Origin of the sequence: Sphingobacterium psychroaquaticum, assembly GCF_900177625.1 — a bacterium.
GTDB lineage: Bacteria > Bacteroidota > Bacteroidia > Sphingobacteriales > Sphingobacteriaceae > Sphingobacterium > Sphingobacterium psychroaquaticum.
Window position 1 is genome coordinate 312,064 of the sequence record NZ_FXAU01000002.1, and the last position, 115,343, is coordinate 427,406.

108 protein-coding genes, 5 tRNA genes and 1 pseudogene (2 of these 114 only partly in view) are annotated in these 115,343 nt (G+C 40.1%); 72 read left to right on the plus strand and 42 right to left on the minus strand.

Translation table 11 applies throughout. The features are described 5' to 3' along the window. The 12 genes from rplJ to B9Y69_RS06725 form a co-directional block, all read right to left on the minus strand. Positions 1-204 carry the beginning of a 50S ribosomal protein L10 gene (gene rplJ, locus B9Y69_RS06670; protein ID WP_085472247.1) on the minus strand. 315 nt of this gene lie to the left of the window's left edge, so 204 of the gene's 519 nt are visible here — the first part of the coding sequence; the start codon lies at positions 202-204; the stop codon falls past the left edge of the window. Positions 205-206: 2 nt separating this feature from the next. Beyond that, complete coding sequence (gene rplA, locus B9Y69_RS06675; RefSeq protein WP_085472248.1) at positions 207-905, minus strand: 50S ribosomal protein L1; 699 nt, start codon at positions 903-905, stop codon at positions 207-209. A 22-nt stretch (positions 906-927) separates the two neighbouring features. Next, positions 928-1,371: a 50S ribosomal protein L11 gene (gene rplK, locus B9Y69_RS06680; RefSeq protein ID WP_085472249.1), complete on the minus strand. Its 444-nt coding sequence runs from the start codon at positions 1,369-1,371 to the stop codon at positions 928-930. A 170-nt stretch (positions 1,372-1,541) separates the two neighbouring features. Next, positions 1,542-2,495 (minus strand): glycoside hydrolase family 18 protein, encoded by a 954-nt coding sequence (locus tag B9Y69_RS06685; protein ID WP_234991123.1) that lies wholly within the window; start codon positions 2,493-2,495, stop codon positions 1,542-1,544. A 390-nt stretch (positions 2,496-2,885) separates the two neighbouring features. Further along, positions 2,886-3,431 (minus strand): transcription termination/antitermination protein NusG, encoded by a 546-nt coding sequence (gene nusG, locus B9Y69_RS06690; protein WP_085472251.1) that lies wholly within the window; start codon positions 3,429-3,431, stop codon positions 2,886-2,888. Positions 3,432-3,447: 16 nt separating this feature from the next. Beyond that, positions 3,448-3,642 carry a preprotein translocase subunit SecE gene (secE, locus tag B9Y69_RS06695; protein WP_085472252.1) on the minus strand — a complete coding sequence of 65 codons (195 nt, stop codon included), beginning with the start codon at positions 3,640-3,642 and terminating at the stop codon, positions 3,448-3,450. Between the two features lie 25 nt (positions 3,643-3,667). Then, positions 3,668-3,738: transfer RNA gene (locus B9Y69_RS06700), tRNA-Trp, on the minus strand. A gap of 228 nt (positions 3,739-3,966) precedes the next feature. Next, on the minus strand, positions 3,967-5,154 hold the full coding sequence (gene tuf / locus B9Y69_RS06705) for an elongation factor Tu (protein ID WP_085472253.1): 1,188 nt from the start codon (positions 5,152-5,154) through the stop codon (positions 3,967-3,969). Positions 5,155-5,231: 77 nt separating this feature from the next. Continuing rightward, positions 5,232-5,303 (minus strand) — tRNA-Thr (locus B9Y69_RS06710). 89 nt (positions 5,304-5,392) lie between these two features. After that, positions 5,393-5,465 (minus strand) — tRNA-Gly (locus B9Y69_RS06715). Positions 5,466-5,512: 47 nt separating this feature from the next. Then, positions 5,513-5,593, minus strand: a tRNA-Tyr gene (locus tag B9Y69_RS06720). A 28-nt stretch (positions 5,594-5,621) separates the two neighbouring features. After that, a tRNA-Thr gene (locus tag B9Y69_RS06725) sits at positions 5,622-5,694 on the minus strand. A gap of 202 nt (positions 5,695-5,896) precedes the next feature. Here B9Y69_RS06725 and B9Y69_RS06730 point away from each other — a divergent pair. Further along, positions 5,897-7,177 carry a BamA/TamA family outer membrane protein gene (locus B9Y69_RS06730; RefSeq protein ID WP_144036521.1) on the plus strand — a complete coding sequence of 427 codons (1,281 nt, stop codon included), beginning with the start codon at positions 5,897-5,899 and terminating at the stop codon, positions 7,175-7,177. 95 nt (positions 7,178-7,272) lie between these two features. Here B9Y69_RS06730 and B9Y69_RS19310 read toward each other — a convergent pair whose 3' ends face one another. The 4 genes from B9Y69_RS19310 to B9Y69_RS06750 are packed head-to-tail and all read right to left on the minus strand — an operon-like array spanning position 7,273 to position 11,839. Beyond that, positions 7,273-7,752, minus strand: coding sequence for a hypothetical protein (locus B9Y69_RS19310; RefSeq protein ID WP_085472254.1), 480 nt, complete (start codon positions 7,750-7,752; stop codon positions 7,273-7,275). A 27-nt stretch (positions 7,753-7,779) separates the two neighbouring features. Beyond that, a complete protein-coding gene (locus tag B9Y69_RS06740; protein WP_085472255.1) occupies positions 7,780-9,105 on the minus strand; it encodes a sensor histidine kinase in 1,326 nt (441 codons plus the stop codon). Between the two features lie 3 nt (positions 9,106-9,108). Continuing rightward, entirely contained in the window at positions 9,109-10,473 is a 1,365-nt protein-coding gene (locus B9Y69_RS06745) for a sigma-54-dependent transcriptional regulator (RefSeq protein WP_085472256.1), read from the minus strand. Positions 10,474-10,516: 43 nt separating this feature from the next. Beyond that, entirely contained in the window at positions 10,517-11,839 is a 1,323-nt protein-coding gene (locus tag B9Y69_RS06750; protein ID WP_085472257.1) for a TolC family protein, read from the minus strand. Positions 11,840-12,094: 255 nt separating this feature from the next. Here B9Y69_RS06750 and B9Y69_RS06755 point away from each other — a divergent pair, with 255 nt between their 5' ends. The 9 genes from B9Y69_RS06755 to B9Y69_RS06795 all read left to right on the plus strand — a co-directional run bounded on the left by B9Y69_RS06755 (position 12,095) and on the right by B9Y69_RS06795 (position 27,061). Further along, positions 12,095-13,348, plus strand: a complete 1,254-nt coding sequence (locus tag B9Y69_RS06755; RefSeq protein ID WP_085472258.1) for an efflux RND transporter periplasmic adaptor subunit — start codon at positions 12,095-12,097, stop codon at positions 13,346-13,348. Between the two features lie 173 nt (positions 13,349-13,521). Then, the gene (locus B9Y69_RS06760; RefSeq protein WP_085472259.1) at positions 13,522-15,888 is read left to right on the plus strand and encodes an ABC transporter permease; all 2,367 of its coding nucleotides are present in this window, start codon (positions 13,522-13,524) and stop codon (positions 15,886-15,888) included. Positions 15,889-15,931: 43 nt separating this feature from the next. Next, positions 15,932-16,609 carry an ABC transporter ATP-binding protein gene (locus B9Y69_RS06765; RefSeq protein ID WP_085472260.1) on the plus strand — a complete coding sequence of 226 codons (678 nt, stop codon included), beginning with the start codon at positions 15,932-15,934 and terminating at the stop codon, positions 16,607-16,609. A gap of 26 nt (positions 16,610-16,635) precedes the next feature. Next, positions 16,636-19,059: an ABC transporter permease gene (locus B9Y69_RS06770; RefSeq protein WP_085472261.1), complete on the plus strand. Its 2,424-nt coding sequence runs from the start codon at positions 16,636-16,638 to the stop codon at positions 19,057-19,059. Positions 19,060-19,222: 163 nt separating this feature from the next. Next, positions 19,223-21,628 carry an ABC transporter permease gene (locus tag B9Y69_RS06775; RefSeq protein ID WP_085472262.1) on the plus strand — a complete coding sequence of 802 codons (2,406 nt, stop codon included), beginning with the start codon at positions 19,223-19,225 and terminating at the stop codon, positions 21,626-21,628. A gap of 193 nt (positions 21,629-21,821) precedes the next feature. Next, complete coding sequence (locus B9Y69_RS06780) at positions 21,822-24,221, plus strand: ABC transporter permease (protein WP_085472263.1); 2,400 nt, start codon at positions 21,822-21,824, stop codon at positions 24,219-24,221. Positions 24,222-24,305: 84 nt separating this feature from the next. Continuing rightward, on the plus strand, positions 24,306-25,418 hold the full coding sequence (locus B9Y69_RS06785; RefSeq protein ID WP_085472264.1) for a hypothetical protein: 1,113 nt from the start codon (positions 24,306-24,308) through the stop codon (positions 25,416-25,418). A 15-nt stretch (positions 25,419-25,433) separates the two neighbouring features. Then, the gene (locus tag B9Y69_RS06790; RefSeq protein WP_085472265.1) at positions 25,434-26,093 is read left to right on the plus strand and encodes an ABC transporter ATP-binding protein; all 660 of its coding nucleotides are present in this window, start codon (positions 25,434-25,436) and stop codon (positions 26,091-26,093) included. A 119-nt stretch (positions 26,094-26,212) separates the two neighbouring features. Beyond that, positions 26,213-27,061 (plus strand): transglutaminase-like domain-containing protein, encoded by an 849-nt coding sequence (locus tag B9Y69_RS06795; RefSeq protein ID WP_085472266.1) that lies wholly within the window; start codon positions 26,213-26,215, stop codon positions 27,059-27,061. Here the strand turns inward: B9Y69_RS06795 and B9Y69_RS06800 are convergent. After that, positions 27,045-28,142, minus strand: coding sequence for a hypothetical protein (locus B9Y69_RS06800; protein WP_085472267.1), 1,098 nt, complete (start codon positions 28,140-28,142; stop codon positions 27,045-27,047). The two genes, B9Y69_RS06795 and B9Y69_RS06800, sit on opposite strands and share 17 nt — an antisense overlap. Before the next feature lie 131 nt (positions 28,143-28,273). Here B9Y69_RS06800 and B9Y69_RS06805 point away from each other — a divergent pair, with 131 nt between their 5' ends. The 16 genes from B9Y69_RS06805 (at position 28,274) to B9Y69_RS06880 (ending at position 40,982) form a co-directional block, all read left to right on the plus strand. Next, a complete protein-coding gene (locus B9Y69_RS06805; protein ID WP_085472268.1) occupies positions 28,274-28,936 on the plus strand; it encodes an epoxyqueuosine reductase QueH in 663 nt (220 codons plus the stop codon). Between the two features lie 53 nt (positions 28,937-28,989). Beyond that, complete coding sequence (locus B9Y69_RS06810) at positions 28,990-29,538, plus strand: YceD family protein (RefSeq protein WP_234991125.1); 549 nt, start codon at positions 28,990-28,992, stop codon at positions 29,536-29,538. Positions 29,539-29,552: 14 nt separating this feature from the next. Continuing rightward, positions 29,553-29,744: a 50S ribosomal protein L32 gene (rpmF, locus tag B9Y69_RS06815; protein WP_085472269.1), complete on the plus strand. Its 192-nt coding sequence runs from the start codon at positions 29,553-29,555 to the stop codon at positions 29,742-29,744. Positions 29,745-29,849: 105 nt separating this feature from the next. After that, complete coding sequence (plsX, locus tag B9Y69_RS06820; RefSeq protein WP_085472270.1) at positions 29,850-30,788, plus strand: phosphate acyltransferase PlsX; 939 nt, start codon at positions 29,850-29,852, stop codon at positions 30,786-30,788. A gap of 6 nt (positions 30,789-30,794) precedes the next feature. Next, a complete protein-coding gene (locus tag B9Y69_RS06825) occupies positions 30,795-31,793 on the plus strand; it encodes a beta-ketoacyl-ACP synthase III (RefSeq protein WP_085472271.1) in 999 nt (332 codons plus the stop codon). A gap of 56 nt (positions 31,794-31,849) precedes the next feature. Continuing rightward, a complete protein-coding gene (accB, locus tag B9Y69_RS06830; RefSeq protein WP_085472272.1) occupies positions 31,850-32,332 on the plus strand; it encodes an acetyl-CoA carboxylase biotin carboxyl carrier protein in 483 nt (160 codons plus the stop codon). A gap of 73 nt (positions 32,333-32,405) precedes the next feature. After that, complete coding sequence (gene accC, locus B9Y69_RS06835; RefSeq protein WP_085472273.1) at positions 32,406-33,764, plus strand: acetyl-CoA carboxylase biotin carboxylase subunit; 1,359 nt, start codon at positions 32,406-32,408, stop codon at positions 33,762-33,764. Between the two features lie 85 nt (positions 33,765-33,849). Next, positions 33,850-34,719, plus strand: a complete 870-nt coding sequence (gene tatC / locus B9Y69_RS06840; protein ID WP_085472274.1) for a twin-arginine translocase subunit TatC — start codon at positions 33,850-33,852, stop codon at positions 34,717-34,719. A gap of 12 nt (positions 34,720-34,731) precedes the next feature. After that, positions 34,732-35,169 (plus strand): ribose 5-phosphate isomerase B, encoded by a 438-nt coding sequence (gene rpiB, locus B9Y69_RS06845; protein WP_085472275.1) that lies wholly within the window; start codon positions 34,732-34,734, stop codon positions 35,167-35,169. A gap of 11 nt (positions 35,170-35,180) precedes the next feature. Further along, positions 35,181-36,743 carry a M28 family peptidase gene (locus B9Y69_RS06850; protein WP_085472276.1) on the plus strand — a complete coding sequence of 521 codons (1,563 nt, stop codon included), beginning with the start codon at positions 35,181-35,183 and terminating at the stop codon, positions 36,741-36,743. 146 nt (positions 36,744-36,889) lie between these two features. Continuing rightward, the gene (locus tag B9Y69_RS06855; protein ID WP_085472277.1) at positions 36,890-37,735 is read left to right on the plus strand and encodes an ABC transporter ATP-binding protein; all 846 of its coding nucleotides are present in this window, start codon (positions 36,890-36,892) and stop codon (positions 37,733-37,735) included. Continuing rightward, positions 37,725-38,528, plus strand: a complete 804-nt coding sequence (locus B9Y69_RS06860) for a hypothetical protein (RefSeq protein ID WP_085472278.1) — start codon at positions 37,725-37,727, stop codon at positions 38,526-38,528. The genes B9Y69_RS06855 and B9Y69_RS06860 overlap by 11 nt, the downstream gene beginning before the upstream one ends. Before the next feature lie 2 nt (positions 38,529-38,530). Beyond that, a complete protein-coding gene (locus B9Y69_RS06865) occupies positions 38,531-38,890 on the plus strand; it encodes a GntR family transcriptional regulator (RefSeq protein ID WP_085472279.1) in 360 nt (119 codons plus the stop codon). After that, positions 38,887-39,642 carry a hypothetical protein gene (locus B9Y69_RS06870; RefSeq protein ID WP_085472280.1) on the plus strand — a complete coding sequence of 252 codons (756 nt, stop codon included), beginning with the start codon at positions 38,887-38,889 and terminating at the stop codon, positions 39,640-39,642. The genes B9Y69_RS06865 and B9Y69_RS06870 overlap by 4 nt, the downstream gene beginning before the upstream one ends. A 160-nt stretch (positions 39,643-39,802) precedes the next feature. Continuing rightward, entirely contained in the window at positions 39,803-40,714 is a 912-nt protein-coding gene (locus tag B9Y69_RS06875; protein ID WP_085472281.1) for a DnaJ C-terminal domain-containing protein, read from the plus strand. Position 40,715: 1 nt separating this feature from the next. Continuing rightward, on the plus strand, positions 40,716-40,982 hold the full coding sequence (locus B9Y69_RS06880; RefSeq protein ID WP_085472282.1) for a chaperone modulator CbpM: 267 nt from the start codon (positions 40,716-40,718) through the stop codon (positions 40,980-40,982). Positions 40,983-41,014: 32 nt separating this feature from the next. Here B9Y69_RS06880 and arfB read toward each other — a convergent pair whose 3' ends face one another. Then, positions 41,015-41,422, minus strand: a complete 408-nt coding sequence (arfB, locus tag B9Y69_RS06885) for an alternative ribosome rescue aminoacyl-tRNA hydrolase ArfB (RefSeq protein WP_085472283.1) — start codon at positions 41,420-41,422, stop codon at positions 41,015-41,017. 230 nt (positions 41,423-41,652) lie between these two features. Between arfB and bshA the strand changes: the two genes are divergently transcribed. The 4 genes from bshA (at position 41,653) to B9Y69_RS06905 (ending at position 45,243) form a co-directional block, all read left to right on the plus strand. Next, on the plus strand, positions 41,653-42,792 hold the full coding sequence (bshA, locus tag B9Y69_RS06890) for an N-acetyl-alpha-D-glucosaminyl L-malate synthase BshA (protein WP_085472502.1): 1,140 nt from the start codon (positions 41,653-41,655) through the stop codon (positions 42,790-42,792). Positions 42,793-42,859: 67 nt separating this feature from the next. Further along, positions 42,860-43,564, plus strand: a complete 705-nt coding sequence (pyrH, locus tag B9Y69_RS06895; RefSeq protein ID WP_085472284.1) for a UMP kinase — start codon at positions 42,860-42,862, stop codon at positions 43,562-43,564. A 22-nt stretch (positions 43,565-43,586) separates the two neighbouring features. After that, the gene (gene frr / locus B9Y69_RS06900) at positions 43,587-44,150 is read left to right on the plus strand and encodes a ribosome recycling factor (RefSeq protein WP_085472285.1); all 564 of its coding nucleotides are present in this window, start codon (positions 43,587-43,589) and stop codon (positions 44,148-44,150) included. 109 nt (positions 44,151-44,259) lie between these two features. Further along, on the plus strand, positions 44,260-45,243 hold the full coding sequence (locus tag B9Y69_RS06905) for a sugar phosphate isomerase/epimerase family protein (RefSeq protein WP_085472286.1): 984 nt from the start codon (positions 44,260-44,262) through the stop codon (positions 45,241-45,243). Positions 45,244-45,288: 45 nt separating this feature from the next. Here the strand turns inward: B9Y69_RS06905 and purE are convergent, their stop codons facing one another. From purE to B9Y69_RS06960, 10 genes are all read right to left on the minus strand, one after another. Continuing rightward, positions 45,289-45,798 (minus strand): 5-(carboxyamino)imidazole ribonucleotide mutase, encoded by a 510-nt coding sequence (gene purE / locus B9Y69_RS06910; RefSeq protein ID WP_085472287.1) that lies wholly within the window; start codon positions 45,796-45,798, stop codon positions 45,289-45,291. A gap of 2 nt (positions 45,799-45,800) precedes the next feature. Then, positions 45,801-46,943, minus strand: a complete 1,143-nt coding sequence (locus B9Y69_RS06915; protein ID WP_085472288.1) for a 5-(carboxyamino)imidazole ribonucleotide synthase — start codon at positions 46,941-46,943, stop codon at positions 45,801-45,803. Positions 46,944-46,960: 17 nt separating this feature from the next. Beyond that, a complete protein-coding gene (locus B9Y69_RS06920; protein ID WP_085472289.1) occupies positions 46,961-47,467 on the minus strand; it encodes an NADH-quinone oxidoreductase subunit B in 507 nt (168 codons plus the stop codon). Between the two features lie 3 nt (positions 47,468-47,470). Then, positions 47,471-48,055 (minus strand): NADH-quinone oxidoreductase subunit A, encoded by a 585-nt coding sequence (locus tag B9Y69_RS06925; RefSeq protein WP_085472290.1) that lies wholly within the window; start codon positions 48,053-48,055, stop codon positions 47,471-47,473. A 78-nt stretch (positions 48,056-48,133) separates the two neighbouring features. Beyond that, entirely contained in the window at positions 48,134-50,902 is a 2,769-nt protein-coding gene (locus B9Y69_RS06930; RefSeq protein ID WP_134430508.1) for a hypothetical protein, read from the minus strand. Positions 50,903-50,959: 57 nt separating this feature from the next. Then, positions 50,960-52,042 (minus strand): hypothetical protein, encoded by a 1,083-nt coding sequence (locus B9Y69_RS06935; protein WP_085472292.1) that lies wholly within the window; start codon positions 52,040-52,042, stop codon positions 50,960-50,962. Next, complete coding sequence (locus tag B9Y69_RS06940; RefSeq protein WP_085472293.1) at positions 52,026-52,841, minus strand: fimbrial biogenesis chaperone; 816 nt, start codon at positions 52,839-52,841, stop codon at positions 52,026-52,028. The genes B9Y69_RS06935 and B9Y69_RS06940 overlap by 17 nt, the downstream gene beginning before the upstream one ends. 210 nt (positions 52,842-53,051) lie before the next feature. Further along, the gene (locus B9Y69_RS06945; RefSeq protein ID WP_134430501.1) at positions 53,052-53,687 is read right to left on the minus strand and encodes a hypothetical protein; all 636 of its coding nucleotides are present in this window, start codon (positions 53,685-53,687) and stop codon (positions 53,052-53,054) included. A 270-nt stretch (positions 53,688-53,957) separates the two neighbouring features. Then, positions 53,958-54,485, minus strand: coding sequence for a hypothetical protein (locus tag B9Y69_RS06950; protein ID WP_134430498.1), 528 nt, complete (start codon positions 54,483-54,485; stop codon positions 53,958-53,960). Between the two features lie 411 nt (positions 54,486-54,896). Then, a complete protein-coding gene (locus tag B9Y69_RS06960) occupies positions 54,897-56,672 on the minus strand; it encodes an aminopeptidase P family protein (RefSeq protein ID WP_085472297.1) in 1,776 nt (591 codons plus the stop codon). Between the two features lie 215 nt (positions 56,673-56,887). Here B9Y69_RS06960 and dacB point away from each other — a divergent pair, with 215 nt between their 5' ends. The 5 genes from dacB to B9Y69_RS06985 all read left to right on the plus strand — a co-directional run bounded on the left by dacB (position 56,888) and on the right by B9Y69_RS06985 (position 69,067). Then, positions 56,888-58,318, plus strand: coding sequence for a D-alanyl-D-alanine carboxypeptidase/D-alanyl-D-alanine endopeptidase (gene dacB, locus B9Y69_RS06965; protein WP_234991129.1), 1,431 nt, complete (start codon positions 56,888-56,890; stop codon positions 58,316-58,318). Between the two features lie 82 nt (positions 58,319-58,400). Continuing rightward, positions 58,401-60,686, plus strand: coding sequence for an NADP-dependent malic enzyme (locus B9Y69_RS06970; RefSeq protein ID WP_085472298.1), 2,286 nt, complete (start codon positions 58,401-58,403; stop codon positions 60,684-60,686). Continuing rightward, complete coding sequence (gene ruvA, locus B9Y69_RS06975) at positions 60,686-61,270, plus strand: Holliday junction branch migration protein RuvA (protein WP_085472299.1); 585 nt, start codon at positions 60,686-60,688, stop codon at positions 61,268-61,270. The genes B9Y69_RS06970 and ruvA overlap by 1 nt, the downstream gene beginning before the upstream one ends. A gap of 144 nt (positions 61,271-61,414) precedes the next feature. After that, on the plus strand, positions 61,415-68,437 hold the full coding sequence (sov, locus tag B9Y69_RS06980; RefSeq protein ID WP_085472300.1) for a T9SS outer membrane translocon Sov/SprA: 7,023 nt from the start codon (positions 61,415-61,417) through the stop codon (positions 68,435-68,437). 162 nt (positions 68,438-68,599) lie between these two features. Beyond that, positions 68,600-69,067, plus strand: a complete 468-nt coding sequence (locus tag B9Y69_RS06985; protein ID WP_085472301.1) for a GAF domain-containing protein — start codon at positions 68,600-68,602, stop codon at positions 69,065-69,067. A 7-nt stretch (positions 69,068-69,074) separates the two neighbouring features. Here B9Y69_RS06985 and B9Y69_RS06990 read toward each other — a convergent pair whose 3' ends face one another. The 12 genes and pseudogenes from B9Y69_RS06990 to B9Y69_RS07045 all read right to left on the minus strand — a co-directional run bounded on the left by B9Y69_RS06990 (position 69,075) and on the right by B9Y69_RS07045 (position 80,356). Continuing rightward, positions 69,075-69,989: a WD40 repeat domain-containing protein gene (locus tag B9Y69_RS06990; protein ID WP_085472302.1), complete on the minus strand. Its 915-nt coding sequence runs from the start codon at positions 69,987-69,989 to the stop codon at positions 69,075-69,077. A gap of 107 nt (positions 69,990-70,096) precedes the next feature. Beyond that, a complete protein-coding gene (locus B9Y69_RS06995) occupies positions 70,097-71,752 on the minus strand; it encodes a tetratricopeptide repeat protein (RefSeq protein ID WP_085472303.1) in 1,656 nt (551 codons plus the stop codon). Positions 71,753-71,946: 194 nt separating this feature from the next. Continuing rightward, positions 71,947-72,540 (minus strand): annotated as a pseudogene (hisIE, locus tag B9Y69_RS07000) (bifunctional phosphoribosyl-AMP cyclohydrolase/phosphoribosyl-ATP diphosphatase HisIE); the annotation flags it as partial. Positions 72,541-72,675: 135 nt separating this feature from the next. Continuing rightward, complete coding sequence (hisF, locus tag B9Y69_RS07005; RefSeq protein ID WP_085472305.1) at positions 72,676-73,428, minus strand: imidazole glycerol phosphate synthase subunit HisF; 753 nt, start codon at positions 73,426-73,428, stop codon at positions 72,676-72,678. A 1-nt stretch (position 73,429) separates the two neighbouring features. Beyond that, the gene (locus tag B9Y69_RS07010) at positions 73,430-74,182 is read right to left on the minus strand and encodes a 1-(5-phosphoribosyl)-5-[(5-phosphoribosylamino)methylideneamino]imidazole-4-carboxamide isomerase (protein ID WP_085472306.1); all 753 of its coding nucleotides are present in this window, start codon (positions 74,180-74,182) and stop codon (positions 73,430-73,432) included. A 26-nt stretch (positions 74,183-74,208) separates the two neighbouring features. Then, on the minus strand, positions 74,209-74,799 hold the full coding sequence (hisH, locus tag B9Y69_RS07015; protein WP_085472307.1) for an imidazole glycerol phosphate synthase subunit HisH: 591 nt from the start codon (positions 74,797-74,799) through the stop codon (positions 74,209-74,211). Positions 74,800-74,808: 9 nt separating this feature from the next. Beyond that, a complete protein-coding gene (gene hisB / locus B9Y69_RS07020) occupies positions 74,809-75,948 on the minus strand; it encodes a bifunctional histidinol-phosphatase/imidazoleglycerol-phosphate dehydratase HisB (RefSeq protein WP_085472308.1) in 1,140 nt (379 codons plus the stop codon). A gap of 30 nt (positions 75,949-75,978) precedes the next feature. Next, positions 75,979-77,049, minus strand: coding sequence for a histidinol-phosphate transaminase (hisC, locus tag B9Y69_RS07025; RefSeq protein WP_085472309.1), 1,071 nt, complete (start codon positions 77,047-77,049; stop codon positions 75,979-75,981). A 50-nt stretch (positions 77,050-77,099) separates the two neighbouring features. After that, positions 77,100-78,014, minus strand: a complete 915-nt coding sequence (locus B9Y69_RS07030) for a ribonuclease Z (protein ID WP_085472310.1) — start codon at positions 78,012-78,014, stop codon at positions 77,100-77,102. 2 nt (positions 78,015-78,016) lie between these two features. Further along, complete coding sequence (locus tag B9Y69_RS07035) at positions 78,017-78,388, minus strand: STAS domain-containing protein (RefSeq protein ID WP_085472311.1); 372 nt, start codon at positions 78,386-78,388, stop codon at positions 78,017-78,019. An 18-nt stretch (positions 78,389-78,406) separates the two neighbouring features. Further along, entirely contained in the window at positions 78,407-79,354 is a 948-nt protein-coding gene (locus B9Y69_RS07040) for a phosphoribosylaminoimidazolesuccinocarboxamide synthase (RefSeq protein WP_085472312.1), read from the minus strand. Between the two features lie 36 nt (positions 79,355-79,390). Beyond that, a complete protein-coding gene (locus B9Y69_RS07045; RefSeq protein ID WP_085472313.1) occupies positions 79,391-80,356 on the minus strand; it encodes a PhoH family protein in 966 nt (321 codons plus the stop codon). Between the two features lie 326 nt (positions 80,357-80,682). Here B9Y69_RS07045 and B9Y69_RS07050 point away from each other — a divergent pair, with 326 nt between their 5' ends. The 37 genes from B9Y69_RS07050 (at position 80,683) to arsB (ending at position 113,680) form a co-directional block, all read left to right on the plus strand. Next, positions 80,683-81,468, plus strand: coding sequence for an SAM hydrolase/SAM-dependent halogenase family protein (locus B9Y69_RS07050; protein WP_085472314.1), 786 nt, complete (start codon positions 80,683-80,685; stop codon positions 81,466-81,468). 101 nt (positions 81,469-81,569) lie between these two features. Then, positions 81,570-82,118 carry a hypothetical protein gene (locus tag B9Y69_RS07055; protein WP_144036522.1) on the plus strand — a complete coding sequence of 183 codons (549 nt, stop codon included), beginning with the start codon at positions 81,570-81,572 and terminating at the stop codon, positions 82,116-82,118. Between the two features lie 57 nt (positions 82,119-82,175). After that, complete coding sequence (locus B9Y69_RS07060) at positions 82,176-84,011, plus strand: ABC transporter ATP-binding protein (RefSeq protein ID WP_085472316.1); 1,836 nt, start codon at positions 82,176-82,178, stop codon at positions 84,009-84,011. A gap of 152 nt (positions 84,012-84,163) precedes the next feature. Then, complete coding sequence (locus tag B9Y69_RS07065; RefSeq protein ID WP_085472317.1) at positions 84,164-84,538, plus strand: hypothetical protein; 375 nt, start codon at positions 84,164-84,166, stop codon at positions 84,536-84,538. A gap of 87 nt (positions 84,539-84,625) precedes the next feature. After that, complete coding sequence (locus B9Y69_RS07070) at positions 84,626-85,285, plus strand: heme exporter protein CcmB (RefSeq protein WP_085472318.1); 660 nt, start codon at positions 84,626-84,628, stop codon at positions 85,283-85,285. A 17-nt stretch (positions 85,286-85,302) separates the two neighbouring features. Beyond that, positions 85,303-85,968, plus strand: coding sequence for a cytochrome c biogenesis protein (gene ccsA, locus B9Y69_RS07075; protein WP_085472319.1), 666 nt, complete (start codon positions 85,303-85,305; stop codon positions 85,966-85,968). A 16-nt stretch (positions 85,969-85,984) separates the two neighbouring features. Next, a complete protein-coding gene (locus B9Y69_RS07080; RefSeq protein ID WP_085472320.1) occupies positions 85,985-86,182 on the plus strand; it encodes a CcmD family protein in 198 nt (65 codons plus the stop codon). A 40-nt stretch (positions 86,183-86,222) separates the two neighbouring features. Continuing rightward, positions 86,223-87,206, plus strand: a complete 984-nt coding sequence (locus B9Y69_RS07085; RefSeq protein WP_085472321.1) for a DUF6427 family protein — start codon at positions 86,223-86,225, stop codon at positions 87,204-87,206. A gap of 200 nt (positions 87,207-87,406) precedes the next feature. Next, positions 87,407-88,729: a BamG family beta-barrel-assembly machinery protein gene (locus B9Y69_RS07090; protein ID WP_085472322.1), complete on the plus strand. Its 1,323-nt coding sequence runs from the start codon at positions 87,407-87,409 to the stop codon at positions 88,727-88,729. Between the two features lie 5 nt (positions 88,730-88,734). After that, complete coding sequence (gene lptC, locus B9Y69_RS07095) at positions 88,735-89,340, plus strand: LPS export ABC transporter periplasmic protein LptC (protein WP_085472323.1); 606 nt, start codon at positions 88,735-88,737, stop codon at positions 89,338-89,340. 234 nt (positions 89,341-89,574) lie between these two features. Continuing rightward, a complete protein-coding gene (locus B9Y69_RS07100; protein WP_085472324.1) occupies positions 89,575-91,683 on the plus strand; it encodes a peptidylprolyl isomerase in 2,109 nt (702 codons plus the stop codon). Positions 91,684-91,741: 58 nt separating this feature from the next. Beyond that, positions 91,742-92,257: a DUF2480 family protein gene (locus tag B9Y69_RS07105; RefSeq protein WP_085472325.1), complete on the plus strand. Its 516-nt coding sequence runs from the start codon at positions 91,742-91,744 to the stop codon at positions 92,255-92,257. A 31-nt stretch (positions 92,258-92,288) separates the two neighbouring features. Next, positions 92,289-93,080 (plus strand): DUF3108 domain-containing protein, encoded by a 792-nt coding sequence (locus tag B9Y69_RS07110; protein ID WP_085472326.1) that lies wholly within the window; start codon positions 92,289-92,291, stop codon positions 93,078-93,080. A 28-nt stretch (positions 93,081-93,108) separates the two neighbouring features. Continuing rightward, positions 93,109-93,672 (plus strand): DUF3109 family protein, encoded by a 564-nt coding sequence (locus tag B9Y69_RS07115; protein WP_085472327.1) that lies wholly within the window; start codon positions 93,109-93,111, stop codon positions 93,670-93,672. A 74-nt stretch (positions 93,673-93,746) separates the two neighbouring features. Continuing rightward, positions 93,747-94,718: a polyprenyl synthetase family protein gene (locus B9Y69_RS07120; protein ID WP_085472328.1), complete on the plus strand. Its 972-nt coding sequence runs from the start codon at positions 93,747-93,749 to the stop codon at positions 94,716-94,718. A 9-nt stretch (positions 94,719-94,727) separates the two neighbouring features. Beyond that, positions 94,728-95,780 carry a TerC/Alx family metal homeostasis membrane protein gene (locus tag B9Y69_RS07125; RefSeq protein WP_085472329.1) on the plus strand — a complete coding sequence of 351 codons (1,053 nt, stop codon included), beginning with the start codon at positions 94,728-94,730 and terminating at the stop codon, positions 95,778-95,780. Positions 95,781-95,937: 157 nt separating this feature from the next. Then, positions 95,938-97,122, plus strand: a complete 1,185-nt coding sequence (locus tag B9Y69_RS07130; protein ID WP_085472330.1) for a C1 family peptidase — start codon at positions 95,938-95,940, stop codon at positions 97,120-97,122. A gap of 198 nt (positions 97,123-97,320) precedes the next feature. Then, the gene (locus B9Y69_RS07135; protein ID WP_085472331.1) at positions 97,321-97,785 is read left to right on the plus strand and encodes a MarR family winged helix-turn-helix transcriptional regulator; all 465 of its coding nucleotides are present in this window, start codon (positions 97,321-97,323) and stop codon (positions 97,783-97,785) included. A 232-nt stretch (positions 97,786-98,017) separates the two neighbouring features. Further along, positions 98,018-99,283, plus strand: a complete 1,266-nt coding sequence (locus B9Y69_RS07140) for a site-specific integrase (protein WP_034727288.1) — start codon at positions 98,018-98,020, stop codon at positions 99,281-99,283. Between the two features lie 122 nt (positions 99,284-99,405). Then, positions 99,406-100,419, plus strand: coding sequence for a hypothetical protein (locus B9Y69_RS07145; RefSeq protein WP_131401731.1), 1,014 nt, complete (start codon positions 99,406-99,408; stop codon positions 100,417-100,419). Between the two features lie 675 nt (positions 100,420-101,094). Further along, the gene (locus tag B9Y69_RS07150) at positions 101,095-101,472 is read left to right on the plus strand and encodes a single-stranded DNA-binding protein (protein ID WP_034727283.1); all 378 of its coding nucleotides are present in this window, start codon (positions 101,095-101,097) and stop codon (positions 101,470-101,472) included. 44 nt (positions 101,473-101,516) lie between these two features. After that, entirely contained in the window at positions 101,517-102,590 is a 1,074-nt protein-coding gene (locus B9Y69_RS07155) for a DUF932 domain-containing protein (RefSeq protein WP_034727280.1), read from the plus strand. Between the two features lie 52 nt (positions 102,591-102,642). Further along, on the plus strand, positions 102,643-103,119 hold the full coding sequence (locus B9Y69_RS07160; RefSeq protein WP_034727277.1) for a DUF1281 family ferredoxin-like fold protein: 477 nt from the start codon (positions 102,643-102,645) through the stop codon (positions 103,117-103,119). Beyond that, positions 103,116-103,316 carry a hypothetical protein gene (locus B9Y69_RS07165; RefSeq protein WP_034727275.1) on the plus strand — a complete coding sequence of 67 codons (201 nt, stop codon included), beginning with the start codon at positions 103,116-103,118 and terminating at the stop codon, positions 103,314-103,316. Before B9Y69_RS07160 ends, B9Y69_RS07165 begins: the two co-directional genes overlap by 4 nt. 5 nt (positions 103,317-103,321) lie before the next feature. Further along, positions 103,322-103,924 carry a PRTRC system protein E gene (locus B9Y69_RS07170; protein WP_034727273.1) on the plus strand — a complete coding sequence of 201 codons (603 nt, stop codon included), beginning with the start codon at positions 103,322-103,324 and terminating at the stop codon, positions 103,922-103,924. 27 nt (positions 103,925-103,951) lie between these two features. Next, on the plus strand, positions 103,952-104,170 hold the full coding sequence (locus tag B9Y69_RS07175; protein WP_002978317.1) for a PRTRC system protein C: 219 nt from the start codon (positions 103,952-103,954) through the stop codon (positions 104,168-104,170). 17 nt (positions 104,171-104,187) lie between these two features. Then, positions 104,188-105,354, plus strand: coding sequence for a hypothetical protein (locus tag B9Y69_RS07180; protein ID WP_034727270.1), 1,167 nt, complete (start codon positions 104,188-104,190; stop codon positions 105,352-105,354). After that, the gene (locus B9Y69_RS07185; protein WP_034727267.1) at positions 105,351-106,073 is read left to right on the plus strand and encodes a PRTRC system protein B; all 723 of its coding nucleotides are present in this window, start codon (positions 105,351-105,353) and stop codon (positions 106,071-106,073) included. Before B9Y69_RS07180 ends, B9Y69_RS07185 begins: the two co-directional genes overlap by 4 nt. Then, on the plus strand, positions 106,073-106,879 hold the full coding sequence (locus B9Y69_RS07190; RefSeq protein WP_034727264.1) for a PRTRC system ThiF family protein: 807 nt from the start codon (positions 106,073-106,075) through the stop codon (positions 106,877-106,879). The genes B9Y69_RS07185 and B9Y69_RS07190 overlap by 1 nt, the downstream gene beginning before the upstream one ends. Positions 106,880-107,349: 470 nt before the next feature. Further along, a complete protein-coding gene (locus B9Y69_RS07200) occupies positions 107,350-108,885 on the plus strand; it encodes a SulP family inorganic anion transporter (RefSeq protein WP_034727262.1) in 1,536 nt (511 codons plus the stop codon). 111 nt (positions 108,886-108,996) lie between these two features. Beyond that, complete coding sequence (locus B9Y69_RS07205; protein ID WP_002978307.1) at positions 108,997-109,326, plus strand: ArsR/SmtB family transcription factor; 330 nt, start codon at positions 108,997-108,999, stop codon at positions 109,324-109,326. A 65-nt stretch (positions 109,327-109,391) separates the two neighbouring features. Next, on the plus strand, positions 109,392-109,865 hold the full coding sequence (locus tag B9Y69_RS07210; protein ID WP_034727258.1) for a DUF6428 family protein: 474 nt from the start codon (positions 109,392-109,394) through the stop codon (positions 109,863-109,865). A gap of 12 nt (positions 109,866-109,877) precedes the next feature. After that, entirely contained in the window at positions 109,878-110,309 is a 432-nt protein-coding gene (locus B9Y69_RS07215; protein WP_034727255.1) for a DoxX family protein, read from the plus strand. Then, positions 110,299-111,426 carry a chromate efflux transporter gene (chrA, locus tag B9Y69_RS07220; RefSeq protein WP_034727253.1) on the plus strand — a complete coding sequence of 376 codons (1,128 nt, stop codon included), beginning with the start codon at positions 110,299-110,301 and terminating at the stop codon, positions 111,424-111,426. Before B9Y69_RS07215 ends, chrA begins: the two co-directional genes overlap by 11 nt. A gap of 43 nt (positions 111,427-111,469) precedes the next feature. After that, positions 111,470-112,243, plus strand: coding sequence for a metallophosphoesterase family protein (locus B9Y69_RS07225; protein ID WP_034727251.1), 774 nt, complete (start codon positions 111,470-111,472; stop codon positions 112,241-112,243). Between the two features lie 16 nt (positions 112,244-112,259). Beyond that, a complete protein-coding gene (gene gcvH, locus B9Y69_RS07230; RefSeq protein ID WP_034727246.1) occupies positions 112,260-112,637 on the plus strand; it encodes a glycine cleavage system protein GcvH in 378 nt (125 codons plus the stop codon). Between the two features lie 2 nt (positions 112,638-112,639). Then, positions 112,640-113,680 (plus strand): ACR3 family arsenite efflux transporter, encoded by a 1,041-nt coding sequence (arsB, locus tag B9Y69_RS07235; protein WP_034727244.1) that lies wholly within the window; start codon positions 112,640-112,642, stop codon positions 113,678-113,680. 2 nt (positions 113,681-113,682) lie between these two features. On the opposite strand, the gene nhaA is transcribed toward arsB, so the two are convergent. Together nhaA and B9Y69_RS07245 are read right to left on the minus strand one after the other, a co-directional pair. After that, positions 113,683-114,870, minus strand: coding sequence for a Na+/H+ antiporter NhaA (gene nhaA / locus B9Y69_RS07240; protein WP_034727241.1), 1,188 nt, complete (start codon positions 114,868-114,870; stop codon positions 113,683-113,685). Between the two features lie 158 nt (positions 114,871-115,028). After that, positions 115,029-115,343: the 3' portion of a response regulator gene (locus B9Y69_RS07245; protein WP_034727237.1), read on the minus strand. Its footprint extends 147 nt past the window's final position; 315 of the gene's 462 nt are visible here — the last part of the coding sequence; its start codon lies off the right edge, out of view; it ends in the stop codon at positions 115,029-115,031.

Genomic DNA, 115,343 nt, shown 5'->3' on the forward strand with positions numbered 1-115,343 from the left:
ATCGATACCAGCTTCAAGTAAGGCTTTACTGATCAACGTGTTCTTAGCCACTTTGATCACAATACCTTGCTCAAAACATTTGCGACGAATGTTGTTGATTTTCTCTACACTAAGATCAGCAGTGTCAGTAATGTAAAAATTACCATAAGATTTAATCTGTTCGGCTAAAGCTTGAACAATTTCTTGTTTTTCTTCTTTTCTCATGATTAAATACCCGCTACTGATTTAGTTTCAATATGAATACCAGGACTCATAGTTGAAGAGATGTGAATACTTTTGAAGTATGTTCCCTTTGCAGCTGAAGGTTTAAGGCGAGAGATAGTTTGTAATACCTCTAACGCGTTTTCATAAATCTTCTCTGGAGAGAATGACACTTTACCAACTGAAGTATGGATGATTCCTGTTTTGTCTACTTTGAAATCGATCTTACCGCCTTTTACATCTGTTACAGCTTTTCCTACTTCTGTAGTAACTGTACCAGTTTTAGGGTTAGGCATCAAGTTACGAGGACCTAAAATACGTCCAAGTTTACCAACTTTAGCCATCACACTAGGCATAGTAATAATGATATCAACGTCAGTCCAACCACCTTCGATTTTGCTGATATAATCGTCAAGACCTACGTGATCTGCACCAGCCGCTTTTGCTTCTTCTTCCTTATCAGGAGTACACAAAACTAAAACGCGAACGGTTTTACCAGTTCCGTGAGGTAATGTTGCTATACCACGAACCATTTGATTTGCCTTACGAGGATCCACGCCTAAACGAACGTCGATATCCACAGAAGCATCAAACTTGGTCGTTGTAATATCCTTTACTAAAGCCGCAGCTTCTAATAAAGAATATGCTTTACCAGCTTCAATTTTGGATAGTGCCGCTTTTTGATTTTTTGTTAATCTAGCCACTTTCTTAAATTGATTTCGTTAATTAATTGTTCCAAGGAGCGTTACCGGATACGGTAATTCCCATACTACGCGCCGTACCAGCAACCATTTTCATTGCTGCCTCTACTGTAAACGCGTTCAAATCGACCATTTTATCTTTCGCGATAACCTCAACTTGCTCCCATGTAATGTTAGCAACTTTTTTACGGTTAGGCTCGCCAGATCCACTTTTAAGCTTTGCAGCATCTTTCAACTGAATCGCTACTGGTGGAGTCTTGATAATAAAGTCAAACGACTTGTCCGTGTAAACGGTAATGACAACAGGCAATACTTGCCCTGGTTTGTCTTGCGTACGTGCATTGAACTGCTTACAAAAATCCATAATGTTCACACCTTTAGCACCTAATGCAGGTCCTACTGGTGGAGATGGGTTTGCAGCACCGCCCTTAACTTGTAATTTTACTAACGCACCGACTTCTTTTGCCATTTTGTTTTGAATTTAATATGTTAAATGTCTGTTAGTAAGTTGGAAGCAAACTGTAACATTTATTTTTCTCGATTAGCGTACAACACAGTTATACAACTAAACGAGGTGCAAAGATAATAATAAGTTTTGAATTACAAAAGGTTACGTTGTAAATATTTTTATCCCGCCCACTACTTTCCAAATACACCCTCGAATACTGTCTTCCGCAAAATACCGTCATTCGTATCTCCGGCGTACTCCCAATACATGGCCCCTTTCATATTTCGTTGTAACAGATATTCACACTTTAGCCGAATCGATTCTGGTGTCTCAAAGGTCAAGACAAAATCACCGCCCTTATTCACCATATAATCCGCCTTCGCAACATCATCCCACTTCCGCTCCAAGCCCTCCAGTTGCAATATGTCTCTGTAATCAATAAATGTTTTTACATCCGTTTTATTACCCCGACCATAAAAGGGAAGCCCAAGAACCAACTTCTCTATGGGCATGCCTGCAGCGACATGAGCTGCAATGGCTTCCTCACAGGTAACACCTCCCGACTTATCGGAACGAAACAGACTCGCATGATGGAAAGGTGGATTCCCAGAGTCGTAGGTCATGATATTCACAAAATCAACAAAAGGATTTATCGAAGCAAAGGCGATATACTTCCCATTAGCTGCTGTAGCTAATGTTAATAGCTTCTCCACGCCGATGGCCGTACGAATATCTTTCATAAGCAACGTAAAATTATCCGTATCTTCGGCCGCATAAGAAATTCCCGCAGCATTGCTTGTTGGATACTCCCAATCAATATCAATTCCATCTAGACCAAATAATTCAACAACACGTAAGCAATCAGCAGCGAACTGACCCCGACGTTCAGGATCAGCAGCCATCTCGCTAAAGCCACCTGAACCCCAGCCACCGATAGAAAGTAAAACCTTTAAATGCGGATGCTTCTTCTTTAAAAGAATAACATCTCGTAATCGTGCTTCATTATCAACACGTATACCATCAAAGGTTTTATTAACGTGCCCAAATGCATAATTAATATGGGTGACATAAGCGGGATCTGGAATAACGGAAGTCCACGACGTAACATAAGCCACAATAACCTTATCTTTAGTTTTTGCAAACAAAGAGCCAGGTATTAATGCCCATAATAAAAAAGGTAAAAGAAAAATTAGTTTTAATAATCTTTTGTGGCTGTTCATGTTGGTTAGGTTTAGGATGTATAATAGATAAATTAGGTTTCAGTTTCTGCGCGCTTATATGCCGTAACAAACAGACCGCACGCAACTAGTAGACATACAAATGCACCAAACATACTCCATTTAAATTCTCGGAAAAGCTCAACCCCTACCACCAGGAGTACCACAACAGTAATCACAATCATAAATCTAGCGCGTGTCTTTTTCTTCATCGTATCATTCAGGTTAACAATCAAAACTACAAAATAATTCAAAAAAAAGAAACCCAACCATTTACATGATTGGGTTTCTTTGTATAACTATCGAAAGCGTTTCCGCTTATTCTTTTTCTACTTGCATGTAGTTAAGTTCAAGTGGTGTTTTACGACCAAATACTTTAACCATAACCGTAAGCTTTTTCTTATCCTCGTGAACCTCTTCAATTTCTCCGGTGAAACCATTGAATGGACCATCGTTTACTTTTACTGTTTCACCAACGTAGTAAGGAACATTGATTGCTTCACCTTGCTCAGCCATCTCATCAACCTTACCTAAAATACGGTTTACTTCAGATGGTCTCAACGGAATCGCATTACCCGCTTTATCTCCTAAGAAACCGATTACGCTATTCAAGTTTTTGATTGCGTGCTCTATCTCACCATCTAAAGCGGCTTCGATCAACACATAACCAGGATAATAGTTACGTTCTTTGGCAACTTTCTTACCATCTCTCATTTGGTAATACTTTTCCATAGGGATTAATACCTGTGGAACTAAATGTTGTATACCCAAGCGGCTTACTTCTGCTTCAACGTATTGTTTTACCTTCTTCTCTTTTCCGCTAACGGCACGAACTACATACCATTTTAAAGATTGATCTGCCATAAATATTTAATGATAATTAGGAAGTGATTCCGTACAATAACTCTAACAAGTTACTTGCTGCTTTATCCATTACGAAAACTAATAACGCAATGATAATAGAAGCCACAAGTACGATAACTGCAGAGTTTTGCAGTTGTGACCACGTAGGCCAAGTTACCTTCTCCGTAATCTCGACGTAAGAGTCTTTAAAAAAATCAAGTACTTTAGCCATTTTTAGTTTACCTAAATTATGTTAGCACGGGCACCAGGACTCGAACCCAGACCAAAGGTTTTGGAGACCTTCGTTCTACCTTTAAACTATGCCCGTGTAGAATTTCTTTTACTGCTGCAAATATAGCGTTTAAGCCTTATTGACGCAAATAATATTTGCCTTTTTTTAACATTTTTTACCCGAGATGTCAGCGGGAGAACCATAAAGCTTGTGCTAGAAGCAATTACGATTTAGATGTATAAGAACGTTCTTTCCTAAGAAAAGAACAAGCTAATCAGCATACGCCGATTAGCTTGTTTTTATTTTCAAGTATAATCTAAAAGATTAACCTAAGATTTCAGTTACCTGACCAGCACCTACTGTTCTACCACCTTCACGGATAGCGAAACGTAGACCTTTTTCCATTGCGATAGCGTTGATCAACTTAACAGTGATTGTAACGTTATCACCTGGCATAACCATTTCAGTACCTTCTGGTAACGAGATCTCTCCTGTTACGTCTGTTGTACGGAAATAGAATTGAGGACGGTATTTGTTGAAGAATGGAGTGTGACGACCACCTTCAGCTTTTGATAATACGTAAACCTCAGCTTTGAAATCAGTGTGTGGGTTCACAGAACCTGGTTTACAGATAACCATACCACGACGGATATCAGTTTTCTCAATACCACGTAATAATAAACCTACGTTATCACCAGCCTCACCGTAATCTAAGATTTTACGGAACATCTCAACACCTGTTACTGTAGATTTCAAGTTCTCAGCACCCATACCTAAGATTTCAACTGGGTCACCAGAGTTGATTACACCTCTTTCGATACGACCTGTTGCAACTGTACCACGACCAGTGATCGAGAATACGTCTTCGATAGGCATCAAGAAAGGAAGATCAGTCAAACGTGGAGGAATTGGAATGTAGTTATCTACAGCATCCATTAATTCCATGATTTTCTCAACCCACTCAGGCTCACCATTCAATGCACCTAAAGCAGAACCTTTGATTACTGGAACATCATCTCCTGGGTAGTCGTAGAATGATAATAATTCACGAACTTCCATTTCAACTAGATCTAATAATTCTTCATCATCTACTAAGTCAGTTTTGTTCAAGAAAACAACCAAAGCAGGGATACCTACCTGACGACCTAATAAGATGTGCTCACGAGTTTGAGGCATTGGACCATCAGTAGCCGCAACTACGATGATAGCACCGTCCATCTGAGCAGCACCAGTTACCATGTTTTTAACGTAATCCGCGTGACCTGGACAGTCAACGTGTGCATAGTGACGGTTCGCTGTTGAGTACTCAACGTGTGCTGTATTAATAGTGATACCACGTTCTTTTTCTTCAGGAGCGGAGTCAATCGAATCAAATGAACGAGCTTCCGATAAACCTTTATCAGACAATACTTTTGTGATAGCAGCTGTAGTAGTTGTTTTACCGTGGTCAACGTGACCGATTGTACCAATGTTTAAGTGCGGTTTACTACGGTCAAATTTTTCTTTTGCCATGTTTATGCGAATTAGTAATTATAAAATATTTCTTAATTAAATCCTTTGTTAAAGCGAAAACTTACGTTTTCCTTTCGAGCCAAAGATGGGATTTGAACCCACGACCTCTTCCTTACCAAGGAAGTGCTCTACCCCTGAGCTACTTCGGCTTCTAAAACCTTATTTACAGATTAATGCCCCCACCTTATTAGACATATTTATCAAAAAAGCAGAGACGTAAATCAAATGTTAAAAAATGAGCGGAAGACGAGGTTCGAACTCGCGACCTATAGCTTGGAAGGCTATCGCTCTACCAACTGAGCTACTTCCGCAATAATTTCGTTCGCTAGCCGAAGCTAGCGAAACGAAATAAGTAGTGTGGAGGGAGAAGGATTCGAACCTTCGAAGCCGAAGCAACGGATTTACAGTCCGTCCCATTTGACCGCTCTGGAACCCCTCCAGACCTGCAGCTTACACTGCATTTATTGAGCCTCCTATCGGAATCGAACCAATGACCTACTGATTACAAGTCAGTTGCTCTACCAGCTGAGCTAAGGAGGCTAATATTTTTAAAGCTTAATTTAAACTTCTCGTTATTTCAAGAACTCTCTTCCTTTCGGATAGCGAGTGCAAAAATCTAATTATTTTTTGATATCTGCAAGTTTTTTTAAACTTTTTTTTCGTGTTAAAGAACGTTTTCTTTTTCTAAATCATTTCGGAAATACATCCGTTTGATTTTGATGATGCAAAGATAGCGACTCAGATGAAACTTCAAAAATATTTGACAAAAAAAAATGGCTTTTTCTACGATATACTTGATATGCAAGGAAATAATTTACAACTTGCGACGCCTTTTTCAGGCACATATTTTAATTCACTATTCATGGCTTTTAATTTTATTCGCAACACCTCCCTTATTTCGATCATCATACTTGGTATCTTACCGACCAAAGAAAGCTTCGCACAAGACAATAATATCATAAAAAAAACCATGAAAAAATTTCTGTCGACCGAAAAAGACTCGACTAAGAACGGAAGTTTCATGGTAATTCCTGCGGTTGGCTATGCACAAGAAACAGGACTCGAGTATGGAATTGCTAGTACTTATAATTTTTTTACCGATAAAAATAACCCGGAAAGCCGGACATCAAACATTATTTTGATCGGAACATTAACAACCAAGAATCAAAAAAATATTAAACTCATAACCGATATCTGGACCAAAGAAAATAAATATCATATCTTATCGGAACTACGATATCGTGATTGGCCGTTTAATTTTTATGGTATCGGATCAGAAACATGGGCAAAAGACGAAGACTTCCTGGAACAAAAGCTCGTTCGTGCAAAAATAGATGTCGAACAAAAGATTGCACCAAAACTCTATGCCGGCGTAAATGCCAATTTTGAGTACTTCAAATTTGAGGATCGTGATGCTGGTGGAATATTTGAGCAATCCGCTATTACGGGAAAAACCGGAGGACAATATCTTGCGCTTGGGGTATCCACCTTATACGATAACAGAAACACAACCACGTATACGACAAAAGGGGTGTACGGACGTGTAAAATATGCCTATGCCCCCAAATTTTGGAAAGGTGAGAATTTCAATGGCGGCCAACTGGAAGCGGATGTCCGTGGCTTTCATCCCCTATCCAACAAAGTGACACTAGCCGGACAGCTGCTATACCGCGGCACCTATGGTAAAGATATTCCCTTTTATGTCTATCGTGACCTCGGTGGTGATATGTCTATGCGGGGCTATTACTTAGGTAGATACAAGGATAAAAATTATGCGGCTGCACAAGCAGAAATACGCTATCGTTTTATGCCCCGATTTGGTGTCGTTGGCTTTGCTGGAACTGGAAGTACCTTCTCGCCACAACATGACCTCCGACTTGTCCCTAGTTACGGAGCAGGCATACGATACTTCTTTAGCCTAGAACACAACAGCACCATACGCTTTGACTACGCCTATGGCGAGAAACGATCCGGCGAAAAGAAACAATCAGGCTTCTATTTGAGTATCAGCGAAGCCTTTTAGCCTGTAGTTGGTAGTTGATCGTTGATAGTTGGTAGTTGGTAGTTGGTAGTTGATAGTTGATAGTTCACATGCTAATCACTATGAACTACTATCTATTATCTAGTATAGGGATAACGTAACACAAAGTTTTCCTTACGTTGCTCGTCTCTATGCAATAATAATCCGAAATGAAATAAATCGATCGACACCTGTAAATCGTGATCAGCGATAAGACTTCTCCACTTTGCTAATGTTTCACGTGTGCGATACGGTTCATGCACCACGACCACCATACCAGCCTTCACCAACTTCTTTACTTCGATAACAGAAACTTCCGTTAAATCGAGCCATACCGCATCTGTGGGCACTGTAGTAGATAGGTCACCAACAGACTGAAGCCCCATAAAAACGAGCATATCATTTAGCAAGGCTGCATAACGCACAGAAAAATGAACAGGAAATTTAAGCCCTACCCCATCAACCCGAGGAGCCCGGTAGATAACCGTATCGGCCAGCTTATAAACGAAAGGCGAATGCGTACCATGCCTGCTATTCGCTAAAAAAAAATGTTTTACAAGTTCCCAATAGTAACGCATGCACAAAAGTAGTTTTTTTCTTCGCTCTTAAGCAGGAAACTGAAGCGTAAAACAACTGCCCTTCCCCTCTTCACCATCTACAGAAACGGTTCCGTTATGCAACAACATAATTTGCTTACATAATGTCAACCCAACACCACTTCCCGTTTTCTTGGTTGTAAAAAATGGTGTAAATATTTGTTCTTGAACTTCTTGAGACATACCCTCCCCATTATCCTGAACCTTAATAACGATATGTCCTTCTCGGAACATTCCCGTTATACTAACATAAGGATCGGACACTTCCTTTACCGCGTCAATCGCATTCAGCAGCAAGTTTATAATCGTCTGTTCCACCAAATTAGTATCCGCCCGTAACACAAGTCGTGTATCCTTTAGAATAATATCCAACTCAATATTTTTCTGTATCAGCGTCGGTTCAAATAATTGATATACATTCTCAAAAAGATCCTTGAGCTGCTGATCTACAAAATTCGGTTGATCTACTTTATTAATAAGTCGATAGCTTTTCGCAAACTGCAACAAGCCCTCACTGCGTCTTTTAATCGTATAAATACCGACCTTCATGTCCTCAATATCATCCGCGGTATACGCCCCTGCCAACCGTCCATGCAATGTGTCGGCTAATGAACTGATGGGTGCTATAGAATTCATAATCTCGTGGGTCAATACCCGCAACAGTTTTTGCCAAGCCACCGTTTCCGCATGATCGATTGCCTCATTAATATTTTGAAACACCACCACCCTAAAGATACCTTCTTGTGATTCAAATTCAACACAATGCATCAAAAGCTTGATTTTTCCCTTCGCAGAATTTGCTGCCTCAATTTGTCGCGTACCCACAGGCATCTGGACCGTTTTTATATACAGATCCGGATGCCGCTTCTCCAATCCTTTGATATTGCCGAGGTGTGGTGTTTGAAATAATTGCTTAAAAGCGTCGTTTATCCACTCTACTTTTCCCGTGTCAGCGCGGTAAAAAATAATACCGGAATCCAGCATATTAATAACTTTATTCAGGTATTGATGCTGAATTTCTTTATCAACACTAATCTGTTTATAAACAGTGTTTATATCATTAAAAGCTTTGAACAACTTACCTTCCGCTCGAGCCGGATGTTTCACGGCGAACCGACGCGTGAAGTCACGATAACGCACCGCTTCAGAAAAGTCGAGTACATGATGCAGCAATCTTCTTTCCGTACTCGCCCATCGAAATGCTAAAACCACGGTAAAAACAAACAGCAAACCGGCATACACATAAAGCTTCAGAAAAAGCAGATAAGCTGCAGCCGTTATCGCCGAGACCAAAAAAAGGGTCTTAATAAAAATGATAAAGGTGGATGATCTCATCTATCAAATATTATACTTCTCCATCCGTCGATAAAGTGCTGCACGGGTTAGTCCTAACTCCCGGGAGGCTTTACTGATATTACCGTTAAACCGCTCAATTGCTGACTTAATTGCTTTTCGCTCCATATCCTCAAGGCTCTGACTCATAGGTGCCTCTTCCGCCGTCAATCTATTCACACGATTGGACTCCTCTATCGGAGAAAATAAAATATCACTCCCCTTAATCGACTCGCCTTCCGCCATAATAACAGCCCGCTCTAAACTATATTGCAACTCGCGAACATTCCCCGGGAAATAATAACCACGCAACTTTTGTAGTGCATCATGATCTAGTCCCAAAATGTTTTTATGATACTTGTGATTGTAGAATTGCAAAAAATGGTTCGCCAACACCACGACATCCTCACCCCGCTCCCGCAATGGTGGCACTTGTATTTCCACCGTATTTATACGATAAATTAGATCTTTTCGAAATTTGCTTTCATCAGCTAACGATTTCAACGGCACATTAGTCGCACTGAGCAAACGAATATCAATCGGCACGCCCGTATAAGAGCCCAACGGTACGACCTGCCGATTCTGTAAAACACTCAATAATTTGGATTGTTGATGCAAACCGATATTCCCAATTTCATCTAAAAAAAGTGTGCCTTGATCCGCTGCTTCAAAACGCCCAATACGGTCTTCCCGCGCATCTGTAAACGCACCCTTTTTATAACCAAAAAGCTCACTCTCGAATAACGTCTCTGTCAATGCGCCCACATCCACCTTAATATAAGGCATAGATGCACGCAACGAACGCTGATGAAGCGCCTGCGCAATCAAATCTTTACCAGTGCCGTTTTCTCCTAAGATCAAAATGTTAGCTTCCGTAGGAGCTACCTTATCGATTTTATATTGTAAATCCTCCATAACAGCAGATTGACCAATCAACGAATTATCGTTACGGACAATCATATTCACCTGTTTTGGCTTTCCCGACGAAGGTACCGCTCCCGAAATAGACGTCAGTGTCTCTAGAAGTTGTTCATTTTGCCAAGGCTTAACAATAAAGTCAGAAGCGCCCTGCTTCAATGAACGAACAGCCAAATCAACCGCACCATATGCCGTAACCATAACAACATGAATATGTGGATATTGCGACTTAATCTTACCCAACCAGAACAGACCTTCATTCCCCGTATTTATCGCACTCTTAAAGTTCATGTCCAGCAACACAATATCCACAACATGCTGTGCTAAAACATGCATCAAATTCTCAGGATTACGCTCTACGATAACCTGTTTGACACGCGGTTTAAGTAAAATACGGACTGCTGTTAACAGATCTTGGTCATCATCAACAAAAAGTACTGTAGATTTTTTCATGCATGCAATAATTACTTTCAACTAGGGCCGACTACTAAGATAACTATAATTCCAATTTCCCTGCGTAATAATCATTGATATATTTCTGCATTATCCATTCATAACGCTTAATTAACAACGAGTTAGTGGTATTATCAAGCTTCGTCTTCGCTGTCAACAAAAGGACCGAATTACTATTACCAGCATCAAAATGTACCTGCGCAATACGAAAAGCCTCTCGATAATGCTGCTCTTGCTCCTCCAAGTGTCCCACATTCTGGCGCAGCGCTGTCAAACTAAATACCGCTTTCGCAGTTTCTTCACGCACACGATTCTCCTGAATCTTACGGTTCCAAAGCGCCTCATCAAGATTAAGTCGTGCATGCTTTACTTGATTTCTTACCTGCATCTGATTAAAAATAGGAACACGTAAAGTCAAAGAAGCCCCCTTTGAAGGATAGTTTTTCAATTGCTGCCAATAATTGTAACCGGCATCATCTACACTCGAAAATCGAGATTGTATCCCCGCATCAAACGACAACGAAGGGTAATAGCCAGAACGCGCCACCTTCACTCCCTGTTCCGCTTCCTTTATACGCCAATCTAGCGCTTTAAAATTTGGCAAGAAACCCAGCGCCTTCTCATAAAGCTCTCCTTCGGTATGCATGCCAACTTCGACCGGCAGCAACAGTGGTTGTAGCAAAGGAAGTTCTCCTTGCTCCCAATTTAACAAAGCTACAAGGCGCTGCTTATTGTTGTACAACACACGTTGCGCATCCTGGACATTATTCTCTTCCGACTCCAATTGTCCTTTTAAATCGTAATAATCTCCAGGCTTAGCCGCACCTTCACGATGTAAAACCTCCGATCGACGTACATTTTCAGCCGTCACCGCCCGCTGAGCTTCCGTTTGTTTGAGCATATCTTGCGCCGTAAGCACCAATACGTACGCCGCAATGACATCAAGCTTCAGCTCGTTAACGGAACTTTCAAACTCCAGCTTCCCCGCCTCTCGCGCATTCGCTTTCCGGCGAATATCGTATAGCAGTTCAAAACCTTTAAAAAGCCAACCATTCAGAGACAAAGATTGGTTACCAGAAAAATAACTATTATCAACAAATTGATTCGTCGTACTGTTGATGCTTCGCCCTTGATTATACGAATGGCTAACATTCCCATTTAAGGAAGGAAGCCTATTATATTGTGCCTGCTTGTGATTTATTTCGTTTCGTGCCACCTCTAACTCCGATCGACGTAAGGTCGGATTACTTTTAAGGGCTAGCGATATGCAGTCCGTCAGGGACAAGCCTTGGGAGGGCTGCCCCTGCACGAGCACTGCATTACTATAAACTATAAACAACAAAGCAATTCTAAAAAAATCTTTCATTCAAATCGTTTTCAAGCCTGATGCAGAGCGCGTGCCAAAACACTAACTAGCTAAAAAACAAACCTATACAAACAAACTATACACACAACTGTTCACCACCGAACAGTCAACTGTTCGATATCGAACAGTTCACACCACACAAAAAAAACACAATAGACTAAAAAACAGTCGTTTATAAAAATGGCACAACATTGAATAATGATATAGCAAGAACATAATAATTTTAATTTTTACGCTTACTTTTTCAATTGCCGAATGGACAGACCAATAGAACAGAAGAAATGGAACAAAAAACGCATCTTGACTTTAGTCGGTATTCTTGCTATTGGTGGACTAATAGGTACCAGTTATTACCTTACTACAGGCAACAGTAGACTGAATGTCGAAGCGGAACGTATCAGCATTGTCGAAGTGAAAGAAGGCACCTTTCAAGAGTTCATTCCCATAAATGGTACCGTTCTTCCTATCAACAGTATTTATCTCGATGCATCGGTGGGAGGACGAGTAGAAGAAAAATATGTAGAAGATGGTGCCGTTCTAAAAGCCGGCGATCCCATTATGCGTCTATCCAATACGGATCAACAACTGAGCTTGGTTCAACAAGAAACCCAAGTATTGAACTTATTGACACAAGCGCAGATTGCACGGACGAGTGCAGAACAAGTTTCGATCAACAACCGCAACCAAATGGCCGATGTGGAACAGGCCTTACGAGAGGCCGAGCGGGTATACAAGCTCAACAAAAAACTATACGCGGAGCAAGCTATCGGTGCACAGGAATACGAAAAATCAACCAACGACTACAACTATCAAAAACAGCGTGTTATCTTAACGAAACAGATTCTTCGCCAAGACTCCATTTCTACACGTCAAAAACTATCACAAGACCGACAAACAGCTGATCGCACAGAGAGTGCGTTGCAGCTCATGCGCCAAAAAGTTGGAGACCTCGTCGTTCGTGCTCCTGTGGACGGACAGTTGACTTCTTTTGATGCCGAAATTGGACAAAACAAAAATGTAGGTGAACGATTAGGACAAATCGATGTCCTTACCGGATTTAAAGTACGCGCCGAAATCGACGAACACTATATTAATAGGATTTTTATTGAACAGATTGGAAATGTCACCATCGGTGGAAAAAGTTTTGATTTAAAAATCAAGAAGGTATATACCCAGGTAACAAATGGTAGATTTCAAGTCGATATGGCATTTATAGGTGCCGTACCCACGGGGATACGCCGAGGTCAGACCTTGCAGATTAGATTGGCCTTGAGCGATGAAACAAAAGCACTGCTGCTGCCAAAAGGTGGTTTCTATCAACAAACTGGCGGTAATTGGATCTTTAAACTGGATAAAAATGGAGGTACTGCTTACCGGGTAGATATGCAGTTAGGCCGTCAAAATCCAGAATATTATGAAGTCGTAAACGGACTAAAAGCAGGCGACAAGGTTATTGTTTCAAGTTATGAAACATACGATAAGATACAGGAATTAAACATTAAACGCTAGTCGGATCTCGCAATAGTAACCCTGCGGTTATCGAAGAGACTTTAAAGCGTTAGCCGCAGTGCAGATAGAGTATAGATAAAGGGTAGATAAAGCATATATAGAGCGTTCGAAGCAGGCAGCAAAAGGAAAAGCAAAAAACAGTTGAAGTGTATTAGAAACCAGAACCATAAAGTATGTTAACGAATATTTTTAAAACATCGATGCGTAACCTTTGGAAAACCAAAGGTTATAGCTTCCTCAATATTTTCGGCCTTGCAGTCGGGATTGCCGCCGCAGCCATTATCTTTCTTTGGGTCGAAGGGCAATTAACCAAAAACAGCCACTTCCCAAACAAAGAGGATATATATATTGTCAAATCCAAACAAACATACGATGGGACCACGTATGTATTCGACTCCTCACAAGGTTTGCTCGGCCCGACAATAAAGCAAGAAATTGCAGGCATCAAACATACAGTCCGTACCGATTGGGGCACCTCCCTATTATTCGCTGTCGGCGACAAAAGCTTGTATCAAAGTGGATTTTATGCAGATCCCGAAATCATCGAACTCTTCTCCATGGAATTCTTGGAGGGCGACCGCAAGACAGCACTGGATAAGCCAGAAAACATCGTACTAAGTCAATCTGGTGCTCAAGTACTTTTTGGAAATCAACCAGCAGTCGGAAAAACCATTCGGATAAACGATAGTGAAATATATACTGTAACGGGCGTAACCAAGGACTTTCCTACGAATAGTAGTTATAAGTTCAAATGGATTATACCCTTTAAAAAATATGAAGTAGGGAAAGAATGGCTAACCAATTGGGGAAGCAACAGTTTGATGACCCTGGTCCAATTAGAACCAAATGCGAACCAGGAGCAAATCAACAAGCAACTGTATGACTTTGTCAAGCGCAAAACCAACGGAGATGTTTTCTTTTCTGCAAATTTCCTTTATCCCATGGCACGTTGGAATACCTACAATGTTTTTGATAAAGATGGAAATGAACAAGAAGGTAACATCAAGAACATCCGTTTATTTACCATTATCGCAGCTATAGTTTTACTGATTGCATGCATTAACTTCATGAACTTAGCTACGGCACGTTCCGAAAAAAGAGCGAAGGAAGTAGGTATGCGTAAAGTTGTAGGTGCATCAAGAAAATCGTTGATTGCACAATTTATAGGAGAATCATTGCTTTATGCCCTTCTATCTACGATACTAGCCATTGCACTGATCTACTTAGCCATCAAGCCTTTTAACACACTAATCGGTGAAGATCTTTCTGTAGATTTGTTAAAGCCTTTACATCTAGGTTTTCTATTAACAATCATGTTCATCTGCGGTATATTGGCAGGGAGCTATCCCGCTCTCTATTTATCTGCTTTTAATCCCTTAACCACGATTAAAGGTGGCAAGCAAAAAACGGGATCCGCTGGGCTCGTTCGTCGCGGCCTTGTCATCTTACAATATACAGCATCCATTGTTCTCATTATTTGCACCATCATTATCTATCAACAGATTCAACATGCCAAAAATAGAGACTTAGGATTTGAACGCAGCCAGGTTATTACAACAGCTCAACAAGGAGAAATGGGCAAACATCTAGATGTTATCAAAGAACAACTTTTGGCGACGGGTAACATTGAACGTGTGGGACTCAGCAATACGAATATTTTGAACGTAGGCTCTAATACAAGCGATTTCAAATGGGAAGGTAAAGACCCTAATGCGAATATTCTGATCTCTTTAATGAATGTCGATGAAGACCTGATCCCAAGTCTCAGCATGCACATGCATGATGGACGCAACTTCCGCTCTAAATTTGTCGGCGATAGCACATCTGTAGTCATCAACCAAGCATTTGCAGAACTTATCCAGCCGGATGGTATGGTAGCGGGCAAAATCCTCGACTGGAGCGGTAGACCCTATACTATTGTAGGCGTGGTAAAAAACTTCGTGTACAATGATATGTATGCGACCCCGAGTCCAATTGTTTTTTCTGCAATCGACAATAATTCAGGCTTATTAAATATCAAAACAAAAGCCAATGTAGATTTACAACAGACGGTTCAACAAATTGAAAAAATCATCAAAGAGAATAACCCCAACTACCCTTTCGAGTATCGTTTTCTCGACGAAACATTTAATAATAGATTTAGTTCAGAACTCTTTATTCAAAAATTAGCTTCGATCTTTGCCATCATATCCATTATTATCTCCTGTTTGGGTCTATTTGGCTTAGCAGCCTACTCCGCAGAACAACGCGCTAGGGAAGTAAGTATTCGAAAAGTATTAGGCGCATCCGTCCGTAACTTAATAGCCATGCTGAATCGAGAATTCATGCTGCTCGTCGGTATTTCTTGCTTAATAGCCTTCCCTATAGCCTGGTGGTTTATGCGTGATTGGTTAAGCGATTACAATTACCGCATCGCTATTGGATGGTCTGTTTTTGCCCTGGCGGGTGGTCTGGCGTTGGTTATCGCGCTGTTAACAATTACTTCACAAGCTTGGCGCGCAGCAACAAGCAACCCAACCAAAAAATTACGTAACGAATAAATTGAACAACATATAGTTTTATACTGAACTTCATAAAAAGAACATGATAAAAATAACGAACCTCCAAAAATATTACCGCACCGAAGAGGTGGAAACCATCGCACTTGATAATGTCAATATCCATGTAAAACCAGGCGAGTTCGTAGCCGTAATGGGGCCTTCAGGATGTGGAAAATCTACCTTATTAAATATTGTAGGCTTACTCGACGATCTTGATGAGGGCAGCTACCTATTCAATGATATAGAAGTGGCAAAGTACAAGGAAGGTAAACGGTCCGATCTACGTAAACATAATATTGGTTTCGTGTTCCAAAGCTTTAACCTCATTGATGAGCTGACCGTCTTCGAAAATGTCGAACTCCCCTTGGTGTACACCAATGTTCCGGCTGCTGAACGCAAGCGACGTGTAGAAGAAGTATTAGAAAAAGTGCAGATCATGCACCGTCGCAATCACTTCCCGCAGCAATTATCCGGAGGACAACAGCAGCGGGTAGCCGTAGCACGAGCAGTCGTTAATAATCCAAAATTAATCCTTGCCGATGAACCTACAGGAAACCTCGACTCCAGCAATGGTAACGAAGTCATGCAACTACTCAGCGAGCTTAACGAAGGTGGAACCACCATTGTCATGGTAACCCACAGCGAGCACGACGCAAAATTTGCGGACCGCGTAATTCGTATGCTGGATGGTCAAGTTATTATGAAAAGCGAAAGTTTGTAGATAAACAGTCTTAAACCTACTAACCGATGATAAATAAGTATAAGCTCACATTTCGTTATCTCTGGCGCAATAAACTGTTCACTTTCCTGAACATCCTAGGTCTATCGATCGGAATCAGCGCATGCTGGATGATCTTCCGTATTGTCCACTATGAGTTTAGTTTTGAGAAAGCAATACCTGATGTTGAAGATATACACCAAATTGTATCCCTGGATGATATTGAGAAACTAAATGAAGGTTTTGCAGGTATCCCTTTGGGCTTACCTCCTTTATTGACGGAACAGGCTTTACCAGATGCACTCCTTGTGCCTATTTACACGCAGTATTTCGAACGTATCTTGGTACCCCAAGGACAGAGCGAGGAAAATTTAACATTCGAAGATCCCCAAAATATGGTGGGTACTCGAACTTCCTATTTTGATATGCTGCCGTACGAATGGTTGGAGGGAAATGCAAAGACCGCACTATCGGCACCCAATAATGTTATCCTGACGGAATCCCGAGCGAAGCAATACTTCCCAAAATTGAGTACGCAAGAGGTCATAGGTAAAACCTTCATGGGAGACACCACCCAATATGTGGTCTCAGGTATTGTTAAAGACCTATCTTTTCCAAGTAGTTTTCAGGGTCAGATTTTTTTCAGTATCCCAGAAAAAGAATGGACAGATCATAACTGGATGGGTATGAATTCTAACCATCTCTTTTTTGTAAAAACTAAAAACCCAAATGCACTAAAGCACCTACTCCAGGTAGCACAAAAAGAATATGATAAAATTGGTGCACCGGAGCACGCTAAATATGGACCGACAGTTAAGTTTGCTCCGTTCCCACTACTGGAGAAGCATTTTCAGCTCCAGTACGATACCGAGGGTACATCTACGGAAAAGAAAGTTGTTTTTGGTCTGATAGCCATTGGCGCATTTCTGCTTACTCTCGCTTGTATCAACTACATCAATTTAAGTACGGCACAAGTGCCGCAACGGGCAAAAGAGATTGGTATTCGAAAAACGCTGGGCGCAAACCCCTCGTCCATTACCATGAGCTTCCTGGTAGAAACCTTCTGTATCACACTCCTTGCATTATTTCTATCGTGGCCCATCGTAACGATCTTTAAACATATATATCCCGAGTTTGTCTCCAGCAACATAGATCAATACACCAATCCATGGTTACTCAGTTTGTTTCTCTTTGGACTTATTCTTTTTATAACATTGGTATCGGCCATATACCCTGCCTTTCTTATCAATAGAGTCCGCTCAATAGATACACTTAAAGGGAAGGTAGATCATAAAATCAAAGGTACACAGCTCAGCCTCCGCAAAGCTTTAATTGTTTTTCAGTTCATTATCGCCCAGTTCTTTATCGTTTGTGCTTTAATCATGGGAAAACAACTAGACTTTACCGTACACACGGATTTAGGGTTCAGTCATCATGCCGTTGTAAATATTACGATGCCAACAAAATCATATCAGCATGGAGATGTAAATCCTTTTCTATACAAGCAAGCACTACAAAAACATCCCGAAATAGCAGGAGTAGCACTAGGACACGAACCTTTAAATAGCAGTTATTGGGGAAACGTTTACTATTTAAAAGTAGATACCGGCAGAGTACAGCTCAACACACCGCGTAAATATATAGACCAAGATTATATCGACCTGTATGAAATCGAACTCCTCGCTGGGAAAAATATTCAATTTAGTGACACCATGCGAGAAATCTTGATCAACGAATCAGCATTAAAAGCACTGGGGTTAAAGAACCCGAATGATGCAATAGGCCAACATTTGACCACCTTAGAAAATGTTTCGTTCCCCATAGTTGGGGTCTACAAAGATTTCAACCAACGTTCGTTACGCAGTAAAATGGGACCGTTGTTGCTAGGGTCATCCAACAAACGCAGTTTGTTGCAAATGTTCAATATAAAACTACCAGAAGAGCGAAAAAAATGGTCTGGAGCGATTGCTATTATGGAGCAGGAATGGAAAAAAATATATCCTAATGCACCATTTGAATATAAGTTCAATGAAGAGCGTATTAAAAAGATATACGAAAATGATCTCCGCACAGCAAAGCTCATTGACTTAGCAACAATTGTGACGATACTGGTAAGCTGCCTTGGTTTATTTGGGCTATCCACCCTTACCGCTTTTCAGCGCACGAAAGAAATCGGTATACGTAAAGTGCTGGGCGCATCAGTCGGCGGAATTGTAAGTATGCTCTCCAAAGAGTTTGTCAAATTGGTATTTATTTCGATTCTGCTGGCCTCTCCCCTTGCGTGGTGGGTGATGCACAAATGGTTGGAAGATTTTGCGTATCGCATCGATATTCCCTGGTGGATATTTCTCGTTGCAGGATTATGTGCTACGGTAATCGCTTTATTTACCGTAAGCTACCAAGCAGTCAAAGCTGCTATCGTCAATCCGGTAGATAGCTTGAGGGATGAGTAGACATTAGATAGTAGTGAGTAGATGGTAGATAGTAGGAAGTAGATAGTAGGAAGTAGATAGTAGATAGTAGGAAGTACTATGAACTATAAACTAAATACTAAAAACTAAATACTATAAACTAAAAACTATGAACTAAATACTAAGTAATAAAATTAAAAAAACAATGATCAGTAACCACATAAAAATAGCCTGGCGTAATCTTAGAAAGGCTAAAGGACTAAACGCCATACATATCATTGGTATAGCCGTGGCTATTGCCGCGGCAACCTTGCTATATTTAACAGCGATGTTCGAGCTTTCTTTCGATACTTTTCACGAGAATCGGGACCGCATCGGCTTGGCTTATACCACAACGGAACCGGAATCGGGGTTGCGTCATAGTGCCACTATGCCCGCACCTTTTGCCCCGGCATTAAAAGCTGAATTTCCCGACGTAGAGTTAATAAGCCGCTTTGCAAACTCCAGCGTCATTTTACGCCATGGCGACAAGCAATTGGAATCAACCAACAAATATGTAGATGCCGACTTTCTTTCCATTTTTAGTTTCCCGATTCTGGAGGGGAATGCCAAAGCCTTGGAAAATTTAGACGGTATCGTACTAGATGATATCACCGCTAGGAATCTTTATGGATCCACAAATATTGTCGGGCAACAAGTAGAAATCTATCAGGACGGAAACTGGATGACGAAACAAGTTACAGCCGTAATTCAAGCTACGCCCCGAAACTCCAGCCTTTCATTCAGTAGTCTGATGCGTTTCGAACAGATGCCCAACTACTCTGTCAAAAAAGAAGATTGGAGCAATGAAAACCATTCGGTATTTGTAAAGCTGAAGAATAAAGTGGACGACACCAAATTCACCGTACAGGCCAAAGCCTTTATGGATCAATACTACAAAGAGAACAACGATATGCTCAAGCGCGATGGGGCCAAAGCAGACAAAAATGGAGCCTACATCTCGTTACATCTCCTGCCGTTCAGTGACTACCAACGTAATGATCTTGACTTGGGTAGAGGTGCCTCACCAATGTTTCCATGGATACTCCTCCTCATTGCCGCATTGATTCTCTTTATAGCCTGTTCCAATTTCATCAACCTCTCTCTAGCAAATGCAATAACGCGAAACAAAGAAATTGGCACTCGCAAAACACTAGGAGGCACCACCGGACAACTTATTGGACAACTCTGGGTTGAATCCCTTCTATTATGTCTTATTGGTTTAGTCATTGGATTAACACTCGCCTGGTTGATACTACCGGAGTACAATGCAGCGATGAACTACAAACTTCAGCTAAAGCAATTGTTCTTACCACTAAATCTCTTATACTTTAGTTTGGCTTTCGCTTTACTTACCTTGCTAGCTGGTGGATATCCCGCATGGCGCATTGCTAAAACCAATATCATACAGGTATTAAAAGGTACCGTCGCTATTAAAGGAAGCGCTTTACGAAACAGCCTTACTGTACTACAGTTTGCGATCGCCATCGTTTTGATTATATCGACAATCGTTATTAGCGCACAACTTCATTTTATCGCCGAACGCCCATTAGGCTTCACGAAGACTGAGGTTATCAGCATCCCAATAGGGGAAGGAATAAATCCCCAAACAGCCTTACAGCAAATGCGCGTAGAACTTGGTGCGCAACCGTGGGTACGCCATGTCAGTGCTTCAGATATCAATATAGGCCGCGGGAATGACGGCAATATGTCAACCAGCCGCTTTGGTTTTGACTATGAAGGCAGACAAGTTTCAACCAACTTTATGCGCATAGAATACGACTACCTGCAAACCCTAGGTATAAAACTATTATCAGGTCGTGATTTCAACCGTTCTTTTTCTACCGACACAGCAGCCGTCCTCATCAACCAACAGATGGCCGCCCAGCTCGGTGGAGCAGAAAAGGTTGTTGGAAAGACCTTAGCGATGGATGGCAACCCACAGATTATAGGGGTAATTGACGATTTCAACTTTCAAAACCTGAGACGTACAGTAGAACCGCTGACGCTTTCCATCAATCCGAACATCTTTGAGATCGCTTATATTTTTGTTCGGGTTCAAACAGACAACCTTCAAGAAAGCCTAGAACAAGTAAATAGTATCTGGAAGAAAGTAAATCCAAAGGCGAATATTGCGCCTTCCTACCTGGATGAAAATACCCAGAAGATGTATAAAGACGAACAACGTTTTGCGCAGATCATTATTGGAGGTGCTATTGTCGCTATCGTTATTGCCTGTCTAGGTTTATTTGCATTGGCCTTGCTCACCATTAACCGCCGAATTAAAGAAATAGGTATTCGAAAAGTATTGGGATCATCTATCACTCAAATCGTAGTGTTACTATCCCGAGACTTTGTAAAGCTAATGGTTATTGCCTTTATTATAGCGAGCCCGATTGCATGGTGGATGATGAACAGCTGGCTACGAGGCTTCGCTTACAGAATAGACATTTCTATCTGGATGTTCCTCGGTGCAGGCGTGTTGGTTCTTCTTATTGCGCTAGCCACAATTACCTGGCAGACGGTCCGTGCTGCAACTGGAAACCCAGTTGATAGTTTAAGAGATGAGTAGATAGTAGAAAGTAGTTAGTAGGGAGTAGGGAGTAGAAAGTAGTTAGTAGAGACACAAACCCCGAAGGGCTCAGCGTAGCTAAATCTTGTGTCTATTAGGAAGTAGGAAAGTACTACAAACTAAATACTATGAACTACGAACTACACTGCGTAGCTTAATCTTATATCTAGTAGAAAGTACTAAACAAAAAAACATGATAAAGAACTATATAAAAATCGCCTGGCGCAGTATTGTAAAGAACCGCTTCTTTAGTTTACTGAATATATTTGGCTTAGCCATCAGTTTATCAGTTGCCATACTCTTGCTTACCTATGGTCGACAAGAACTGAGTTTTGATAAACACTTTTCAAAAGAGTCGAATATTTATCGGGTATACATGCAGACAACGCCGACCTATAACAATGAAAATTGGGTCCAGTTGCCAAATGCTGTTGCTCCAACGATGCTTGCCGAAGTTCCAGAAGTCAAATCGGCCGCACGCCTCGTAAAACTGGACTTTACTGGGACAGCTTCCATTAGAGTGAACGAGTCGAACTTCATGGAAAATAATATTTATCTGGCAGACTCGGCCCTGTTTAACTTATTCGATTTCAAGTTCATTGAAGGAAATAGGAAAACTGTCTTTTCCAATCCCAAAAGTGTTGTCATCGCTCAGAGTAAAAAAGAACAGCTTTTCGGCAAACAAGAAGCGCTTAATAAGGAAATTGTTTTCAATCAGCGTGATACGATGATCGTGTCGGGTGTGTTCCAAGACCTACCGTTGAACAGCAGTATAGAAGGCGATATCTTTACGAATATTATGGACTCCTGGATGGGAAAAGATATATACTGGTCCAATGCCAGCTACGAAACCTATTGCTTACTATCTCCAACCGCAAATGCTGATCAAGTAGCACACCTGACGACAGCTTTGATTAACAAGCATGTGCCGGCAGATGAACAGTATTATACACAGTTTTTCCTACAGCCTCTTGCTAAAGTTCACCTCTATTCAGGCCACTTAAAGCATGACGCTTCTTCTCGGATAGGTAACATCAATACCGTAAAAACAATCTTCATTCTTGCTTCGCTCATTATCGCTATAGCCTGTATCAACTACATGAACCTGGCGACTGCCCGATCACAAAAAAATGCAAAAGAAGTTGGTGTCAGCAAAGTTTTGGGGGCAAAACCTTATGAGATTAAACTACGCTTTTACCTGGAAACAGCGATTGTGTCCCTTATATCCATTGTGATTGGACTACTCCTAGCCTGTGCCCTACTAACTACATTTAACAACATGATTGGGACGAGCATCAATATCGCGTCCTTGTTGAGCTTAGGCAACCTCGCCGTCCTGTTATGTATTTGGTTAGCCGTTACCTTAATTGGAGGTAGCTATCCTGCTTTCTATATGGCAAGAATCCCAAGTTTATCGCTGATGAAAAAGTGGGATAATAAAAACGTTGCGTCCGAGCTTATTCGCAGGGGACTGGTTGTATTTCAATTCACCTGCTCGATTATCCTCATCATCGGTGTGCTTGTCATCTCATTACAGATGAAGCATGTTCAAGATAAAGATCTAGGCTACAAGCCAACACAGATATTGACTATTCCGATGCGAGCCATTACTAAAGTAGATAAATACGAAAGTATCAAACAATCACTGCTATCCATTAGTGGAACAGAAAGCATTTCAACATTGCAAACCTACCCTGGTTTTGGAGAGAGCGGTAAAACCATAAACGCAGCGGGGGCCATCACAGAAGGTCTTCCCGTACGTACGTGTAGCAGTCGTGGTGAAGTCGTACAAACAATGGGCTTAGATCTCTTGGCAGGATCCGATCTTCCGCAAAATATCTCGCCTAATGACACCGTTTGTTACACGTTAATAAATGAAGTCGTCGCAAGCTACCTCGGTTTTAGCAATCCGGCCGACGCCATTGGTCAACCACTAAAATCAGAAATGATGAAAAAGTCTGTCATCGTAGGCGTAGTTCGAAACTTCAATTTCAGTAATCTTAAAGATGCCATTGGCGGATATGTATACTACCGAATGAACAATCCGTCAGAAAGCTACCGATACTTTGTTCTACGCTATAACACAGCGAACACTTCGACTTATCTCGATCAGGTACGCGCTGTATTTGCAAAGGAACAACCTGAAGTAGCCTTCGACTACCAATTCCTGGACGATTATATCCGGAAACAATATGAAGTAGAAAACCGGACGAATAAAGTTATAAGTGCCTTCTCTATCTTGACCATATTCGTCGCATCATTGGGACTATTTGGTCTAGCAGCTTTCACTGCAGAACAACGTAAGAAAGAGATTGGGGTCCGAAAAGTTTTGGGCGCGAGTACCTATAAAATCGTTAAACTACTATCGGGACATTTCGTCCTTCTGGTGGTCCTTTCCTTAATCATAGCCAGTCCAATAGCTTGGTGGTTATTTTCGAAATGGTTACAGGACTTTACTTTCCGCATACAAATCCCTTGGTGGGTATTCCTTAGCGCTGGCGCGCTGGCATTGATAATTGCTATGTTTACCATTGGTTATCAAGCGATGCGTGCTGCCCGTGTAAATCCGGTAAATAGTTTACGGGACGAATAAATCAATATGTATCAGGTTTATATAAACAAAAAGAATCATACCGATCTAGCGGTATCCAATCTATAATAAAAGCACCAGTAAAAAATGAAAAAGCTAACCTTAATTATATTCTTATGTACCGGTCTTCTTTCATGGGCCGATGCACAAGAAAAAAATATCGTTCAAAAAAACACGAAAGAACAGGCCAATGAGGATAAAAACTGGCAACTGATCAACAATAATAAAGAATGGAAATTACGTGTACGGGGCCAGGTACAACTCAGCTCAGATGACAAGGCCATCACCTCGCTATCTCGAGGTGGAGCGATTCATTTTAGCCAGCGGGGCGAGAAGCTTGAAGTCTCTGAAGATAAATCAGGCAAAGTACTATATAAAATAAACGGACGAATCATTGATGAAAATAATACCACATATCAATCACTTATTTCCTCTTGTGTAAGCACCTTGATCAAAGGTGGTGTAGATGCTGAAAGACGGACCGCCCGTCTCTATACCGCAGGGGGAACCCAGGCCGTACTTCAAGAACTAGGTTCTTTACACAATGATTTCGCAAGAAGTCGTTATATCAATGCTTTGTTACTGTTACCGATCTCTTCATCCGAGTCGGTCACGCTAATAAAACAAGTACCTCAATTACTGGAAAGTGATTATTACCAATCCGAAATTTTCTCAGACCTATTAACAAAATCAGAGCAACAAGATTACCTCTACACCGCGATCTTGTCAGCCACGGAAGATATAAAATCGGACTACTATCGATACACGACAGTTAGTAAACTCCTTAATGTCCAATCCCTGAATCAGGAACAAAAAGCCGCTGTTCTCCACATAGTTCGTCATACCAGTTCAGACTATTATCAAGCAGAACTGTTCAAGCAGCTACTAAAAACACAAACAATTGAAAGCCCTGATTTCCAAGAGACCATGTCTTTGGTACAAAGCATGAAGAGCGACTATTATAAAACGGAAATTCTAAGTGGCTTAATGAAAAAAGCGGAGAAAGAATCGGACTGGAAATTACTCATCCCTCAAGTCAGTCATATTGCATCGGATTACTACCAAGCAGAATTGCTACAACAGATGACTAAACGGATTCCAGCATCCGAAACACTTAAGCAACAACTACAGGAAGCCGCAAAGAACATAAAGTCTGACTTTTATTACGGTAAAATTACGCGTCAAATTAGCGCTATTTAGTTCAAAAAGTACGACATGATAAAACTGCAAAACATATTTAAATGGTACCATGTGGGCGGAACACGCAGCTATGTACTCAAGGATATAAACCTCGAAGTGGACCCAGGAGATTTTATTTCGATTATGGGTCCTTCGGGATCTGGCAAATCCACATTACTAAACCTACTCGGTATGCTCGATATGCCCGATGAAGGTAAATATTACTTCATGGAGGAAGACGTATTTGCTCTGAAAGCGAAGAGAAGAACTGCCCTCTTCCAATCACATATAGGCTATGTTTTTCAATCTTACCATCTTATTGATGACCTAACGGTTTATGAGAACATTGAAACACCCCTCCTGTATAAGGATCTTCCAGGGAAAGAACGAAAAGCTATTGTTGCAGATATGCTCGACCGTTTCGGAATCGTGGGTAAAAAAGACCTCTTTCCGTCGCAGCTTTCGGGAGGACAGCAGCAGATTGTTGGTATAGCACGCGCGTTAGCAACATCTCCGACACTACTGTTGGCCGATGAGCCGACAGGGAACCTCAACTCGAAGCAAGGAGAAGAGATTATGCAGCTGTTCAAACAGCTCAACGAGGAGGGCGTAACAATTATCCAGGTAACACACTCTGAGAAGAACGCAGAGTATGGCAAACGGACAATACACATGTTGGATGGTCAATTAAGGTAAAGCAGGTAGCCACGTCACCGTTAGAAGCGCTGCGACGTGGCAAATTACCGGCTACACCTGGACAGCTCTATTTCTAGCATCATTTTTGCATTCGTTTAAAAAGTCGTAATTTGGTACCGATGAATGAAAACGAACTAAAAGCGCTCATTTCATTGCTAGATGATCCTGATACGGAGATTTATCATGAATTAGCCGATAAGCTGATCTCATCTGGTCCAGAGGTTGTCCCGTTCTTGGAGCAACACTGGGAACAATCATTCGATGTGCTTTTACAAGGACGCGTGGAGGAAATTATCCATAAAATCCAATTCAACCAAGTCAAAAATGACCTCCAACTGTGGAAGATAAGTAACCAGGAAGATCTGCTGGAGGGACTACTGATTGTGAACCGCTATCAGTATGCAAACCTCCATGAAGATGAGGTCCGCAATCAGCTCGCCGAACTAAAGCGTAACGCTTGGTACCATCTGATGTACGAAATGACACCGGTTGAAAAAGTAAAACTGCTGAATAATATTCTTTTTCATGAGTTTGGCCTTTCTGGAAATACGACCGATTACCACGCACCGCAGAATTCATTCTTAAATAAAGTACTGGAAACAAAAAAAGGGAATCCTATTTCACTGGCCTGTATCTACAGCCTGGTTGCCCAACGACTAGATATTCCCATACATGGGATAAATCTTCCGAAACACTTTGTTTTAGCTTATATGGACGAAGATAACCCGGAAGAGGTCTTGTTCTATATCAATGTGTTTAACCGTGGACAGATCATGCGGGAAGAGGATATACGATCCTTTCTACAACAACTGAACCTTCCACCTAGCGATGAATACATGAAGCCATGTGACAACCTCGCTATTGTTCGGCGCGTACTACGCAACTTGGTTGCCTCGTACGAGCATGTAGATAATCTAGAGAAGAAAAAGGAAGTGCAAATCTTGCTGGATCTTACTGACCCAGCGTAGAGGCATCTCGCGTATCTAATGCTAACCCCACAGGTCTGCCCTGGGCTTCAGTGGATACGCTTTTATCTGGCTCCACATCTCCGCTATCAGAAATTTTAAAACGCATAATCATTTTCGTCCAACGATCTGCAACATAAATGTACTGACCAGTAGAACGATTATCAATAGCTACACTGGTAGGTTCCCTTAGTAAGGTTTTGACACCTGTGATAATCCGAGTCGGTTCAATAACGCTTTCTTTAATTTTCTCTGAAAATTTTTCAAAGATTAAAATTCTACCCGATCCCGCCACCGCAGTATCGACAACATCGGCAACAACCAGTATATTCTTAACACTATCATAGGCAAGATCGCGGAGATTTCTCGCATCTGGGATAGCTATAGTCCGCGTCGGATTAAGCTTTCCGATAGAATCGGCCAAATTAATTTCTGTGTTAATAATATCCTCAAACACATAAATCCCCCCGGCTTTAGCTGCAGTATTCACAGTGAAAAAATTCTTGGATGCATAAACACCACCAGACATCGTCAACCCACTATTTCTTAATTTTTTAAAAGGTCTAGCGTAACCATTTTTACTCAAAGGTCTATACACTAAATATATACCCGCATTTTCACCTTGACCATTTACAATGAAAAATGTTTCCGATCCTGACTCATACCCAAAGCCTTTCACAAAATCATAGTACCTGTTCCCCATTCGGCCATTATTAGATAAAAGTCCCGTGTTTACACCGATATTCATAAAATATACAGCCGTATCTAATATGCCATCTCGGTTCGCACTACCTTGAAATAAAGTCTTCAAGTAAGGATTAAAATAAATAGGGCCGCCTCCTTTTGCACTAGAAGTGTGTGCCAAGGCAAAGTTAAAGGTGGAAGAATCTGCTGGATAAATAATACGTACATTGACAAGTGGCTTCGCAGCACTTGAAGTACTATACTCCTCAAAAGAAACATAGAGCCTCGAAAATGTTTTGGTATCCAATTTTGGTTCTCCATCTTCCCGCTCACAGGCATACACCCCAACCAACAAAGCAACAGCAATAAACGTTTTATATATATAGGAAATCTTTCTCATGACTATGGATCATATGTGTTACAAACATACAAAATTAAACGCTTTCCCTTTGTCGTTTGCCACATCTACCACACCTTCTTTTGCAAATTTTTCCAGATTTCCGTAAAATTGTAAGATATTAAAGCATACACATGGAGAATCAGGCGTTTGAACGTGAAAAAATAAGCTTACCGAATCAAGGCAAAAAACTATTGCTGCACTCCTGCTGTGCGCCATGCGCAGGCGAAGTGATGGAAGCTTTAATTGCCTCTGATATCGAATTCACGATTTATTTTTACAACCCAAACATTCACCCGCGCAAAGAGTATGACCTACGTAAAGAAGAAAATATCCGCTTTGCAGAAAAGCACAATATTCCTTTTATAGATGCCGATTACGACGTCGACCATTGGTTTGATCTAGCCAAAGGGATGGAAAATGAACCAGAGCGTGGCATTCGTTGCACCATGTGCTTCGACATGCGTTTTGAGAAGACAGCCGAGTATGCAGCAGCGCATGGCTTTGATGTAATCTCTAGCTCCTTAGGTATTTCACGCTGGAAAACCATGTCGCAAATCAATGACTGTGGCGAACGTGCTGCTGCGCGATACCCCGATATGGAATACTGGACTTTCAACTGGCGAAAAAAAGGAGGCTCCGGTCGCATGCTTGAAATCAGCAAGCGTGAAAAGTTTTATATGCAGGAATACTGCGGTTGTGCCTATTCCTTACGCGATACGAATAAATGGCGGATGGCCCATGGGCGAGATAAAATCGAACTTGGCAAAAACTATTACGGCGACGAACAGCAGTAATTTTGTAAAAAGTTTCTTATTTACCAAAATAATAATTAATTTTGCAGGCTCAAATGCAGATTGTGAAATATCTAAAACAATATAGAATACCGTTCTCGGGGTTAGCCGCGGGACAACACAACTTTGAATTTGAAATTGACGATAAGTTCTTTGATTGTTACGAACACTCTCTCGTTAAAAAAGGAAAATTAACAGCAAATGTTGAACTCCAAAAACAAGAGAATATGTTGGTTGTACATTTTGATATTAAAGGTACCATCCAACTTACTTGCGACATCTGTCTTAGCGACTTTGATTCACCACAAGCCTTCAACGAACGAACGTTAGTGAAATTCACGGAGGAAGATTGGGAAAATAGCACGGAAGAAGTACTGGTTCTATCTACAAAAGATTATGAACTAGATATTGCTAACTTGTTATACGAATTCATTAATGTTCGGGTCCCTTACTACACGAAATGTACGGAACAAGGGGTGAATATCAGTTGCGACCCAGAGATGCTCGCGAAGATTAGTCGTGAAGAACCGGAGAACGAATCCGAAGAAGAAGAAAAAAAAATGGACCCACGTTGGGATATATTAAAGAGTATTAAAAATAACTAAAACACAAATACGAGATGGCACATCCAAAGCGTAAGACTTCTAAATCAAGAAGAGACAAAAGAAGAACACATTATAAGGCAGAAAGACCTACGTTGACAGTATGTCAAGAAACTGGAGCTGTTCATACTCCACACCGTGCATATACAGTAGACGGAAACTTATACTACAACGGTAAATTGATTATTGAAAACACCGCTGCTGTCTAACGACATCATTCCAAAAAATTAAACATCCCAAATAGGTGTAAAACTCAATTTTTATACTTTAATTTGGGATGTTTTTGCGTATTATTGATTATAAAATAATAACGAATGAAGATTGGTTTAGACGTATTAGGTGGAGATTACGCACCTAATTCCACAATATTTGGAGCTATAGAAGCTCAAAAAACACTCAAAGACGATCAACGTCTAGTTCTTATTGGAGATCAGCAGGACACCGTAGAACGGTTGAAACAGGCTGGAGCAAACCCCGATAACTTTGACTATATCCATGCGCCTGATGCCATCAGCATGCATGAACACCCAACCAAAGCCATTACCCAAAAACCAAATTCTAGTATTGCAAAGGGATTTGAATTGTTAAAAAACGGTTCTTTAGATTCATTTGCATCCGCCGGAAATACAGGCGCAATGCTGGTTGGAGCTGTATTTAGCGTCAAAGCAATATCAGGCGTCCTGCGCCCGGCTATAGCAACGAATGTCCCTAAATTAAAAAGCGGTTTCGGTATATTACTCGATGTGGGCGCCAATGCTGATTGTAAACCGGAAATGTTAAATCAGTTTGCCATTCTAGGCAGTCTGTATGCGGAACACATCTACGGCGTAGCAACCCCAAAAGTTGGCCTCTTGAATATCGGCGAAGAGGAAGAAAAAGGAAACCTCCTAACCATTTCCACCTATCCCCTACTAAAAGAAAACAACAAGATAAATTTTATTGGGAATGCTGAAGGTAGAGATATGTTTACCGATTTCGCTGACGTGTATGTATGTGACGGTTTCACGGGGAATGTCGTATTAAAGCTGGCGGAGTCATTTTATGGCATTACCCTAAAAAAGGGAATGAAAGATGATTTCTTTGATCGCTTCAATTACGAACAGTACGGAGGCAGTCCGATTCTAGGTGTAAATGCACCAGTTATCGTCGGACACGGCATCTCGACCCCGGAGGCAATCAAAAATATGGTTTTACTTTCAAGAGATATGATCGAATCCAAAATCATCGATAAGATCAAATCTGCTTTCAACTAATTTAATATGTCAAAAATTCACGCTGCTATTACTGCAGTAAACGGTTACGTTCCAGACTACATCTTGACAAATCAAGAACTGGAAACAATGGTTGACACAAACGACGAGTGGATTGTTTCGCGCACCGGCATCAAGGAAAGAAGAATCCTTAAAGGTGAAGGTAAAGCAACATCTGATTTAGCCGTACCAGCAGTTTTAGGGCTTTTAGAAAAAAGAGGCATTTCAGCCGATGATATCGAACTGATTATTTTCTGTACCAGTACTCCAGATATGCTGTTCCCAGCAACAGCAAATATCTTAGCGGATAAAGTAGGCGCAAAAAAAGCATGGGGATTCGATCTTCAAGCAGCATGTTCAGGTTTTCTATTCGGACTAACTACAGGAGCTCAATTCATTGAGTCCGGCAAGCACAAAAAGGTACTAGTCGTTGGTGCAGATAAAATGTCATCGGTAGTAAACTATGAAGATCGTAACACCTGTATCCTTTTTGGTGACGGTTGCGGTTGTGTACTTTTGGAACCGAATGAAGAAGGAAACGGCCTAATTGATGCCGTTCTAAAAACAGACGGTGCCGGCGCTCCGTATCTCAATATTAAAGGAGGAGGCTCGCTAAACCCGGCTACACATGGCACAGTAGATGCGGGCATGCATTACGCGTATCAAGAAGGTCGCACAGTATTTAAATTTGCAGTAACCAATATGGCTGATGTTGCCGCTGAAGTTATGGAAAGAAATAACTTACAAGCAGACGACGTCGCATGGCTAGTACCGCATCAAGCAAACAAGCGTATCATTGATGCTACGGCAGAAAGAGCGGGATTGCCCGATGAAAAAGTAATGGTTAACATCCAAAAATACGGAAATACAACAAGTGCTACTATCCCAATGTGTTTATGGGAATGGGAAGATAAATTAAAAAAAGGTGATAATTTAATATTAGCCGCATTTGGTGGTGGCTTTACTTGGGGATCTATCTATCTCAAGTGGGGGTACACTAAAGCGTAATATTTTACTATCTTTACCAAATTCGGAAAAACATTAAAATTAAATCGACTAGAAATATGAGTATGGATATTAAACAAATTCAAGACCTGATTAAATTTGTATCAAAATCAGGTGTGAATGAAGTCGCTATTGAAGAAAAAGACTTTAAGATTACGATTAAAACAAATCAAGAGCCTACGTATGTAACAGCAGCAGTGCCTAGCCCAGTTGCTCTTCCAGCTGTAGCTCCTGCGACCGCGGCAATACCAGCGCCAGCTGCACCTGCAACACCAGCCCCTGCGGCAGAAAGTGATGCACATTTAATCACCATTAAATCACCAATGATTGGTACGTTTTACCGCGCATCAGGTCCGGAAAAACCTCTTTTTGTAAATGTTGGTGACGAAATCGCGCCTGGAAAAGTATTATGTATCGTTGAAGCAATGAAGCTTTTCAACGAAATTGAGTCTGAAGTTTCAGGAAAAATCGTGAAGATCTTAGTGAATGATGCACAACCTGTAGAATTCGATCAACCACTTTTCTTGGTTGACCCAAGTTAATTGAGTTTCTTATATTTAAGGAACAACTCAATTTCAGCGAGTTTATCGCTAATGGTAACATCATTTTAAATTTATGTTTAAAAAAATATTAATAGCAAATAGAGGAGAAATTGCCCTACGTATCATTCGCACTTGTCGCGAAATGGGCATCAAAAGTGTCGCTGTATATTCTACAGCAGACAGAGACAGTCTACATGTTCGTTTTGCCGACGAAGCCGTGTGTATCGGTCCTCCTCCCAGTAAAGATTCTTATTTAAACATTCCTCACATTATAGCAGCTGCTGAACTAACTAATGCAGATGCAATCCATCCGGGATATGGCTTCCTTGCCGAGAATGCTAAATTCTCCGCAATTTGTGCCGAATATGGAATTAAATTCATTGGAGCTACTGCCGACCAAATCGAAAAGATGGGCGACAAATCCAGTGCAAAAGAAACAATGAAAAATGCCGGTGTACCTATTGTACCTGGATCAGACGGACTAGTACCTGATGTAAAAACAGGTATTAAACTGGCGAACGAAATCGGATACCCTGTTATCATCAAAGCAACTGCCGGTGGCGGTGGACGTGGTATGCGTATCATCTGGAAAGATGAAGACTTTGAACCGTCATGGGATTCCGCACGCCAAGAATCAGCTGCTGCTTTCGGAAATGACGGTATCTACCTAGAGAAATTTGTAGAAGATCCGAGACATATTGAAATCCAAGTTGTCGGTGATCAATACGGCACGGTGTGTCACCTTTCGGAGCGCGACTGTTCTATCCAACGTAGACACCAGAAGCTTATGGAAGAGGCTCCTTCTCCATTCGTAACGCCAGAGTTGCGTGCGCAAATGGGTGAAGCCGCAATCAAAGGCGCGCAAGCCGTAAACTACGAAGGTGCCGGTACCGTTGAGTTTTTAGTGGATAAACACCGGAATTTCTACTTTATGGAGATGAATACACGTATCCAGGTAGAGCATCCCGTAACGGAAGAAATCATCAACTTTGACCTTATTAAGGAACAAATCAAAGTAGCTGCTGGTATTCCAATATCTGGAAAAAACTACGAGCCTACGATGCATGCTATTGAATGCCGTATAAATGCGGAAGACCCATTCAATAACTTCCGTCCTTCACCAGGTAAAATCACAAACTTTCATTCGCCAGGAGGTCATGGTGTTCGCGTAGATACACATGTTTACGCAGGATATTCTATTCCGCCAAACTACGATTCCATGATTGCTAAAGTTATCTGTACCGCACAAACACGGGAAGAAGCTATTGCTACAATGGAAAGAGCGTTGAGCGAATTTGTGATCGAAGGTGTTAAAACTACGATTCCTTTACACTTGCGTATTATGAAGGATCCAAACTTCAGAGCAGGTAATTTTACAACGAAGTTTATGGAGACTTTCGATCTATCGGAATATCCTGAAGACGAAGTTTAATAAAATTTCTTTTACAAAGACAGAACATACCATTCTTACGAATAAGAATGGTATTTTTGTTTCTGTCCGGAATTAAAATTTTACAATGTCAAAATCTAACGAACTAATTAAAGCTATAAAAGATAAAGGAAAGAGCATAGAGGCAGAAATGTCTTTCTTTGACCACCTCGAAGTATTGCGGTGGCACATTATCCGGTCAGTAATAGCCATTGCAGTTTTCGCTATACTGTCCTTCACTTTCTATGATTTTGTATTCAACCAAATCATCATGGGCCCTAAGAACCTTGATTTTTGGACTTACAGAATGATGTGTAAGGTGGGCGATCTGCTGAGCCTAGAAGGCTTCTGTGTAGAACGTATTCCGTTCAACATTATCAATACCGAGCTTGCGGGTCAGTTTATGTTACAAATAAACTCTTGTTTGCTCATGGCGCTTGCACTTGGTTTTCCGTACCTCCTATTCGAAGTATGGCTCTTCGTTAAACCGGCACTAACTGACATCGAAAGACGATCAGCACGTGGATTTGTACTGTACGCGTCTATTCTGTTTATACTAGGCGCACTCTTCGGGTACTATATCGTGGTTCCTTTATCGGTAAACTTCTTGGCAAACGTTTCCCTTAGCTCGGAAATAACCAACCAAATTACTATAGATTCCTACCTTTCTACTATAGCCACATTAACCCTGGGCTGTGGTGTGGTGTTTCTGTTACCAATCTTGGTTTTCATTCTATCGAAAATCGGATTGATGACTCCGGAATTTATGCGTGCCAGTAGACGTTACGCGGCGGTAATCATTTTGATTATTGCAGCCATCATAACACCAACGGCAGATGTCATCACCTTATTAACGGTGAGTGCGCCGATGTTCCTTCTATACGAGCTGAGTATTATGGTCTCCGCCAATGTAAAGAAGAAGAGAGAACAGGCAGAACGAGAATTTTATAACAAGTAATACAATAATATCATGTCAAAGAAAATTGCAGTAGGAAGTGATCACGCCGGATTTGAATACAAATCAGTAATCGTTGATTTTTTGAAATCCGAAGGTTACGAAGTAGAAGATTTTGGCCCAGAAACTGCTGATTCTGTAGATTACCCTGACTTTGCACACCCGGTTGCGTCTAGTGTTGAAAGTAAAAAGAATGAATTAGGGATCTTAATCTGCGGTAGTGCAAATGGTGTTGCCATCACAGCAAATAAACACCAAGGTATACGTGCAGCCATCGCATGGCAGAATGAAATTGCAGCCCTAGCGCGTCAGCACAACGATGCCAATGTCATTTGTATTCCAGCACGTTTTATCGATATCGATCTAGCGAAAAAAATCGTAAGCACTTTCCTTACCACAGATTTCGAAGGTGGAAGACACGCCAATAGAGTAAATAAAATAGCCTGTAATTAAAAGATAACAGTATGACAAAGAACTGGTTTCGCCTGGCATTATTGCTACCCGCCCTATCAAGCTGCGCCGTAGCACAACATTCACCTCAAGTAAAATTTGCAGAGATGTTGACCGAAGAATCGGCTCGCAAACACTTAACGACATTAGCGTCTCCAGCGTTTGAAGGCCGTGGAACCGGACAGCCAGGAGGAGCGAAAGCAGCAGACTATATTGCCGATGCTTTTAAAAGCTACAAGCTTAGTCCGCCGGTCAACGGCAGCTACTTTCAACCCGTTCATCTTGTCCGAGTAAATTACAAAGTTGATGATTTCTCTCTAAATGGGCAGAAATATACGAACGGTAAGGATTTCTTTATTCAAGGAGATAATAAAAAAACTTCTTTTGATGCTGACGAAGTTGTATTCATTGGTTACGGAATTCAAGATCCGAAACATAATGACCTCAGCCAGGTTGATATCAAGGGAAAGGTTGTATTATTGATTAATGAAAGTGAACCAAAAGACGCGCAGGGGAACTCGATAATTACGGGAACCAAGAAAGAATCAGACTGGTCCACTAGTCGCTTCAAGCGCCTCCAAGCTTTAGTCAAACTTCAACCCAAGCTTATCTTAGCCACAGGCGAGAACGCTCAGGAACTGATTGCACGCTTTGGAGCACGAATGAGTGGCGGTCGCTTTACTTTAGATAATGGTAATACTGCTACTCCAGGAACGGAACAGCCACCTGTTGTGCATATTAAACCCGAGATAGCGGATCTTCTCCTTCAAACAAAAGGTACTACGATCGCGCAGCAAAAACAAAAGCCTACCACGTTTTCTTTCGCGGGAAAACTTCGTGCGGACATGGGATTGATAAATGAGAAATACTTTGACCCCAATGTTTTAGGCCTACTGGAAGGTTCTGATCTAAAAGATGAAATCGTTGTCGTTTCTGGTCACTATGACCATGACGGGATTATGCCTGATGGCACTATATTTCCTGGTGCAGACGATAATGGATCCGGAACAACTGGTGTCCTCGAATTGGCTCGCGTATTTGCAGAAGCAAAAAAAGAAGGATATACACCGCGTCGAAGCTTACTCTTCATCGGTTTGGCGGCCGAAGAGAAAGGACTTCTCGGTTCAAGCTTCTATACGGCAAACCCTATCTTTCCTTTAGCAAATACAGTAGCGTGTCTGAACCTAGATATGATCGGCCGAATTGATGATAAACATTTGAATGGAAATCACAACTACATTCATGCTATTGGAACCGATAAATTGAGCTCAGAATTGAAACAAATCACTGAAAAAGCAAATAAGGATTTTGTAGGCATGGAAATCGATTATATGTATGATGACCCTAAAGACCCGATGAAGCTTTACTATCGTTCGGATCATTATAATTTTGCGCAAAAGGGAATTCCATCCGCCTTTTTCTTCTCTGGCCTTCACCCTCACTATCATACACCGGAGGATACCGTCGATAAGATCGATTTTCCTATGATGGTAAAGAGAGAAAAGCTCGTTTTTCATATTCTATGGGAAATTGCAAATAGAGCGGAACGACTTAAAGTCGACAGTAACAAACAGTAATTTCAACCCCATAAAAAAGCCTCTCTGTATCTACAGAGAGGCTTTTTTATTATCGTGTTATTTTTTATCCCCTTTTTTCTTGTTTATTCATAATTGTTTTTTACTTTTACAGTGTATTAGTTAACTAATACACTAAACTAACGATTATGCTTAAAATAAAAAATCTATCATTTCATTACAAAAAGGGGTATCCTATTTTAAATGATATCAGCATTAACCTAGCTCCCGGCCACGTGTACGGCCTTCTGGGACTTAATGGATGTGGAAAGACGACCTTATTGAAGTTAATTTCCTCTTCTTTATTTCCGAAAAAAGGAGTCATATCAAAGAATATGTACATTGCGAGTGAGAGAAAGCTAGGTTATTTATCAGACTTATACCTCGTTACAGACGAGGTAGACCTGCCTGATTGGAAAATCTCAGATATCCTAGATATCTATAGCCCATTATATCCAAAATTTGATCGTGCATATTTTGAAAATATCATGAACAAATTTTTGGTTGATAGTAAAAACCACATCAAAAACTTATCCTATGGACAACGGAAAAAGGTGAACATAGCTTTTGCGCTCGCCAGCAATGTTTCCCTCCTTTTAATGGATGAACCGACAAACGGCCTGGATATTCCCGCTAAAACACAATTTAGAAAGCTGATTTCAAAACATATATCTGATGAACGGATTATTATTATATCTACACATCAGACCCGTGATATACAACACCTGATTGATCACCTACTTGTTCTGAAAGAGGATAAAATTGCTATAGATTCCTCTCTTTATGAGCTCAATAAAAAGTTCGCGATCAGGTCCGGAAAAACGACGGATACTCTTTACAGCGAAAACACATTTAATGGCACACTTAGTCTGGTATACAATACAACACATGAAGACTCCTCTTTTGATATAGAATTCTTTTTCAATGCCCTTCATGAAAATCCGACGATACTCCATTCTTTAAATACCACAAAATTCGAACATCATGCTCAATAGTATCCAACAAAAAAATCTGATTGCAAGTATCAAAGAGTTTTGGTCCTTCAACAGGAAAACTATACTTTATCTTCCATTAACACTGATAGTCCTATATGGAGCCTACTTATTGAGCCCAACCAAATTTATCTATCAAATCATCGAGACGCCCAGTTTGGGAAATGACGAACAGTTCTTAGTAAGAGAGATGACATCAGGATTAGGTCACATGAGAGGGATCATCCTACTGCTTCCCTTTATCTTCCTCTTTGTTTGTACAAGTCGCTATCTTTTCCGTGTAAAGAAGCATAGTCGTTATACAACTATGCCTATTTCAGATCTACACCGGATCATCACGTTATGGTTTTTCACCTTCGTTATAATGACGATCGGCAATCTTACCTTTTACGTCCTAGATCTGTCCACTGTTTCTATATTTAAATTACTGTTTATGGAAAAAACGACACTCGCCAACATAGAAGTTGGGATCCTTTATCCGACTTACAGTCAGGCGTCCTATTTCAAAACTTTAGATCCAATATATTACGCCTTTCCATTGATCTTTTTTCAGGTAATTCCATTGTATCAAATCGCTCATTTCTTGTTCAAGAAAAACAGCCTGTTTTATTCCATTCTACTGTATACGCTCGTTATGGCTATCACATTCTTTCTCTATCTCAAATGGATGCTACACCAAGGTAACATCACGACTATACGTCCCGAAAATATATTGATCGGACTCCTTCCTGTCTTCATCGTTATTGGGCTCTATTTAGTTACTTTTAGATATCTGCTAAAGGAAAGGGAGGTTTAATTATGTTGTTTACATCAGACAAGGCTATCTATCTTCAAATAAAGGAACTGGTCATGGAAAAAATCCTATTGGAAGAATGGCTTCCAGACACTAAACTACCATCAGTTCGTGATTTTGGTGCAGAGATCGAAGTAAATCCCAACACCGTTATGCGTGCTTATGATATCTTGCAACAAGATCAAATCATCTATAACAAACGTGGAGTTGGCTTTTTTGTCAGTCCCGAAGCGAGAGCGCTCGCACAGCAGGAGAAGAAAAAAGAATTTATCGAAACAGAGCTTCCTACATTCTTTAAAACCATGCACCTCCTGAAAATGGAAATCAATGAAATTATAAATCTATATAATGATTACAAATCATGAAAAAATCAATACTGTATTTTTGCATAGCCACCGTCCTAGCCATCTCTGTTTATTTTTTACCCAATCTCTATGGTACAATCAGATTGAATGAACAAAACGATCCTATTGATCCACTATCTAAAATGTGGCTTGACAAAAGTGGTAAACAACTCCAACATGACTATCCGGCAACAATCCGTGTCCTAAAAATCGAAGGTAGCGGAGATGATCTTATTTTTAGCGTAAAACAAGGTGCAAACAATTTCTATTCAAAAAAAATTTATAACTATACCTCCCGTATATCGGGCGATACCTTATATCTTAAAACTAAGGGAGAAACAGAGTTCTCTATCAGTAATCGTGGAACGCTGAACAAAATCATAATTGAAAAGGCGCATGGGTTTATACATGACGAACGTAACACAGGAATTTCATCCTTTGAAATAGGGAACAGTTCCCGTATGCGATTGTTCACTAAACTTGATACGACGGCTGCAAAACAGCTACAGCTGCAGGTAAGAGACGAGTCTGTACTCCAGTTGAACAATGGCAAAATTTCAACGATAACCGCCACAGTAAATAATGGTGAAATTATCTTAGGAAGTAAGTTAATGACGGACACCGCAAATATCAGATTGGAAGGGCGAAGTACTGTACGATCGGACATGCCAGGGAATATGCAAGAAGTGAAAAATCTGATCGTAAGCGGTAACAGGCAGTATTTCAAAGAAAAGAATATGGGTAAAGGGATGACAATACGCATGATCCAGTAAAACACCTCTTCCTCTAAAACATATTTCGTAACCACATCGCCCCTCTTTGCGACGCATCCCATATGACTAAGCAAAAAGGGGCGATGCATTTTTAAAAGCCTTCTAAAAACAAGAAACATTGTTCCGGAAACTTTGTTATTAATCATAACTAGATTACGACATGGCTTTTGTAGATTATTATAAAGTATTAGGAGTAGAAAAAACAGCTTCAGCGGACGAGATAAAAAAAGCGTACCGAAAATTAGCGCGCAAATACCATCCCGACCTCAACCCCAATGATGAAACTGCCAAAAAGAAGTTTCAGGAGCTTAACGAGGCGAACGAAGTTCTCACTGACCCTGAAAAGCGCAAGAAATACGATCAGTACGGAGAGAACTGGAAGCATGGCGAAGAGTACGAAAAAGCGCAGCAACAAAGTCGGCAGTCAGCAGGGGCACAAGGTTCTCCATTTGATGGATTCGATTTTGATTATTCTGGGAACTATGATACCGGTGAATTTTCAGACTTCTTTGAGCAAATGTTTGGTCGACGTTCAGGCGGAGGTCGACAAACCAAATTTAGAGGAAACGACTTTAATGCAGTACTCCAATTAACGCTCCAACAGGCCTACACCAGCCACCAACAAACATTCACTGTCAATGGGAAAAATATCCGCATTACTGTCCCTGCGGGTGTGGAAGATGGCCAAAAGATAAAACTAAAAGGCCAAGGCGGTGAAGGAACCAATGGTGGTCCTGCTGGCGATTTATACATCCAGTTTGAAATACAATCAGACGCAGAATATCAGCGCCATGGAAGTGATTTATACAAAACACAAGAAGTAGATCTTTATACGGCAATTCTTGGTGGGGAAACAATCGTCGAGACGCTTTCTGGCAAAGTAAAGATTCCAATCAAAGCAGGCACACAAAACGGCACCAAAGTACGACTAAAAGGCAAGGGTTTTCCCATCTACAAAAAGGAGGGAAACTTCGGTGATCTATATGTCACCATTCAGGTCAATATTCCAAAGGAGCTAAGTGATAAGGAGATGGAATTATTCCGCCAGCTAGCCGAACTAAAAAAGAAATAACATGAAAAGAACGCTAATTAAAGTAATAGATGTATGTACCTCACATCAAATGGAGATACATTTTGTCCGCCAACTTTCCGAAAGCGGACTGATCGATATCGTGGTCTACAAGGACGAAGAGTTTTTAGATGAAGAACAATTGCAGCCACTGGAACAGTATGCGACCTGGCATTACGATCTGGATATCAATATCCAAGGAATCGAAGTCGCACAACAGCTTTTATTAAAAATAGAGCAATTACAAGAGGAGGTTAATCGACTGCGGTAATGAGTATATTATCAGCCATCTTCGATGGTCATTTAATCTAAATTGATTTTCCCTCGAAAAGATTTTTTCTGACTGTGTTTTTTCTTACGATCTAGGCGTTCTAGAACTTTCGATTTGGGTATCTTAGTTGCTACACGCTTTTTGTTTACCACCAAGCTCGTCTCCAACAACAAGAAGAAACGTTTAATGGCAAGCTCTTTATTTCTTAACTGGCTACGATCTTCGGATGATTCAATTTGGAGCAGGCCATCCTTAGTGATTCTGTTCTTAAGACGTTCAAGGAGCAAATCCTTCTGCGTTGGAGAGAGATAGGCCGAGCCAGCCACATCCCACAGGAGCGTAACTTTAGACTCTACTTTATTCACATTTTGACCACCAGCGCCACTAGATCTTGCTGTTTTAAATACAAGTTCTGATGCTATTCCTTCTTTGTTAAGCATCTACAAAACTAATCACGTTTTCTGATATAAAAAAATAACCGGATAGGTAAGCATAGAAAAACCTATACGTAAAGCTACACGATCCTTTTCAGATAAATTTTGCACAATTATTGCAATTCACCTCACGCAAACATCCGCAATTAATACGTAATTTGTAGCATTGATAATGTACCATGCAGTGGCTGCGTGTTCACAACATCATAACAAACATTTTCGTAATTTTAGAAGAGATGAAAATAGGCATAGTATGTTATCCCACTTTTGGAGGAAGTGGCGTCGTCGCGACCGAACTAGGCAAAGCCCTAGCATCCACCGGACACGAGATTCACTTTATCACCTACTCCCAACCGGCGAGGTTGGATTTTTTTTCCGAGAACTTATATTATCACGAGGTCGCCATCTCGCAATATCCGTTGTTTGATTTCGCGCCCTACGAATCGGCGCTTGCCAGCAAGCTGGTTGATGTCGTCCGATTCGAAAAATTAGATCTGTTGCATGTACACTATGCAATACCACACGCTTCTGTAGCTTATCTCGCAAAACAGATCTTGGCAACCCAAGGGATTAATATTCCGGTTGTCACCACATTACACGGTACCGACATCACCCTGGTCGGAAAAGATAAAAGTTTTAATCCTGTCGTTACCTTCTCCATCAATCAGTCCGATGGTGTAACAGCTGTTTCTGAAAACTTAAAACAGCAAACCCTAGAATCATTTGAGATCAAACGCAACATTCAAGTTATACCTAACTTCATAGATTTCACGCGTTTTCACAACAAAAGTAAAGAACACTTTAAGCGTGCTATAGCCCCCGGTAATGAGCGTGTAATTACACATACTTCAAACTTCCGAAAGGTAAAAAACACGGAGGATGTCGTACGTATATTTCAAAAAGTAAATGAGGTATTGCCAAGTAAACTACTAATGGTCGGAGATGGTCCGGAGCGCCGCAATGCCGAAGAGCTCGCCCGTCAATTAGATATCAGTCACGCCGTACGATTCCTGGGTAAACAAGATGCCATAGAAGAGATTCTTTCCGTGTCCGATCTCTTCTTAATGCCTTCTTCCTCGGAAAGCTTTGGGTTAGCTGCACTAGAGGCAATGGCGTGTCATGTACCTGTTATCTCCACCAATACAGGGGGACTTCCTGAGTTAAACCGACACGGTGTAAGCGGGTTCCTAAGCGACATTGGCGATGTGGAGGACATGGCAAAGAATGCCCTTTATATCCTGGAGGATTGCGATCGTTTATTGAAATTCAAAGAAGCAGCTTACAAGCGAGCTCAGGAATTTGATATTTCTAAAATTCTACCGATGTATGAAAACTACTACGAAGAAGTGATTCGGCAGTCGCAGAATAAACTTTAAGTTATTCCGTAGAAGGCTAAAAAAAATTTTTATCTTTGTCTTTTGGATATGCTCCAAAAAAACACTCATGAAATATAAACGTATCTTACTAAAACTCAGCGGAGAAGCCTTAATGGGCGAGCAAAGTTATGGCATAGACATCAATCGTGTGATGCAATATGCTAACGACATCAAGGAAATTCACAGTCAAGGTCTAGAAATTGCCATCGTTATTGGTGGTGGAAACATATACCGCGGTCTAAGTGCCGAAAAAGCGGGTATGGATAGGGTACAAGCCGATTATATGGGTATGCTTGCTACAGTTATCAATAGCATGGCCTTACAAGATGCGCTTGAAAAAGTGGGATTAAAAACGCGTTTATTGACGGCCATTAAGATGGAACAGATCTGTGAGCCTTTTATCCGTAGAAGAGCCGTAAGACACCTAGAAAAGGGTCGGATCGTTATCTTTGGTGCAGGAACGGGAAACCCATATTTCACGACAGACACCGCAGCATCACTTCGTGCCATTGAAATCAATGCCGATGCGGTATTAAAAGGAACACGCGTAGACGGTATTTATACCGCAGACCCAGAAAAAGATCCTTCCGCAGAACGTTACGATAAGATTAGTTTCCAAGAAGTATACGCCAAAGGGCTTAACGTGATGGACATGACAGCCTTTACTTTGTGCCAAGAAAACAATCTTCCAATAATTGTATTTGACATGAACAAACCTGGCAATTTGAAAAAATTGGCTGAAGGGGAAGACATTGGTACAATTGTTAGCTAAAATTTAAAGAAATAAAAAATATATGAACGAACTAATCTCATTAGAACTAGATGACTGTAAGTCGAGCATGGGAAAAGCTGTAGCTCATACAGAATCTGAGTTAACGAAGATCAGAGCAGGAAAAGCATCTCCATCTATGTTAGATGGAATTGCAGTAGACTACTACGGCTCCATGACCCCTATTGGCCAAGTAAGCAGCATCAATACAACTGATGCACGTACTATCGTTATCCAACCGTGGGAAAAAAACATCATCAGTGCCATCGAAAAAGCTATTATCGATTCTAATATCGGTTTAAATCCGCAAAATGATGGTTCGATTATTCGTTTGGCGGTTCCACCATTAACGGAAGAGAGACGTCGCGACTTGGTAAAGAAGGTTAAAGAAGAAGCTGAAAAAGGTCGTGTTGCTATCCGCAACATCCGTAAAGATGCGAACGAGTCGATCAAAAAATTGAAAAACGACGGTGTTTCCGAAGACGAAATAAAAACGGGAGAAGCCGAAGTACAGAAGTTGACGGATTCATATATCGTCAAAGTCGATCAATTGACGGAATTAAAAGAAAAAGATATCATGACCGTATAGTCTATGCGATATAACAGAAAAGGGTTAACGTAAACGACGTTAACCCTTTTTTTATGCAATTACATTTTTTTTAGCTACCTTGAAAAAAACCTAGACAAACAGAAAAATTATGCAACAAGAAAATCCGAGCAGAAGAAGATTCTTGAAACAGGCAGGCCTTGGTCTTTCTGCAGCCCTAGTAAGTCCCTATTTTTTTTCATGTGAAACAAAGAAAGTAGGCACTACTCCTTTTCACAATTTGGGAATACAATTATACTCCATCCGTGATTTAATAGCACAAGATCCGGTGAAAACACTGGAAACAGTTGCAAAGATAGGGTATAAACACGTGGAAACATTTGGCCTCGACCCTGTGAATGGTACATTTTGGGGACTGCCTATTTCTGACCTAAAAAAGGTATTAGAGGATAACGGTTTGAAGTCCCATAGTGGTCACTATGATATGTCCAACTACCTTAAACGAGGCGCAACAAGTACCGAGAGTATAGAAAAGTATATTGAAATCGCACATAAACTAGGTCAAGAAAACATTGTCGCTCCGGTCACACCGATGGATAATCTGAATAGTCTATCTGTAGCAGACTATCAATATGCCGCAGACCAACTAAATAAAGCGGGAGAGCTATCTAAAACAGCGGGAATCAAAGTTGGTTATCATAATCACTTTTGGGAATTCCGAAACTTTGCTAATGGTACGAAGGGACTCGATATTCTTATCGCATTTACAGAGCCCACTTTAGTAGATTTCGAATTGGACTTATTCTGGATTCAAAAAGCAGGCTACAATGCACAGTCGTATTTTGAAAAATACCCCGGCAGATTCACCATGTGGCACATGAAGGATATGGATAATCAGTATACCACACCAGTCGTTGGCGAAAAGTATGACCAGGCAGACTTTTCAGAAATAATGAAACAGATACGCTATACAGAAGTTGGAACAGGTGCGGTCGATTTTGTGAACATCGCGAACTATGCAGACAAGTCGGGGTTAAAATATGCCTTTGTCGAACAAGATGACATATATTTACCCAATAAATTCGACAGTATTAAGAAGAGTTTTGATTACATACAAAAGAATATTGCTAAATAAAAAATGCTCCTTACGGAGCATTTTTTATTCTATATTTTGTTTTAATTAGAAAGTCATTCCTTCCACTTCCGCAGCAGTCTCTTCCACCTTATCTTTCAATTCCTTTTTAAAGGCAATTATGTTCTGCGCAATAGTGTTATCTGCTGTCCCAATAATCTGTGCCGCTAAAATACCTGCATTTTTTGCAGCATTAAGTGCCACCGTAGCTACCGGAATCCCATTTGGCATCTGTAATATAGAAAGCACGGAATCCCATCCGTCAATAGAATTAGAAGATTTTACGGGTACTCCAATCACCGGTAAATGTGTTATCGAAGCGACCATACCTGGCAAATGCGCCGCACCACCTGCCCCTGCAACAATAACTTTCAAACCGCGGTCTGCAGCCGTAGTAGCGTAGTCGAACATGCGCTGTGGCGTACGATGTGCCGAAACAATCGTGACTTCAAACGGTACATTTAAAACTTTTAACACATCAATCGCATCCTGCATTACTGGAAGATCAGATTTGCTTCCCATGATAATACCTACTAATGCTTTATTCTCTTGACTCATATTTATGCTTTTACCTTTAATATTTCCTGTACTAACCGCGCATTCTTGATAGCCAAGTCACGATCATCATTCACAATACACACATGTCCCATCTTGCGGAACGGTTTAGTATATTTCTTACCATACAAATGTACAAATACACCTTCAATCGCCAACACTTCCTCTACGCCGTCATATTTCGCTAACCCTTCGTACTTCGCTTCTCCGAGTAGATTGATCATAACAGCATTAGAACGCGCCGCGGTACTACCTAAAGGCAAATTAAAAATAGCACGCAAATGCTGTGCAAATTGTGACGTCACATTTCCCTCGATAGAATGATGGCCACTATTATGTGGGCGAGGCGCCAATTCATTAACTAATATCTGACCATCTTTAGTCAAAAACATCTCGACAGCCAATAAACCAACAATCTGTAAATCGTTCGCAATTTTCTTTGCGATCTCTTCAGCCTGTACCTGAATTTCAAAACTCAAGATCGATGGCGAAATCAGGAACTCGACCAAATTAGCTTCCGGATTAAACTCCATCTCCACTAATGGATAAGTCGCCACCTCTCCCCGATCGTTACGCGCGACGATAACAGCAATTTCTTTATCAAAATCAATAAGCTCCTCAATCAGCGAGGGCGCCTCAAAAGCAGATTCTATATCTTGCGTACTTTGGATACGTTTAACCCCTTTTCCATCATACCCATCCCGACGAAGCTTTTGCATATAGGGAAATGCGATTTGTGTTTCGTAAAGATTCTCTTTTGTTGAAATTAATTGAAAAGGCGCCGTCGGAATATCGTTTTGTTTAAAAAACTGCTTCTGCAAGCCCTTATCTTGAATTAATCGGATAACACGAGATTGCGGATAGACAATAACACCTTCCTCTTCCAATTTCTCCAATGCATCAACATTTACCTTTTCAATCTCAATAGTAATCATGTCGAGGTCTTTTCCGAAATTATAAACTGTTTCAAAGTCCGAAAGCGAACCAGTCTCAAAACGATTACACAATTTCCGGCACGGTGCATTTTTATCTGGATCTAATACATGCACATTCACATTGTAGTTAATAGCTTCCTGAATGAGCATCCGCCCAAGCTGTCCACCACCTAGAATCCCTAATTGTAACTCACCATAAAAGTCCTTTGCCATAATTTAATTTATGTATATTAAGCGTTTTCAGGAAAAAATTGATCCTGAAGTATATTTTCTGTTTCTATTTTCTTTTGTAATTCCAGGAAAGCTCCAATTAAAGCTTCCGGACGTGGTGGACACCCCTGAACATACACATCCACTGGTATAATCTTATCCACACCTTTCACCACATGGTAGCCATGCTGCCAATAAGGACCACCGCAATTTGAGCACGAGCCCATAGAGATAACATATTTTGGTTCGGGCATCTGATCATATAACTTTTTAATACGATCTGCCATCTTAAAGGTAACCGTACCGGCTATGATCATCACATCCGACTGACGCGGTGAGGGCCTTGGGAATACACCGAAACGATCCAAATCGTAGGTAGCTGCCATTGCTCCCATCATCTCAATAGCGCAACAAGCAATACCAAAACTAACCGGCCACATGGATGACAACCGTGCCCAATTCAGTAAATCGTCCATTTTGGCGATAATAACACCTCCACTTTCTTGTTGACCTGCTAGATTATTCATAGGTTAAGCGTTAGGTTTCTTGAACTTTGGACGGAATCCTAAATTTGCGGGTGCTGCCACAGGAATAGTCTCTTTCACCGTCGTTTCAACCGTTTCCTTAAAATCACGAACAACGTATTCTTTGTTGTTTAATGTCTCATAAACAGCAGCAGGAATACCTGTTTCAACAACAGGTCGCTTCAACGTCGGCTTTATCCACGCGATGTCGCCACGTTTCCAAACATAAATAAGACCAATGACCAGAATACCAATAAAAATGGCCATCTCCAGTAGTGTAAACCACCCCCAACGATTATCTTGTCCGATAAACTCTGCATTACCAAAGACAGTCGCCCACGGAAAGATAAAAATCAATTCCACATCGAACAGTAGAAATACCAAGGCTATAACATAAAAGCGCGGATTGATTTGTACCCAGCCTGTTCCAATTGCTTCTTCACCACATTCATACGTACTAGACTTCTCGGGGCTTGGTTTCTTAGGAGAGATAAACTTCGCAAGGAAGATGGTTCCACACACCAATACAATACCTACTATAGCTATTAATAGTATCTTACCATATTCGGACAGCTGTGCGGGATCATCCATACGTTAGCAAAGTTAAGAAATTATTTCCTGACATCAATTCTGCGACGATAATTTTTATGAAAGGACGCACAAAACCACTTAACGCGATCCAAAACGCTTCACTTCCACTTTTCTCTCTTTCACTTTCAGAATAAAAGAATCCAATAAAATCGTCTGCTCTACTTCTACCGTTCCAGATTGTTGATTGCTATCTATACTAATATTCGTCGGGATTGATTCGGTATCGATATAGAAAATATACGTTCCTTTTGGTAAGTTAAAGGAGAAACCTCCCGTTTCTGTCGTTTTTGTTTCAAATATGCCACCTTCTTTATTCTCCGCAATAACACGATAACCGTCAAGATTCAAATTTGCCTCAACGCTTAAATTAGCATCAAAATCTATTTTAATCGCCCCCTTTACAAACCCAACCTTCTGTAACGCAATATCCACATAAGACGTTCCGGAACCAATCTCTACTAGTTTGGTAATTGCTTGGTAACCATCGCGCATTGGAAAAAATAACGTATGATCACCATATGGCATTCTTTTAAAAGTAGCTTTTCCTTTCTTATCGGTTACAAACAAGACATTCTTAACCATAAAATTATAATTCGCTGCCACAGCTTCACCGGCATCAAATACCCCATTATTGTTATTATCATAGAAACAAAAGATGTCTAAATTTCCTGATTTAACAACAGGACGATCCAAGCTTTGTCCTTTTAGATTCTGACGAATTCCGGCTCGTAGATTGGTAAACGTATAGTCGTAACCACTCATAGCCTTCGTATAACTATATTGATATGTCGCCGTCAGCATGGTATTCTTAAGCACCTTATACGTCGCATTAAAATTACCGGCATACGTATTACCAAAATTAGTCGTCATATTAATGGATGCATTCGCCGACCAAGACAACTTCTTTTGAAACAATAAGCCCGCATAGGAACTACCGAAGGAGAAACGATCCCCCACGGCTCTTCCCATTAATTCGCTATTCAACAGCTCATAAGCCTGAAAGGCACCATGTTGGTAATTCCCAAACACGGTCAACATATTATAATTATAGGAAAAATTACCACGAAAAGCATATGTATTCCCCAAACGATCTGCTACCGATATCAACCCACTTTCGGTAGTCAAGAAAATATTATGTTTGTAATTTTTCGAACGCATATTTGCGGTCATCATCATTTGCCATGCACGTATAGAAAGCTCTACCGGTTTACTATCTAACCAATAAGCACCCTTTTCCTGATTAAAGGACGGTTGCACGTTCAGCGCTAGAAAACTAGAAAATGGCAAACTAACATTTAAATCGAACTTAGACGTGCTATTAGAAAACGATTCAAAGTTATGATGTAAATACTTCGGCGAAAACTCCGAGTAAAAATACCCAAGATTATAGTAGTACTTATTAATTTGACGTCCGACACGCTGCATTAGCTGTATGGCACCTCTCCTATTTCCCGGATAATATGCCGTGCTATAAAAATTATCACTCGTATAATTCCATTTAGACCTGTTACCATTCAGTTTTACACCAAAAGCTCCAGAAGGACGAAACTCATCAATTCCGCTTTGTCGTCCGTAAAAGTGGTGCAATCCGCCTGCAACAAAGCCTGTCAACCGCATATCTTTATCATAGTCGGCAGGCAACAAATCAAATGTATTACCAAAAAGTATGCTTTCCGTACTATCCAAACCATTCTTATCAAAGAAAATCTGACCATCATAAATCTTGCGACCATTCTCCTGCTTCCCAGAAAAGAAGCGAGAAAATACAGTAAAACCAGGATTATCCTTACTATAAAAACCTAACAAATCATTAGATTTCTCTACAATACCAGCCGAAAACTCATTCGTTCGCACATCATTCCACACCGTAACTTTCCCCCCTCGTCCATAAATCGCAGCCTCTAGATTTTCTTGAATATTTCCGGCCGTCAGCTGGTAATTTCCTTTTTCAAACTCGATGAACGTACTGTTGATATTTGGATTGCTATTGAAGTCTCCAAACTGGTTGACATTAAGAGCGTACCGCAACTTACCATCAGCTAAACGGTATCCACCTTCCGACCGTAGGTAGTACATACTTCGATCATCTAAAAAATTGTTAAGCTGTAAATCAATATAGTTATTGGAATAGATAGGATTACTGTTATCCATGCTAAACATCTTCTGGTAATCTCGGTTCGAAGAGACATTGGAGAACAAGACACCTACATTTCCGAAGACATCACTATTGCTGTATATACCACTTACTCGAATAGTATATTGAGCGAGCGACATCATGTACTTTTCAATGGCAAAACTATAGCTTAAGAGCGAATCCTTACCGGCAGGCAGGGAAATCGCGAGCGCTTTAAAATTACGATCCCCGAGACGGTCTGGTGAAGAAAAAAGAATATTAACATCTTCATCTGTGGTTCCATTATTAAAAACCCGGAGCTTGACAGAAACGGAGTCTCCTACCTGTCGCAAATATTGGAGCGGCGTGTTGTCAAGTAAAACAACGGATCTTTTCTCTGGAACACTAATATGGATACGTTTTTCAGAAACCACATTACCAGCCTCATTCATCAAACGCACAGTGAAAAACTTATCTTTCAATGCCGATAACATTGAACTTCGAAATTTCAAGGATAGGAAGCGCTTCTTGCCGGCACTAATAAGCACAGCTTGTCGCGTATCTTGGATAGACACGAGACCATTCGGCAATTGTAATTCAATACGTCCTGTAAAATCAGTCGTACTATTATTCTGCATCTCGACATCCAAGGCACTTAAGCCTGCTTGCAACTGCAGTACAGAATCGACCGTTAAGGTCACCGTCGATTGCGCCACTCCGTCCTTTGGAGTCACGAAAACAACAAAAAATAAAAAAAGGTAAAAAGAAAACCGCATACGTGTGGATATCTCCTACTTTGGGATCAATGAATAAACCAACGAAACCGCATAATCACCCGGTTTAACGGATACAATTTGCGATTGTGAAAGCTTAGCTTTATAGTTTAGGTTAAAGTATTGAATATTCTCTTTATTTGTGGATGTACCCGACAATAGCATTTGTGGATTTGTAGAAAGCGTTAGCACCGGGTTGGCAAGAATTGTTTTTGCCCCCGTCCCAGCGGTTAATTTTGTACTTAACACGTTTAACGGCAAACTACCACTAGTCGACGAATTTAGCTCACTGTCCACAGATTTGACCTGCAGTTCAAAATTACTCTTGGCATTGACCTTCACTGCATTTTCCAACAACAAAGAAACCCCATCGAGGTAATCTCTTGCCGATTGGAAACGGAGCGTGGCATTACTAGCCTCGGTACCAATTTCCAAACCATAGTCTGGTGTTACATCCACCAAATTACCATCTGTAAGATTCGGATAGATATGTAAATCATATACTAAAGGCGCTGTACCGATAATTTTTCTATTTTCGTCATACAAGGTGTAAAGCATCGGTATTCGATACTTAATATGTGTCCATTGATTCACACCGCTCTGGTAGCGTTCCAAATATTTCCCTTGCGTAACTTTGATCGAGCTGTATAAAAAGACCTGTGTATAATCCTTATTGTATGAAGAAAATGGTGCTTTTGCCTGATCAACCAACATAATTTCAGCATTTTTTTGCAAAAAGACTTCGTTCAGGTTCATCCCAAAACTTTGCAGATTCATCTGCGCATTATTGTTATCTGTTGTCCAACGGAACGTTAATTTGTCGAGCGGAAAAACTTCCCCACTTTTACTGGGCCCACCGTCCACAATGGTAATAGCACCATCCAAACGAACAGATAACGACCATTTCTTAATATCGATCCCTTTGCTTAACAGGTCAAACTGAAAAGTATTAAAGCGCTCACCTCCATCCTTTCCAAGGTAAGAAGTAACCTGTAGGTAGTTATTACTGTGACCTAAAAAACGTAACTGCCCATAGGCACAAGATAATACCTGTAACCAACAAACAGCAAATACAACGATTATTTTATTCAGATACTTCATGTTTAAACTCCAATTCTGCAGCTTTAACTTGTTGTTGATTGCCATAGAACAACATAGCTGAGGCTACATAATTACCTTTCGCTAAATCTTTTGGGACTTGAACATACTGCTTGCGATGATCTCCCGGAAGCGCATAAAAGGCCAAATTATCCAATAATGTTTTCTTACCTGTTTCTTGGTTTATGAACTCCACGCGCATTTGTCCTTCCAACCACACATTTCCAGTGACATCATACGAAAGTTCGATATACTTATTGACACTATCAGGGGCTAGATACTTGAAGTCGGTTATTTCCAAATCAGGTTTATCCATCCCTGTAAAACGGTGGTAGATCTTCACTCCCGACCGAACGGCAATACGAATATTAGCTCCTTCTCTTTGATTTCCCTCCTTCGGGTTCAACTGAGAGATAAACAGCATCGCCGTGTGTACGGGTAAAGAATCTTGATAGACCACATTTGGTGGTACCATAATGTTTACTTGTAACCGTTTACTTTCTCCCGGCTTGAGCGCAAAAAATGGTTCTGAAACAGAAACCCAGTTGGCACAGCTCGTTTTTAACATCCCTTTAGGCTTCAGGATATTATCACCATATTCATTATACTCCCAATCCTCCATCGAAGCAGCAAGCTCCAATGTATAATCCTTACTTGGATTAGTCACTTCAACACTTAAGCTTTGATTTTGTCCAGAATTGCTCACGAAATAAAGACGTGGCGGCCCCACACTTAACCCTGTTTGTGCAAAAGTTGAAAGAGAAATCAGAAGAAAAAATAAAACGGTAGCTATCTTTTTCATAAAATATTGTTGTGTTGTCGCAACTAGTGAATAAACGTTTCTTCCTGCTATTTGCAGGAAAACTTCTATACAAAGATAGAAAACGGAACGCTTAACACCGTGCTCAATTTAACAACAAAACCAAGCAAATAAAGAATTTCAAATTCAGAAAAAAAAGCAAGTGTTATTCACACTTGCTTTTCTTATACTTTAGACTAATTAAGTGCGTAATTAGTCAGCTAAGATATCGTAAACTACGTCTACTGTATATCTCGCACCAGTTTTGTTGTTCTTTCCTAAGAAGTTTTGTACTTCTGTAGAGTTCAACGCTCTAGCAGCGTATAATACATTTAATGGCTGTGCTACCACTGATGCTGATGAGTTTGAGTTACCTGAAGCAAAGATATCTTTACCTTTACCGCTGTTCGCTGCGCGATCGCTGTATAAAGTAGCTACATCAAATGAACTACCTGTACCAACTTTAACAGAAACAATTTCACCTGCCATTGTAGCAGCAGCTTGATCGCCGTCACCACCATTTCTTGTCAATACGTTGCTCGAAGCTTTAGCATAAACTTTGTAACCTGTACCAACTGCAGTAACTTTCAAGTGATCGTTTACTTGCTTGTTAACACCCGTAGTATAGTCCGTAGCAGTGTTATAGATTAAGTTGACAGCACCATTCTCTGCAAGACCAGTTTGACCTTGATCTAGAGAACCGTCATTTACTTCGATAGACAAAGCTGGGTTCAATACCACGTTTACTTTTACTTGTTTAGATTGAGCATTTGCTCCTAAAACTGCTAGGCAGGCTACAGCTGCCAAAATAAATCCTTTTTTCATTTTCTTTAAAACAATTACGTTCATCTTGTTTTTAACTAACGGGACAAAAGTATCCATTACCCCCATTCAAAAAATATAAAAAAAGGACACGCAAATATAAAAACATGTTCAAACACGCAGGTCGATTTTGAAATAATGGCGTTTAAAAGTAATAGGACTTGTTTTTGACTTTTTGCTGACAACAGCAAAAAAAACAACTATCAAAAAAAATGTAGCGCAAGCGCTACGTCGTAAATAGAGAGGAATAATTTTATCATAAAAAAGCCTCAACTGTAGGTAGTCAAGGCTTATATTTTACTTCGCTTCGATACTGTATAAGACAACATTTGTAAACGTATTCACTTTCCCAAATTCACTATACTTTATCAGCTCGTTGCCACCAGGACCTTTATAGGTCACATCAAATTTATTATCAAATGCCGGATTATCGCCCGTTATGATTGCTCTTTCTTCTAAAGATAATATTCTTCCTTCTGTCACTACCCCATCCGGCTGCGCTGCTGGAGCAGCTAAAACGCTTACGTTAGGTTGTAACATTCCTGTCCCCGGCTCACCTCCATTTTTTATAAACTCCTCATTTACAACACGAACTTTAACAACATACGGACTTGTACTAAAAACATTAAGATGTTCTTTTTGTACGACTGCCACACCATTTGCATAATCCTCAACGGTATTGTAAGTTAAAGTTGTTGTCTCCTGACTAGCATTAACCGTCAAATTTTGCACGTGATTTAAAACAATATTAAGTCGCACCGCATTCTGTGCACTAAGCATCTGAAAACAGATAAAAAAAGCAAATGTCAATAAACAATTTTTCATAACACAACAATTAACCCCTACTTATATGTAATACTCACATCGTAAAGATGAACAATTTTTCTCACACAAAGTTTGTAGCGGAAGCATTATATGATGTGATTTTTGTCACATTTTAATGACAAAAACTATTGTTTGGCAATAAAATAAAGAAAAAATAACACCTCTTTTCGGTAACACGTTGGACATAAGAATATTGCATCTAAAGACGTTGAACGCATCTTTTGAAGCACTAACAGAACGATTAACAAAAAATAACATAGGGATAATGTCTTTTAAGAAAAGAATAAAGCATTGGAGGTCTTTTTTTATGCTTCTCCAACGACTTTCGACCTGTGCCGAGTTATCCTGAAACAAAAAACGGGGAATCGCATTCATGCAACTCCCCGTTCTAGACTACTGTGATTTATTAAACTAGATAGATTTTGTTTTCTCTTGTAACCACTTTTGTGTTTCGACATCCAAATGCGGCGCTAATTTCTCAAACACCCACGCGTTGTACTTATTTAGCCAATCAATATGTTTTTGATCTAAAAGGGTCTTTTCGACCAAGTCTGTTGCAATATAACAAATCGTGAGTGTTTCAAAGTCCATAAACTCACCAAATTCATTCTGCGTTAGAACCTTGCTATGTACGAGATTTTCGATACGGATACCGTATTGCCCCTCGCGGTATAGGCCTGGTTCAATAGAACTAATCATGCCGACTTCTACGGGGATATCGACATTTGATGGGTTAAAGGTATGTGGTCCTTCATGTACATTCAGGAAAAAGCCCACGCCATGCCCCGTTCCATGGCCATAATTACGAAGCGTTTCCCAGATAGGCCTACGTGTAATGGCGTCGATCTGGTAACCACGTGTTCCCCGTGGAAACACAGCCATCGATCCTTCAATCGTACCCTTCAAGACAATCGTATAATCTTCCTTCTCATTAGGTGTGATATTTCCCAACGAAATCACGCGTGTAATATCCGTTGTCCCATCTAAATACTGTCCTCCTGAATCAACTAAGAGTAAACCTGTGGGTTTTAACTTCGCGTCACTATCTTCTGTCGCCTTATAGTGTGGTAATGCTCCATGTTCTAAATAACCGGCGATAGTATCAAAGGAAATATCCACAAATGCATCCCCTTCGGCACGTAAAGCCTGTAATTTATCGGCAATAGACATTTCTGTCAATTCTCCTGTGGCCACCTGCTCTTCCACCCATTTAAAAAATTTCGTCATAGCCACGCCGTCCTTCACCATTGCATTTCTGGTGTGAGCAAGCTCTACATCATTTTTCACAGCTTTCAATAAAGTCGATGGATTCATGGCCTCAACAATGGTAGCTGAGTCTGGCACCGCATCGAACATAGCAAAACAGGTTCTTTTAGGATCAAGCAAGATCTGCTTCGCCTTTATGGATTTGATTGCCGTAAACGCTTCACTGTAAGGTTTAATAGCTACCTCTGCAGCTTTAAGGCTCTCAACATCGGACGCATCCAATTTAATCGGATCAATAAAAAGTGTTTGTTGCGTTCCTTCTATCAAAAGAAAACCTAATACAACCGGGTTACATTTTACATCACGCCCTCTTATATTTAAAACCCAAGCCAAATCATCGAGTGAAGAAATTAGATGCGCATCGGCACGCTTCGCTTTTAAGACCTCCTTTACTTGATCCAATTTAGTTTTGGTCGATGCACCTGTTGCCGCGAGGTCTAATAAGTAAGCTTTTTCTGTGGGTAATGTTGGTCGACCTTCCCAAATAGCATCCAGTAGGTCCGTATGTCCATCAACAACTATCCCTACAGGAGTTAGCATATCCTTTACGGCTTGCGCCAATGCAACCGACGCTAAGTTTCCGTCAAACGCAACTGTCGCCCCTGCTGGCAATTTCTTTGCTAACCAGTCGGCATACTCGGCGGCACCTTGAACTTTCAGTTTGACCAATTCAAAACCCGTATCGGCAAGTTGATCCACAGCCTGCACAAAATAACGAGAATCTGTCCATAAGCCCGCAAAATCTTGCGTAATGGCCAATGTTCCTGCGGACCCTGTAAAACCAGATGTCCATGCTATACATTTATATCTATCGGGGAGGTACTCGCTTATATGTGGATCTGAAGAAGGTATGATGTAACCATCAATTCCCTTTGCCTTCATCGCGGCCCGTAGGGCACTTAACTTTTCTACATGTGTCATTTCAAGAAATATACTGATACCTGCGCAAGGTAAAAAAATAAGCTGTAAAACCCATAAGTAGCCCAAATCTGATACGATAATTTTACATCTTCAATACGCAAATTAGCGAGCCTTTGTAAGTAAAATTAACTAAGTTTGTTTTTACATCAAATGTGCCTTACTCCGATGGGCGGATATGTTCGCTTATAAGAAAGGCCCTGTACAGAACGAAAAACATGAAAAAAAAATGGCTTATAATGGGCTTAGGACTGGCCTTTATTACGACCGCTTACACAACAAAAGCACAAGACCTAAAACAAGATATAAGCCAAGCTTACCAACGTTTTATTAACAGTGGTAACATTCCAAATGGCATTGCATCCTTAACCGTGCTGGATAGTAAATCAGGACAGGTAATCTTTGAAAACAACAGCACAACGGGATTACCGACGGCATCTACATTAAAAGTTATCACTTCCATAACGGCACTCGATATTCTCGGACCCGAATACAAGTATAAAACACAGCTGTATTACACAGGATCCATCGATAGCCTTGGCGTCCTTACCGGTGATGTGATTATACAAGGATCGGGCGATCCTACCCTAGGTAGTGACCGCTATCCTGAAACAAAAGCGGAAACTCTTCTGAATAAATGGTTGTATCATATTCGTAATGCAGGTATTACTGCTATACAAGGACGCATTATCGGAGATGATCTTTCCTTTAATGGTATGGATATGCCTGGCGGCTGGAACTGGGGAGATATGGGAAATTATTACGGCGCCGGCGTGTCGGGTTTAAACTGGCGTGAAAACAAAGCTGGGTTAATTTTTAAACCAGGCGCCATCGGAAAACCAGCCCCATTCGAACTGGCTTCCTCCGAACTCTACGACTTAAAAATCATCAATGAAGTAACAACTGGCAACAATGGCACCGGAGATAATGTCTACGCCTATTCCGCGCCTTACTCCACAGTCGTATATGTCCGCGGAACCTACGGCAAAGACTTGAATAAAACTATTGAAATATCAGTTCCCGATCCGGCCTATGATTTAGCACAACAACTTTACCGCACGCTAGAAAGAAACATGATCGTCGTGGATAGCATCTGCCTACCTACGACTGCTAAACGACTGCTCAATGAGGGCGAGCAGCTCCAAAACACAAAAACATTGCTAGATACACATCAGTCACCTCCATTGAAAGAGATTGTGCACTGGTTCAACCAAAAAAGCATCAATCTTTACGGCGAAGCACTGCTTAAAACGATTGGTTCGATTAGCGGAAACAAAACAGAAACAGAAGATGCTGCACGACTTGTCGCTAAATACTGGGAACAAAAGCTTCGTATACCGACTTCACAGATGCAGCTAAAAGATGGTTCAGGTCTATCGCCTCAAAATAGAGTTACCACACAGGCCATGAGTAAAATAATGAACTACGCGCAAAACAGAGCTTGGTTCTCGGATTTCAAACGAAGTCTACCAACCTATAATAATATGACGATGAAAAGTGGTACCATAGGAGGCGTTTTAGGATATACAGGCTATCAAAAACATAAGTCAGGACAAGAGTTTACCTTTAGCTTATTAGTCAACAACTATACGGGAGGATCCAGCAATATGCGCCAAGCGATGTTTACCCTGTTGGACATTTTGAAATAATGGCAAAAATTAGTTAATATACAATTGAAATTATAGTTTTGTAGCCACGAAATTTGTGTATAGATATATATAATAGATTACAATGAGTAATAACACCAGTAACAACAAGAAAAAAGAAGCGTTGGATTACCATGCCATGGGCAGACCGGGCAAGATTGCCGTAGTACCAACAAAACCACATACCTCACAAAGAGATTTATCATTAGCCTATTCGCCAGGTGTTGCAGAGCCATGTTTGGCGATCGCAGCGAACAGCGAAGACGCATACAAATATACATCTAAAGGAAACCTAGTTGCCGTTATCAGTAATGGTACAGCTGTGCTTGGCCTTGGAGATATCGGTGCACAAGCCGGAAAACCGGTGATGGAAGGTAAAGGATTATTATTTAAAATCTTTGCAGATATCGATGTGTTTGACATCGAGCTAGACACCAAAAACGTTGACGAATTTGTCAATATCGTAAAAGCATTAGAGCCTACGTTTGGAGGTGTCAACCTGGAAGACATCAAAGCACCTGAATGTTTCGAGATTGAACGTCGTTTAAAAGCAGAAATGAACATTCCTGTTATGCATGACGATCAACATGGAACAGCCATTATTTCGGGAGCAGCATTAATTAATGCATGCGAATTAACGGGTAAAGATATCAGCCAGGTAAAAATCGTTGTGAATGGAGCCGGTGCTGCAGCAATTTCATGTACTTCCATGTATATCTCTGTTGGAGCTAAAAAGGAAAACATCGTTATGCTCGATAGTAAAGGTGTCATCCGTAGGGATCGCGAAAACTTAGATAAAACAAAAGCTGAATTTGCAACAGACCGTGACTTATATACCTTGGCAGATGCCGTAAAAGATTCCGATGTTTTTATCGGACTTTCCGCGGCAGACGTTTTAACACCAGAAATGTTGTTGTCCATGGCATCAAAACCAATCGTTCTTGCCATGGCGAACCCGAATCCAGAGATTTCCTACGACTTAGCCATCGCTACCCGTACTGATATCATCATGGGAACAGGTCGTTCAGATTTCCCCAACCAAGTGAACAACGTATTGGGTTTCCCATACATTTTCCGCGGCGCCTTGGATGTCCGTGCCACGAGCATCAATGAGGCAATGAAAATCGCCGCAGTAAGAGCGTTGGCATCCCTAGCAAAACAACCTGTACCTGAAGAGGTGAATCAGGCCTATAGCACCAATAATCTTAAATTTGGAAACGACTATATTATCCCTAAACCTACAGATCCACGCTTGATAACAGAAGTTTCTGTCGCGGTTGCGAAAGCAGCAATGGAATCAGGAGTAGCACGTCAAGAAATTACAGATTGGGATGCATACAAAGAAGATTTACGCAAACGTCTTGGTAAAGATGATGGTATTATGCGTACGTTAACAAGAAAAGCAAAACAGAATCCGAAACGTGTGGTTTTTGCTGAAGCAGACAATTATAAAACATTGCGTGCAGCACAGATTGTTAAGGAAGAAAAAATCGCGTTCCCAATCTTACTTGGTAATCGCGAAAAAATCCAAGATTTAATCAAAGAGTACGATTTTGAGTTACCTAATGTAGAGATTATCGATCCACATGCGGAAGCAGGTTCTGAGCGTTTCAATAAATTTGCAGCACATCTATATGCCAAAAGACAACGTCGTGGCATTTCTGAAAGTGGCGCTAAAAAGCTCATGACTGACAGAAACTATTTTGCGGCCAGCATGGTACAATTTGGCGAAGCTGATGTAGTAATTTCTGGATTAACAAGAAACTACGGCGCAACAATCCGTCCAGCCTTACAAGTCATTGGTGCCAAACCAAATAGCAGAGTCGCAGGTATGTATATGATGTTGACTTCAAAAGGACCTATTTTCTTTGGAGATACAACGGTTAATGAAGACCCAACAGCAGAAGAGCTTGCAGATATCACGATCTTGTTAGATAATGCGATCCGTCGTTTTAATATAAAACCAAGAATTGCTTTATTATCCTACTCAAACTTTGGTTCAAACGATGGCCGTGTCGCGACTAAAGTACGTGAAACAGCTAAATTACTTCGCGAAAAAGCACCTGAGATCATTGCTGACGGTGATATCCAAGCCAATTTTGCTTTGAATAGTGAAATGTTAAAAGCTAACTTCCCATTCAGCTGTCTAAATGGAGAACCGGCAAACACGTTGGTTTTCCCTAATCTAGAATCTGGAAACATAGCGTATAAACTACTTCAAGAAGTCGGTAATGCGGAAGCGGTAGGTCCAATCCTTTTAGGCATGAACAAGCCGGTACACGTTTTACAATTAGATAGTTCTGTACGAGAAATTGTGAACATGGTTACCATTGCTGTAGTTGATGTTCAAGAACACGAAAAGCAAAAATAATGTACGATTATTTCCGCGGAAAATTAATACTTAAAGCCCCTACCCACGTTATATTAGACGTGGGTGGGATTGGCTATCACATCCATATCTCCCTGACAACATTTTCCCAAATCAAAGAGCAGGAAGAATGTAAGTTGTATGTTTCTTTTCAAGTGCGTGAAGATTCACAAACCTTGTACGGATTTGCATCCGAATCCGAAAGAGAATTATTTAACCACTTAATTTCCGTTTCGGGTATTGGTCCCAATACCGGACGCATGATGTTGTCCTCTATTACCCCGGAAGAGATTCAATCCGCTATTATCAGCGGACATGTCAGTGTCATCCAAAAGATTAAAGGTATTGGTCCAAAATCAGCCCAACGCCTCATTTTAGAATTACAAGATAAGCTTAAGAAACTTGGTGGAGGCACGCTCTTGGGTCTTCCAATCAGTAAACCATCTATTAGCGAAGAAGCACTTGCCGCATTGGTGATGTTAGGCTTCGTTAAGGCACAAGCCGAGAAGGTTTTGAATAGTCTACTCCTCGAAAATCCAGACCTTACGGTGGAAGAAATGATCAAATTAGCGCTGAAAAAATTGTAAGAAAACAACTACAACGATAGGTTTTTTAACTATTTTAACATATTAAAGGTATATAACGCAAATAATGTCATTGTTTTTTCACAAAAATTGGTTGATATTTGTAATCAATTAATCAATATTGATTAACTAACTTGCGAATATCCTTTGAAAAAGCTATTTGATATAACATGTGTTTGTCTAACTCTGTTGTTAGGCATCTCTTTTGGTTACGCCCAAAGGGTAACCCCTGCCAATACTCCTGGTGCGGATTCGCTCAAAGTTCCTTACCATTTCAAGGATTTCCCTTTCTTGAATTTACCCAAGACGTATGCGCCAGTTTCGTTAACCTCGCCCGATAATATTCAGCGCGAAGTAGTTTACGATACCGAAACACAACGTTATATCATACGCGAAAAATTAGGGACTAAAATGTATCGTCCACCAATTTATATGTCTTTGGAAGAATACAAAGACTATGAGTTTAAACGATTGAAAAAGAATTATTGGGAAGAGCTCGCCGATAAATCTATGATGGAGGAACGGAAACGAAGATTAATCCCTGTCATTGAGGTAAACAGTCCTACATTTCAAAAAATATTCGGTGGAAACACAATCGAAATTATTCCACGCGGAAGCGCAAGTATCTTATTAAGCGGGCAGCGCAATACCAATGCAAACCCGATGTTCAATGAAATACAGCGGAAGCAATGGGGATTTGATTTTGATCAAAATATTGACCTTAATTTATCCGGTAAGATTGGAGAACGCGTAAAACTTAATGCCAACTTTAATTCTAGAGCCCAATTTGATTTTGAAAATCAGATTCGGTTTGACTATGTGGCCAAGGATGACGCTATCTTACGCCGATTAGAAGTTGGTAATGTCAACATGTCTTTGAATAGTACCCTGATTTCGGGATCCGAATCACTGTTTGGGGTAAAAGCACAATTACAATTTGGTAAACTTATGTTTACCGGATTAGTTTCGCAACAACGGTCCCGACAGAAAGAGTTCACCATAACCAATGGTTCAAAAGACAGCGAGATTGATATCACCCTAGATAACTATGAAGCCAACCAACACTATTTCTTGGGGCAATATTTTCGTGACAACTACAACAATACCCTGGCAAATGCGCCTATTTTAAATACACAGATCAATATCACCCAAATCGAGGTATGGTTAAGTAACCGGGGGAATAACTACGAGGAAGCACGCGATATCATGGCGTTGATGGATCTTGGTGAATACACGCCATATAATAGCCTGATCACGCGGGGGAGTGCTAGAAATCCCTCGACCGGTATCCCGGGAGAACTCACGCCCAATGTATCGAATAACTTAAAAACATTATTGGGTGATAACGGTCGTCCTTCCAACAGTACCTTTGTGCAAAGTTTCTTTGCCGCAACTGGGGGTACCGATAACTACGAGAAACTAACATATGCCCGTAAGTTGATCGCAGGAAAGGACTACTTCTTAAATAGCAAACTCGGCTATATCTCTTTGCTGCATCCCCTTAATCAAGATCAAGTTTTATCGGTTGCTTACCGCTATATCTTGAATGGTGTTGAATACCAAGTGGGTGAATTCAGTACAGATATCCCTGTTACTCCTTCTAATCCGACCATGTTATATACCAAACTCTTGAAAGCTTCGACCCTCAAGACGGAATTGCCAACATGGGATTTGATGATGAAGAACATCTATTCGTTAAATTCATACAATATTTCGAATAACAATTTCTTCCTGCAGATATACCGTACGGAGGATGAAACCGGCGCCAACAGACCTTCGATGTTTGAAGGGCAAAATACGGCTGGCAAGACTTGGTTACAATTGTTATCACTGGATCGACTGGATCAAAACCAAGCCGCAAACCCGGACGGTTTATTTGATTATATGGAAGGCCTGACTATCGATGCTAAACGTGGAAAGATTATTTTCCCCGTGGTGGAACCATTTGGTAAAGATTTAGCCGCTCGCTTTGAATCCTTTGAAACGACATTAAAAGAAAAGTACACATTCCCAGAGCTCTATACACATACCAAAGTAGATGCACAGCAAAAATTCCCGAATAAGAACAGGTTCAGCTTACGTGGTCGTTACAGTTCTACTTCGGGCACAGAGTTTCAACTAGAGGGTTTTAATATCCGTCCGAACTCGGTTCGTGTCATGGCGGGTGGCATGCGCCTGGAGGAAGGTAAAGATTTCTACATCAATTACGAACTGGGAACCTTACGTATAATGAACGAGGCGATGGTCATGAGTGGCGCGCCAATAACCGTGAGTATGGAAGATGACGCGATGTTTGGTCTCCAACAAAAAACACTCTTAGGTGGTCGTTTTGATTATGCTGTAAATGAAAAAATCAATGTCGGCGCAACCATTATGAACCTGACAGAGAAGCCATTGACGGAAAAAGTAAACATCGGTCAGGAGCCGATGTCCAACACGATGATTGGAGCTGACATCAGCTATAATAGTCCGTCCCGATGGTTAACGCGAATGGTCGATAAATTGCCGTTCTTAAGTACCAAAGAGGAATCTCAAATTTCGTTCTACGGGGAATTTGCACAGCTTATTCCAGGACATCCTAGTGGATTGAATACGGCCAACAGCAAGCGTGGAACAACCTATGTAGATGACTTTGAAAATAGTGTTTCATACATCGATATTTTAGGTCGTAACGCATGGCAGATATCGGGTACACCGCGGATGTTTGCCGAGTCCAATTTGTTGAACGATCTTAGTTATGGTTACAACAGAGCGCTTCTTGCTTATTACAATATCGACCCTATTTTTTACAACAGAAGTTCGCTAACACCATCTACGATCAACAACCAAGAACTCTCGAATCACCGTGTCCGTGAAGTTTTGGAAAAAGAGATCTTCCCGTATAAAGAAAGTCGTACCGGAGGAGCAATCTTTATCAACACGCTAAACCTTGCTTTCTACCCAACCTTACGGGGGCCGTATAACTATAGTACAACGGGCATTAATAGTGATGGTCACTTCACCAGCCCGAAAACAAAATGGGGTGGTATTTTCCGAAAACTTGATCAAACAGACTTCGAAGCAGAAAATATAGAATTTTTAGAAATGTGGATGATGGACCCAACGCTTACCAACACAAATAAAGCGGGTGGTGACATTTTCTTCAACTTAGGTAACATCTCTGAGGACATCTTAAAGGACGGTCGTAAATCGCTTGAAAATGCCGTTCCGTTAACGGCAGACCTTTCACAGATAGATCAAACCAACTGGGGATATGTTGTAAAAAATCAACCGGTCGTACAAGCCTTTGATAACAACAATGCCAACCGCTTAAAACAGGATGTAGGTCTGGATGGATTGAGCAACCGAGAGGAAGCCAGTTTCTTTGGTAATTTCTTATCCCAATTACAGGGTATTCTGTCGCCAGCTGCTATGAATAAAGTGCAAAGCGATCCTTCATCTGATGACTACCAATATTTTAGAGCCAGTATCTTCGACACACAAGCGGCAGGTATCTTGGAACGTTACCAGTACTATAATGGATTAGAAGGGAACTCCCGTACGAATGAACAATCGCTCATTGACTTTGGTGTTGAAACATCGGCCAACACATTGCTCCCTGATGGTGAAGACTTAAATCGGGATAACACGATGAACGAAATTGATGAGTATTATCAGTATCGATTCTCTACCCGTCCGCAGGATATGATTGTGGGCACCAATCATATTGTAGATGAGGTCATTTCGGAGGTTACGCTGGCAAATGGTAACAAAGAACAAGTTAAATGGTACAAAATCCGTATTCCACTTGCTGACTACGACAGCAAATTTGGTAATGTAACTGACTTTAAGACGATTCGTTACGTACGTATGTTTATGACCAATTTCGCTGATACGGCAGTTGTCCGTTTAGGAAAACTACAATTTATCCGTGGTGAATGGCGTAAGTACAATGGCGAAAATGTAGCGAATAAAGTAATTAGCGATCCAACGCTTGGCGTAGTGCCTTCCGATAATTCGGAGTTCAATGTTGCGAACATAAATATCGAGGAAAACGGAACAAGAAGTCCAATTCCTTATGTCGTTCCGCCAGGCATCAACAGACAAGTGGATTGGGGAAATAACAACTACAATGTTCAATTGAACGAACAAGCATTAAGTATTGATGTCAAAAATCTACGTGATGGCTATGGTCGTGGAGCTTACCGCACTACGAGTCATGACTTCCGCCCATACGGTAACTTAGAAATGTTTATCCATGCGGAGGGAGAAAACCTGCGCGATGGTGATTTCCGTGCTTTTATACGTGTCGGTACAGACGACAAGTACAACTACTATGAGTACGATCTTCCGCTACGGATTACACCATTTGGAACAACTTCAGCAGATATTATATGGCCAGAAGAGAACCGGATGTTGATTAAGATCAAGAAACTACAAGATGCTAAAATAGCACGTGATGCGGCAGTCTTAAACGGTTCGCCTTGGCCAATCGATATTCCTTTTGAATACTTTGACGGCAATAATAAAATTACGATCGTCGGTACGCCGGATATCAGTAAGGTGCGTTACTATATGTTGGGGGTAAAAAACCCATTGAAAGGCAGTAGTACCAGTACACCACTTGATGACGGACGCGACCTGTCTGGGGAGTTTTGGTTCAATGAGCTTCGCTTAACAGATTTCGATGATCGTGGAGGGTGGGCAGCGACAGCACGTATGGATGTCAAACTTGCTGATTTCGCAAACATATCTTTCACAGGAACAAAAAGTACTATCGGTTTCGGTGCCATTTCACAACCGCTGAACCAACGTAAACGTTCGGACGATCTGTTCTTTGACATCTCTACAAATGCGGAGTTTGGAAAATTCTTCCATCCACGTCATGGTATCAGTATCCCATTCTACTTCAATTATTCGAGACAAGTGGGCACACCAGAGTATGACCCTTATAATCCCGATATTGAACTTAATTCTGCGCTGGCAACATTATCGAACAATAGAAAAGATAGTTTACTGCGCTTAGTTCAAGATCTGACCACCAGAAAAGCATTTAGCTTTATGAACGTCCGTAAGTTGAAAACAGATAATGACAGTCCTTTACGTCCTTGGCACATCGAAAACTTTAGCGCTTCGTATGCTTTCAGTTCGTATAGACATTACGATTACAACGTGGCAAACTCGATCCAAAAAACATACCGTGCCGCGTTAGACTACAACTTCAGTAATCCAAATGTGAAGTTTATTGAGCCATTCAAGAATATCAAAAATCGAAACCTCGCCATCATCCGCGATTTCAGTTTCAATTTGATGCCATCGCTCATTAACTTCCGCATCGATGTAAATCGTGTCTACAATGAGAATACCATGCGCGACAATAGCAGTGATAACGTATTACCAACATATTATAATAAAAACTTCAATATGAGTCGTATTTATGGTATCAGTTGGGACTTAACGAAATCACTACGCCTAGATTTTAATGCGACCAATTACTCTATTATAGATGAACCGGTTGGACGGATTGATGGCTTGAAGCAGGATACCATGTGGACGAACTTCTGGAAGATGGGTAGAACGACGGATTATAATCACATGATGAACATAACCTATACGCTACCTATAAACAAGATTCCATATTTGGAGTGGGTGAATGTCGTGACACGTTATGGAACACAATTCAACTGGCAAAGTGAACCGTTATTAGCGATTCAAAACCAGGATATGAACATCGGTAACAGCATTCAAAACAACCGAACTATACAGATTAATCCAACCTTAAACTTCAGTAATTTGTATAATAGGTTCAAATTCTTCCGCGATAATACACGGAGTAATTCGACTGGACCAAAAGCTATTCTTGCACAACTGTTATCTGCTGTACGCACCATCAACGGAGCTTACACGAAAAACGAAGGACAATTCTTGCCGGGGTATTTACCAAAGACCAATTTATTGGGGCTAGACTTTGATCACAATGCACCAGGATTTGGATTTATATTCGGTAGCCAATCGAATATTTTAAACAAAGCCTTACAAAACAGTTGGATATCCATGGATACCCTACAAAATCAACGGTATACTAAAACATATGCGGAAAATATTTCCGTTGTTGCGAATCTAGAACCGTTTAAAGGACTACGTATAGACCTCAGCTCTTCGCGTATCGATAACTACAACTACTCCGCCGCGACAGAATATAATGCCGTGACCGGAAACATCGAAAGTGTAACGCCGTATACTACCGGAAACTATAGCATTACACAAATTGCTATTAAGTCTGCTTTTAAAGACCATAACGAGTTGTTCCGCATTTTTGAAGAGAATAGAGTAACCATTTCGGCTCGTTTAGCGGAACGTAATCTAAACTCGGTTGGTTTTGACAATGAAATGTTTGCGGATGGATATGGTAAAGCACAACAAGATGTGGTTATCAACTCTTTCCTTACTACATATTTAGGAAAAGACGTAAACAGCAGTTCATTAAATAAAATGCCTAAGTTCCCGCTTCCAAACTGGCGTATTTCTTATAACAGGTTAGCGAATGTTTTGGGCTTAACAGATTTTATCACGTCCCTTGCCATTACGCATGCATATAACTCCTTGTACTCGGTGACAGGCTATAATTCAGTTCTGCGATACAAAGAAAATGATGGTATGCCTTCGGAACGCGATGTAAACGCCAACTTCCTTCCAAAATTCCAGTACGACCAAGTATCTATTATCGATCAGTTCGTACCCCTTATCGGATTGGACATTCGTTTCGCGAATAGCATATCAGCGACCTCGGAGCTCCGGAGAATGCGTAATATGAACTTCACCTTAGCAAATAGCCAAATGTCAATGTTGACGGAAAACTCATTTGTGCTGGGTATGGGCTACCGTAAGAGTAATGTCGGTATGCCATTTGGTTGGTTCAGCGATAAGAAATGGAGTAATGATGTAAACTTCAAATTAGATGTTGCAATCAACGATCGTAAAACAATTGTGTACCGTTCAGATTTGAACTCTGCAGAGATCTCGGCAGGTAATAAAAGTATTAGCTTTAACCCAACGCTGGACTATGTGATCAACCAGCAATATAATATTCAATTATTCTATAATTCCAACATTGTGAAACCATACACCTCGCAAAATTATGCGACTTCGTATACAAACTTTGGAGTGAACATCCGGATATTCTTCCAGTAGTAAACGGACTTGAACTAGAAAAACATCACATAGAAAAGGTTGTCTGTTAAAAATAGGCAACCTTTTCTATATAAAGAGCGCCCTACAAAGAAACCACTCCATGGTGTTTCCTAACAAAATATCAATTAACTTTGTCTCAAATAAAAATCAAGCAACAACACCATGGCAGAAGATTTAATCATCGCAACCGGCAGTAAAGAAGAACAATATCAATTGCTTTTCAGACAGATTGAAGCCCTCCTTTCGGGTGAAACAGATTGTATTGCCAACATGGCTAATATCGCAGCCGCTTTAAAAGAACAATTCAATTTTTGGTGGGTAGGTTTCTATATCGTTCGCCAAGAAGAATTGGTTCTCGGTCCCTTCCAAGGACCAGTAGCTTGTACACGGATTGGTTACGGAAAGGGCGTATGTGGCTCCGCATGGAAAGATCAATCGACCCTTATTGTTCCCGATGTAGAACAATTCCCTGGGCATATTGCCTGTAGCTCTTTATCGCGATCGGAAATTGTAGTTCCCGTCATCAAAGAAGGCACCTGTGTTGCAGTGCTCGATGTCGACAGTGAACACCTTGATTTTTTTGACACGACGGATCAAAAATACTTAGAGAAGATTTGCGGCCTTATTTAAACCGCAGTTAGGCAATCTCAACGCGCCATAATTTGATCAACTTGTCATCACCAGCCGTGATAAGTTGATTGCTGGCCGCATTATAGATTGCCGTATTGATAGAAAGACGATGGCTGTCGTAGCCACGCTCCATACTGATGTTTCGCAGTAGTGACAGCGTGTTCATATCCCAAAATTTTATCGATTTATCTCTACTTACCGTAATAATTATATCGGAAGTCGGGTGCTTCAAGATGCCATAAACAGTGAACAAGTGTGGTGTCACCTGTTGTACAGGAGACAAACCAGATGGCACTAATTTGTGTAATACCGCATCGCGACCTCCTGAGAATATATTTTCTGCCGTTGCCAGCAATGCCGTAATAGACATACTATGTATTTTACGTCTATTTACTTCGCGAAAACTCGCACTCTCCAATTGGTACACATGCCCATCCTTATCTCCAAAATTCAAATATTTTCCATCGACTGAAGGTTCAATAGTACGGACAGTTGTATTTGAAACACGGAAATTATATACTAATTCGTAGGTATCTAAATTCCAGACATAGGCTACTCCGGCCTCTCCTATGGCAAGGAGTTCCTTCTTATCTTCTAAATGACGTAGAGCAAAGACAGCCCCCTTTTCCATATACAGCTTTTTCACTAACTGTTGCTTATCCACATCGACCAACCATATTTCACTGTTCCGCATTCCGATAGCGAGGAGACCACTATCTTTCAACAAACATAACGCATAGACCGAAGCTGGCACCGCACAAAGTATACGGTTAAACTTTCCTGTCGCTAAATCCCACTCCACGACGCCTCGATCATTTCCACCAGAATATAGCATAGTCTGATCTAAAGAATTTTCAAGGGCAAAAATTGGGTTTTGGTGCCCCGTCAATGTCATGACTAGAGAAACATTTAAATTATGCATAGTTGAATATAGGTAAGTGATAAACAAATTTACCCAAATACAAGGGGATATGCAAGGCTATAATTTTCTCACAATAAGGAAAATTATAGCAAGGAAACAACTTTTACCTAATCTGCCGTTTGCACGAGTCGCAAAGAGAGTTTCTTTTTCAACCGTTGTTTGGCCTTCTTAACCCCTTCCGGAGAAATAGAAAGTTTATCGGCCAATTCTTTATTTGATAAATTCAAATAAAGCAACGCTAACAAGCGTAGATCCGACTCCGACAGTCCATCATACTTATCTCCTATCTCCACAAAAAAGTCCGGAAAATCAGCATCGAACAAATCTTTAAAATCGCCCCAGTTCCGATCGTTCATTAAATTTAAATCTAAATGATCACGGAGCTCTTTACTCACTAAGACAGCTGGGCTATTTTGTACAGCGTAAGGTTTCTTACTGTGGATTATGGTAGACACATCATATCGTTCCGTATTTTCTGGCTCTAAAACAGGTTCCTCTTTAATCAGTATATTCTTTCTATTACGTAGAAAATAGAGTAAGCCAACGACTGCTCCACCAGCAACCAACACCAATAGACATAAAAGAATAATTTTATTACGTCGGCTTTCCGAATATAAAGCCTGAAATTTCTGTTTCTCTTCCGCTAGCTTCATCGCATCAATAGCCGCTTCATTTTCGAAAGATATCGCTAAACTATTGTAGTGGTTATACTGTTTTAACGTTTCCAGCAATTCACTTTCCAAACCGAGCTTATTGAGTAATTTCACTTTGAGATTAAACATTTCGGATAGCGCCATATAGCGTGCTGGTTTACGTTCCATCTTATCCAAATACTCATTCGTCCGTAGGAGCGCCTTATCATAGTCTCCCATGATATAGTATGTCTCAGCTATTTTTTTTAACGAACCCAAAGCCGACTGGACATCGCCCCAGGATTTAGAATTGTAATTATAATCAACAAAGAAATGTTTCAGTGCTTCACCGTGGTTATTCTGCCGAGCAAATACGTTGCCCATATTACCGTAGGATATTCCCATCCAAGCGGAGTCTACTGCTACTTTAGACTTCTCGTAAACTATTTTAAAATATGAATTCGCTTGCTCATAATCCCCCTCAATCGTCGCAATCAAGCCTAGGGTATTCATCGTGTTAAAATACTCGCGATCGTTTAGACGTGTTTCATATTTAAGAACCTGCTGCAACGCATCTCGTGAAAGCTCATACTCCTTGATGTCATAAAAATACCGCCCCATTGTAATGTAGTATTGCCATACCCCGGAAATAGACTTCTCGCCATACTTGTCGATAAGCAATAGTACTTCCCGAAAATAACCATATGAAACAGACTTCCTTGCATAGGTAAAGTAATAATTTGCCAAGGCATAAAGTTGTCTTACATGTTGGTCATTCAAAGCATTATCTCGTGCAAACTGAACCGCCGTTTCGTGGTAATTTGTAGATAAAGCATTCAGGCTATCGTTAACTATGGAATAATAATGCGCCAGTGTCTCGTAATAGGTACACACAAGCACTTTATCACTCTTCTTTTTAGAAAGATCACGAATAAATTGAATATGCTCAAGCGCTTGTTTCGGAGAGCTTTTTTCTAAATCTCCGCGTAAGATTCCGTATGCTTTAGCTCCACTTTGATTCGAAGGAACAAAGGCCAAAGAATCATATGGATTTTCTAAAGTGTGATTCGCAGAAAGGAAACCACTCCAAGCCGCAAATAGGAATAACAAAACAAATCTAAGCGTATTCATAAAAGGGTAAATCACAAGCTTCAACCAACAAAAAAATTAAGGTCACTCATGCAGCTGTAAATATCACGAAATTTTTTGCTTTATAAAAAAAAATCGATGGACAAAGACGGGACAATGCAAAAAAACAGGGGACAAGACAATAAAAAAGCCCAATATAAAAAATTGGGCTCCTTAATTTTTGTAACAATCCAAATTTATTGGTGTCTTCCTTCAAGTTTTTTAGCTATCACTTCCAGATTAAGTCCTTTTTCTCGGAGCAATACGATTAAGTGAAACAATAAATCGGAGGTTTCATTAATAAAATCATGTTCGGTCTCAGCCAAAGCAGCAATAACAGTCTCAACAGCCTCTTCTCCAACTTTCTGCGCAATTTTATTTATACCACGCTCTCGTAATCGGTGCACATAAGACTCCTCAGAGGACTCCACGTATCGCTGTTGAACAATTCGCTCTAATTGAAGCAGAAAATTTTGATTATATGCCGTATTGAAGCAACTGCGACTTCCTGTATGGCACGTAGGGCCTGCCGGTATAACTTTGATCAGCAGCGTGTCATTGTCACAATCAACAGCCGAGGAAACCATCGTCAAAAAATTCCCACTCTCCTCCCCCTTTGTCCACAGTCTGTTTTTGCTTCTGGAAAAAAAGGTAACCTTACCATCTGCCTGAGTTTTTTCCCAAGCTTCTTCATTCATATAGCCAAGCATCAATACTTCCAGCGTTTGATTATCTTGTATAACAACAGGGATTAAACCATCCCCTTTTTTAAAATCTAACATAGTTGTTAATTTAGTACGGAGTACGGAGTACTAAGTACGGAATATCTTTTTTGTGCAAAACACTAAGCAAAAATAATAAATACTTTGTACTAATTTCAATAAGCACTCCATACTCTCCACTTTGCACTCAGTACGATCTACTTTCTATCTCACCACAACACCTGCCGTGCGCAGTGTTTGTTTCAAATCTGGAATCAATATTTCTCCATAATGAAACACCGAAGCGGCTAAAGCCGCGTCTACGCCAGCCTTTTCAAACACATCTACAAAATGTTGCTGACTTCCTGCGCCGCCTGATGCAATGAGTGGTATATGTACCATTGCATTGACCTTAGCTAAAAAAGTCGTATCAAACCCATCTTTTGTACCGTCGTGGTCCATGGACGTTAATAGAATCTCTCCAGCTCCACGCTCCTCTGCTTCCTGCAACCAATTTAATGTTTCTATTTCCGTTCGTTCACGCCCACCACGTAGGTGAATCAACTGCTTGCCATCCACTAATCTAGTATCGGCCGCAATTACCACAAATTGACGCCCAAAAGCACGTGCAAAATCATCAATCAGCTTCGGATTTCGAACCGCAGCGGAATTAATCGAAATTTTATCTGCTCCTGCATTCAACAGGATGTCGGCATCTTTAACTTCATTTATACCGCCACCAATCGTAAACGGAATGTTTACTTGACGCGCAACAGCCTTGACAAGATCTATCGTCGTCTTACGGTTCTCGTGCGTAGCCGTAATATCCAAGAAAACCAACTCATCGGCCCCTTGCTGTGAATACTGCCAAGCTAATTCAACGGGGTCACCAGCATCACGCAAGTCCACAAAATTAACTCCCTTTACTGTCCTGCCATCTTTGACATCCAGACAAGGGATAATACGCTTTGCTAACATCTTAGAACCTAATTAAAGACTTTAAATTCCAATCTTTAATCTCATCAATAGAAATCTTGTTCTCGTAAATTGCTTTTCCAACCACACAAGACTCCATATTGCCGAGCTCCTGTAAAGCCTCGATATCTTTCATTGAACTGATGCCACCCGAGCCAATCAACTTAATAATTGGCGAATGCGCTAACAATTTCTTATATAGATCCACGCCAGCACCAGCCAGTTTACCGTCCTTACTAATATCAGTGCATAAGAAACGGAAGAAACCTAATTCTAAACATTTATCGATATAGGAAACCAATTTAATAGGTGAACTTTCTTGCCAACCTGAATACTTAATCACTTCATCCAAGACATCAATAGCAATAACAATATGATCAGCGTACTTTACACGTCCTTCGTTGAGCGAGCTTAGTTCCTCCAGAAAAGATGGATTTGTGATCGCTTGGGTTCCCACAATTACACGATAAACGCCCGCATCAACCAGCTCTTTAACTTTCTCAATACTACGCACACCTCCTCCATATTGTACTTTCATATCCGTTTTATGGATGATATCAAACAAGTACTTTTGATTCGAGAAATCTCCTTTAGCACCGTTCAAATCAATAATATGAACGATCTCCGTACCATTCGCATGATACTTAGCAATTTGCTCTTCCAATGAAATATCATAGGTTGTTACATCATCATAGTTACCTTCGCGCAGGCGAACAACCTTCTTATCTAATACATCAATAGCGGGAATTATATACATACAGTAAAATTAAAATCAGTTAAACATTAAATCCGGGAAAAGTTAAGCAATAACTGCTCTCCGTCCTTACCCGATTTTTCAGGGTGAAACTGCACCCCATAAAAATTATTCTTTTGTATGGCAGCAGAAAAATCTACGCCATAACGACATACAGCACTAGTAAAATCAGCCTCATATTCAATAAAATAAGAGTGCACAAAGTAAAAATAGGCATTATCCTCAATACCTTGAAAAAGAGTCGAGCCATTTTGTATTTGTATGCTGTTCCAGCCCATGTGTGGTACTTTCTCCGTAACGCGGCCACCGAAGTGTAACGTTTTTAAAGGCACAATTTTCAACAAATCTGCATTTCCTTCCTCCGAAAACGATGTTAAAAGCTGCATGCCCACACAAATTCCTAGAACAGGTTTCTCTAATGATGCAATATAAGATGAAAGTCCAGACTGAACTAACTTTTCCATTGCAGCACCAGCATGCCCGACACCCGGAATAATAATGCGATCGTACAGATCCAAATCTGACGCCTCATTAACCATACCGTAGCCAATACCAACTCGATCTAACGCTGCCGTTAAAGAGAAGATATTACCAGCTCCATAATTTACAATCCCTATCATACGTACCTCCTACAATACTCCTTTTGTACTTGGCAGTTGCATATTATCCGCATCACGTCGCACTGCTTTTTTTATAGATTTGGCAAAAGCTTTAAAGATTGCTTCAATTTTATGATGCTCATTTTCGCCTTCTGCCTTAATATTCAGATTAGCTTTCGCTGCATCCGAAAATGACTTAAAAAAGTGAAAGAACATCTCGGTCGGCATATCACCTATCTTTTCACGTTTGAACGCTGCATCCCAAACAATCCAATTCCGCCCCCCAAAGTCAATGGCCACTTGCGCCAAACAGTCATCCATGGGTAATGTGTATGCGTATCGCTCGATACCACGTTTATTGCCTAACACCTGAAGAAATAACTCGCCTAAAGCAATACCTGTATCTTCAATCGTATGATGCTCATCAATATGTAAATCTCCCTTAGCTTTAACAGTGAGATCCAATGCCCCATGTCGCGCTATTTGATCCAACATATGGTCAAAGAAAGGAAGCCCTGTATCGATCGACGATTTTCCTGAGCCATCCAAATTAACAGCGACAAAAATATCCGTCTCATTGGTTTTACGGTGATGCTCTCCGCTTCGAGTTCCTAATTTCAAAAACTCATAAACGGCTTTCCAATCTGTTGTTTCCAAAGCCACATCGGCAGGATCAATGGATAAGTTTTCCGCCTGACCAAGACCATCGTCACTACGCAACCAAATAGCCTTAGCCCCCAAATTATGGGCAAGTTTCACATCATTGATTCGGTCACCGATCACGAAAGATTCACTCAAATTATAAGTATCGGCATCAAAATATCCTTTCAGCATACCAATACCAGGTTTTCGGGTGTCGGCATTTTCATGCGGAAAAGTACGGTCTATATGTTCCTCCGCAAAGACAACACCTTCCCCTTTGAAGGTGTCAATAACGAAATGGTGAACGGGCCAAAAATTCTCCTCTGGGTGGGAGGATGTCCCTAATCCATCTTGATTGGAAACAAGAATCAATTCAAAATCAAGTTCCTTTGCAATCTTAGGTAAATATTGTAATGCACCGGGATAGAACTTCAGCTTGGCAAAAGAATCAATCTGCTCATCTGCCGGTTCTAAAATCAAGGTGCCATCACGATCTATAAACAATACTCTTTTCACTAAATCAGGCATAATTTCCGTGGTAAATATTTTGTAGTCTTTTTAATTGTTTGTTGCGCCGTAAAACGTATAAACAGCGGATACAAGTTCTTCATTTTCTGCCGGTGTTCCGACCGTCAAACGTAAACAGCCTTCACAAAGCTCTACTTTAGAACGATCTCTAACAATAATCCCTTTGCTAACCAAGAAATTGTATAGTGCGCGTGGTTCCTCCAATTTGACCAAGATAAAATTCGCATCAGAAGGTGTTATATGTGCGACCTGCGCAATGTCCGCCAGTGTAGCACTCAATTTCTCGCGCTCCGCGACAATCTCTTGGATCCAACTATTCACCTGATCCACATTGTCCAATGCTTCTAACACAATATTCTGCGTGGCTTGGTTAATATTGTAAGGTGGTTTAATCTTATTAAAAACTGTGATTATTTCTTCGCTGGCAAAAGCCATCCCCAAACGTAACGCAGCCAATCCCCAAGCCTTAGATAGGGTTTGCAAAATAACTAAGTTTGGAAACTCACTAAGATCCTTCGTAAAAGATGGTTGTTTTGAGAAATTTATATAGGCTTCATCAACCACAACCAGTCCATCAAAGTTAACCAATATAGTTTCAATATCCGTTCTATTTAGACTATTCCCAGTTGGATTATTCGGCGAACAAATAAAAATCAGTTTGGTTTGGCTATCTATCGCTTCAGCGATACCATCCAGGTCTAGTTGATAATCAGGAGTCAAGTTCACCTTTCGGTAAGCCACATCGTTGATGTTCGCCGACACTTCATACATACCATATGTAGGAGGCACCAGAATAACATTATCCTTTCCGGGCGTACAGAAGGCACGATACAGTAAATCAATAGCTTCATCACTACCATTACCCAAAAAAATATTAGCGGCAGGAACACCTTTTATCTTTGAAAGCTTCTCTTTAACACGATGCTGCAAAGGATCCGGATAACGATGGAAATCTTCCCGATATGGAGAGCCAAAAGCGTTTTCATTCGCATCCAAAAGGACCGACGCTTCGCCTTTAAACTCATCTCTTGCAGACGAGTAGGGAACGAGTTTTTTGATGTTATCTCTAAGAAGAGCATTTAGGTTGAAAGAGCCTTTCATATTTACTTTTATGTTGAGCGTGTAAATATGAGGAAAAATCTAGAAAATCCCTATACTAAAAACCATTTGCCTTCCTCCGAGAGCAAAGTATTGGCAAAAAACGGTTGTGATTCATCCAGAAAGGGTTGCAGATCTCGATATCGGGCAGAGAAATGTCCCAAAAGAAGCTTTTTTGCTCCCACGGTGCTAGCGACCTGTGCAGCCTCCTGCCCTGTACTATGTAATGTTTCTTTTGCACGATCCGCCATATCATGTAAAAATGTCGATTCATGATACAAGAGGTCTACTCCCTGGATCGTCTCAAAATAACTTTCGTTCATCAAGGTGTCCGAACAAAAGGCATAACTGCGTGACGGCGGCGCAGGATAGGTCAGCTCACTTGCTAAATAAACAGTTCCATCAGGATCCACATAATCAATCCCTCTCTTAAGTAACTTGAGGTATGGGGTTGGTATGTCGAGCTGGTCCACCAACGTTGCATTTAAGGTCGCACTGCGACGCCCCTCATCAAAACGAAATCCCGTACAATCAATGCGATGTTGTAAAGGGAAAGAGGTAACTTTCATCGCGGGCGTATCTAGGATAACCTCCACTTCAGCCGGATTTGTCGGGTGGAAAACGAGCGGGTATTGTAGTACTGTTGCGGAGTGCTTGAACTGAATAGCAAGAATTTCTTCTAATGCCGCCGGACCATAAACATGTAGGGTTGACTTCCTTCCCATCAAATGTTGCGAGGAAAGCAACCCTACAAGTCCTAAATAATGATCTCCATGTAAATGGCTGATAAAGATATGATTTATACGATTGCTTTTGATACCATAGCGCGCCAGTTGCATTTGCGTCCCTTCGCCACAGTCAATCATATAAAGCTGTTCATTGAAGTTCAACACTTGAGAAGTAGGGTGCCGCCCATACATAGGCGTAGCCGAACTATTCCCCAAAATCATGACTTCGAATCGTAGCATGCTTACACCCCTCTTAAATCTAGACGGATCTCATTGCCAAAGATCATATCCTCTGCCGTAGAGACGGATTCTGCGATCTTAAAATAGTTTTCCAGTTTAGACATCTTAAGCAGGTCTACCACATTCGGATTCAAACCGGTCAAGATAAACAATCCGCCGGATTCCTTACATAGACGACGAGCCAAAAGTCCAAGCCTCAAAACATCCTCGTCGGCCGTTTCCACGACATGCAAATCCAGAATAATGTTCCGTTGACCACTTGTGCTACGTAACATAAACTCGGCTTTCAGTTTCGCTGCCGACTCTCGATCCAAAAAGTCCACTAAGGGCTCTATCACCACATAGCGGTCATGCTTGTCAACAATAAACCTCATATCAATAGCTGTTAGTTTTTATACGATCTCTTTCAAAGCTGCCGCAACGTTCTGCTCTACGCGCGCTACAATCTCCCCTTCGGCTGCATATTGAAATTTTTCACCTGTGATGTGCTCATAGAGCTCGATATAGCGTGCAGAAATTGATTCTACAATTGCATCAGTCATCTCAGGTACTTGTTGTCCATCCTTTCCTTGGAAGCCGTTCTCAATTAACCATTGACGAACAAACTCCTTTGATAGCTGACGTTGCGGCTCACCGTTTGCTTGTCTTTCCGCATACCCTTCAGCATAAAAATAACGGGAGGAATCCGGTGTATGGATTTCATCCATCAGATAAATTTCTCCATTACGTTTTCCGAACTCATACTTGGTATCCACCAAAATCAATCCACGTTCCTTTGCAATTTCGGTACCCCGCTGAAAAAGCTGGTGTGCATATTTTTCCAGTTCGGCGTAATCCGCTTCACTGACAATACCCTGTGCAATGATTTCTTCACGTGAGATATCTTCATCGTGACCAACCGCAGCCTTTGTTGTTGGCGTAATAATAGTTTGTGGCAACTTATCATTCTCTTTCAACCCTTCTGGCAAGGTTACACCACACAACACACGTCCGCCCTCCTTGTAGGTCCGTGCGGCATGTCCTGCCAGGTAACCGCGAATAACCATCTCCACCTTGAAAGGTTCACACTTGACCCCAATCGTAGCACTTGGATCCGGCACTGCAATCACCCAGTTTGGTAATATGTCTTTCGTTGCTTCCAAAAATTTAGCAGCAATCTGATTCAATACCTGCCCCTTATATGGGATTGCACGTGGCAAGACCACATCAAAAGCGGAAATTCGATCCGAAGCTACCATGACCAAATAGTCATCAGCAATTGTATAAACATCACGTACTTTACCTTTGTAAAAAGCGGTCTGTTTATCAAAATTAAAATTTGTTTCTTTTATTGCATTCATATTCTCGCGGTGCAAGTGCACCAAATTATTAAAATTCTAAATATCGCCGTATGCTTCCAGTATACGTTTCACCAACTTATGACGAACGACATCAGCCCCACTTAAGTGCACGATCTCGATCCCTTCAATATTATCCAATAGCTTGACCGATGTGGCCAATCCTGATTGGCTTTTCTTCGGTAAGTCAATCTGTGTTAAATCTCCCGTTACAATAAACTTCGCAGAAGGTCCCATACGCGTCAAGAACATCTTCAGCTGCATGTCCGTCGCATTTTGTGCCTCATCCAATATCACGAAACAATTATCCAACGTACGTCCACGCATAAAAGCCAGCGGCGCAATCTCAATCACGCGACGCTCAATATAATCTTTCAGCTTATCTGCTGGAATCATATCGTCCAACGCATCATACAAAGGACGTAGATACGGATCAACCTTCTCCTTTAGATCGCCTGGCAGGAACCCCAGATTCTCTCCAGCTTCCACCGCAGGACGGGTCAATATGATCCGCTTTATTTCTTTATTACGGAGCGCACGAACAGCTAGGGCAACTGCAGTGTAGGTCTTACCTGTTCCCGCTGGACCGATGGCAAAAAGGATATCGTTTTTTGCGATACTATCCACCATCTTGCGTTGATTTGGCGTTCTTGCACGAACAATCAAACCATTCGGACCATACACAATCGGCTCTCCCTTGAAGACTTGCGCCTCTCCTCCCTCTTTACGTTCCTCTGGGCGATCTGCTCGTATAGGAAGCCCTATCAGCTCTTCCAATTCGATGGAGCTCAAGGACTGAAATTGCTCAACATGATTTAAAACCCCTTGAAAAACCGACTGGAACCGACCTTGTTCAGATTGCTCACCCAACACCTTAAGCTCATTGCCACGTGCCACCAAACGAAGTTTCGGAAACCCTTTTTTTATAAGCTCAAAATTCTCATTCTGCGCTCCCCATAATGTCACCAAATTGGTGGCATCCAGATTTATTAATACTTCGTTCAAATTGCTGTCTATTTAATTTCTGAAATAAATATAATGGTTTTTTACAGGAACTACAGCATAATATTTCTCAACCTTTTATTAACTTTTTGTTTTGCAACACCTTAGAAGCTATAAAACAGAGCTTTCCACAAATGGGATGTAACTATCACCTACAAAAACACATAAATTGACAGTATTAAATAGACTTTGTGTATTCTTTTGTTACTTTTGTCCACTCTTTTGATGGCCACTGTATATGCATTCGTTTTTTGCACAATTCCAGCTTTTTTTTGGACAGTTCGGCTCTTAAATATTTTAACTTTTAGTATCTTTAGAGGGTACACACTATGGGAGTAATTACGCTAACAACAGATTTAGGACATCGTGACTTTTATCAAGCAGCACTGAAGGGCAGCATCATTTCGCAGCTCCCGGATGTCCGTTTGATTGATATTACCCATGAGATTCCTTCATTTGATATTCAGCGTGCTGCTGTCGTTCTTCGTAATGTATACCACTACTTTCCAAAGGGAACCGTACATCTGATCGGAATTGACACCGTCTTTCAAGAAGGCTCACGTTATGCCATGATGAAGTTTGACAATCATTTCTTTGTAGGCGCGGACAACGGCATATTCAGCATTATCTTGGGCGAGAAGAAAGCACAGGAACTATTTGAAATTGACATTATGCAGGATCTCCGCTACCTCCACTTCCCGTTGGCAGACATCCTGAGCAAAGCTGCTTGCCATATTGCCAACGGCGGAAAACTCAAGGAAATTGGGCAACCGATAGAAAAGCCGCTGAAGAAGGTTATGGTACAACCTCTAATAGACAGCAATACAATAAAAGGTCATGTATCTTATATTGATTCTTTTGGAAATGTTATCAGTAACATCAGTAAAGAGTTGTTCAATGAGGTTCAAAAGGGTCGTAGTTTCCGTTTACACTTTAAACGTAATGAAACCATCAATACCTTGAGTTGGCATTACAACGAAGTTCCTGAAGGAGAAAAGTTATGTCTTTTCGGCATTAGTAATTTCCTAGAGATTGCCATTAACAAAGGTCACGCCAGCCGCTTGCTGGGGTTACAACAAGATGAAATTATCATGGTCGAATTTCTCGATTCATAGGTATTCTCCCCTTCCTTTTTCGCGCAATTAATCCTTATCCGTTTGGCTTAGTCAAACTGGATATGAATCCACTTGAATTACATTGGACTAGAAAAACAAAAATGTACAAACTTCTTATCCTATTTGTCACCTCGTGTTGTCTTTACTTAGCCGGCACAGGCCATGCACATGCTAATATAACAGCAGATTCCATCTCTTTTGAGGACCAAAGAGCCCGCATCAATGAATTATTGGACGCGCGGAGCAAACGATTTGGGGATTTCGATGAGAGCCTACTCAAAAAGACCGGTATATTTGGAATCTTTAAGACAACGGCCGATATGCAACGATCGATTGATATTCTGAAAGAGATTGTTATCACCGACAATAATATCTTTATTGAAACGAAGAAACTAATCGACATCAAGGATTATCAAAGTGAACGCAATGCAGCACTCGCTAAAGAATATGATGATCAAGTAACCGCCTACATGAAAACGGTCTCTAAGCTCCAGCAGGAAAATGATAAGTTGCGGACAGAAATTGAATCGTTAGATACCAGCGAACAGCAAAGCAATATGGCTTTATATCTCGCGGTAGGCATTATTTTATCGCTATTATTTGTTATTTATCAACGTTTTAGCAAAAAACGACTAAAAAAAGTGACTTAACAGTGATAAGCACACATAAATAATACTGTACTTTTGCTACTTATAAGAAAGTAATTAATGGCGAGAGCGAGATTGAATAGTGGGAATACACAATCGGACGATTTACCCAAACCAAAGTTAAACAAAGAACTCATTAAGAAGGCTTTAAAGATTTTTTCTTACCTACGACCCTTCCGTACGAAGTTCGTGGTAGGGATGATTTTTTTAACCCTTTCGAGTTTAACGATGCTAACCTTTCCGGCGCTCTTGGGCGCGATGATCGATGCAGCACAGGGCAGACAAACATACACCTGGTTACCCGCCAACGTGTGGTACATAGGTGGTATCTCCATGATTATTCTGCTTTTTCAATCCATCGTTTCCTTTGGTCGAATCCGTTTGTTTGTAGAGATTGCAGAAAAAGCACTAGCCAATATCCGCAAAGACACGTACCATAAACTAATTACTCTTCCCATAGAGTTCTTCGCGAACCGCAGAGTAGGTGAGCTCAACAGTCGCTTATCGGCCGATTTGACACAGATCCAAGACACCCTAACGACAACATTAGCCGAAGTACTTCGTCAAATGATCAGCCTGGGCCTCGGCGTGTGTCTGCTCGTATTCGTTTCGCCAAAACTCGCGTTAATGAATCTTTCGATATTACCCATCATTATCGTCACAGCTATTATCTTCGGTCGCTTTATTCGGAACCTTTCGCGCCAAGCGCAAGATCAGCTAGCCGAATCAAATAGCATCGTCCAAGAAACATTGCTTGGTATAAGCAATGTGAAAGCCTTCGTGAATGAATATTATGAAACGAACAGGTACTCCCGCAAACTGGACAGTGTGGTAGCCCTTGCGGTTAAAGGCGCAACCTACCGGGGTATCTTTGCTTCCTTTATTATCTTCTGTATTTTTGGGGCTGTCATCGTTGTGATTTGGTATGGCGCTTCCCTCGTTGCTGCCCATGAAATCTCTGTCGGAAACCTAACAACATATATTCTGTACTCCATGTTTGTTGCGGGGTCCATGGGAAGTCTCCCTGAGCTTTATGCGAATATTCAACGTTCCTTAGGCGCCAGTGAGCGCGTTCTTGAAATATTGGACGAAGAAAAAGAGGCCATTGAAATCGCTCCTGACAATAAAGAGATTCAACAGCATATCAATGGTTCGCTCACCTTTCAGGAGGTTGCCTTCGCATACCCTTCTCGCCCAGATTCGCTCATTCTCAAAGAAATATCCTTTCATGTCGAATCAGGCAAGAAACTTGCTCTTGTTGGTCCCAGTGGGACGGGAAAATCAACGATTGCTTCGCTTATTCTTCAGTTTTACAAACCGACCAGAGGTGCAATCCTTTACGATGGTAAACCGAGTGAATCATACAGCCTCACCGACATTCGAAATCAAGTAGCTATTGTTCCACAGGATGTTCTGCTCTTTGGCGGAACCATTCGCGAAAATATTGGCTACGGTCACTTAGGGGCGGATGCGGAAGATATTATTAACGCCGCAAAACGCGCTAATGCGCATGATTTTATTATGGGATTTCCGGAAGGCTATGACACGATGGTTGGCGAACGTGGGGTTAAGCTTTCAGGCGGACAGCGTCAACGTGTAGCTATCGCCCGCGCCTTATTGAAAGACCCGGCTATATTGATTCTAGACGAAGCTACCTCGGCACTGGATTCAGAATCCGAACGCTTGGTACAACTGGCACTCGAAGAGTTAATGAAAGACCGGACCTCCATCATCATCGCCCATAGACTCAGTACAATAAAAGATGCCGACTACATCGTCGTTGTTGAAAATGGAACCGTATCGGAGATAGGAACCCATGCTGAACTAATGGCCAAACGAAGCGGCCTGTACCATCACCTCTACGCCATACAGTCTGCCGAAGAGCTTGTTCGTTAATTTCTGTTAAATCCATTGCTGTTCAAAACTTTTGTGCACCATTTTTGTTCGTGTATTATGGGCTGTTAGCAGAAGAGGCTTTTCTCAAAGCCACTTACTTCCTACTACAGTTTCAGAATAATGTTTATTAAACATAAAAAAGTATACATATCATGGAAAAGAAAAATGGATTACTAGCATTTGCGCTACTCGGGCTAGCCGCGGGTGCTGCGGCTTATTATTTGCTAGCAACAGAGGATGGCAAACGACAAATGGACAAAGCGAATAAAAGTGTAAAAGGGTTATCGAAGTCGCTTAAAGAGCTTTCGGAGAAAGAAAGTAAAAAAGCAGCTAAACTTGCACGTGAAGCCAAGAGAGATTTGCATGAATTAACAGAAAAAGCCAAAGAAGCGGGTAAGCACGCTTTCGAGGTAGCGTCGGAAAAAGCCAGTCAATGGGTAAATAAAGCATCCGATGCAGCCAAAGATGCTGCTTCAAAAGCACATGATGCGATTGATGACGCCAAATCTGAAATCAAAAAAGCATAACCGTAGAAAAACGACGCGTATATTATTCTACTTATTTTCGGGAGTTTTCCAGACATCCAAACTGAAGTATTACTATCTTTGCGGTGCATGAACTTACTCCAACAAGTAAAAGTTTTAGTATACAAGGATTTAATCCTCGAATGGCGTGCTAAGTACGCTATCAACGGTATTTTACTATATGTGGTGTCCACAGTCTTTGTTTGCTATCAAGCTTTCAAGTCTGTGGACGCTCCTATTTGGAATGCTTTGTTCTGGATTATCCTTCTCTTTGCCAGCATAAATGCAATCAGTCGTTCTTTCGTGCAAGAAAGCACCTACAGGCAGCTCTACTATTATACCATTGTAAGCCCGAAAGCCGTCATTCTCGGAAAGATCGTCTACAATAGCATCTTGATGGTTTTTCTCTCACTGATTGCTTTCACCTTTTATGCTGTCGTATTTAAAAACCCGATTGGCGACCCGTTGTTATATCTTCTCGCGGTACTAATCGGCAGTTTCAGTTTCGCTACAGTCTTTACCATGGTATCAGGTATTAGTGCCAAAACAGGAAACAATAGCACCATGATGGCCATTCTGAGCTTCCCGGTAATCATCCCTTTGTTGATCGTGCTAATTAAACTTTCCAACAATGCCATGCAGGGGTTGGATCGCGCTATTTCGACCAACGAAATATTGGTTCTTTTGGCAATTAATGTAATTACGATTACAATTTCTTTGTTGTTATTTCCTTACCTTTGGCGTGATTAATTCTATAATTTTCAACGATGAGAAAATCTTGGTGGAAAATATTAGGGCTACTGATGATAGCGACAGCTATTATAGGCGGTTTATTAGGCCCTGTTCCCGTCCTACCTATCTTGCATGAAACCATCCGGAATGTGTACTTTCACGTGCCGATGTGGTTTACGATGTTAACATTGTATCTAATATCTGTTATCTATAGCATTAAATACCTAAATTCAGGTAAAGTAGAACATGATCTTATGGCTGTAGAGGCCGTAAACACAGGGATTGTATTCTGTGCAATGGGTTTACTGACCGGTATGTTATGGGCAAATATTACATGGGGTGAACCGTGGCCTAACGATCCAAAATTAAATGGTTCAGCCATCGCCACATTGATGTATTTGGCCTATCTCGTACTACGCAATGCCCTAGAAGAAGAACAAAAAAGAGCGAAAATATCTGCTATATACAATATTTTTGCCTTTCCAGTCATGGTTGTTTTATTGTACATTCTACCGAAGCTGACAGACTCTTTGCATCCAGGTAGCGGAGGTAATGGCACCTTTGGGGACCTCGACATGAACAACAATATGCGCCCTGTCTTTTATACCGCTGTGATCGGTTGGATATTAGTAGGCACTTGGATTTGTACTTTACGGTACCGAGTTCGATTGATCGAAAACAAAAGAAATCAAATTGATTAGTTTAAAATAGTTAAAGATGAAAAATAAACTCGCTTTATTTCTAATGTTGCTTATCAGTGCAAGCACGTATGCACAAGGCGAAATTGATATGGCAACGGGATTACGTAGCTCAGGAAAAATTTACGTTGTAGTTTTGGTACTACTGACAATCTTTGCCGTTCTTGGAATTTACCTTTTCACATTAGATAGACGTATTAAAAAATTAGAAAAATAATATCTGCTATGCTGATATTAACACCTTAAAAGAGTACACCATGATTATAGCCCAACATCGGAAATTTACACCGTTCAACATCCTGTTTGTTTCCATCATGGGGCTTATTCTGTGCTTAGGTATTTTTCTTCATTTACCCCCGAAGATTGTCCCTGTATTTTTAGAACCGGCGGTCAACAACCTGATCGGGTTAAAAATTGGCGATAATCTCACACCGGCGCAGAACGTATTTACAACACTAGCGCTCACATTATTGCAGGCATTCTTCCTGAACAGTATCATCAATCATTTCAACTTTCTGGGCAAACCAAATTTTACGGTAGCTCTATTGTACATGACATTGGTGAGCCTATTCCCTCCCTTTTTAGTTTTATCGCCTCCGTTAATCTGTAATTTCATTACTATCTGGATGCTTGGAAAGCTGTTTAACATCTACAAACTTTCTGATGTGAAAGGCTTAATGTTTGACTTGGGTCTTATTGTGGCTATAGGTAGTCTCATTTACTTTCCATTTATCGTGATGATGCTCCTTCTATGGATTAGCTTGGTTATTTTTCGCCCTTTTAATTGGCGCGAATGGATTACTCCCTTATTGGGCTTTATCACCATTTATTTTCTTCTCGGCGTTATCTACCTTTGGATCGATAGAATAGCCGAGTTTTATCTTATTTTTAAGCCTTTAGGGTACTTCTTCCCCACTGAACTAGGACTTAATTTGTACGACTACCTGGTAACCGCTCCAATATTTGTCGCACTCCTATTTTTCCTCTATGTACTGAAGGATCATTTTTTCAAAAGTGTGGTTCATCTCCGTAAATCTTTCCAATTACTGTTCTTTATGATCCTCCTTACCATAGGATCCTTTTACTTGAACAGTCATATTACCATTAACCACTTTCTATTGTGTGCCCCGCCTGTCGCTATCTATTTAGCATTCTATTTTACCAATTCAAAATCGAAATGGGTCTACGAAGTCTTATATCTAATTATCATATTAACAATCATTTACTTTCAATTTATTTAACCACTTGAACAATAGATGATTAACCTTTTTTAACAATTTGAACTAAAGGAATAATTAAAAATTAGATAGTTTTGTATCAAATTTTGAAAAAGCAATCATTTTAGCAAAAGTCTCATTATTATACCTGACCTCTTAAAAAATACCTAAAGGTAAACAGCGGGACACGGTGGCAAGTAGCAAAATGTAACACCAATATATATATGCACATACTGTTTAAAGGAACGTTTTCCAAAATAGCGAGTCAGTTATTGCTAGGCTTGAGTTTGTTGAGTGTACAACAAGCATACGCTCAAAAGTCCACTTCTCATTCCCCTTACTCCCAATTTGGATTAGGGCAAATGCGGGAGGATCTTTTGCCACAAACGCGAGCAATGGGAGGTGTTTCAACCGGTGTAAGATACCTGAACGGATTGCCCACATTGAATCTATCTAATCCTGCATCCTATTCGGCAATGAATAGAACAATCATGGAAGCTGGTCTTTATGGGAACTTAACCCAGTTATCCAAAAACGAAAGCAGCGACAACACAGCCGATTTCGCGTTCAGTCATATTGCAATAGGAATTCCGTTAAACAAATTTGGTGGTCTTGCTTTTGGCTTACTTCCATTCTCTGATGTCGGATATTCAGCAACATCAACGCAATCTATTGATACCTTAAACTACAGAACCTTAATCGAAGGCCAAGGTGGTGTTAATAAAGCGTTCTTAGGGTACGGTGTTTCTCCAATCAAAGGATTGAGCATTGGTGCAAACGTAGGTTTCTTATTTGGTAACCTGTATGATATTACAAAAGTAGAATTCCCTAATGCATTAGGCGCCTACCAAACCCAACAAAAAACAACACGTAACATCCGAGGAGCGTCCTTCGATTACGGTGTGCAATATAGTAAGTCTCTCGGTCGCAAATACAACCTAACCGTAGGTTACTCTGGATCTTTAGACAACCAAATAACAGCGAAAACAAACCGCATGGTAACCATATCGGAACCTAGCTTTGAAGAAGATTATGAAGCTCCACCATTAGATACAACCAGTATTTATCAGGTTGGTAACAGAAAGCTTAATCTACCACTAAAACACAATTTTGGTGTAACCCTTTCTAAAGGATACAACTGGATGGTTGGTGCGGACTTCAAGTATGCCGATTGGAGTAAATATCAAGTTCGTGATGGCGAAAATAAGCTTGGAAAAAGTTATGGTTTCGCTGTCGGTGGACAGATCAAACCGGATCCTACATCTGTTAGGTACTTGAATCAAGTAGACTACAGACTTGGCTTCCGATATAATCAGACACCTGTCGTTTTCCGCAATCAACAGATTAACGATATGGCCGTAACAATCGGTTTAGGCTTACCGTTACCTGAATCAAACTTTGGCCGTACATTCTCGCAGGTTAATATATCCGCAGAATTTGGCCAGCAGGGAACTCTGAAAAACAATTTAGTACGGGAGCGGTATATTAATATAAACCTTGGATTTACGATTAACGATTCGTGGTTTATCCGTCGTAGCTTAGATTAAAACGTATGAAGCATCGTTTGTGCTCCAAAATAAAAACAAGTATGCCCCTCTCCGTCTTTTATGCGGTAGGGGCACTCTTATTTTTTTCCTGTGAGAATGACCTCAAAGAGGTAGACCGTATTGCAAACATTAAAGCAGAGGAGAACGTAAACATCTCCAAGCACGTCAACGTAATATACAGCGACTCTGCTGTTGTTAAGGCAGAGCTTACGGGCCCCGAGCTGCGGGAGTATCCTGACAGCACGGGTAAATTTGAATTTAGAAAGGGAGTTCTGGTACGCTTTTTTGATGTCAACGGAAAGGAAGCGCAGCGCATAAAATCAGATTATGCCGTGCAACGTAATAATGAAGGCATCACCGAATTTCGAAAAAATGTCGTCGTTAATATGGCGGATGGTTCTATTATCAAAACCGAGGAGCTTTTCTTTGACGAAAAGAAAAAAATATATTACAACACCGTGCCTATCACCTTTGACTTCAAAGACGAACGTGGTAGTTTACAGGCGACTTCCTTTATCTCCGATACAGACTTTAAGAAAATTGACGGACAGAATATGAGTGGTTATTATATCCCATCTTCCCAAAATCAATTTCCAATGTTTGGCAATTAAACAATGCAAAACCATTATTCATAAATTAAGTTTTTATCACGGCACATTTTTTACACTTTTTTTTCATAAAAGTTGTATCTTGCGCCTTGTTTTTAATAGAGGTCTATTAACGCACTAAAAACCTTATGATTAGCTGGTCGCCAACAAATCAAACGGAGGTATTGAATCGCTCCAATTAACCTTGAAAAAGAACAAAAATATTAAGCATTTAAAAATAAACACAGTATACAGACTATGGGATTAATGAGCTATTTGCGAAACCGAGCTGGGTTAGTAGTAACCATCATTGGTTTAGCAATTGTTGCGTTTTTGTTGGGAGACATCATCAATATGGGAACTCCTTTTTGGATGAAAAGTCAAAATCAAGTTGGTAATGTAAATGGCGAGTCTATCGACTATCAAGCCTTCAATGCACAGGTCGACCAAACAACGGCCATGTACCAACAACAAATGGGGGGCGCTGCTTCGCCACAAATCAGAAGCTATGCCGTACAACAGGTATGGAATCAATTTGTATCACAAGAGCTCTTAAAGCAAGAGATTGGTAAAATTGGACTTTCTGTTAGTAAAGACGAGTTAAATGCGCTAGTCAGTGGGAAAAACCCATCTCCGCAAATTATCCAAGCTTTTACAAACCCAGAAACGGGTATGTTTGACAGAAACCAGTTAACAACTTTCCTTTCTCAAATCTCTACTCAAGGTACGCCTGAAATGCGTCAGCAGTGGGAAACACTTTTGGAAAACATCAAAAATGAGCGTTTAAACCAAAAATACTCCAACTTGCTTAGCAGCAGTGTTTATGTAACAGCGCTTGAGGCTCAAGAAGAATATAACCAACGTAACAAACTGGCTAACTTCAAATACTTGATGTTAGACTACTCTACAGTGAAAGATTCTGAGATCAAATTGACAGATGCAGATTACAAAGCATACTACGATCAACATAAAAATGGTTTCAAAAACCCAGAAGAAAGTAGAACAATTGAGTACGTATTGTTTGATGCAAAACCAACGGCTAATGATAGCGCTGCAACGAAATCAACAATCGATCAGTTAAAAGCGCAGTTAATTGCTTCAACAAATGACTCTCTTTTTGTTGTTTCTAATTCGGACACGAAACATCCTTTCACGTATATCCGCAAAGGACAAGTTAGTCCGGCACTAGATTCTGTTATTTTCAATGCTGCCGTAGGTACCACTGTAGGTCCATTCCTTTCAAACGGAGCCTACGAAATCGCTAAAATTGCAGATGCTAAATTCAGCCCAGATTCAGTGAAAGCGGCACACATTCTTTTGAATGCAACAGCTGAAGGTGGTGTTGATAAAGCTAAGGTAAAAGCAGATTCAATTAAAGGTTTAATCCAAAAAGGAGAAAGTTTTGCTGCTCTTGCCGTTCAGTTTAGTACGGATCAAGGTAGTAAAGTAAATGGTGGTGACCTAGGTACTTTCGCTCGTGGACAAATGGTTCCTGAATTTGATGAAGCCGTATTCTCGGGTAAAGCAGGAGATGTTGTTGTAGTAAACAGCCGTTTTGGTACGCACATTATCAAAATCGAAAAACAAATTGGTAATTCTAAGATCGTTAAAGCGGCAATTGTTGACAAAGCGATTACGAGTGGAAAAGCAACAACAGATGCGGCTTATACAAAAGCAAACAATTTCTTTGCTGATGCTAATAGCAAAAATTTCACTGAAGTGGCAAGCAAACAAGGTGTAAGTTTACAGAAAGTGGACCGCGCTATTGCAATGGACAATAACTTCAATGGAACGGAAGTGCCACGTGACTTGGTTCGTTGGGCATTTGAGGCGAAGAAAGGTGATATCTCTGAAAAAGTTTTTGAAACAGATCACAACTTTATCGTAGCACGTGTTTCAGATATTCAACCTAAAGGACTATTATCTTTAGAAGCTGTAAAACCACATATTGAAGTTCAAGTAAGAAATGAAGTGAAAGCTAAAATGCTTACGGAGAAACTTAACAATGCCTTAGCTGGTGCTTCTACCATCGATCAAGCGGCACAAAAAATCGGAAAAGCAGCAATCAATGTTGAAAACATTGTATTAGCAAATCCAGTTTTACCAGGTGTAGCTCTAGAGCCTGCAGTAGTAGGAACAGCATTCGGTTTACAACCAAATAAAGTATCTAAATCTGTTAAAGGAGCACAAGGAGTTTATGCAGTACAAGTAGTTGGCTTTACAAACCCAGCTGAACTTGTAGCAAGTGATATGAACAATCAAAAGAAACAAATGCAAACTTCAAGAGCACAGCGTTCATGGAGTGCCATCTATCAAGCCTTACAAAGTAAAGCGGATATTGATGACAATCGCATTAAATTCTATTAAGATATATTCGTTAACTTTATAGCCGGACAATATTGTCCGGCTTTTTTTTTGACAGCACATGGATATCCAAGAAAATATTGTAAATAAGGTTGCACAGAGTGGGTTAATGACGATTGATCTGGCGGATTACGCACCAAAGGAAGATATTGTTATCTATGATATCAAGGACAACCTATTCCACGAACTGATCCTAAAAGAGAAAGATTTTCGCGAATTTATCAAAAACCATGATTGGGAGCAATACGCCGGAAAACATATCGCTATCATTTGTTCCACGGATGCTATCGTTCCAACATGGGCTTATATGTTATTGGCAAATAAGCTATCTCCCTTTGCGAAGACCGTACACTTTGGATCCGAGACAGAAGTACGAAGCACATTATTCCACGACGCACTGCGTGGGATCGACTATGCCCAGTACACCGATCAACGTGTTGTCGTTAAAGGGTGTGGCGATATCTATGTGCCTGAATCAGCATTTGTCCAATTTACAGTCGAATTGACAAAGGTGGCCAAGAGCATTATGTATGGTGAACCCTGCTCTACGGTACCGGTATTTAAACGTAAAGCCTAAACTATTGGCATCTTTATTGGTCGAATAAATTATGAGAAAACTCTACCTACTTATTTTCCTAGTCTTTAGTTCCCTATCTTGGGCGCAAGCGCAAACCCTGCCTTACCTTCCTGACCCTACATATAAGGAAGGAGAAAAGCTTACGTATAAGTTACGTTACGGCATTATCTCAGCAGCTACAGGGACACTACAAGTACAGAAATCTAAACTTCGTTTTAGTAACCCAAATGCATTTCACTTATCTGCTTTCGGACAAACTTCAGGTGCGTTTTCTGTTTTTTATACTGTAAAAAACCAATACGACTCTTACATTGATGCCGACAATTACCTGCCCTATCTGTATACGGAAGATATACATGAAGGCCGTTATACGCGTAAGGAGTATGCTACATTTGATCATAAGAATAAAAGTGTATCGGGTAGAAAAGGAACTTTTAAAAGTCCTACTTCCCAGTTTTTTGATTTACTATCGGCATACTACTTTTCAAGGAATTTAGATCTTTCTTCTTTGAAAAAAAACGACACCTTCAAGATCTCTTATTTTCTAAACGACGAGGTAGCACAACTGGGGGTAAAATATATAGGAGTTGAAAAAATAAAAACAACATTAGGTACAATTGAATGTATCAAATTAAGTCCCGAGATAACTCCAGGTCGAATATTCAAGAAAAACAGCCAGCTCTTCCTTTGGGTCACCAACGATGGCAACCGTATTCCGGTTAAAGCACAAGTGGAAATATTAATAGGTTCTATTACCATGGAACTTGTACAAGCAAGCGGTTTAAAGTATAAACTAGGCGAGCGTGTAAGCTATTCAAAATAAAATTATTCAAACACATTCAATAGAACAGATGATAGAAGTAGGACAAGTTTTGGTGCATGAGGACATTGTAAACAATGATTTTGTCTGTAACCTACAGAAATGCAAAGGTATTTGCTGTATCGAAGGTGATGCCGGAGCACCGTTAAACGAAAAAGAGACTGAAATTTTACGCGAAATATACCCCAAGGTGAAACCTTACATGACTGCCAAAGGGATTGAAGCAATCGAGCAACAAGGAACACATGTAATCGATGCGGATGGCGATCTAACGACCACCTGCGTAGATGGAAATAAAGAGTGTGCTTACGTTACATGGGAGAATGGAATTACAAAATGTGCGATCGAAAAGGCTTATGAATTAGGAGAAGTTGATTGGAAGAAACCCATCTCCTGCCACCTCTACCCTATCCGTACTACACATTATCCTTCTTTTGATGTATTACATTATGATCGTTGGCACATCTGTCACGATGCATGTACCTTTGGAAAAGAGCTGTCGGTACCGGTATATAAGTTTCTAAAAGATCCACTAATTCGCGAGTATGGTGAAGAATGGTATAAAGAATTGGAATTAGCAATCGAAGCATTATAATCTTTCGTAATCTATTGCGTATATTTATACGAATTTTTATACTGCCGGAGAGTATGGTTAATTAGCCATTTTACATGCTGAAATTAAAAGAAATACAAACCCCTATAGCAAAAGAACTGGATCTGTTTGAGACTCGATTTAAAGAGTCTATGCGTAGTTCTGTACCCTTATTAAATCGTATCACGCAATATCTGATCAAGCAAAAAGGAAAGCAGATGCGACCTATGTTTGTTTTCTTATCGGCAGGTCTTTGCGGCAATATCAACGACTCTACCTACCGTGGGGCTTCCTTAGTAGAACTTCTACATACCGCTTCACTCGTGCATGATGACGTGGTAGACAATGCAAATGAGCGTCGTGGTTTTTTCTCTATCAATGCATTATGGAAGAATAAAGTAGCGGTTCTCGTAGGAGATTTTCTGCTTTCTAAAGGGCTACTACTTTCGGTTGCGAGCAACGAACATGATTTATTACGCATTGTTTCGGAGGCCGTTGAAGAAATGAGCGAAGGAGAACTGCTCCAGATTGAAAAGGCACGTCGTCTTGATATTGAAGAGAGCGTATACTTCGAAATTATTAAGAAAAAAACAGCATCATTGATTGCTTCTTGCTGTGCATGTGGAGCTTCCTCCGCGGGTTCATCACCCGAACAGGTAAACCTGTTGCGCACCTTTGGCGAAAAAGTAGGGATTGCTTTCCAAATCAAAGATGATCTATTTGATTTTGGCACAGACGATATCGGAAAACCTGTAGGTAACGATATCAAGGAAAAGAAGATGACACTTCCTTTAATATATGCGTTAAAACATACCTCAACCAGCGAAAAGAGACGCATTATTAATCTGGTAAGAAACCACAGCGAAAACAAAGAAAAAGTGGCTGAGGTCATTTCATTTGTACGCAATAGTGGAGGCCTAGACTATGCGGAAAAGAAAATGTTCGCCTATCAACAGGAAGCTTTTGATATCCTGGCGACGTTTCCTGATAATGAATACCGCACAGGATTACAACAACTAGTCAGATTTACTACAGAAAGAAATAAATAAAATACCCACATGAGCCACGAGTTATTATTTTTTGGAGGATTTATCATTTTTATAGTCCTCATGTTAGCCATTGATCTAGGTTTGTTCTCCAAGAGCGATAAGCCTGTATCATTAAAAGCAGCGGCCATTATGAGTGCCATCTGGGTGCTTTTTGCATTGGCTTTTGGATTGGTATTGTATTTCTGGGGAAATGAGTTGCATAATGTGCATGATTTCGAAACCTTAAAACAGGTCGTAGCCAAACACTTACACAACATCAAGATCAACGAGAATGACCTAGCGGCGAGTATTCAAACGTACAACGCAAACCTTACCATTGAATACCTTACCGGTTACGTGGTAGAGTATGCCCTATCTGTCGATAATATCTTCGTTATGGTTTTGCTATTCTCCTCTTTTGGTATTCCAGAAAAATACTACCACAAAGTTTTAGTTTGGGGTATTATTGGGGCAATTCTTTTACGCTGTATCTTCATTTTCGTCGGTGCCGCCTTAATTGCCAAATTTGGTTGGATCCTTTATGTTTTTGGTGCCTTCTTAGTATACACCGGTATCAATATGTATATCACCAGAAACAAAGAAGAAGAAGTAGATCCACAAAATCACCCGGTGGTGAAGTTCGCTTCCAAGTATTTTAAGGTAACACCTCGACTAGATCAAGGGAAATTTTTCCACGTAGAAAATGGTGTTAAATATATGACGCCGCTATTCTTGGTTCTTTTGGTAATCGAATTTACTGACTTGATTTTCGCAGTCGACTCTATTCCTGCAATCTTCTCCGTAACAAAAGATCCATATATCGTATTCTTCTCGAATATCTTTGCGGTACTGGGTTTACGTTCGATGTTCTTCTTGTTAGTGAACATCATTCACAAGTTCCATTACTTAAAGGTTGGTTTAGCATTTCTATTAATCTTTATTGGTGCGAAAATGCTCTTACACGGACAACTCGAAGCAATTGGGTTTAAGACTATACACTCATTGATTATTATTATATCGATCTTAGTAATCAGTGTAATCGCTTCGCTTATGTTTCCAAAAAAAGAAGACCTTACGCAGTAGAGATCAATCCGACACAAGTCATTGCAACCAATATAATGACCATTAATAAAATATCTAGAAAAGGCCCGATTTTTCGGGCCTTTTCTGTGATAGCATTTTTACATTTAAAAATAGCTAAGCCTATTTTAAAAGTTTAAATTCGTAAAAAATTTATCAGATGAAGTGGAATAAATCAATATTTCTTGCAGCAGCCTTATTGACTGGTGTAGCACAAGTGCAGGCGCAAGACAATCTAATCAATGCCTTAAAAGGGAATGTTAGTGACAACAGTAAAGAAGGTTTCAAATTTACAGAGGTAATCAATCTAGGGAATACCTCGATCAAAGATCAAGGATCATCCGGTACCTGTTGGTCATATTCCGGAAACTCATTTTTGGAATCCGAGATGATTAGAATGGGGAAACAACCTGTTGAAATATCACAAATCTTCACCGCACGTAATACGTATATTGAAAAAGCAAAAAACTTCGTGCGTCTACACGGAGACCAAGCACAAGGTGATGGTGGACAGTTACACGATGTGTTGACCATCTTCCGTAAATATGGTGCAGTGCCTCAAGAAGCATACACCGGTTTACAAGCAGGCCAAACCAGAAACAACTTCGGTGAAATGGGACCTCTCTTACAAGGGATGACAGAAACAATTGCCAAAAGCAAAAAACCAAGTAATACTTGGTTAAAAGCATTTACAGCGGCGATGGATGCATACTTAGGTGAAGCACCAACATCGTTCCAATACCAAGGTAAAACATATACCCCACGCACATTTGCGGATCAAGTAGTAGGTATCAATCCTGACGATTATGTAGGTATCACCTCTTTCGAAGAACATGCGTACTACAAACCGTTTGTATTGTTAATTCAAGACAACTGGTCATTCGAAAGCTTTTACAATGTACAGATCAATGACTTGACAGATATCATCGACAATGCGTTGCAAAATGGCTATACCGTAGCATGGGCTACCGACGTATCAGAAAAAAGCTTCAGTTGGAAAAATGGTGTGGCTTTCGTTCCGGAAAAACCATTTGAGCAAATGACCAAAGAGGAACAAGATAATATGTTCAATGGCCCTAAGGCTGAACCGAAAATCACACCTGCTCAGCGTCAGGAAGCTTTCGACAACTACACGACAACGGACGATCACGGTATGCATATCGTAGGATTAGTGAAAGATCAAAATGGTAAAGAATACTATATCGTGAAAAACTCTTGGGGTGTATCCAATGATTACAAAGGATATATGTATGCAACGAAGGAATATGTACGTTACAAAACGATTTCTATTCTTTTACACAAGAAAGCATTAACGAAAAACTTACAAACCAAACTAGGTGTATAATAAAAAGAGGGGCTTATAAGCCCCTCTTTTTATTATACATAACGTCGCAGCTACATTTTTCAAATTGGTATTGACATAAAAAATATTTTTTTATACGTTTGTATAGCTGATTACATAATCAGTTATGTAATTAAAATTTAAAATCAACCTACACTAAAACCCAGAGAGATCGCAGTAGCGACCAACAAGATTAACGCCATGGATTATTTCAATAAAACCGGCAAAATGGCCCTAGGTAGCCGTTTGCGTTTATTAACGAGCAAAATGACGGATGATGCTGCAAAAATTTACGCGCTATACAACGTCGAGTTTGCCCCAAAGTGGTTCCCTGCCCTATTTATCCTTGCAGATGAAGGACCTAAAACAATAACAGAGATTGCCGAGTCTATTGGGCATTCCCAACCCTCGGTTACTAAAATAATCAAAGAAATGATTGCCGCAGGACTGGTTTTAGATAATCTCGAGTCAGCAGATAAGCGACAGAATATTGTCGGTCTCAGCGACCAAGGTCATGTGTTAGCACAGCATGTGATGCAGGAACAATCTCTCGATGTGGAAGCAGCAGTTGATGGCTTGATTCAAGAAGCGACATATAACCTATGGGAGGCTGTTGCAGAATGGGAGTTTTTATTAGAAAAAAAGATTAGTATAAAGCAAAAATAAGCAAAACGGTTAAAACCGTTTATATACAATGCTTTATAAAACAGTAGTCTTAGTTTGGAACTCGGTGTCTGATAGGTTTTGGTCTTAAAAATACAAAGATAGGTTACTAATTCGTTACCGATTAGCAAAGGTAATCAAAGATGTAACAGGTTATATTTCAGTGTTTTGCCCTATTTTTCATATTCCCTTGTAACTCAATACAATTTAATTTTAAACATTAAACATTTGAGTTATGGAGCAGACAAAAAAATCTACGTTCAAATTACTTTTCTACCTGAAAAAGAACGAGCCGAAAAAGAACGGTAATGCCCCGATTATGGCACGTATTACTATTGATGGAACACCTAAGACTTTAGGAACAAAGTTAGAGATCAATCCAAAGAATTGGGATTTAAAGTATGGAAGAGTTGAAGGTAAGAGTGCAAAAGCACTAGGTATTAACCAAAAATTGGATAATATAAGGGCACGTATCGATACCCTTTATGAAGATATGCTGAAACACGAGGGTTTTGTAACGGCACAAAAGCTGAAACTTGCATTTCTCGGTGTTGGTATTATGGAAGATTCCTTGCTGAAAGTATTTAAAAAGAACAATGATGATTTTGGGAAAATGGTAGTACAAGGAGAACGCTCCGAAAGTACCTACTACAAGTACAAAATTGTCTATAACCACGTTGCTGAATTTATCAAAAGCAGGTATCATCGTGATGACATGGCGTTCAGGGAATTGACGTGTGATTTTATCAGAGAGTTTGATTTCTTCCTTCGAATAGACAAAAAGTGCACACACAATACTGTTTGGGTATATACTATGCCACTCTATCGTGTTGCGGAAATAGCTGTCAAAAACGGTCTTATCAGGAAAAATCCTTTTGAAGATTATGAAATATCGATGAAGGAAAATGACCGTAGCTATTTACTTAAGGAAAACGTTGAATCCCTGTTATTACACAATCCTTCAAAACAAAATTATGAAATTGTAAAGGATCTTTTTGTATTCAGCTGTTTTACAGGACTATCTTACATAGATATTAAACAACTTAAAAGTACTAACATACAATCCTTTTTTGATGGTCACGATTGGATTATAAGCCGAAGACAGAAATCTGATGTTGCTTCTAATGTAAGGCTTATGGAAATACCCAAACGAATTATTGAAAAATATAAAGGTACCACCCGAAATGATTCTATTTTTCCTGTTCCTACAAACAAAATTTGTAACAGCCATATAGACAAACTAATTCAAGAATTAGGTATTGTTACAGAACAAAAAGTAACCTTTCACACCGCAAGACACACATTTGGAACAATGTTTTTGACTGAAGGCGTACCACTTGAAAGCCTTAGTAAAATGATGGGGCATAAAAATATTTCTACCACACAGATTTATGCTAAAATTACAAGCCAGAAAATAAGTAAAGATATGGATTTGGTATCGCATAAATTTGCTGGAATGGAAGCATCATTTGCAGAAATGGAGAAAGAAGTTCTCGTTTAGAATTATTGCTTACTAAACAAAGCAGGATGATTTCCTGCTTTGTTTGTTTCGAGAAGCTGGGTGCTTTTAATAAAATTCTTTTTTTTAAATTTACTTACAACAATTCTTTAAACAAAAAAACTATGTCTTTATGTAAACTGTGTCTTGAACGCGAAGCAAACAAAAAGAATACTCACTATCTTACTGATGCAATTATCCGCACCTGTCTTAACATAGAAGGTAGTAATGAACGCGAGAAAGGATTATATTTTGCTCTGGATAATACCAATCCATTTATAGACTTTAATTTCCAACGTCTTGATGAGCTGACCCTCGAGACTACAATTGGAAGAAAACCAACAGAGGAAGAAATTGAAAATGCGAAATCCATTCCATTTTCAGTGGATTACGTATTTTGTAGTGATTGCGAAAACCTGTTTACAGATATTGAAACACCATTTATTCAAAACATACTACCACACTTCCGACAAGCAGATCTTTCAGGTCTCAAAATAGTGAGCGAAGCTGATGTTGTTACAATTCGTAACTTCTTTCACATACAGTTGTACAGAAGTGCAGTCTGTGAAGATATTTTGGCGTTTTCACCTGAGTTTAAGGAGAAGTTACGTCACAGTATCCTCCAAAAAAATGGTGACACATCCATCCCCCTTTCGGTGACACATCTCCAAACTCTTGGAGGAAACGCGATATATACAGAAAACTACATTGGATTTACTGATGATAAAAACCCTTTTATTGTCTTCATGAATGATTTTGTTATACAGGTTTACGAGAATGAAGATGCAATAAAATTTCTACCTTTCCATGGACTAAATGAACAAGAAACTTTTGTCTCTGCTATAAACATCAACGAAGAATCTTTTGCTTTTAAAATATTTGACAATGCAGAAAGAAAGGTTTTTCTCAATACGGTAATCGTCAATGAAAAGGTTAAGAAAACAATACAATACTACCGAGATATGTTTGATATGTTCTGGAGAAAGCTATTTGGTGTCGACGCTCCGGTGCTACAAAAAGAAAGGTATATCCAGAGTCTTATCAATGGTGATGACAATAACTTAATTAAATACTCAAAACAGCAGGTTTTTGAATTTACCGTAGCTTATATGGCTAAACTTTTCAATGTCACCAAATAAATTGCATATAATATTATACAGATAGCCGAGGTAAATAATCCTCGGCTTTTTTTAGCCTATACTAATCTTCAAAGCACATTTATTCCTCCAGCGCCCATCCCATGCAATAAAAGAGCTTTGGCAGGATGAGTTAATAAACCATACTGAAAAACTCCTAATATATCCTCAATAAATATTTTTCAGTACCGTTTACGTGGCTTCCAAAAGCCACAATACTTTAAGATACTAAACTCCAAATTTATAAATTCTGCAAAATGTAATTGCAGGTTTTGTAATCACAAGGCCATTTACTCAATGCCTTTTTCACGTGCTTCCACATGATTTTTATTCAAGAACCGATATGCTGTTTTGTTCCATTTCAAGAGCAAAGGTATTTCCGTGTTCTTAACGCAGGAACAAGGTCGTGCCTTCCAGATTTGCAAAAAAATCTCCACCCATTCGGGTCGTATTTTTTTGACAAAACCTTGTTCCTGCTAAACACTAACCTTTTTATGCTCGTGAAACGAAACAAAGCATACTCCGGCTCTTTAGACGAATAAAAAAAATGTCAGAAATGAAAAAATACAGCATTGAAAATGGCAAAAGAGTGAAACGAAACTTCAGCACCTCCTCTCATTGCCGAATAAATCAAGGGAAAAATCAGAACAAAATTAATAACGCAAAAAAGTAGAAATCATGAACATTACAGGAAGACTGACAAGAGATGCGGAAGTACGCACAACGTCACAGGACAAACAAGTAGTAAATTTTTCAGTAGCGACCAACGACAGCTACCGTAACAAACAGGGCGAACGCATTGAGCAAACAACCTATTTCGACTGCTCCTATTGGATAACCCCGAATGTAGCCAAGCTACTTACAAAAGGCACTTTGGTAGAACTATCGGGACGAGTAAGTACCAGAGCGTGGACAGGTAATGACGGAGAGCCAAGAGCAGGTCTGAATTTCCATACCTCACAAATCAAATTGCACGGAGGTAGCAAAAAAAAGGAAACGGTACTAACTACCACAGGCACAAACAATAACACGACAGAAGACGACCTCCCATTTTAACAACGAGTATTCAATCATTTTTTTCACATCAAATTTTAAGCATTATGGCACATAATATCAATTTCAACGAGAGAACAGGACGTTATTCATTTTTTAGTGTACAACAAAAAGCGTGGCACGGTTTGGGGCAAATCGTAGAACAGTACCCGACAAGCGAGGAAGCTATCAAACACGCAGGGTTAGATTACGAAGTCGTAAAATCCCCACTATTTACAAAAGGTTCGGGCATTATCGAAACCACCAACAGCATAGAGATAGGCAGTAGCGAATTACAAGTACCTAACTATTTCGCCAACATCCGCACCGATAACAATGCCGTATTGGGCGTGGTTGGCAAGGATTACCACATTGTACAAAACCGTGAAGCCTTTAATTTCTTTGATGCTATTGTAGGCGGTGGTGAGGGCATTCTCTATGAAACCGCAGGAGCGTTAGGCAATGGAGAACGTATTTTTATCACCGCCAAATTACCCGACTATATCCGAGTTGGGAATGGCGATGACGTTACGGAAAAATACATTTTCCTAACCACTTCGCACGATGGTAGCGGAAGTATCACAGCCGCATTTACACCTATCAGAATTGTTTGCCAAAACACCTTAAATGCTTCGTTACGCAGTATGACAAATGTTGTCCGCATCAAACACACTTCGGGAGCAAAACAACGTGTTGAGAATGCCCATAAGATTATGGGACTTGCCAATACATTTAGCAACCAATTAGAGGGAATTTTCAATGAATGGGCAAAAGTAAAGGTCACAGACCGAGAGGTAAAAAAGCTAATTCAATTGGCACTTTGCCCGAATAAGGAAACCTTTGATTTAATCAAAAAAGGTGCGGAAGATGAAATTTCAACCCTTTTTAAAAATACCGTTGAGGACGCATTTGCATACGCAATGATAAGCGATACACAACAAATGGACACAACAAAAGGCACTTTGTTCGGAGCGTATAACGCTGTCACAGGCTACTATCAGAACGTGAGAAATTACAAGAATGACGAAGCCAAATTGCAGAGCATTGTATTGGGTGGTACTGCCCAACTGAAATCGCAAAAAGCATTTGAACTGTGTACCGCATTTGCTTTGGACGGTGCGGAAATCCTAAACCTTAATTAAATAACAACAGGCTACCGCCTTAATCGGTGGTAGCCTACTAAAAATATTCATTATGGCAAATTGGTGCAGTAACACGGTTGTATTCGAGGGAACTCCCGAAGCAATCACAGCAATACAAGAACTTTTCCAATCAATGAAGGAAAAGGAAGAAAAAACCGAAGAAGGGCAACTACCCGAATTTATGGAAGATACCAACGGTGGGTATTTCTTCAATATCTATTGGAACGAGGGCGATGAAGGGCAATTTCAATATGAAACAAAATGGTCGCCCAATATTGAAATTATTCAAAAGATAGCAGAATACTACCAAGTGGATTTTGTACAGGACTATGAAGAAATGGGAAACCTTGTTTACGGGAGAGCAACTTATCGGGATGGCATACTCAGCGATATATTTTTGGGCGATGATGATTTTGAAGCCTACGAACAGGATGAAGAAACAGACCTCTACCACTTTGAGGGAGAAGAGTACGAAAGTGATTATGAGATATTGGAAACTCTTTTGGAACGCAAAATTGTAACACTATGAAAGTAACGGATTTGAACGGTTACGAAATTGAAGTAACCGACCTAAAAGAAGCTATCCGTATTGCGAAGCGAAATACAGGATATAGCCACGAGGACAAAAGTTTTTCAGACTTCGATAAAAGGCAAAATGCCTATTGGACGGATATACACAAGAAATTGATAGCAATCAAAAAACAATCTTCAACAATTAAAATTTAAGAACGATGAATACAAATTTTTTCAATCAGATACAGCAGTTGGACTTTACAGGAGTTTTACAACTGAACATTTCAAAAGGAATAGAAAGCAACCTAATTGTAACAGTATTGCTTAACAACGAACAATGCGGAGATAGTGCCAAAAACGGTATTCCCCCATTGACATTCAACGCCACACCCCAAGAGTTTGACGAGGGATTTTTTGAGCAGATAACAACACCTATACAAAAGGTATCGGGCTTAATGGTGGATATGGAAAAATTTCAAAAGCAACTTGATGAAGCCAAAGCACAATCGGCAATCGAGAAAGCAAAAACCGAAAAAGAGAAAAAAGAAAAAGAAGCCAAAGACAAGAAGTTTAAAGATGCAATGGCAAAGGCGGATGAGTTGGAAAAAGAGGGCAAATTCCGTGAAGCGTGGATAAAAGTTCCCGATATAACGGAGTTCTCCGAAAAAGCGGACGAGATACGCAAACGCAAAACATCATTGTCCGACAAGTTCGCAACACCGAGCCTTTTCGGAGCAATGGAAGAAGCAACGCCCGAACCGCCAAAGGTGGAAGAACTTACTGCCGATTATCCCATTGATGAAGCGGACGAGGAAGAATAAAAGTGTTAACCCAAAAATTAGAAAGTTATGTTATTAGCAACACAGTTAGAACGAGTTTTCATACTCAAAGATAAAGGACAGGACATCAGGCTGACCGACCCCGAACCACGTTGGAGCGTGGAAGCCGTAATGAATTTTTACGCCAATATGTACCCGATTTTGACAACTGCAAAAGCATCTGCACCACAGATAAAAGATGATGCAGTCGAGTACAAATTTGAGAGCGTAATGGGTACGAAAGGTTAAACCAAAATTTTAAAACGATGAATTATGCAACGCAATATCATATCGGGAATAATCAACATACCCGAACAGAAACGACAACAGCAGTTACACCGACAGTTGGGCGAGTTCGCCAATTGGATGCAAAGACCAAAGGACGCCAACCAAGTGCAGAAAGACAAACAGAAATCCGTACCGATAGCAATGTTGCCAATGCTATTCTAAAATGTACATTTCTGCCTAAATTGAAAACAGCACAATCCGTACAGGCTTGTCAGAAAACGGAGAGGGATTTTTACAAGTCCCTTTCCCGACTTGCCGAGCATTACAGCATTGAGCCAATGCAAACCCAAGATTTTGAGTTTCCCTACAATATAACATTGTCTATGTGGGATATGGAAACTAAATTGAAGCGTACCAATATCAATTGGGATGGTTTCAAATTGATACAGAATAGCGGTAAAACCTATTTTGTGAGTGAGGAACGATACAATACAGGTACAACTTTGTACTATATTCCCATTAAGCCACTGTTTAAAATGCTCAAAGACCCGAAGCGTAAAAAGACCGCACAACTTTTACTGTCGGTATGCAGTTATCTGTACCACATCGTCCTAATTCCCTATTACAGGCAGGAAGAAAGTTATTTGTATTGGCTTTACGAAACGATGAATGATTGGGTGGAACAGGATGAGGAAACGGAAGAAACAGAAACCAACAAACGTGAATTGAGAAAAGCCGAATACATTGGCGATAAGATAGAACAGAAGTTATTCAACCGCATCAATCTAAAGATATTTGAACAGCGTTTGAACCGATTTAAAAGTGTTGATACGTTCGATAAGGAATGTTGGCAAGTGGCTTGTAATGCGTTTGCCCTTTGTACAGAATATCCGAACGCAACTATTTTCAGAAACGCCACATTGCCCGAAAAAGACCTTTATAATGATGATTACGAAAATGAAATAATCGGAATGGAAAAATACATTTCATTTATTGCAGACACTAAAGGTTGGTTATACGAAAACCTTTCAGATACCATCAACAATGAATTTAACGAGTACGGAGCAATGGAAGAACCAACTATTTCCAAGCGGTTTGACGGAAGCGAAATACCAACAACCGACCTTGATTTTGAGAACCGTTTGTTTGATTTATTGAATGATTTGAGTGGATTATTATACGAATACAAAACGATAGAAAAATGAACACAACAACAGATATAACAAACCATTTTGGCAGTATGTACTATCCAAAATCCGCTTTGGTTTTCTATGAAACCAAAGGAACGGAAACCGATGTGTATGTGGAGCATTTTGATATGGATAGCAACGGAACGCCTATCAATGCCCACCCATTGACGGTAAAAGAAGCCAATGTATTGGCAAAAGCTTTAAAGACCGATGAAGAAAAGAACGCAGCTTTTTTAAAGCCAAAAGGAATTTTGCCGACCAATATTCTGCATATCAATCCGAATGCTGAAAAAGGTACTGTGCTTTGGTACACCAAAGCACAGCAACGGAAACTGTATTTTGTGGAAAGTTTGGGCATACCCAACGGAATGGCACAAGTACCGCCAATGCTTTGGTTAGCGAACAAAAACAGTCTTACCGTATTTGCTTTGGCAAATGATAGAAGACCCACCGAGAAAACGCCATTGTATTACGCACCTTTCTTCAATATCTACGAAAAGGGCAATGTATGTATGGGTACGGTAAGTATTGATATTAAAAATTCTGCTTCGGTTGAGGAATTTATGCAAGCGTGGGAACATTATTTTTTCAATTCCTATTTCAGTCATTCATTGAGTGCAAATTTGACAAAAAAGAACATCGTAAGTCTATGGAAAGACCTTATCGGTACGGATAAACCCTTTCCAAAAGAAGTATTAAAAAAGAATAACAAAACCCTTAAAAATCTATTGTGATGAATACGACAAAAACAGCAGTTCATTTTACGGACAACTATTTACTCAATCCTACCAATCCGATTTCGGTAAACCTTATCGGAGGAGGTGGTACAGGCTCAAAAGTATTGACCGCCTTAATGGAAATAAACGAAAGTTTGATAGCATTAGGACACGCAGGGTTGCAAGTCCGCCTTTGGGATGATGATGTTATCACGAGTGCCAATTTGGGCAGACAGCGTTTTGCAGAAAGTGAAATAGGATTATACAAATCCGTTGCTTTAATCAATCGTTGCAACCGTTGGGCAGGTACAAATTGGAAAGCTAAAACAGTAAAATTTGAAAAGGATAAGTTCGGCAGATTGCCCGAAGACGCAAGGGCAATCATTACTATTACGTGCGTGGATAATGTACAGGCGAGGTTTGGCGTTGCTGAAATTCTTAAAGAAATAAGCTATCGCAGATACTATCAAGATGTGCCAAAATATTGGTTGGATTTTGGCAATAGCCAAGATACAGGACAAGTAATACTATCTACTATCGGAGAGATAAAGCAACCCAATTCAGAGAAATACCAAACAGTGGCAAGCCTGCCATTTGTTACTGATGAGTTTGGCGAATTGCTGAAGCAATCCGAACAAGAGGATAACACGCCAAGTTGCTCACTTGCCGAAGCATTGGAACACCAAGATTTGTTTATCAATTCATCATTGACCCAAATGGGTTGTTCTTTGCTATGGAACTTGTTTCGCAGGGGAATGACCGAATACAAAGGATTTTTTCACAATCTGAAAGATTTCCGCACCCACCCGATAAAAGTTGCCTAAAAGCCTAAATCGGCGGGCAAAAATGCAATTCCTCGCTTCGGTCGGAAACGCATTTTTGCGGTTTAAAGCGGATGCAACCCCTTTGTTAAAATGTACCATTTCACAATTACCTTTCCTTACATTTTACCAAACAGGTTGCGAGTTTTTGCGTGGGATATTCATTATCCCATTTGTTGTATTTAGTAACGATTTCTTTTCACATAGCCATCAAAGAAAAGATTCTGTGTTGTAAAACAATTTTTTTTAGTTTTTTTGGTGTTAAATTGTGTACAATAACTATAAATTGTACTTTTGCACCACTCAATGAAAAGAACAGTACAAATATCATCCCAAGTTACTCCGCCTTGATCTTAGGCTAACTGTTATATTTCCCAATTTTAATTTATTGGCTTCTCTGTCGTACCCGAAGGTTTTGCTTTCGTGTACAAACTTTTCTATTTACATTTTTACCACTTTAAACATAAATTTTTATGCAGAAAATTATCAATTTGTTTGATTTCAAACAGAAAATTAATTACAAAAACGAAATTCTTGCGGGTCTTGCGGTGGCTATGACCATGATACCTGAGTCTTTATCCTTTGCTATTCTGGCAGGGCTTTCGCCTTTGACAGGGCTTTATGCAGCTTTTTTAATGGGTATTGTTACTGCAATTTTGGGAGGCAGACCCGGAATGGTTTCTGGGGGAGCCGGAGCAACGGTAGTAGTACTTATCGCATTGGCAGCATCACACGGTGTGGAATATCTATTTGCTGCGGTTATATTAGCAGGTGTACTGCAATTTTCAGTAGGAATTTTTAAACTGGGTAAATTTGTCCGCCTGATCCCACAACCAGTAATGTATGGTTTTTTAAACGGTCTTGCAGTAATCATTTTCATGGCACAGGTAGCTCAATTTAAAGTTGTAGAAAACGGGATAGAAGGTTGGATGCAGGGGCCGGCGCTTTATCTAATGGCTGGACTGACATTACTAACTATAGCCATCGTATTTATATTGCCAAAATTTACAAAGGCAGTTCCTGCATCTTTAGTAGCAATAATAGTTGTCTTTGGTATTGTATATTTTTTCGGCATCGATACTAAAAAAGTAATTGATATCGCCTCTGTAGGAGGTTCTTTACCTTCATTTCATATCCCTGCTATTCCTTTTAGTCTGGAAACATTGGAAATTATTTTCCCTTATGCCTTGGTAATGGCAGGGGTTGGATTGATTGAAAGTCTGTTAACGCTTAATATGGTTGATGAAATAACCAGCACAAAAGGACAATCTAACCGTGAGACTGCGGCGCAAGGTATAGCCAATATCACCAACGGTTTCTTCGGCGGAATGGGTGGATGTGCAATGGTTGCCCAAACTTTAGTGAATATCGGAGCTGGAGGAAGAGCCAGACTTTCTGCAATAGTTGCAGCTATAGCAATTTTATTAATCATTCTGGTTGCAGGTCCTGTAATCGAGCAAATTCCAATGGCGGCATTAGTCGGGGTGATGATGATGGTAGCTATAGGCACATTTGAGTGGGTCAGCTTTCGAATTATTAATAAAATGCCTCGTCACGATATTTTTATTGGTATGTTGGTAGCAGTTATAACCATAGTATTGCACAACTTAGCTTTAGCGGTTTTGATTGGTGTAGTCATTTCGGCTCTAGTATTTGCCTGGGAGAGTGCTAAAAGAATACGTGCAAGAAAATATGTAGATGAAGATGGTGTAAAGCATTACGAAATTTTTGGGCCGCTCTTCTTTGGTTCTACTGCCGCATTTATTGAAAAATTTGACTTACTAAATGACCCGAATGAAGTTGTAATTGATTTTAAGGAAAGTAAAGTAGTTGATATGTCTGCTATTGAAGCTTTAAATAAAATTACGGAGAAGTATCACAAGGAAGGTAAAAAACTACATTTACGTCATTTAAGCCAAGATTGCAGGCAATTACTTAAAAATGCAGAAACAGTTATTGATGTGAATATTATTGAAGATCCTACCTACAAAGTAATGACTAATAAATAGCATCGGAATACCCAAGTTTAATATTACAACTACAGCAATAATTTTTTTTAAAATTATTGCTGTTTAAATTTATTATCGTAATATTGCGATATATTTATTTTTATAAAACTGATGGGTGTCACAAAAACCGAAATTTTTACAGAACAGCAGAACCATTTAGCTAGTATTTTAAAGGCACTGGCTCATCCTGCCCGTATAGCTATACTGCAACATATCATTAAACAAAATGCCTGCATCTGTAATGATCTTGTAGAAGAATTGGGATTGGCACAAGCGACAATTTCACAACACTTGAAAGAGCTGAAAAATATTGGTATCATTAAAGGAAATATAGAAGGAACTAGTGTATGTTACTGTATTAATGAAACAGTCTGGAATGAGATTAAGAAGGAACTCAATAGCTTTTTTGTCGAGAATGTAAATAGTAAAGAATGCTGTTAAGCTTTTTTTAACACCAAATCATCGTAACATTGCAATATAACATTTATTGAGTTAATATCAGAAATATGAAGCTATCAAAAATTAAAGAAATCCTGCCAACATTAGTAAATGTTGGATTTCAATTAGAAAACGGAACCTTAGTTCCAGAACATTTCCACGTTACCGAAGTGGGACAAATTACTAAAAACTTTATAGACTGTGGTGGCGTAATCCGTTCGGAAAAAGTTGTAAACTTCCAATTATGGAATGCAGACGATTTCGAGCACAAATTAAAGCCAGCTAAGCTATTAAACATCATCAAGCTATCCGAAGAAAAATTGGGCATAGAAGATGCGGAAATTGAAGTGGAATACCAAAGCGAAACGATTGGTAAGTATGATTTGGATTTCAACGGAGAGACATTTGTACTGAAAAATAAAACAACAGCTTGTTTGGCTCAAGATGCCTGCGGTATTCCTTCCGAAAAAGTAAAGAAAAATTTGGCGGAACTGCCTGTAAATAATGCTAATGCTTGTACTCCAGGTGGCGGATGTTGTTAAAATTGAATTTTTATGTTTTCAAAAATCATTCATACAGATAATTCAAAGACAACAATCATAATCCGACTGATTGTTGGAGGTGTTTTTTTATCGGAGGGCATTCAAAAATTGCTGTTTCCTGCTTTTCGGGGAGCCGGGCGGTTTGAAAAAATTGGCTTGCCATCTCCTGAATTTCTTGGAAGTTTTGTAGGCATATTTGAAATCCTTTGCGGAGCACTTATTTTGCTCGGGTTGCTTACAAGGTTAGCAAGTATTCCGCTCATCATCATTATGCTTGTTGCCATTGCCACGACCAAAACATCTATTTTGGCTAATGAGGGTATTTGGGAATTGCTGCACGGCAGCCGTACGGATTGGGCGATGCTTTTGGGAAGTATGTTTTTGTTAATCAAAGGTGGAGGTAATTGGTCTATTGATAAAATCGTAATGAGAAATGGAGCGTGATATTCAAATAAAGGAAATTGCCAAGCTCTTTCTCAAGCTCGGTTTTATTGGTTTTGGAGGTCCCGCGGTTCATATTGCTATGATGCAGCAGGAAGTTGTTGTCAAAAAGAAATGGATGAGCGAACAGCATTTTTTGGATTTGTTGGGAGCTACTAATCTCATTCCTGGCCCCAACAGTACAGAAATGGCGATACACATCGGCTATGACAAAGGCGGTTGGAAAGGATTAATCTTTGCAGGGTTATGCTTTATTTTACCTGCGGTTTTCATTACCGGGATATTTGCATGGTTGTATCAGCAATACGGACAATTGCCCGAAGTACAGCCCTTTATTTACGGTATCAAACCTGCAATCATCGCTATTATCATAGGAGCTGTTTTTCCATTAGCAAAGAAATCTGTCAAGTCCACATTCTTGGCGGTTGTAGGTATTCTTGTTTTGGTACTGTCATTATTCGGCATTAGTGAAATCTATTTGATGTTTGGAGCGGGATTGCTGGCAATGGCCTTGTATTACCTTCAGGATACAAAAAATACGCTCCAAAGTTTTATCCCGCTCGCATTCTTACAAATCGCACAAAGCCCCTTACTGTCTGAAACAAATACCAAATTATTTTGGATATTCCTGAAAATTGGTGCTATCCTCTACGGAAGCGGTTATGTTCTTTTCGCCTTTTTAGATACGGAATTAGTTGCAACGGGCTTACTCACCCGGCAGCAATTAATGGATGCTATTGCTGTTGGACAGTTTACCCCAGGTCCTGTTTTTTCTTCAGTTACGTTTATTGGCTATCAAATCAACGGACTATCCGGAGCAGTTATTTCTACGATTGCTATTTTTCTGCCGTCGTTTATTTTAGTAGCATTGCTAAATCCCTTGATGAAAAAAATGCGCCAATCTAAAGGACTGTCCATTTTTCTCGATGCGGTCAATGTGGCATCTGTTGCAATCATAGCCGCTATTTGTCTTACAATTGGCAAAGAAACTATTACTGATTGGCGGACGATATTAATTGCAATGATAAGTGCGATCGTAGTTTTCAAATTCAAAAAAATAAATAGTGCCTTTGTGGTTATTGGAGGAGCATTATTAGGGTATTTATTTAATCTTATCTAAAGTTATCTTAAACAAAATATTTAAACAATAAAAATTAGACAAAATGAAAATAGCATTATTCAGTGATATTCACGCCAATTTACCTGCATTAGAAGCATTTTTTGAAGATGTTGAAAAAAGAAAACCAGACAGTATTTATTGTTTGGGCGATTTGGTGGGCTATAATATTTGGCCAAACGAAGTGGTAAACGAAATCCGTAAAAGGAGAATACCAACCATTGCCGGAAATTACGATTTTGGCATTGGCAGAATGAGCAACGAATGCGGTTGTGCCTACAAAACAGACAGTGAAAAAGATAACGGAAATATTTCTATTTCATTCACAAATTCTTTGATGAAAGATGAAGAAAGAGCGTATTTGCGTACACTTCCAGCCCATATCAAAGTAGAATTTCAACTGAATGAAGATAAATTGAATTTGCTGTTGGTACACGGAAGTCCGAGAAAAATAAACGAATATCTTTTTGAAGACCGTGAGGAAAAAAGTATGCTTCGCATTATGGAGCAAGCCGATGCAGACATTATGTGCTTCGGACACACACACAAACCTTATCACAGAGTTTTAAATTCGGGTATTGACGGTCAAAATCATTTCCGACACGCCATTAATATCGGTTCGGTTGGTAAACCGAAGGACAGCGATGTAAGAGGCGGTTATGTAATGCTTACGATTAATGAAAACAGTTCTGTGTTGGATAAAGATAGTATCAGTGTAGAATTTATACGCTTTGATTATGATATTGAAAGGGCTGCAAAAGCAGTTGAAGAAAGCATTTTACCAAACGAATACGCAGAAAATTTAAGAAGAGGTTACTAATCTAAAATTTATAAAAATGGAATTTCCAACCGATAGAAAGTATTCAAAAGAACATACCTGGATAAGCATACAGGACAACACAGGTACAATAGGCATTACAGAATTTGCGCAAAGTGAATTGGGCGAAATCGTATATGCGGATTTACCAAACGTTGGATATAGTTTTCAGCAGGACGAAGTATTCGGCTCTGTTGAAGCAGTTAAAACGGTCAGTGATTTATTTATGCCTGTTTCGGGTAAAATCACTGAAACGAACGAACTACTTTTGAAAGCACCCACACTCATAAACGACAATCCTTATAAAGACGGTTGGCTGATTAAAATTGAAATAAAAGACATTACAGAATTAGAAGATTTATTGACATCAAACCAATATAAAGAACTTACAAATTAGCCATGCAACCAAAATTAAAATTCTTAGACAGATACCTTACTTTATGGATATTCCTTGCAATGGCAATTGGCGTGGGTTTGGGGCATTTCTTTCCCAATATCTCCAATGTAACCAACAGCTTATCTGTTGGTACTACCAATATTCCATTGGCAATAGGATTGATATTGATGATGTATCCCCCCTTGGCAAAGGTTGATTATTCCTTATTGCCCAAGGCATTTAGAGATAAAAAAGTAATTGGCATATCCTTATTGCTCAATTGGGTAATCGGCACGGTATTGATGTTTGGATTAGCGGTTTTGTTTTTACGTCACGAACCCGATTATATGACAGGCTTAATTCTTATAGGTTTGGCAAGATGTATTGCCATGGTCATCGTCTGGAGTGACTTAGCTAAAGCAAACAGAGAATATACAGCTATGTTAGTTGCATTAAATAGCATCTTCCAGATATTTACTTACAGCTTTTTAGTTTGGTTATTCATCAACGTATTACCTGCAAAATTAGGATTAGCCAATTTCAATGTAAGCGTATCCATGAAAGATGTTACCGAAAGCGTATTGATATATTTAGGTATTCCATTCCTGGCAGGTTTTTTAAGCCGTTACTTCCTTGTAAAATCAAAAGGTATAGAATGGTATAACCGAAAATTCGTCCCCGCAATATCGCCAATTACCTTATACGCTTTATTGTTTACGATAGTATTAATGTTCAGCTTGAAAGGCGATAAAATACTGGAATTACCAATGGATGTAGTAAAAGTAGCCATACCGCTAATCATCTATTTTGTGTTGATGTTTTTCGTGAGCTTCTTTATCAATAAATCTCTTAAAGTTCCTTACGACAAAAACGCATCCATCGCATTTACAGCCACAGGAAACAATTTTGAATTGGCAATAGCCGTAGCAATATCGATTTTCGGCATTCATTCGCCACAGGCATTTGTGGGTGTTATCGGCCCACTGGTAGAAGTTCCTGTACTCATATTATTGGTAAGGGCAAGTTTATGGTTAAAGGAGAAATATTATAGTAAAAAAGACTGAATTTAAATTTCAGTCTTTTTACCCTTTCTTCTACTTGATAAATTCAAAATTACATATCCTAAGATACCCGCAATGAGTGATGTTATTAAAACAGATAGCTTGGCCTCTTCAATGAAAACCTGATTGTCAAATGAAAGCATAGATATAAATATGGACATTGTAAAACCTATTCCAGCTAATAATCCTAAGCCAATAATGTGAATAAGGTTACTGTTTGCAGGAAGTTGACCTATCCCTAACTTAGAACATATCAAAGAGGTTGCAACAATGCCAATGGGCTTACCAAAAATTAATCCCAGTGAAATACCTAAACCTAACGGGGAAGTCAGTCCTTCTATCATTTCCTGATGAATTGTAATATTTGTATTGGCGAATGCAAAAATGGGAATAATTAGAAAATTTACCGGTTTTACAAGTGCATGTTCTAGTTTCTCTAACGGAGATTCAACTTCTGTATCATTGGTTGGCAAGGTCATAGCTACCAGTACACCTGCTATAGTGGCATGAATGCCAGAATGATGCACAAAATACCATATAAAGACTCCTGGTATTAGATATAGATAGGGATTTTTAACATTAAAACGGTTCATCAAAATCAGTACTAGCATTCCAATTCCGGCATAGCCTAGATAGCCTAACTCAATTCCGGATGAATAGAAAATTGCAATGACTAAAATTGCAATCAAGTCATCCACAATCGCTAAAGCCGCTAAAAATATTTTTAAACTGGTTGGTACTCTTTTGTCTAACAGCGAAATTACGGCCAATGCAAAAGCAATATCCGTAGCCATAGGAATACCCCAGCCGGAAGCTGTTTCACTACCGGAATTAAAACTTACATAAATCAATGCGGGTATTACTGCTCCACCGATAGCAGCAAGGATAGGCAAAATAGCTTTCTTGGGAGAAGAAAGTTCTCCTTCAACAATTTCTCTTTTAATTTCCAGACCTACCAACAGAAAAAAGATTGCCATCAATCCGTCATTGATCCACATACTTACGGAATAATTGAGGTGTATGGCTTCATTTTCATAACCCAGTTTTGTATCCAATAAATTTTGTAATGGGAGAGCAAGTGATGTATTTGCTACTATCAATGAAATCACTACGCATAAAAAAAGGAGAAAACCTCCAAAATTGCTTGATTGTACAAAGTCTTTAAAAACCTTTAGATTGATTTTTTTCGGCATATTTATCTGTAAAAATTAAATATCGCAATATACCAATAATGTTGCGAATGAGCTAGCAAAAGGGATAATTACTGCTTAAATTACAGAATAAATCTTTTCCTATTATGAAGAATATGGCTGAAATAAAACTTATTAATAAGTTAGTAGAATGAATTACTTTATTCACTATGAAAATCATTATTAAAATATTCCTGTGCAATATTTGCTACTCCCACACTAAAATATCTTCCGCCATTGATAACAACTTCAATGGCTTTCTTGAAATCGTCTGCATCGCTACCAATGAGCAAATAACCTGTAAAACCAATTTCAAAAAGAGGTTTTACGACTTTTTCAGCATCAATATCACTATGAGCAATAAGCTTTATTGTTGGATATTCTGTCCTTAATTCTTGAATCTGTGCCAGCACATTCCTGTCGTAAAAATCAAGGTCAATAATACTAACATTGGGAGGTTCATTTAATTCTGATAA

Excerpts from the sequence above, each read along its gene's own strand:
- rplK (WP_085472249.1), bottom strand. The coding sequence starts at position 1,371 with ATGGCAAAAGAAGTCGGTGCGTTAGTAAAATTACAAGTTAAGGGCGGT.
- nusG (WP_085472251.1), bottom strand. The coding sequence starts at position 3,431 with ATGGCAGATCAATCTTTAAAATGGTATGTAGTTCGTGCCGTTAGCGGA.
- secE (WP_085472252.1), bottom strand. The coding sequence starts at position 3,642 with ATGGCTAAAGTACTTGATTTTTTTAAAGACTCTTACGTCGAGATTACG.
- tuf (WP_085472253.1), bottom strand. The coding sequence starts at position 5,154 with ATGGCAAAAGAAAAATTTGACCGTAGTAAACCGCACTTAAACATTGGT.
- B9Y69_RS06730 (WP_144036521.1), top strand. The coding sequence starts at position 5,897 with ATGAAACTTCAAAAATATTTGACAAAAAAAAATGGCTTTTTCTACGAT.
- B9Y69_RS19310 (WP_085472254.1), bottom strand. The coding sequence starts at position 7,752 with ATGCGTTACTATTGGGAACTTGTAAAACATTTTTTTTTAGCGAATAGC.
- B9Y69_RS06740 (WP_085472255.1), bottom strand. The coding sequence starts at position 9,105 with ATGAGATCATCCACCTTTATCATTTTTATTAAGACCCTTTTTTTGGTC.
- B9Y69_RS06745 (WP_085472256.1), bottom strand. The coding sequence starts at position 10,473 with ATGAAAAAATCTACAGTACTTTTTGTTGATGATGACCAAGATCTGTTA.
- B9Y69_RS06750 (WP_085472257.1), bottom strand. The coding sequence starts at position 11,839 with ATGAAAGATTTTTTTAGAATTGCTTTGTTGTTTATAGTTTATAGTAAT.
- B9Y69_RS06755 (WP_085472258.1), top strand. The coding sequence starts at position 12,095 with ATGGACAGACCAATAGAACAGAAGAAATGGAACAAAAAACGCATCTTG.
- B9Y69_RS06760 (WP_085472259.1), top strand. The coding sequence starts at position 13,522 with ATGTTAACGAATATTTTTAAAACATCGATGCGTAACCTTTGGAAAACC.
- B9Y69_RS06765 (WP_085472260.1), top strand. The coding sequence starts at position 15,932 with ATGATAAAAATAACGAACCTCCAAAAATATTACCGCACCGAAGAGGTG.
- B9Y69_RS06770 (WP_085472261.1), top strand. The coding sequence starts at position 16,636 with ATGATAAATAAGTATAAGCTCACATTTCGTTATCTCTGGCGCAATAAA.
- B9Y69_RS06775 (WP_085472262.1), top strand. The coding sequence starts at position 19,223 with ATGATCAGTAACCACATAAAAATAGCCTGGCGTAATCTTAGAAAGGCT.
- B9Y69_RS06780 (WP_085472263.1), top strand. The coding sequence starts at position 21,822 with ATGATAAAGAACTATATAAAAATCGCCTGGCGCAGTATTGTAAAGAAC.
- B9Y69_RS06785 (WP_085472264.1), top strand. The coding sequence starts at position 24,306 with ATGAAAAAGCTAACCTTAATTATATTCTTATGTACCGGTCTTCTTTCA.
- B9Y69_RS06790 (WP_085472265.1), top strand. The coding sequence starts at position 25,434 with ATGATAAAACTGCAAAACATATTTAAATGGTACCATGTGGGCGGAACA.
- B9Y69_RS06795 (WP_085472266.1), top strand. The coding sequence starts at position 26,213 with ATGAATGAAAACGAACTAAAAGCGCTCATTTCATTGCTAGATGATCCT.
- B9Y69_RS06800 (WP_085472267.1), bottom strand. The coding sequence starts at position 28,142 with ATGAGAAAGATTTCCTATATATATAAAACGTTTATTGCTGTTGCTTTG.
- B9Y69_RS06805 (WP_085472268.1), top strand. The coding sequence starts at position 28,274 with ATGGAGAATCAGGCGTTTGAACGTGAAAAAATAAGCTTACCGAATCAA.
- B9Y69_RS06810 (WP_234991125.1), top strand. The coding sequence starts at position 28,990 with ATGCAGATTGTGAAATATCTAAAACAATATAGAATACCGTTCTCGGGG.
- rpmF (WP_085472269.1), top strand. The coding sequence starts at position 29,553 with ATGGCACATCCAAAGCGTAAGACTTCTAAATCAAGAAGAGACAAAAGA.
- plsX (WP_085472270.1), top strand. The coding sequence starts at position 29,850 with ATGAAGATTGGTTTAGACGTATTAGGTGGAGATTACGCACCTAATTCC.
- B9Y69_RS06825 (WP_085472271.1), top strand. The coding sequence starts at position 30,795 with ATGTCAAAAATTCACGCTGCTATTACTGCAGTAAACGGTTACGTTCCA.
- accB (WP_085472272.1), top strand. The coding sequence starts at position 31,850 with ATGAGTATGGATATTAAACAAATTCAAGACCTGATTAAATTTGTATCA.
- accC (WP_085472273.1), top strand. The coding sequence starts at position 32,406 with ATGTTTAAAAAAATATTAATAGCAAATAGAGGAGAAATTGCCCTACGT.
- tatC (WP_085472274.1), top strand. The coding sequence starts at position 33,850 with ATGTCAAAATCTAACGAACTAATTAAAGCTATAAAAGATAAAGGAAAG.
- rpiB (WP_085472275.1), top strand. The coding sequence starts at position 34,732 with ATGTCAAAGAAAATTGCAGTAGGAAGTGATCACGCCGGATTTGAATAC.
- B9Y69_RS06850 (WP_085472276.1), top strand. The coding sequence starts at position 35,181 with ATGACAAAGAACTGGTTTCGCCTGGCATTATTGCTACCCGCCCTATCA.
- B9Y69_RS06855 (WP_085472277.1), top strand. The coding sequence starts at position 36,890 with ATGCTTAAAATAAAAAATCTATCATTTCATTACAAAAAGGGGTATCCT.
- B9Y69_RS06860 (WP_085472278.1), top strand. The coding sequence starts at position 37,725 with ATGCTCAATAGTATCCAACAAAAAAATCTGATTGCAAGTATCAAAGAG.
- B9Y69_RS06865 (WP_085472279.1), top strand. The coding sequence starts at position 38,531 with ATGTTGTTTACATCAGACAAGGCTATCTATCTTCAAATAAAGGAACTG.
- B9Y69_RS06870 (WP_085472280.1), top strand. The coding sequence starts at position 38,887 with ATGAAAAAATCAATACTGTATTTTTGCATAGCCACCGTCCTAGCCATC.
- B9Y69_RS06875 (WP_085472281.1), top strand. The coding sequence starts at position 39,803 with ATGGCTTTTGTAGATTATTATAAAGTATTAGGAGTAGAAAAAACAGCT.
- B9Y69_RS06880 (WP_085472282.1), top strand. The coding sequence starts at position 40,716 with ATGAAAAGAACGCTAATTAAAGTAATAGATGTATGTACCTCACATCAA.
- arfB (WP_085472283.1), bottom strand. The coding sequence starts at position 41,422 with ATGCTTAACAAAGAAGGAATAGCATCAGAACTTGTATTTAAAACAGCA.
- bshA (WP_085472502.1), top strand. The coding sequence starts at position 41,653 with ATGAAAATAGGCATAGTATGTTATCCCACTTTTGGAGGAAGTGGCGTC.
- pyrH (WP_085472284.1), top strand. The coding sequence starts at position 42,860 with ATGAAATATAAACGTATCTTACTAAAACTCAGCGGAGAAGCCTTAATG.
- frr (WP_085472285.1), top strand. The coding sequence starts at position 43,587 with ATGAACGAACTAATCTCATTAGAACTAGATGACTGTAAGTCGAGCATG.
- B9Y69_RS06905 (WP_085472286.1), top strand. The coding sequence starts at position 44,260 with ATGCAACAAGAAAATCCGAGCAGAAGAAGATTCTTGAAACAGGCAGGC.
- purE (WP_085472287.1), bottom strand. The coding sequence starts at position 45,798 with ATGAGTCAAGAGAATAAAGCATTAGTAGGTATTATCATGGGAAGCAAA.
- B9Y69_RS06915 (WP_085472288.1), bottom strand. The coding sequence starts at position 46,943 with ATGGCAAAGGACTTTTATGGTGAGTTACAATTAGGGATTCTAGGTGGT.
- B9Y69_RS06920 (WP_085472289.1), bottom strand. The coding sequence starts at position 47,467 with ATGAATAATCTAGCAGGTCAACAAGAAAGTGGAGGTGTTATTATCGCC.
- B9Y69_RS06925 (WP_085472290.1), bottom strand. The coding sequence starts at position 48,055 with ATGGATGATCCCGCACAGCTGTCCGAATATGGTAAGATACTATTAATA.
- B9Y69_RS06935 (WP_085472292.1), bottom strand. The coding sequence starts at position 52,042 with ATGAAGTATCTGAATAAAATAATCGTTGTATTTGCTGTTTGTTGGTTA.
- B9Y69_RS06940 (WP_085472293.1), bottom strand. The coding sequence starts at position 52,841 with ATGAAAAAGATAGCTACCGTTTTATTTTTTCTTCTGATTTCTCTTTCA.
- B9Y69_RS06945 (WP_134430501.1), bottom strand. The coding sequence starts at position 53,687 with ATGAACGTAATTGTTTTAAAGAAAATGAAAAAAGGATTTATTTTGGCA.
- B9Y69_RS06950 (WP_134430498.1), bottom strand. The coding sequence starts at position 54,485 with ATGAAAAATTGTTTATTGACATTTGCTTTTTTTATCTGTTTTCAGATG.
- B9Y69_RS06960 (WP_085472297.1), bottom strand. The coding sequence starts at position 56,672 with ATGACACATGTAGAAAAGTTAAGTGCCCTACGGGCCGCGATGAAGGCA.
- dacB (WP_234991129.1), top strand. The coding sequence starts at position 56,888 with ATGAAAAAAAAATGGCTTATAATGGGCTTAGGACTGGCCTTTATTACG.
- B9Y69_RS06970 (WP_085472298.1), top strand. The coding sequence starts at position 58,401 with ATGAGTAATAACACCAGTAACAACAAGAAAAAAGAAGCGTTGGATTAC.
- ruvA (WP_085472299.1), top strand. The coding sequence starts at position 60,686 with ATGTACGATTATTTCCGCGGAAAATTAATACTTAAAGCCCCTACCCAC.
- B9Y69_RS06985 (WP_085472301.1), top strand. The coding sequence starts at position 68,600 with ATGGCAGAAGATTTAATCATCGCAACCGGCAGTAAAGAAGAACAATAT.
- B9Y69_RS06990 (WP_085472302.1), bottom strand. The coding sequence starts at position 69,989 with ATGCATAATTTAAATGTTTCTCTAGTCATGACATTGACGGGGCACCAA.
- B9Y69_RS06995 (WP_085472303.1), bottom strand. The coding sequence starts at position 71,752 with ATGAATACGCTTAGATTTGTTTTGTTATTCCTATTTGCGGCTTGGAGT.
- hisF (WP_085472305.1), bottom strand. The coding sequence starts at position 73,428 with ATGTTAGCAAAGCGTATTATCCCTTGTCTGGATGTCAAAGATGGCAGG.
- B9Y69_RS07010 (WP_085472306.1), bottom strand. The coding sequence starts at position 74,182 with ATGTATATAATTCCCGCTATTGATGTATTAGATAAGAAGGTTGTTCGC.
- hisH (WP_085472307.1), bottom strand. The coding sequence starts at position 74,799 with ATGATAGGGATTGTAAATTATGGAGCTGGTAATATCTTCTCTTTAACG.
- hisB (WP_085472308.1), bottom strand. The coding sequence starts at position 75,948 with ATGCCTGATTTAGTGAAAAGAGTATTGTTTATAGATCGTGATGGCACC.
- hisC (WP_085472309.1), bottom strand. The coding sequence starts at position 77,049 with ATGAAAGGCTCTTTCAACCTAAATGCTCTTCTTAGAGATAACATCAAA.
- B9Y69_RS07030 (WP_085472310.1), bottom strand. The coding sequence starts at position 78,014 with ATGCTACGATTCGAAGTCATGATTTTGGGGAATAGTTCGGCTACGCCT.
- B9Y69_RS07035 (WP_085472311.1), bottom strand. The coding sequence starts at position 78,388 with ATGAGGTTTATTGTTGACAAGCATGACCGCTATGTGGTGATAGAGCCC.
- B9Y69_RS07040 (WP_085472312.1), bottom strand. The coding sequence starts at position 79,354 with ATGAATGCAATAAAAGAAACAAATTTTAATTTTGATAAACAGACCGCT.
- B9Y69_RS07050 (WP_085472314.1), top strand. The coding sequence starts at position 80,683 with ATGGGAGTAATTACGCTAACAACAGATTTAGGACATCGTGACTTTTAT.
- B9Y69_RS07055 (WP_144036522.1), top strand. The coding sequence starts at position 81,570 with ATGTACAAACTTCTTATCCTATTTGTCACCTCGTGTTGTCTTTACTTA.
- B9Y69_RS07060 (WP_085472316.1), top strand. The coding sequence starts at position 82,176 with ATGGCGAGAGCGAGATTGAATAGTGGGAATACACAATCGGACGATTTA.
- B9Y69_RS07065 (WP_085472317.1), top strand. The coding sequence starts at position 84,164 with ATGGAAAAGAAAAATGGATTACTAGCATTTGCGCTACTCGGGCTAGCC.
- B9Y69_RS07070 (WP_085472318.1), top strand. The coding sequence starts at position 84,626 with ATGAACTTACTCCAACAAGTAAAAGTTTTAGTATACAAGGATTTAATC.
- ccsA (WP_085472319.1), top strand. The coding sequence starts at position 85,303 with ATGAGAAAATCTTGGTGGAAAATATTAGGGCTACTGATGATAGCGACA.
- B9Y69_RS07080 (WP_085472320.1), top strand. The coding sequence starts at position 85,985 with ATGAAAAATAAACTCGCTTTATTTCTAATGTTGCTTATCAGTGCAAGC.
- B9Y69_RS07085 (WP_085472321.1), top strand. The coding sequence starts at position 86,223 with ATGATTATAGCCCAACATCGGAAATTTACACCGTTCAACATCCTGTTT.
- B9Y69_RS07090 (WP_085472322.1), top strand. The coding sequence starts at position 87,407 with ATGCACATACTGTTTAAAGGAACGTTTTCCAAAATAGCGAGTCAGTTA.
- lptC (WP_085472323.1), top strand. The coding sequence starts at position 88,735 with ATGAAGCATCGTTTGTGCTCCAAAATAAAAACAAGTATGCCCCTCTCC.
- B9Y69_RS07100 (WP_085472324.1), top strand. The coding sequence starts at position 89,575 with ATGGGATTAATGAGCTATTTGCGAAACCGAGCTGGGTTAGTAGTAACC.
- B9Y69_RS07105 (WP_085472325.1), top strand. The coding sequence starts at position 91,742 with ATGGATATCCAAGAAAATATTGTAAATAAGGTTGCACAGAGTGGGTTA.
- B9Y69_RS07110 (WP_085472326.1), top strand. The coding sequence starts at position 92,289 with ATGAGAAAACTCTACCTACTTATTTTCCTAGTCTTTAGTTCCCTATCT.
- B9Y69_RS07115 (WP_085472327.1), top strand. The coding sequence starts at position 93,109 with ATGATAGAAGTAGGACAAGTTTTGGTGCATGAGGACATTGTAAACAAT.
- B9Y69_RS07120 (WP_085472328.1), top strand. The coding sequence starts at position 93,747 with ATGCTGAAATTAAAAGAAATACAAACCCCTATAGCAAAAGAACTGGAT.
- B9Y69_RS07125 (WP_085472329.1), top strand. The coding sequence starts at position 94,728 with ATGAGCCACGAGTTATTATTTTTTGGAGGATTTATCATTTTTATAGTC.
- B9Y69_RS07130 (WP_085472330.1), top strand. The coding sequence starts at position 95,938 with ATGAAGTGGAATAAATCAATATTTCTTGCAGCAGCCTTATTGACTGGT.
- B9Y69_RS07135 (WP_085472331.1), top strand. The coding sequence starts at position 97,321 with ATGGATTATTTCAATAAAACCGGCAAAATGGCCCTAGGTAGCCGTTTG.
- B9Y69_RS07140 (WP_034727288.1), top strand. The coding sequence starts at position 98,018 with ATGGAGCAGACAAAAAAATCTACGTTCAAATTACTTTTCTACCTGAAA.
- B9Y69_RS07145 (WP_131401731.1), top strand. The coding sequence starts at position 99,406 with ATGTCTTTATGTAAACTGTGTCTTGAACGCGAAGCAAACAAAAAGAAT.
- B9Y69_RS07150 (WP_034727283.1), top strand. The coding sequence starts at position 101,095 with ATGAACATTACAGGAAGACTGACAAGAGATGCGGAAGTACGCACAACG.
- B9Y69_RS07155 (WP_034727280.1), top strand. The coding sequence starts at position 101,517 with ATGGCACATAATATCAATTTCAACGAGAGAACAGGACGTTATTCATTT.
- B9Y69_RS07160 (WP_034727277.1), top strand. The coding sequence starts at position 102,643 with ATGGCAAATTGGTGCAGTAACACGGTTGTATTCGAGGGAACTCCCGAA.
- B9Y69_RS07165 (WP_034727275.1), top strand. The coding sequence starts at position 103,116 with ATGAAAGTAACGGATTTGAACGGTTACGAAATTGAAGTAACCGACCTA.
- B9Y69_RS07170 (WP_034727273.1), top strand. The coding sequence starts at position 103,322 with ATGAATACAAATTTTTTCAATCAGATACAGCAGTTGGACTTTACAGGA.
- B9Y69_RS07175 (WP_002978317.1), top strand. The coding sequence starts at position 103,952 with ATGTTATTAGCAACACAGTTAGAACGAGTTTTCATACTCAAAGATAAA.
- B9Y69_RS07180 (WP_034727270.1), top strand. The coding sequence starts at position 104,188 with ATGAATTATGCAACGCAATATCATATCGGGAATAATCAACATACCCGA.
- B9Y69_RS07185 (WP_034727267.1), top strand. The coding sequence starts at position 105,351 with ATGAACACAACAACAGATATAACAAACCATTTTGGCAGTATGTACTAT.
- B9Y69_RS07190 (WP_034727264.1), top strand. The coding sequence starts at position 106,073 with ATGAATACGACAAAAACAGCAGTTCATTTTACGGACAACTATTTACTC.
- B9Y69_RS07200 (WP_034727262.1), top strand. The coding sequence starts at position 107,350 with ATGCAGAAAATTATCAATTTGTTTGATTTCAAACAGAAAATTAATTAC.
- B9Y69_RS07205 (WP_002978307.1), top strand. The coding sequence starts at position 108,997 with ATGGGTGTCACAAAAACCGAAATTTTTACAGAACAGCAGAACCATTTA.
- B9Y69_RS07210 (WP_034727258.1), top strand. The coding sequence starts at position 109,392 with ATGAAGCTATCAAAAATTAAAGAAATCCTGCCAACATTAGTAAATGTT.
- B9Y69_RS07215 (WP_034727255.1), top strand. The coding sequence starts at position 109,878 with ATGTTTTCAAAAATCATTCATACAGATAATTCAAAGACAACAATCATA.
- chrA (WP_034727253.1), top strand. The coding sequence starts at position 110,299 with ATGGAGCGTGATATTCAAATAAAGGAAATTGCCAAGCTCTTTCTCAAG.
- B9Y69_RS07225 (WP_034727251.1), top strand. The coding sequence starts at position 111,470 with ATGAAAATAGCATTATTCAGTGATATTCACGCCAATTTACCTGCATTA.
- gcvH (WP_034727246.1), top strand. The coding sequence starts at position 112,260 with ATGGAATTTCCAACCGATAGAAAGTATTCAAAAGAACATACCTGGATA.
- arsB (WP_034727244.1), top strand. The coding sequence starts at position 112,640 with ATGCAACCAAAATTAAAATTCTTAGACAGATACCTTACTTTATGGATA.
- nhaA (WP_034727241.1), bottom strand. The coding sequence starts at position 114,870 with ATGCCGAAAAAAATCAATCTAAAGGTTTTTAAAGACTTTGTACAATCA.